This is a genomic window from uncultured Roseicyclus sp. (genome assembly GCF_937892565.1).
In the GTDB taxonomy this organism is placed as follows: Bacteria; Pseudomonadota; Alphaproteobacteria; order Rhodobacterales; family Rhodobacteraceae; genus Roseicyclus.
The window spans coordinates 1-110,795 of record NZ_CALAHQ010000023.1 but is presented as its reverse complement, the minus strand read 5'-3'; the positions used below and the strand labels follow the sequence as shown (position 1 = coordinate 110,795).

118 protein-coding genes, 1 tRNA gene and 1 riboswitch (1 of these 120 running past the window's edge) are annotated in these 110,795 nt (G+C 64.1%); of the genes, 64 read left to right on the top strand and 55 right to left on the bottom strand.

Translation table 11 applies throughout. The features are described 5' to 3' along the window. Together Q0094_RS03435 and Q0094_RS03430 are read left to right on the top strand one after the other, a co-directional pair. Positions 1–665, top strand: partial view of a class I SAM-dependent RNA methyltransferase gene (locus Q0094_RS03435; RefSeq protein WP_297615253.1) — the 3' portion only. It extends 568 nt beyond the left edge of the window; only the last 665 of its 1,233 coding nucleotides appear in the window; its start codon lies beyond the left edge, outside the window; the stop codon is at positions 663–665. A gap of 10 nt (positions 666–675) precedes the next feature. Further along, positions 676–1,473 carry an ion transporter gene (locus tag Q0094_RS03430; protein ID WP_297615252.1) on the top strand — a complete coding sequence of 266 codons (798 nt, stop codon included), beginning with the start codon at positions 676–678 and terminating at the stop codon, positions 1,471–1,473. A 58-nt stretch (positions 1,474–1,531) separates the two neighbouring features. Here the strand turns inward: Q0094_RS03430 and Q0094_RS03425 are convergent, their stop codons facing one another. From Q0094_RS03425 to Q0094_RS03395, 7 genes are all read right to left on the bottom strand, one after another. Further along, complete coding sequence (locus Q0094_RS03425) at positions 1,532–1,897, bottom strand: potassium channel family protein (protein ID WP_297615317.1); 366 nt, start codon at positions 1,895–1,897, stop codon at positions 1,532–1,534. A gap of 158 nt (positions 1,898–2,055) precedes the next feature. Beyond that, positions 2,056–3,975 carry a 1-deoxy-D-xylulose-5-phosphate synthase gene (gene dxs, locus Q0094_RS03420; protein ID WP_297615315.1) on the bottom strand — a complete coding sequence of 640 codons (1,920 nt, stop codon included), beginning with the start codon at positions 3,973–3,975 and terminating at the stop codon, positions 2,056–2,058. A gap of 26 nt (positions 3,976–4,001) precedes the next feature. Continuing rightward, positions 4,002–4,832: a farnesyl diphosphate synthase gene (locus Q0094_RS03415; protein ID WP_297615313.1), complete on the bottom strand. Its 831-nt coding sequence runs from the start codon at positions 4,830–4,832 to the stop codon at positions 4,002–4,004. Positions 4,833–4,871: 39 nt separating this feature from the next. Then, positions 4,872–5,117 carry an exodeoxyribonuclease VII small subunit gene (locus Q0094_RS03410; protein WP_297615251.1) on the bottom strand — a complete coding sequence of 82 codons (246 nt, stop codon included), beginning with the start codon at positions 5,115–5,117 and terminating at the stop codon, positions 4,872–4,874. After that, positions 5,114–6,046, bottom strand: a complete 933-nt coding sequence (locus tag Q0094_RS03405; protein WP_297615250.1) for a histone deacetylase family protein — start codon at positions 6,044–6,046, stop codon at positions 5,114–5,116. Before Q0094_RS03405 ends, Q0094_RS03410 begins: the two co-directional genes overlap by 4 nt. A gap of 15 nt (positions 6,047–6,061) precedes the next feature. Continuing rightward, positions 6,062–6,775, bottom strand: a complete 714-nt coding sequence (locus Q0094_RS03400) for a response regulator (protein WP_297615249.1) — start codon at positions 6,773–6,775, stop codon at positions 6,062–6,064. After that, positions 6,772–7,287 carry a MarR family transcriptional regulator gene (locus tag Q0094_RS03395; RefSeq protein WP_297615248.1) on the bottom strand — a complete coding sequence of 172 codons (516 nt, stop codon included), beginning with the start codon at positions 7,285–7,287 and terminating at the stop codon, positions 6,772–6,774. The genes Q0094_RS03400 and Q0094_RS03395 overlap by 4 nt, the downstream gene beginning before the upstream one ends. Before the next feature lie 189 nt (positions 7,288–7,476). Between Q0094_RS03395 and Q0094_RS03390 the strand changes: the two genes are divergently transcribed. Continuing rightward, positions 7,477–8,346: a branched-chain amino acid aminotransferase gene (locus tag Q0094_RS03390; RefSeq protein ID WP_297615247.1), complete on the top strand. Its 870-nt coding sequence runs from the start codon at positions 7,477–7,479 to the stop codon at positions 8,344–8,346. 100 nt (positions 8,347–8,446) lie between these two features. Then, positions 8,447–8,785 (top strand): DUF2794 domain-containing protein, encoded by a 339-nt coding sequence (locus Q0094_RS03385; protein WP_297615311.1) that lies wholly within the window; start codon positions 8,447–8,449, stop codon positions 8,783–8,785. Here Q0094_RS03385 and Q0094_RS03380 read toward each other — a convergent pair. The 3 genes from Q0094_RS03380 to Q0094_RS03370 form a co-directional block, all read right to left on the bottom strand. Next, the gene (locus Q0094_RS03380) at positions 8,782–9,621 is read right to left on the bottom strand and encodes a C40 family peptidase (protein ID WP_297615246.1); all 840 of its coding nucleotides are present in this window, start codon (positions 9,619–9,621) and stop codon (positions 8,782–8,784) included. The two genes, Q0094_RS03385 and Q0094_RS03380, sit on opposite strands and share 4 nt — an antisense overlap. Beyond that, on the bottom strand, positions 9,618–11,003 hold the full coding sequence (locus Q0094_RS03375; RefSeq protein WP_297615245.1) for a M17 family metallopeptidase: 1,386 nt from the start codon (positions 11,001–11,003) through the stop codon (positions 9,618–9,620). Before Q0094_RS03375 ends, Q0094_RS03380 begins: the two co-directional genes overlap by 4 nt. A 70-nt stretch (positions 11,004–11,073) precedes the next feature. After that, positions 11,074–11,457, bottom strand: a complete 384-nt coding sequence (locus Q0094_RS03370) for a hypothetical protein (protein WP_297615244.1) — start codon at positions 11,455–11,457, stop codon at positions 11,074–11,076. A 152-nt stretch (positions 11,458–11,609) separates the two neighbouring features. Here Q0094_RS03370 and Q0094_RS03365 point away from each other — a divergent pair, with 152 nt between their 5' ends. The 3 genes from Q0094_RS03365 (at position 11,610) to Q0094_RS03355 (ending at position 13,621) form a co-directional block, all read left to right on the top strand. Then, a complete protein-coding gene (locus tag Q0094_RS03365) occupies positions 11,610–12,260 on the top strand; it encodes a carbonic anhydrase (RefSeq protein WP_297615243.1) in 651 nt (216 codons plus the stop codon). 63 nt (positions 12,261–12,323) lie between these two features. After that, entirely contained in the window at positions 12,324–13,304 is a 981-nt protein-coding gene (locus tag Q0094_RS03360; protein ID WP_297615242.1) for a sodium-dependent bicarbonate transport family permease, read from the top strand. A 5-nt stretch (positions 13,305–13,309) separates the two neighbouring features. Beyond that, positions 13,310–13,621 (top strand): transcriptional regulator, encoded by a 312-nt coding sequence (locus Q0094_RS03355; RefSeq protein ID WP_297615241.1) that lies wholly within the window; start codon positions 13,310–13,312, stop codon positions 13,619–13,621. Between the two features lie 4 nt (positions 13,622–13,625). Here the strand turns inward: Q0094_RS03355 and Q0094_RS03350 are convergent, their stop codons facing one another. Beyond that, on the bottom strand, positions 13,626–15,236 hold the full coding sequence (locus tag Q0094_RS03350) for a mucoidy inhibitor MuiA family protein (RefSeq protein ID WP_297615240.1): 1,611 nt from the start codon (positions 15,234–15,236) through the stop codon (positions 13,626–13,628). Positions 15,237–15,411: 175 nt separating this feature from the next. Beyond that, the gene (locus Q0094_RS03345; protein WP_297615239.1) at positions 15,412–16,434 is read right to left on the bottom strand and encodes an aspartate-semialdehyde dehydrogenase; all 1,023 of its coding nucleotides are present in this window, start codon (positions 16,432–16,434) and stop codon (positions 15,412–15,414) included. 316 nt (positions 16,435–16,750) lie between these two features. Between Q0094_RS03345 and Q0094_RS03340 the strand changes: the two genes are divergently transcribed. Further along, entirely contained in the window at positions 16,751–18,055 is a 1,305-nt protein-coding gene (locus Q0094_RS03340) for a DEAD/DEAH box helicase (RefSeq protein ID WP_297615309.1), read from the top strand. A 7-nt stretch (positions 18,056–18,062) separates the two neighbouring features. Here Q0094_RS03340 and Q0094_RS03335 read toward each other — a convergent pair whose 3' ends face one another. Beyond that, positions 18,063–19,238 carry an MFS transporter gene (locus Q0094_RS03335; RefSeq protein WP_297615238.1) on the bottom strand — a complete coding sequence of 392 codons (1,176 nt, stop codon included), beginning with the start codon at positions 19,236–19,238 and terminating at the stop codon, positions 18,063–18,065. A gap of 183 nt (positions 19,239–19,421) precedes the next feature. On the opposite strand from Q0094_RS03335, the gene Q0094_RS03330 reads away from it, so the two are divergent. Continuing rightward, positions 19,422–20,441 carry an extracellular solute-binding protein gene (locus Q0094_RS03330; protein WP_297615237.1) on the top strand — a complete coding sequence of 340 codons (1,020 nt, stop codon included), beginning with the start codon at positions 19,422–19,424 and terminating at the stop codon, positions 20,439–20,441. 339 nt (positions 20,442–20,780) lie between these two features. After that, a complete protein-coding gene (locus tag Q0094_RS03325; protein ID WP_297615236.1) occupies positions 20,781–21,503 on the top strand; it encodes a TylF/MycF/NovP-related O-methyltransferase in 723 nt (240 codons plus the stop codon). A gap of 210 nt (positions 21,504–21,713) precedes the next feature. Here Q0094_RS03325 and Q0094_RS03320 read toward each other — a convergent pair whose 3' ends face one another. Next, positions 21,714–23,408 carry an iron ABC transporter permease gene (locus tag Q0094_RS03320; protein ID WP_297615235.1) on the bottom strand — a complete coding sequence of 565 codons (1,695 nt, stop codon included), beginning with the start codon at positions 23,406–23,408 and terminating at the stop codon, positions 21,714–21,716. A 145-nt stretch (positions 23,409–23,553) separates the two neighbouring features. Here Q0094_RS03320 and Q0094_RS03315 point away from each other — a divergent pair, with 145 nt between their 5' ends. From Q0094_RS03315 to Q0094_RS03280, 8 genes are all read left to right on the top strand, one after another. Beyond that, positions 23,554–24,399, top strand: a complete 846-nt coding sequence (locus Q0094_RS03315; protein ID WP_297615234.1) for a helix-turn-helix domain-containing protein — start codon at positions 23,554–23,556, stop codon at positions 24,397–24,399. Next, positions 24,396–25,394, top strand: coding sequence for an ArsJ-associated glyceraldehyde-3-phosphate dehydrogenase (locus tag Q0094_RS03310; protein WP_297615233.1), 999 nt, complete (start codon positions 24,396–24,398; stop codon positions 25,392–25,394). Before Q0094_RS03315 ends, Q0094_RS03310 begins: the two co-directional genes overlap by 4 nt. Next, positions 25,391–26,653 carry an organoarsenical effux MFS transporter ArsJ gene (gene arsJ / locus Q0094_RS03305; protein ID WP_297615230.1) on the top strand — a complete coding sequence of 421 codons (1,263 nt, stop codon included), beginning with the start codon at positions 25,391–25,393 and terminating at the stop codon, positions 26,651–26,653. The genes Q0094_RS03310 and arsJ overlap by 4 nt, the downstream gene beginning before the upstream one ends. An 83-nt stretch (positions 26,654–26,736) precedes the next feature. Next, positions 26,737–27,549 carry a flagellar motor protein MotB gene (locus tag Q0094_RS03300; RefSeq protein ID WP_366940211.1) on the top strand — a complete coding sequence of 271 codons (813 nt, stop codon included), beginning with the start codon at positions 26,737–26,739 and terminating at the stop codon, positions 27,547–27,549. Positions 27,550–27,665: 116 nt separating this feature from the next. After that, the gene (locus tag Q0094_RS03295; RefSeq protein WP_297615227.1) at positions 27,666–28,958 is read left to right on the top strand and encodes a flagellar hook protein FlgE; all 1,293 of its coding nucleotides are present in this window, start codon (positions 27,666–27,668) and stop codon (positions 28,956–28,958) included. Positions 28,959–29,002: 44 nt separating this feature from the next. Further along, on the top strand, positions 29,003–30,448 hold the full coding sequence (gene flgK, locus Q0094_RS03290) for a flagellar hook-associated protein FlgK (RefSeq protein ID WP_297615225.1): 1,446 nt from the start codon (positions 29,003–29,005) through the stop codon (positions 30,446–30,448). After that, on the top strand, positions 30,445–31,455 hold the full coding sequence (locus Q0094_RS03285; RefSeq protein WP_297615223.1) for a flagellin: 1,011 nt from the start codon (positions 30,445–30,447) through the stop codon (positions 31,453–31,455). Before flgK ends, Q0094_RS03285 begins: the two co-directional genes overlap by 4 nt. Then, positions 31,452–32,558, top strand: a complete 1,107-nt coding sequence (locus tag Q0094_RS03280; protein WP_297615221.1) for a flagellar basal body P-ring protein FlgI — start codon at positions 31,452–31,454, stop codon at positions 32,556–32,558. The genes Q0094_RS03285 and Q0094_RS03280 overlap by 4 nt, the downstream gene beginning before the upstream one ends. Here the strand turns inward: Q0094_RS03280 and Q0094_RS03275 are convergent. From Q0094_RS03275 to fliF, 6 genes are all read right to left on the bottom strand, one after another. Continuing rightward, positions 32,555–33,271: an integrase core domain-containing protein gene (locus Q0094_RS03275; protein WP_297615219.1), complete on the bottom strand. Its 717-nt coding sequence runs from the start codon at positions 33,269–33,271 to the stop codon at positions 32,555–32,557. The genes Q0094_RS03280 and Q0094_RS03275 overlap by 4 nt on opposite strands. A gap of 256 nt (positions 33,272–33,527) precedes the next feature. Next, a complete protein-coding gene (locus tag Q0094_RS03270; protein ID WP_297615217.1) occupies positions 33,528–33,983 on the bottom strand; it encodes a hypothetical protein in 456 nt (151 codons plus the stop codon). Between the two features lie 30 nt (positions 33,984–34,013). Beyond that, a complete protein-coding gene (fliP, locus tag Q0094_RS03265) occupies positions 34,014–34,742 on the bottom strand; it encodes a flagellar type III secretion system pore protein FliP (protein ID WP_297615215.1) in 729 nt (242 codons plus the stop codon). Next, a complete protein-coding gene (locus Q0094_RS03260) occupies positions 34,729–35,010 on the bottom strand; it encodes a FliM/FliN family flagellar motor C-terminal domain-containing protein (RefSeq protein ID WP_297615213.1) in 282 nt (93 codons plus the stop codon). Before Q0094_RS03260 ends, fliP begins: the two co-directional genes overlap by 14 nt. Next, positions 35,010–35,645 carry a flagellar biosynthesis protein gene (locus Q0094_RS03255; RefSeq protein ID WP_297615211.1) on the bottom strand — a complete coding sequence of 212 codons (636 nt, stop codon included), beginning with the start codon at positions 35,643–35,645 and terminating at the stop codon, positions 35,010–35,012. The genes Q0094_RS03260 and Q0094_RS03255 overlap by 1 nt, the downstream gene beginning before the upstream one ends. Next, a complete protein-coding gene (gene fliF / locus Q0094_RS03250; protein WP_297615209.1) occupies positions 35,642–37,261 on the bottom strand; it encodes a flagellar basal-body MS-ring/collar protein FliF in 1,620 nt (539 codons plus the stop codon). Before fliF ends, Q0094_RS03255 begins: the two co-directional genes overlap by 4 nt. Before the next feature lie 119 nt (positions 37,262–37,380). On the opposite strand from fliF, the gene Q0094_RS03245 reads away from it, so the two are divergent. The 10 genes from Q0094_RS03245 (at position 37,381) to Q0094_RS03200 (ending at position 47,098) form a co-directional block, all read left to right on the top strand. Beyond that, a complete protein-coding gene (locus tag Q0094_RS03245) occupies positions 37,381–37,890 on the top strand; it encodes a flagellar basal body-associated FliL family protein (RefSeq protein ID WP_297615208.1) in 510 nt (169 codons plus the stop codon). Beyond that, positions 37,891–38,424 (top strand): DUF6468 domain-containing protein, encoded by a 534-nt coding sequence (locus tag Q0094_RS03240; RefSeq protein ID WP_297615206.1) that lies wholly within the window; start codon positions 37,891–37,893, stop codon positions 38,422–38,424. 3 nt (positions 38,425–38,427) lie between these two features. Beyond that, on the top strand, positions 38,428–39,039 hold the full coding sequence (locus tag Q0094_RS03235) for a hypothetical protein (protein WP_297615205.1): 612 nt from the start codon (positions 38,428–38,430) through the stop codon (positions 39,037–39,039). A 61-nt stretch (positions 39,040–39,100) separates the two neighbouring features. Beyond that, positions 39,101–39,973, top strand: coding sequence for a flagellar motor stator protein MotA (gene motA / locus Q0094_RS03230; RefSeq protein ID WP_297615203.1), 873 nt, complete (start codon positions 39,101–39,103; stop codon positions 39,971–39,973). Next, positions 39,970–42,084 carry a hypothetical protein gene (locus Q0094_RS03225; protein WP_297615201.1) on the top strand — a complete coding sequence of 705 codons (2,115 nt, stop codon included), beginning with the start codon at positions 39,970–39,972 and terminating at the stop codon, positions 42,082–42,084. Before motA ends, Q0094_RS03225 begins: the two co-directional genes overlap by 4 nt. Beyond that, on the top strand, positions 42,081–42,803 hold the full coding sequence (locus Q0094_RS03220) for a lytic transglycosylase domain-containing protein (protein WP_297615199.1): 723 nt from the start codon (positions 42,081–42,083) through the stop codon (positions 42,801–42,803). The genes Q0094_RS03225 and Q0094_RS03220 overlap by 4 nt, the downstream gene beginning before the upstream one ends. After that, positions 42,803–44,881, top strand: coding sequence for a flagellar biosynthesis protein FlhA (gene flhA / locus Q0094_RS03215; RefSeq protein WP_297615197.1), 2,079 nt, complete (start codon positions 42,803–42,805; stop codon positions 44,879–44,881). Before Q0094_RS03220 ends, flhA begins: the two co-directional genes overlap by 1 nt. Then, positions 44,878–45,663: a flagellar biosynthetic protein FliR gene (locus Q0094_RS03210; RefSeq protein ID WP_297615194.1), complete on the top strand. Its 786-nt coding sequence runs from the start codon at positions 44,878–44,880 to the stop codon at positions 45,661–45,663. Before flhA ends, Q0094_RS03210 begins: the two co-directional genes overlap by 4 nt. Next, positions 45,660–46,751 (top strand): flagellar type III secretion system protein FlhB, encoded by a 1,092-nt coding sequence (locus Q0094_RS03205; protein WP_297615192.1) that lies wholly within the window; start codon positions 45,660–45,662, stop codon positions 46,749–46,751. Before Q0094_RS03210 ends, Q0094_RS03205 begins: the two co-directional genes overlap by 4 nt. Continuing rightward, complete coding sequence (locus tag Q0094_RS03200; protein WP_297615190.1) at positions 46,748–47,098, top strand: hypothetical protein; 351 nt, start codon at positions 46,748–46,750, stop codon at positions 47,096–47,098. The genes Q0094_RS03205 and Q0094_RS03200 overlap by 4 nt, the downstream gene beginning before the upstream one ends. A 19-nt stretch (positions 47,099–47,117) precedes the next feature. Here Q0094_RS03200 and Q0094_RS03195 read toward each other — a convergent pair whose 3' ends face one another. From Q0094_RS03195 to Q0094_RS03155, 9 genes are read right to left on the bottom strand one after another with little or no spacing between them, the layout of a single operon-like run. Continuing rightward, positions 47,118–47,630, bottom strand: a complete 513-nt coding sequence (locus Q0094_RS03195; RefSeq protein WP_297615188.1) for a flagellar basal body-associated protein FliL — start codon at positions 47,628–47,630, stop codon at positions 47,118–47,120. Between the two features lie 9 nt (positions 47,631–47,639). Continuing rightward, positions 47,640–48,374: a flagellar basal body L-ring protein FlgH gene (gene flgH, locus Q0094_RS03190; RefSeq protein ID WP_297615186.1), complete on the bottom strand. Its 735-nt coding sequence runs from the start codon at positions 48,372–48,374 to the stop codon at positions 47,640–47,642. A 3-nt stretch (positions 48,375–48,377) separates the two neighbouring features. Further along, positions 48,378–48,809, bottom strand: a complete 432-nt coding sequence (gene flgA, locus Q0094_RS03185; RefSeq protein ID WP_297615184.1) for a flagellar basal body P-ring formation chaperone FlgA — start codon at positions 48,807–48,809, stop codon at positions 48,378–48,380. Further along, the gene (gene flgG / locus Q0094_RS03180; RefSeq protein WP_297615182.1) at positions 48,809–49,594 is read right to left on the bottom strand and encodes a flagellar basal-body rod protein FlgG; all 786 of its coding nucleotides are present in this window, start codon (positions 49,592–49,594) and stop codon (positions 48,809–48,811) included. Before flgG ends, flgA begins: the two co-directional genes overlap by 1 nt. A gap of 12 nt (positions 49,595–49,606) precedes the next feature. Next, a complete protein-coding gene (locus tag Q0094_RS03175) occupies positions 49,607–50,329 on the bottom strand; it encodes a flagellar hook-basal body complex protein (protein WP_297615180.1) in 723 nt (240 codons plus the stop codon). 7 nt (positions 50,330–50,336) lie between these two features. Next, entirely contained in the window at positions 50,337–50,603 is a 267-nt protein-coding gene (locus Q0094_RS03170; RefSeq protein ID WP_297615178.1) for a flagellar biosynthetic protein FliQ, read from the bottom strand. Beyond that, positions 50,603–50,902 (bottom strand): flagellar hook-basal body complex protein FliE, encoded by a 300-nt coding sequence (gene fliE / locus Q0094_RS03165; protein ID WP_297615176.1) that lies wholly within the window; start codon positions 50,900–50,902, stop codon positions 50,603–50,605. Before fliE ends, Q0094_RS03170 begins: the two co-directional genes overlap by 1 nt. Positions 50,903–50,916: 14 nt before the next feature. After that, positions 50,917–51,309, bottom strand: coding sequence for a flagellar basal body rod protein FlgC (gene flgC, locus Q0094_RS03160; protein WP_297615174.1), 393 nt, complete (start codon positions 51,307–51,309; stop codon positions 50,917–50,919). 15 nt (positions 51,310–51,324) lie between these two features. Then, on the bottom strand, positions 51,325–51,681 hold the full coding sequence (locus Q0094_RS03155) for a FlgB family protein (protein WP_297615172.1): 357 nt from the start codon (positions 51,679–51,681) through the stop codon (positions 51,325–51,327). A gap of 110 nt (positions 51,682–51,791) precedes the next feature. Between Q0094_RS03155 and Q0094_RS03150 the strand changes: the two genes are divergently transcribed. Next, positions 51,792–53,132, top strand: a complete 1,341-nt coding sequence (locus Q0094_RS03150; protein WP_297615170.1) for a FliI/YscN family ATPase — start codon at positions 51,792–51,794, stop codon at positions 53,130–53,132. 16 nt (positions 53,133–53,148) lie between these two features. Here Q0094_RS03150 and Q0094_RS03145 read toward each other — a convergent pair whose 3' ends face one another. The 6 genes from Q0094_RS03145 to Q0094_RS03120 form a co-directional block, all read right to left on the bottom strand. Continuing rightward, positions 53,149–53,940: a DUF1217 domain-containing protein gene (locus Q0094_RS03145; RefSeq protein WP_297615169.1), complete on the bottom strand. Its 792-nt coding sequence runs from the start codon at positions 53,938–53,940 to the stop codon at positions 53,149–53,151. 2 nt (positions 53,941–53,942) lie between these two features. Beyond that, positions 53,943–54,347: a flagellar biosynthesis repressor FlbT gene (gene flbT / locus Q0094_RS03140; RefSeq protein ID WP_297615167.1), complete on the bottom strand. Its 405-nt coding sequence runs from the start codon at positions 54,345–54,347 to the stop codon at positions 53,943–53,945. After that, entirely contained in the window at positions 54,344–54,718 is a 375-nt protein-coding gene (flaF, locus tag Q0094_RS03135; RefSeq protein ID WP_297615165.1) for a flagellar biosynthesis regulator FlaF, read from the bottom strand. The genes flbT and flaF overlap by 4 nt, the downstream gene beginning before the upstream one ends. A gap of 86 nt (positions 54,719–54,804) precedes the next feature. Then, positions 54,805–56,013, bottom strand: coding sequence for a flagellin (locus tag Q0094_RS03130; protein ID WP_297615163.1), 1,209 nt, complete (start codon positions 56,011–56,013; stop codon positions 54,805–54,807). 201 nt (positions 56,014–56,214) lie between these two features. Further along, positions 56,215–56,547: a hypothetical protein gene (locus Q0094_RS03125; protein ID WP_297615161.1), complete on the bottom strand. Its 333-nt coding sequence runs from the start codon at positions 56,545–56,547 to the stop codon at positions 56,215–56,217. Further along, the gene (locus tag Q0094_RS03120; protein WP_297615307.1) at positions 56,544–56,831 is read right to left on the bottom strand and encodes a rod-binding protein; all 288 of its coding nucleotides are present in this window, start codon (positions 56,829–56,831) and stop codon (positions 56,544–56,546) included. Before Q0094_RS03120 ends, Q0094_RS03125 begins: the two co-directional genes overlap by 4 nt. Positions 56,832–56,966: 135 nt before the next feature. Here Q0094_RS03120 and Q0094_RS03115 point away from each other — a divergent pair, with 135 nt between their 5' ends. Then, a complete protein-coding gene (locus Q0094_RS03115; RefSeq protein WP_297615159.1) occupies positions 56,967–58,172 on the top strand; it encodes a flagellar hook-length control protein FliK in 1,206 nt (401 codons plus the stop codon). A gap of 13 nt (positions 58,173–58,185) precedes the next feature. Further along, entirely contained in the window at positions 58,186–58,854 is a 669-nt protein-coding gene (locus tag Q0094_RS03110; RefSeq protein ID WP_297615157.1) for a flagellar hook capping FlgD N-terminal domain-containing protein, read from the top strand. Positions 58,855–58,857: 3 nt separating this feature from the next. On the opposite strand, the gene ubiB is transcribed toward Q0094_RS03110, so the two are convergent. Together ubiB and ubiE are read right to left on the bottom strand one after the other, a co-directional pair. After that, complete coding sequence (gene ubiB / locus Q0094_RS03105; protein WP_297615155.1) at positions 58,858–60,393, bottom strand: 2-polyprenylphenol 6-hydroxylase; 1,536 nt, start codon at positions 60,391–60,393, stop codon at positions 58,858–58,860. Between the two features lies 1 nt (position 60,394). Continuing rightward, entirely contained in the window at positions 60,395–61,150 is a 756-nt protein-coding gene (ubiE, locus tag Q0094_RS03100) for a bifunctional demethylmenaquinone methyltransferase/2-methoxy-6-polyprenyl-1,4-benzoquinol methylase UbiE (RefSeq protein ID WP_297615153.1), read from the bottom strand. 88 nt (positions 61,151–61,238) lie between these two features. Here ubiE and mutM point away from each other — a divergent pair, with 88 nt between their 5' ends. The 8 genes from mutM to gyrB all read left to right on the top strand — a co-directional run bounded on the left by mutM (position 61,239) and on the right by gyrB (position 70,989). After that, positions 61,239–62,105 carry a bifunctional DNA-formamidopyrimidine glycosylase/DNA-(apurinic or apyrimidinic site) lyase gene (gene mutM, locus Q0094_RS03095; RefSeq protein ID WP_297615151.1) on the top strand — a complete coding sequence of 289 codons (867 nt, stop codon included), beginning with the start codon at positions 61,239–61,241 and terminating at the stop codon, positions 62,103–62,105. A 75-nt stretch (positions 62,106–62,180) separates the two neighbouring features. Next, the gene (locus tag Q0094_RS03090) at positions 62,181–62,957 is read left to right on the top strand and encodes an enoyl-CoA hydratase (protein ID WP_297615149.1); all 777 of its coding nucleotides are present in this window, start codon (positions 62,181–62,183) and stop codon (positions 62,955–62,957) included. A 171-nt stretch (positions 62,958–63,128) separates the two neighbouring features. Next, entirely contained in the window at positions 63,129–63,395 is a 267-nt protein-coding gene (gene rpsT, locus Q0094_RS03085; protein ID WP_297615147.1) for a 30S ribosomal protein S20, read from the top strand. A gap of 611 nt (positions 63,396–64,006) precedes the next feature. Beyond that, the gene (gene dnaA, locus Q0094_RS03080) at positions 64,007–65,401 is read left to right on the top strand and encodes a chromosomal replication initiator protein DnaA (protein WP_297615145.1); all 1,395 of its coding nucleotides are present in this window, start codon (positions 64,007–64,009) and stop codon (positions 65,399–65,401) included. A 137-nt stretch (positions 65,402–65,538) separates the two neighbouring features. Continuing rightward, positions 65,539–66,657 carry a DNA polymerase III subunit beta gene (gene dnaN, locus Q0094_RS03075; RefSeq protein ID WP_297615143.1) on the top strand — a complete coding sequence of 373 codons (1,119 nt, stop codon included), beginning with the start codon at positions 65,539–65,541 and terminating at the stop codon, positions 66,655–66,657. 76 nt (positions 66,658–66,733) lie between these two features. Further along, positions 66,734–67,840, top strand: coding sequence for a DNA replication/repair protein RecF (gene recF, locus Q0094_RS03070; RefSeq protein ID WP_297615141.1), 1,107 nt, complete (start codon positions 66,734–66,736; stop codon positions 67,838–67,840). After that, positions 67,837–68,457: a LysE family translocator gene (locus Q0094_RS03065; protein WP_297615139.1), complete on the top strand. Its 621-nt coding sequence runs from the start codon at positions 67,837–67,839 to the stop codon at positions 68,455–68,457. The genes recF and Q0094_RS03065 overlap by 4 nt, the downstream gene beginning before the upstream one ends. 114 nt (positions 68,458–68,571) lie before the next feature. Then, complete coding sequence (gene gyrB, locus Q0094_RS03060; protein ID WP_297615137.1) at positions 68,572–70,989, top strand: DNA topoisomerase (ATP-hydrolyzing) subunit B; 2,418 nt, start codon at positions 68,572–68,574, stop codon at positions 70,987–70,989. Positions 70,990–71,094: 105 nt separating this feature from the next. Here gyrB and Q0094_RS03055 read toward each other — a convergent pair whose 3' ends face one another. Both Q0094_RS03055 and Q0094_RS03050 read right to left on the bottom strand, forming a co-directional pair. Beyond that, positions 71,095–71,706 carry a phospholipid-binding protein MlaC gene (locus Q0094_RS03055; RefSeq protein WP_297615134.1) on the bottom strand — a complete coding sequence of 204 codons (612 nt, stop codon included), beginning with the start codon at positions 71,704–71,706 and terminating at the stop codon, positions 71,095–71,097. 28 nt (positions 71,707–71,734) lie between these two features. Next, complete coding sequence (locus tag Q0094_RS03050) at positions 71,735–72,529, bottom strand: VacJ family lipoprotein (protein ID WP_297615132.1); 795 nt, start codon at positions 72,527–72,529, stop codon at positions 71,735–71,737. 149 nt (positions 72,530–72,678) lie between these two features. Between Q0094_RS03050 and Q0094_RS03045 the strand changes: the two genes are divergently transcribed. The 6 genes from Q0094_RS03045 (at position 72,679) to Q0094_RS03020 (ending at position 78,621) form a co-directional block, all read left to right on the top strand. Next, complete coding sequence (locus Q0094_RS03045) at positions 72,679–74,409, top strand: type I secretion system permease/ATPase (RefSeq protein ID WP_297615130.1); 1,731 nt, start codon at positions 72,679–72,681, stop codon at positions 74,407–74,409. After that, positions 74,406–75,725: an HlyD family type I secretion periplasmic adaptor subunit gene (locus Q0094_RS03040; protein ID WP_297615128.1), complete on the top strand. Its 1,320-nt coding sequence runs from the start codon at positions 74,406–74,408 to the stop codon at positions 75,723–75,725. The genes Q0094_RS03045 and Q0094_RS03040 overlap by 4 nt, the downstream gene beginning before the upstream one ends. 82 nt (positions 75,726–75,807) lie before the next feature. Continuing rightward, entirely contained in the window at positions 75,808–76,290 is a 483-nt protein-coding gene (locus Q0094_RS03035) for a RidA family protein (protein ID WP_297615126.1), read from the top strand. Positions 76,291–76,299: 9 nt separating this feature from the next. Continuing rightward, entirely contained in the window at positions 76,300–77,061 is a 762-nt protein-coding gene (locus Q0094_RS03030; RefSeq protein ID WP_297615124.1) for a glycerophosphodiester phosphodiesterase family protein, read from the top strand. Between the two features lie 70 nt (positions 77,062–77,131). Next, on the top strand, positions 77,132–78,322 hold the full coding sequence (locus Q0094_RS03025) for a GNAT family N-acetyltransferase (RefSeq protein WP_297615122.1): 1,191 nt from the start codon (positions 77,132–77,134) through the stop codon (positions 78,320–78,322). Next, on the top strand, positions 78,322–78,621 hold the full coding sequence (locus Q0094_RS03020) for a 4a-hydroxytetrahydrobiopterin dehydratase (protein WP_297615120.1): 300 nt from the start codon (positions 78,322–78,324) through the stop codon (positions 78,619–78,621). Before Q0094_RS03025 ends, Q0094_RS03020 begins: the two co-directional genes overlap by 1 nt. Positions 78,622–78,697: 76 nt before the next feature. Here Q0094_RS03020 and Q0094_RS03015 read toward each other — a convergent pair whose 3' ends face one another. Beyond that, a complete protein-coding gene (locus tag Q0094_RS03015) occupies positions 78,698–79,186 on the bottom strand; it encodes a peroxiredoxin (RefSeq protein ID WP_297615118.1) in 489 nt (162 codons plus the stop codon). An 84-nt stretch (positions 79,187–79,270) separates the two neighbouring features. Between Q0094_RS03015 and Q0094_RS03010 the strand changes: the two genes are divergently transcribed. From Q0094_RS03010 to recQ, 3 genes are all read left to right on the top strand, one after another. Next, positions 79,271–80,476, top strand: coding sequence for an FAD/NAD(P)-binding oxidoreductase (locus Q0094_RS03010; protein ID WP_297615116.1), 1,206 nt, complete (start codon positions 79,271–79,273; stop codon positions 80,474–80,476). Positions 80,477–80,479: 3 nt separating this feature from the next. Continuing rightward, positions 80,480–81,064: a 16S rRNA (guanine(966)-N(2))-methyltransferase RsmD gene (rsmD, locus tag Q0094_RS03005; protein WP_297615114.1), complete on the top strand. Its 585-nt coding sequence runs from the start codon at positions 80,480–80,482 to the stop codon at positions 81,062–81,064. A gap of 169 nt (positions 81,065–81,233) precedes the next feature. Then, positions 81,234–83,276: a DNA helicase RecQ gene (recQ, locus tag Q0094_RS03000; protein ID WP_297615112.1), complete on the top strand. Its 2,043-nt coding sequence runs from the start codon at positions 81,234–81,236 to the stop codon at positions 83,274–83,276. Here recQ and Q0094_RS02995 read toward each other — a convergent pair. Beyond that, positions 83,273–84,457, bottom strand: coding sequence for an AI-2E family transporter (locus tag Q0094_RS02995; RefSeq protein ID WP_297615110.1), 1,185 nt, complete (start codon positions 84,455–84,457; stop codon positions 83,273–83,275). The genes recQ and Q0094_RS02995 overlap by 4 nt on opposite strands. Positions 84,458–84,594: 137 nt before the next feature. Here Q0094_RS02995 and yaaA point away from each other — a divergent pair, with 137 nt between their 5' ends. Beyond that, complete coding sequence (gene yaaA / locus Q0094_RS02990; protein WP_297615108.1) at positions 84,595–85,374, top strand: peroxide stress protein YaaA; 780 nt, start codon at positions 84,595–84,597, stop codon at positions 85,372–85,374. 9 nt (positions 85,375–85,383) lie between these two features. Here the strand turns inward: yaaA and Q0094_RS02985 are convergent, their stop codons facing one another. Genes Q0094_RS02985 through Q0094_RS02975 form a run of 3 tightly spaced genes read right to left on the bottom strand, consistent with a single transcriptional unit; the run spans position 85,384 to position 86,809 of the window. Next, the gene (locus Q0094_RS02985) at positions 85,384–85,587 is read right to left on the bottom strand and encodes a hypothetical protein (protein ID WP_297615106.1); all 204 of its coding nucleotides are present in this window, start codon (positions 85,585–85,587) and stop codon (positions 85,384–85,386) included. A gap of 28 nt (positions 85,588–85,615) precedes the next feature. Further along, a complete protein-coding gene (locus tag Q0094_RS02980; RefSeq protein WP_297615104.1) occupies positions 85,616–86,260 on the bottom strand; it encodes a ChrR family anti-sigma-E factor in 645 nt (214 codons plus the stop codon). Between the two features lie 9 nt (positions 86,261–86,269). Then, positions 86,270–86,809 (bottom strand): sigma-70 family RNA polymerase sigma factor, encoded by a 540-nt coding sequence (locus Q0094_RS02975; protein WP_297615305.1) that lies wholly within the window; start codon positions 86,807–86,809, stop codon positions 86,270–86,272. A gap of 226 nt (positions 86,810–87,035) precedes the next feature. Here Q0094_RS02975 and Q0094_RS02970 point away from each other — a divergent pair, with 226 nt between their 5' ends. From Q0094_RS02970 to Q0094_RS02920, 11 genes are all read left to right on the top strand, one after another. Beyond that, positions 87,036–88,328 (top strand): FAD-dependent oxidoreductase, encoded by a 1,293-nt coding sequence (locus Q0094_RS02970; protein ID WP_297615102.1) that lies wholly within the window; start codon positions 87,036–87,038, stop codon positions 88,326–88,328. Further along, positions 88,325–89,086 carry a DUF1365 domain-containing protein gene (locus tag Q0094_RS02965; protein WP_297615100.1) on the top strand — a complete coding sequence of 254 codons (762 nt, stop codon included), beginning with the start codon at positions 88,325–88,327 and terminating at the stop codon, positions 89,084–89,086. Before Q0094_RS02970 ends, Q0094_RS02965 begins: the two co-directional genes overlap by 4 nt. Position 89,087: 1 nt before the next feature. Continuing rightward, positions 89,088–90,326 (top strand): MFS transporter, encoded by a 1,239-nt coding sequence (locus Q0094_RS02960; protein WP_297615098.1) that lies wholly within the window; start codon positions 89,088–89,090, stop codon positions 90,324–90,326. Between the two features lie 12 nt (positions 90,327–90,338). Then, a complete protein-coding gene (locus Q0094_RS02955) occupies positions 90,339–91,070 on the top strand; it encodes an SDR family NAD(P)-dependent oxidoreductase (protein ID WP_297615096.1) in 732 nt (243 codons plus the stop codon). A gap of 88 nt (positions 91,071–91,158) precedes the next feature. After that, on the top strand, positions 91,159–91,473 hold the full coding sequence (locus Q0094_RS02950; protein ID WP_297615094.1) for a DUF3775 domain-containing protein: 315 nt from the start codon (positions 91,159–91,161) through the stop codon (positions 91,471–91,473). Between the two features lie 71 nt (positions 91,474–91,544). Then, positions 91,545–93,353 carry an adenine deaminase gene (locus Q0094_RS02945; RefSeq protein WP_297615092.1) on the top strand — a complete coding sequence of 603 codons (1,809 nt, stop codon included), beginning with the start codon at positions 91,545–91,547 and terminating at the stop codon, positions 93,351–93,353. Next, on the top strand, positions 93,350–94,834 hold the full coding sequence (locus Q0094_RS02940; RefSeq protein ID WP_297615090.1) for an AMP nucleosidase: 1,485 nt from the start codon (positions 93,350–93,352) through the stop codon (positions 94,832–94,834). Before Q0094_RS02945 ends, Q0094_RS02940 begins: the two co-directional genes overlap by 4 nt. 148 nt (positions 94,835–94,982) lie before the next feature. Further along, positions 94,983–95,258, top strand: coding sequence for an HU family DNA-binding protein (locus Q0094_RS02935; protein ID WP_297615088.1), 276 nt, complete (start codon positions 94,983–94,985; stop codon positions 95,256–95,258). Positions 95,259–95,338: 80 nt separating this feature from the next. After that, positions 95,339–96,211 carry a DMT family transporter gene (locus tag Q0094_RS02930; protein WP_297615086.1) on the top strand — a complete coding sequence of 291 codons (873 nt, stop codon included), beginning with the start codon at positions 95,339–95,341 and terminating at the stop codon, positions 96,209–96,211. A 64-nt stretch (positions 96,212–96,275) separates the two neighbouring features. Further along, on the top strand, positions 96,276–96,989 hold the full coding sequence (locus tag Q0094_RS02925; protein WP_297615084.1) for a cytochrome c biogenesis protein CcdA: 714 nt from the start codon (positions 96,276–96,278) through the stop codon (positions 96,987–96,989). Positions 96,990–97,017: 28 nt separating this feature from the next. Beyond that, positions 97,018–97,422, top strand: coding sequence for a thioredoxin family protein (locus Q0094_RS02920; protein WP_297615082.1), 405 nt, complete (start codon positions 97,018–97,020; stop codon positions 97,420–97,422). 126 nt (positions 97,423–97,548) lie between these two features. Here the strand turns inward: Q0094_RS02920 and aroC are convergent, their stop codons facing one another. Next, positions 97,549–98,649 carry a chorismate synthase gene (gene aroC, locus Q0094_RS02915; RefSeq protein WP_297615080.1) on the bottom strand — a complete coding sequence of 367 codons (1,101 nt, stop codon included), beginning with the start codon at positions 98,647–98,649 and terminating at the stop codon, positions 97,549–97,551. A 95-nt stretch (positions 98,650–98,744) separates the two neighbouring features. Next, a riboswitch (TPP riboswitch) is annotated at positions 98,745–98,852 on the top strand. Between the two features lie 37 nt (positions 98,853–98,889). On the opposite strand from aroC, the gene thiB reads away from it, so the two are divergent. From thiB to Q0094_RS02900, 3 genes are read left to right on the top strand one after another with little or no spacing between them, the layout of a single operon-like run. Further along, on the top strand, positions 98,890–99,876 hold the full coding sequence (gene thiB, locus Q0094_RS02910; protein ID WP_297615078.1) for a thiamine ABC transporter substrate binding subunit: 987 nt from the start codon (positions 98,890–98,892) through the stop codon (positions 99,874–99,876). After that, positions 99,852–101,420 carry a thiamine/thiamine pyrophosphate ABC transporter permease ThiP gene (locus Q0094_RS02905; RefSeq protein ID WP_297615076.1) on the top strand — a complete coding sequence of 523 codons (1,569 nt, stop codon included), beginning with the start codon at positions 99,852–99,854 and terminating at the stop codon, positions 101,418–101,420. The genes thiB and Q0094_RS02905 overlap by 25 nt, the downstream gene beginning before the upstream one ends. Next, on the top strand, positions 101,404–102,093 hold the full coding sequence (locus Q0094_RS02900) for an ATP-binding cassette domain-containing protein (protein WP_297615074.1): 690 nt from the start codon (positions 101,404–101,406) through the stop codon (positions 102,091–102,093). The genes Q0094_RS02905 and Q0094_RS02900 overlap by 17 nt, the downstream gene beginning before the upstream one ends. Positions 102,094–102,175: 82 nt before the next feature. On the opposite strand, the gene Q0094_RS02895 is transcribed toward Q0094_RS02900, so the two are convergent. The 9 genes from Q0094_RS02895 to dapF all read right to left on the bottom strand — a co-directional run bounded on the left by Q0094_RS02895 (position 102,176) and on the right by dapF (position 109,307). Next, positions 102,176–102,988 carry a cytochrome c1 gene (locus Q0094_RS02895; protein WP_297615072.1) on the bottom strand — a complete coding sequence of 271 codons (813 nt, stop codon included), beginning with the start codon at positions 102,986–102,988 and terminating at the stop codon, positions 102,176–102,178. Between the two features lie 17 nt (positions 102,989–103,005). Continuing rightward, entirely contained in the window at positions 103,006–104,352 is a 1,347-nt protein-coding gene (locus tag Q0094_RS02890; RefSeq protein ID WP_297615069.1) for a cytochrome b N-terminal domain-containing protein, read from the bottom strand. 17 nt (positions 104,353–104,369) lie between these two features. Continuing rightward, the gene (petA, locus tag Q0094_RS02885) at positions 104,370–104,945 is read right to left on the bottom strand and encodes a ubiquinol-cytochrome c reductase iron-sulfur subunit (RefSeq protein ID WP_297615067.1); all 576 of its coding nucleotides are present in this window, start codon (positions 104,943–104,945) and stop codon (positions 104,370–104,372) included. A 250-nt stretch (positions 104,946–105,195) separates the two neighbouring features. Beyond that, on the bottom strand, positions 105,196–105,621 hold the full coding sequence (locus tag Q0094_RS02880) for a GNAT family N-acetyltransferase (RefSeq protein WP_297615065.1): 426 nt from the start codon (positions 105,619–105,621) through the stop codon (positions 105,196–105,198). Continuing rightward, a complete protein-coding gene (locus Q0094_RS02875; protein ID WP_297615303.1) occupies positions 105,621–106,217 on the bottom strand; it encodes a glutathione S-transferase in 597 nt (198 codons plus the stop codon). The genes Q0094_RS02880 and Q0094_RS02875 overlap by 1 nt, the downstream gene beginning before the upstream one ends. Positions 106,218–106,219: 2 nt before the next feature. Then, positions 106,220–106,501: a hypothetical protein gene (locus tag Q0094_RS02870; RefSeq protein ID WP_297615063.1), complete on the bottom strand. Its 282-nt coding sequence runs from the start codon at positions 106,499–106,501 to the stop codon at positions 106,220–106,222. A gap of 31 nt (positions 106,502–106,532) precedes the next feature. Continuing rightward, entirely contained in the window at positions 106,533–107,186 is a 654-nt protein-coding gene (locus Q0094_RS02865; protein WP_297615061.1) for an FMN-binding negative transcriptional regulator, read from the bottom strand. A gap of 25 nt (positions 107,187–107,211) precedes the next feature. Next, entirely contained in the window at positions 107,212–108,471 is a 1,260-nt protein-coding gene (gene mtaB / locus Q0094_RS02860) for a tRNA (N(6)-L-threonylcarbamoyladenosine(37)-C(2))-methylthiotransferase MtaB (protein WP_297615059.1), read from the bottom strand. Beyond that, positions 108,468–109,307, bottom strand: coding sequence for a diaminopimelate epimerase (gene dapF / locus Q0094_RS02855; RefSeq protein ID WP_297615057.1), 840 nt, complete (start codon positions 109,305–109,307; stop codon positions 108,468–108,470). Before dapF ends, mtaB begins: the two co-directional genes overlap by 4 nt. Before the next feature lie 97 nt (positions 109,308–109,404). Between dapF and Q0094_RS02850 the strand changes: the two genes are divergently transcribed. Further along, a tRNA-Lys gene (locus Q0094_RS02850) sits at positions 109,405–109,480 on the top strand. A gap of 26 nt (positions 109,481–109,506) precedes the next feature. Here the strand turns inward: Q0094_RS02850 and Q0094_RS02845 are convergent. Beyond that, on the bottom strand, positions 109,507–110,457 hold the full coding sequence (locus Q0094_RS02845) for a site-specific integrase (protein ID WP_297615055.1): 951 nt from the start codon (positions 110,455–110,457) through the stop codon (positions 109,507–109,509). Between the last annotated feature and the right edge of the window lie 338 nt (positions 110,458–110,795).

Below are 110,795 nucleotides of genomic sequence, written 5' to 3'. Positions count from 1 at the left end.
AGGCGCTTGATGCCGGGTTGCGCGCGGCCCTTCCCCGGTTTCGGGACCGCATCGCCCGACTGACCTGGGGCGATGAGCCGGTCTATGCAGACGCCGCCCCTGTGCTGCGATTTGGGCCGGCGCGTGTCGCCCCGCCGCCCGGTGCCTTTCTGCAGGCCACCCCCGAGGGGGAGGCGGCCCTGGTCGCCGCCGTGACCGAGGCGCTGGAGGGCGCGACCCGCATCGCCGATCTGTTCGCGGGCGCTGGCACCTTTGCCCTGCCGCTTGCGCGCCGCGCTGCGGTTCATGCCGTCGAGGGGGAGGCCGCGCTTCTGGCGGCTCTCGATCACGCCGCCCGCCACGCCGAGGGATTGCGCCCGGTCACGACCGAATGCCGCGATCTGTTCCGCAACCCGATCCTGCCCGAGGATTTGCGCCGCCTTGATGGGGTGGCCATCGACCCGCCGCGTGCCGGCGCCGAGGCGCAGACCCGTGCCTTGGCCGCCGCACAACTGCCGCGCATTGCCATGGTGTCGTGCAACCCCGTGACCTTTGCCCGCGATGCTGCCTTGCTCATCCAGGGGGGTTATCGCCTGAATTGGGTGCAACCCGTCGATCAATTTCGCTGGACCCCGCATATCGAGCTTGCCGCCAGCCTGTCGCTGCCCCATCTGAGCGGCGACTGAGGGAGCCATCATGAGTGACATCATTTCCACCGACCCGGGGTTTCGCCCCCGCCTGGCCCTGTGGCTGGAACGCCCCGCCATTCGCAACACGATCATCGGCGTGATCTTGTTCAACGCCGTGATCCTGGGGCTAGAGACATCGCCGGCCATCATGGCATCAGCAGGCCCCTTGATCTTGGCGCTGGACCGCGCCTGTTTGATCATCTTTGTGATCGAGATCGTGTTGAAACTGGTGGCGCTGGGCCCGCGGTTTTTCCGCTCGGGGTGGAATATCTTTGATTTCGGGATCGTGGGTATCGCGCTGGTGCCGGGTGCACAGGGGCTGTCGGTGCTGCGCGCGCTGCGCATCTTGCGGGTGCTGCGGATCGTGTCCGCCGTGCCGTCGCTGCGGCGCGTGGTCGAGGGTTTGTTGACCGCCCTGCCGGGGATGGGGTCGGTGTTTCTCTTGATGTCGATCATCTTTTACATCGGGGCCGTGATGGCGACCAAGCTTTTCGCCGCCAGTTTCCCGGAATGGTTCGGTTCCATCGGCGCGTCGCTTTACACGCTGTTCCAGATCATGACGCTGGAAAGCTGGTCGATGGGGATCGTGCGGCCGGTGCTGGAGATCTATCCCTATGCCTGGGCGTTTTTCGTGCCCTTCATCATGGTCACGACCTTCGCGGTGGTGAACCTGATCGTGGGTCTGGTGGTCAATTCCATGCAAGACGCCCATGCCGTGGAAAGCAACGCCGCCACCGACGCCTACCGCGACGAGGTGCTGGATCGGCTCAGGAAGATCGAGGAGCGGCTGGAAAACGCGCGCTGATGCGAAAGGCGTGGCAGCCACCCGGCTGTTACGCCCCGCGTGGAAGGGCCCACCGTACTCACGGGTCGTCTGTCGGCCGTTCCGGCGATCTGTCGGTTTCGGCCGGGTCCATGCCCGTTTGTGACGCGGGAGTGGTGGTCAGTGCGCGGGCGATTTGCGTCACCAACGCCACGAACAGGCCAATGCCCACCAGCATGAAAAAGACGGTGAAGATCTTGCCAAGATCAGTCGTCGGGGCCAGATCGCCGTACCCTACCGTCGCGATGGTTGCCACGCTGAAATAGACCGCATCGATCCATCCCCAACCTTCGATCGAGCGGTAGAACAGTGTGCCCGACAGAACCGTCAGGCAGACCAGAAACAGGGTCGTTCGAAAGACCAGATCGCGCCAACACAGGCGAACACCCTTGGCAAGGCGCAACACGATCAACCAAAAGGACAGCACAGGCCACACTCCGACAGGCAAAGCGGTACAGGTTACGCGCGACATCGCCGATCATGCTCTGGGGACAGCGGGCATTCGACGGTGCCCCCAAGCCGCCGGTCAGTCCCGTCCAACCCTCGGGGGTTTGCGCCGAGGGGTCAAGCCCGCTTTTCCAACCGCGCCACGCCCAGCACATCCAGCACCTTGGCCTCGATATCGGCGGCGTTCATTCTCGCCACGGCATACATATCCTCGGGGCTGGCCTGATCGATGAAGATGTCGGGCAAGACCATCGAGCGGAACTTGAGGCCGGTGTCAAAGACGCCCGCCTCGGCCAAAAGCTGAGCAACATGGGAACAAAAACCGCCCACGGCGCCTTCCTCGATGGTGATCAGTGCCTCGTGGTGGCGGGCAAGCTGCAAGATCAGATCGCGGTCGAGCGGCTTGGCGAAACGGGCATCCGCGATGGTTGGGCGGATGCCCTTTTGCGCCAGCGCCTCGGCGGCTTCGCGCACCTCTTTCAGGCGGGTGCCGAAATTCAGGATGGCCACCCGGTTGCCCTCGGCGATCAGGCGGCCGCGCCCGATGTCCAGCACATGGCCCCGCTCGGGCAGATCGACGCCCACACCTTCGCCGCGCGGAAAGCGAAAGGCCGATGGCCCGTCGTCGTAGGCCAGCGCCGTGCGCAGCATATGCATCAGTTCCGCCTCATCGGCGGCGGCCATCACCACAAAGCCCGGCAGATTGGCCAAAAAGGCGATGTCGAAACTGCCCGCATGGGTCGCGCCATCGGCCCCCACCAGCCCCGCCCGGTCGATGGCAAAGCGCACGGGCAGGCGCTGGATCGCCACGTCATGCACGATCTGGTCATAGCCGCGCTGCAGGAATGTGGAATAGATCGCACAGACGGGTTTCAGCCCCCCCGCCGCCATGCCCGCGCAAAAGGTGACGGCATGCTGTTCGGCAATGCCCACATCAAAGCAACGGCTGGGAAAGCGTTCGGCGAACAGGTCCAGACCCGTGCCATCGGGCATCGCGGCGGTCACGGCCACGATCTGCGGATCCTGTTGCGCCTCGCGGATCAGCGATTGGGCGAAAACCTTGGTGTAGCTGGGCGCATTTGACGGGGCCTTTTTCTGTTCGCCCGTCTGGATGTCGAATTTTGCGGTCGCATGGCCCCGGTCGGGTCGGTGTTCGGCGTAGCCCTTGCCCTTTTTGGTGATCGCATGAATCAGCATCGGCCCATCGGCGCGCGCCTTGACCGTGCGCAGGATGGCCAGAAGCTGGTCCATGTCATGCCCGTCGATCGGGCCGACATAGGAAAAGCCCAGCTCCTCAAAGAGCGTGCCACCGACGGTGGCGGCCTTGATCAATTCCTTGGCGCGCCGCGCCCCTTCCTGAAAGGGTTCGGGCAAGAGCGACACCGCGCCCTTGGCTGCGGCTTTCAGCTCCTGAAAGGGCGCGCCGGCGTAAAGCCGTGACAGATAGGACGACATCGCCCCCGTGGGCGGCGCGATCGACATCTCGTTGTCGTTGAGAATGACGATCAGCCGCTTGCCCAGATGGCCCGCATTGTTCATCGCCTCATAGGCCATGCCGCCCGACAGCGCACCGTCGCCGATGACGGCAATCGCATCGCCATGGCCGGTGTCACAATCGCCCCCCAGATCGCGCGCCACGGCAAAGCCCAGTGCCGCCGAAATGCTCGTCGAGGAATGCGCCGCGCCAAAGGGATCATAGGGCGATTCCGATCGCCTGGTGAAACCCGACAGCCCATCCTTTTGCCGGATCGTGCCCATTTGTGCGCGCCGCCCCGTCAGGATCTTGTGGGGATAGCTCTGGTGGCTGACATCCCAGATCAGCTTGTCGCGCGGCGTGTCGAAAACGGCATGGATCGCCACGGTCAGTTCCACCACGCCCAGACCCGCCCCGAAATGCCCACCCGTCTGGCTGACCGACCAGATGGTTTCGGCGCGCAGCTCATCGGCCAGACGGCGCAAGTCGCCGTCGCTCATCCGCTTGAGATCGGCGGGCGCGCTCACGCGGTCAAGCAAAGGGGTTGTCGGGCGGGCGGTCAGGGTCACGGGCTTGGTTTCCTTGGGCCTTACTTGTCGCGGTCGACGACGTAGCGCGCCAGCGCGGTCAGGTGATGCGCCTTTTCGCCATAGGGGGTCAGCGCGGCCTCTGCCTCGGCCACGAGATCGGCGGCGCGAAGCTTGGCCGCATCCAGCCCCAAAAGCGACACAAAGGTCGCCTTGCCGGCGGCGGCATCCTTTTGCAGCGCCTTCCCGGCGGTGGCAGCGTCGCCCGTCACATCCAGGATGTCATCGGCGATCTGAAAGGCAAGCCCGATGGCGCGCGCATAGGCCAGGAGCGGTGCCGGATCGGCCCGCCCCAACATCGCCCCCGCCAGCGCGGGCCATTCGATCAGGCGGCCGGTCTTGTTGCCCTGCAATTGGGTGATCTGATCGAGCGTCAGGGGGGCGGCCGCGGTTTCGGCGGCGATATCCTGGGCCTGACCCAGCACCATGCCCTGAGCGCCCGATGCCCGCGCAAGGCTGGCCACCAGCGCCACACGCTGTGCAGCATCGCCCGCGCGCGGATCGGCCAAAAGCTCAAAGGCAAAGCTTTGAAGCGCATCACCCACCAGAACGGCGGTCGCCTCGTCCCATTTCACATGCACGGTGGGCTGGCCCCGGCGCAGATCATCATCATCCATGCAGGGCAGATCGTCATGCACCAGGCTGTAGGCGTGCAGACATTCCACCGCACCCGCCGCGACCATCGCCTGATCGCGCGGCACATCGAACAGCGCCGCGCTTTCCAGCGCCAGAAATCCGCGCAGCCGTTTGCCGCCATCCGTGGCGTAGCGCATGCCTTCGGCCACGCGGTCAGGGCCAAAACGCGCCAGTTCCGCAATCAGGAAATCCGAAATATCCGCCTGTGCCGCCGCCAGCGCCAACTTGAACACGGGTCAAAGACCTTCGACCGGGGTGCTGCCTGTGGGCTGGCCATTGGTGTCGAGCGTGATCTGCGCGACTTTTTCCTCGGCCTCTTTCAGCTTGGCCTCGCAGCGTGCCTTGAGGGCGGCGCCGCGTTCATAGAGCTTGATCGAATCTTCAAGCGCCACATCGCCCCGGTCCAGCGCGCTGACCACCTGTTCAAGTTCCCGGATCGCTTCCTCGAAGCTCATTTCCGCGATGGGTTTGGCGTCGCTCATCCGTGCCGCTCCTTGAGTTCCATGACATGCACCGCGGCGCTAGCCGCCAAGGCCGGAAGATCATACCCGCCTTCCAGAGTCGAGACCACGCGCCCGCCACAGACCTCATCGGCGATGTCGCAAAGACCGCGTGTGATCCACGCGAAATCCGTCTCGTCCCACATCAGATTGGCCAAGGGATCATCGGCATGGGCATCAAAGCCCGCCGAGATCAGGATCAGGTCCGGCGCCCAGTCGCGCAATCTGGCAAAGCCCTGGGTCTGAAAGGCGCGCCGCATCGCCGCCCCGTCCGATCCGGGCGGCAAGGGCAGGTTCAGCACATTGTTGGACCCACCCCGTTCGCTGGCCGCGCCCGTGCCGGGATAAAGCGGCATCTGGTGCGAGGATATGAACAGTGCGCGCGGTTCATCCCAAAGCACATCTTGCGTGCCATTGCCGTGATGCACGTCGAAATCCACCACCGCCACGCGTGACAGGCCATGGTGTTCCAGCGCGTGCCGCGCGGCGATGGCTACGGTTGAAAACAGGCAAAACCCCATCGCACGGGTTCTTTCGGCGTGATGGCCGGGGGGCCGTGTCGCGACAAAGGCGTTGCGCGCCCGCCCCGTCAGAACGGCGTCCACGGCGGCCATGCAGCCGCCCACGCCGCGCAACGCGGCCTCCCACGTGCCGGGGCTGGCATGGGTATCTGCGTCAAGCGCCGCGCGCCCGCTGTCGGGCATCTGGGCGCGGACCCAATCGACATAGGTTTGCGGGTGGCCCAAAAGCAGCGCGGCCTCATCGGCCATGGGGGCGATCATGCGGGTCAGATCGTCGAATTCGGGGGCCGAGAGTGCGGCGGTCACGGCCGCCAGCCGTTCGACCCGTTCGGGGTGGCCGGCCGGGGTATGATGATCGAGACCTGCGGGATTTTCTACCAAAAGCGTCATGGCGTGGGTTCCGGTTCAGTCGGGTGCCAGCATGTAACCCGCGCCGCGCACGGTCTGCAAATAGCGCGGTTCCTTGGGGTTCGTCTCGATCTTGCGGCGCAGGCGGGTGATCTGCACATCCACGGCGCGTTCCTGCACCGCATCGGCGCCCAGCTTTTCGCGGTTGAGCAGCGTCACCAGTTCCATCCGGCTGATCGTGCGGTTGGGCGTCGTGGTGAAGATGCGCATCAAGGCGGCCTCGGTCGCGGTCAGGCGCACGGGTTTGGCCCCGTGCCACATCTCGGCGCGGTCCAGATCATAGCGGATTGGCCCCATATGCAGCACCTGTGGCAGCGCGCGGTCTTCGACGGGTTTTGGCACGCGCCGCAATATGGCGTTGATCCTGAGCAGCAATTCCTTGGGCTCAAAGGGTTTGGCAAGGTAATCATCGGCCCCGGCTTCCAGCCCGCTGATGCGGTCGCCCGCCTCGCCGCGTGCGGTCAGCAGCAAGATGGGGGTGTCTTGCGTCCGCCGGATGTCACGGCACAGGCTCAGGCCGTCTTCGCCCGGCATCATCACATCCAGCACGATCAGATCAAAGGCCAGCCCCTTGAGCAGGCGCCGCGCCTGTGCTGCATCGCGCGCGACGGTTGCCATGAAATCATGGCGGATCAGGAATTTCTGCAAAAGCCCGCGGATGCGTTCGTCATCATCGACGATCAGCAGATGCGCGCCGATATCCCCGCTCATCTCGGGCCATCCCCGCCATCAAGATACTGCCGCCGCATTTCCTGATTCATCATCTGCTCCAACACCGTGCGGAAACCCGCCACCGCCTCGGGCCCGGCGGCGCGATAGGCGTCGCGCATGCGGTTGCGCTGGGCCTCGGACAATTCGCGTTCCAGCCCAGCACCCTTGGGGGTCAGGAACAGGTGGCGCTCGCGCTTGTCGCGGGTGCCCACGCGGCTGTCGACCAGATCATCCTCGACCAGCGTACGCAGCACGCGGTTGAGCGATTGCTTGGTCACGCCAAGGATCGACAACAGATTGTTGACCGTGGTGCCGGGGGTGCGGTTGATGAAATGGATCGCCCTGTGATGGGCGCGCCCATAGCCATAATCTTGCAAGATGCGGTCGGGGTCGGCTGTAAATCCGCGATAGGCGAAAAACATCGCTTCGATCCCGCGGCGCAACTGGTCGTCGGTCAGAAACAGCAGGCTTTCGCCCCGCCCTTTCATGTTCGTCGCGTTACGATCCGCCATGGGCTGTTCCCTCGTTATCCCGTCCGCGATTTCGATCAGTTTATGTCAGCCTTGTTGACTTTCCAAGAATCGATTGTTAGCGATTAGGGCGTTTTGCGCAATAATATGCCCGGATCGGACGTAAATTGCGCAACATTCGGAAATCTGACCGGTGGGCTGCACCGGTAACATGGACAGGGAAGCGGACCGATGGCCGGAGCCTATGATGATCGTGATGGCAAGATCTGGATGGATGGCAAGCTGGTGGATTGGCGCTCGGCCAATGTGCATATCCTGACCCATGCGATGCACTATGCCTCGTCGGTGTTCGAAGGCGAGCGTGCTTATAACGGCAAGATCTTCGAAAGCCGCCTGCATTCCGAGCGCCTGCTGAAATCGGGCGAGATGATCGACATGTCGATCCCCTATTCCATCGATGAGATCGAGGCCGCGAAATACGCGGTGATGCAGGCCAATGGCCTGACCGATGCCTATGTGCGCGCGCTGGCATGGCGCGGGGCGGGCGATGACATGGGCGTGTCGTCCAAGCGCAACCCGGTGCGCATGGCCGTCGCGGCATGGAGCTGGGGCAATTATTATGGCGACGCCAAGACCAAGGGCGCCAAGCTTGATATCGCCAAATGGCGCCGCCCCGCGCCGGAAACCGCCCCCTATCAGGCCAAGGCGGCCGGGCTTTACATGATCGCGACCATGTCCAAGCACGCGGCCGAGGCCAAGGGTTGCTCGGATGCGATGATGTTCGACTATCGCGGCTATGTCGCCGAAGCGACCGGCGCCAACATCTTTTTCGTCAAGAACGGCGAGGTGCATACGCCGCTGGCCGATTGCTTCCTCAACGGGATCACGCGCCAGACCGTCATTCGCATGCTGGGTGAGCGCAACATCACCGTGCATCAGCGCCACATCATGCCCGAAGAGCTGGAAAGCTTTGAGCAGTGCTGGCTGACCGGCACCGCCGCCGAGGTGACGCCGGTGGGCCAGATCGGCGATTACACCTTTGAGGTGGGCGCGCTGACGCGTGGCATGTCAGACGCCTATGAGGCATTGGTGCGCGCCTGAACGCGCCGCGCCAAATTCCGCACAAGGCCCCGCCCCGGCGGGGCCTTTTTCGTTAGTGCTTGATTTTCGTGGCCATAGCGCACAGAATTTTCGGATGGTGATGCATTTCCAGCCCATGGGGCCAGCCGCGCAAGCCGAACAGGTGGCCTTTGACCGCAAGGAATTGGGCGTGATCCTGACCATCTATGGTCGCATGGTCGCATCCGGCGAGTGGCGCGATTACGGGATATCACATCTGTCGGAGGTGGCGGTTTTCTCCATCTTTCGCCGTGCGGCCGAACATCCGATCTACCGCATCGAAAAGCGCCCCAGGCTGCGCGAGCGTCAGGGGCAATATGCCGTGATCGGCATGGATGGGCGCATCCTGAAGCGGGGGCATGATCTTTCGGCGGTCTTGCGCGTGCTGGAGCGCAAGCTGATCCGGCTGGTCGAACTTTAGCCCGCCTGACCAAGCCGCTTGATGGCGGTAATTTTGCCGAATTCGCGCGCGGCGATCCGGTCCACCGCATCGGCCAGCGGTTCATAAGCGACGGCCATGTGATGGGCATTGGCATGCAGCAGCATGTGATCATTCGACATCATGCCCACATGGCCGCGCCAGAACACCAGATCGCCCCGCCGCAGATTCGCGCCTTCGGGCAGATGGCTGCCCAGCGCTGCTGCCTGTTGATCGCTGTCACGCGGACAGGCGATGCCGCACGCGATCAGGGCTGTTTGCACAAGGCCGGAACAATCGATCCCCCATCGGCTGGTGCCTCCCCACAGATAGGGCGTGCCCAGAAACAGATCCGCAATGCCCACCGGGTCCGAAAACCGCGCGCCGATCGGCATCAGGTGTCGGGCAGGAACATGGTGGCCTGTGTGGATGCGCAGAAAGCCGTCGCGTTCGCCCGCGACCCGGACCAAGCTTCCGAAAAACAGCGCCACATCGGGCGGTTCCTTGATGTCTGGCTTGGGATAGAGATGCGTGGCCGGCGAGACGACCCAATGGGTCGCGTCCTCGGCCCCGGTGAGCGCACCCGACAGGACATAGCCGACATAGCCATCGCGCGCGGTCATGCCAAAGGAAAAACCATCCGTCGTTTCCAGCGCCAGAAAACGCTCGCCGAACAAAAGCTGGCTGACCCGGTTGCCGCGCGGGGCATCGGTGATGTTGACCATCGGTTGCTGGACCATCATCCAGCGGCCCTTGACGAAGCGTTCGGCCTCGACCTGCCCCTCGAGCGAGACATGCGCCACCCGTCCGTTGGCGGGCGTGGTTCTCGGGTCTGTCATGGCTTTTGTCCGCCGTCGCTCAGCATGTGAAAGATCGCCCGTGCCCCCTGGCCCAGCCCGCCCTTGGGCCGACCGGGTGCGTTCGACTGGCTCCAGGCATAGATGTCGAAATGCGCATAGCGCGGCACATCGGGCACAAAGCGGCGCAAGAACAACGCCGCCGTGATGGCACCGGCCATCCCGCCCGAGGGCGCATTGTCAAGATCGGCGATGCCGGGCTCGATCAGCGGCTCATAGGCCGGATGAAAGGGCAGCCGCCAGACCGGATCGGCCACCTGTTCCGCCGCTGTCGCCAGATCGGCGGCAAGCCCATCATCATCGGTGAAGAAGGGCGCGATATCGGGGCCGACCGCGACACGCGCCGCCCCCGTCAGCGTCGCCATCGAGATGGTCAGATCGGCGGGGGCCTCATTGGCCAGCGCCAGCGCATCGGCCAGAACAAGCCGGCCCTCGGCATCGGTGTTGTTGATCTCGACCGTCTTGCCGTTGCACGCGGTAAAGATGTCGCCGGGCCGGAACGCAGCCCCCGAGACCGCATTTTCCACCGCCGGGATCAACACGCGCAGCGTGATATCCAGCCCTTCGGCCATGATCATTTGCGCCAGCCCCAGCACGGTGGCCGCCCCGCCCATATCCTTTTTCATCAGCCCCATCGACGCGCCGGGCTTGAGGTTCAGGCCACCCGTGTCAAAGCACACGCCCTTGCCCACCAGCGTCAGCGTCCGCTTGCCCGCGCCCCAGCGCATGTCGATCAGGCGCGGCGCACGGGCGGCGGCCCGTCCCACGGCATGGATCAGCGGCAGATTGGCCGACAACAGATCATCACCCGTGATCACCGCGATTTCAGCGCCAAAGGCACCGGCCAGATCGCGCGCCGCCGCCTCAAGCGCGTCGGGGCCCATATCTTCGGCGGGGGTGTTGATCAGATCGCGGGTCAGCGCCTCGGCGGCCGCGATCCGTTCCAGGCGCGCGGCATCCACGCCTGTGGGGGCAACCAATTGCGCCTTGGCCGCGCCTTGGTTGCGGTAGCGGTCGAAACGGTAGGTTGAAAACAGATACCCCAGCGCGATTTCCGCGCCATCGGCACCTTCTGGCGGGTTGGTCAGCGCATAGATCGCACCCGGCAACCCCGCGATGGCATGGCCGATGGCAAAACGCTGGCGGCGGCGATCGGCTGCGGTGCCCGCACCGACAAGAACCATGGATGGGCGCCCAGACGATCCCGGCAAGGCGCATATCTGGGCCAAGGTGCCAGAAAAGCCATGATGCTGCGCCCAGCCGCGCGCGACCTCGGTCAGGTCGTCCAGCGCGGTGTCGGGCGGAACCAGCCGGATCGGAATGGCATCCGCGTCAGGCGCGGCAAAACGCAGATTTTTGTGCATGGTGCCCTGGGGTTGGGGGTGTATCGACCGCGCGCTACACTAGCGCCCCACCCGGTCGCCGCAAGGGCCGTTACCCGGAAACATCCTCCAGATCCCAGATTGCATGGATCGAGCGATCCCCAACACGTTCGAGCCGTGCCAGCGTCGCTGCCAGCGCGACGGTATCGCCGCTTTCCAGACAATCCAGCACATGCCGCCCGGCTTGCGCCAGCGTCGCCATGCCGATCATGCGGGCATCGCGCACAAGGGCGGCCAACAGCGTTTCGAGGGCGCGATGATCACCTGTCTGCTTCAGGGGTGCGATCTGATCGAGCAGGGTGGCAAGCCGGTCCAGCGCATAGGCCACCTCGGCCTCGGCGCGCTGTTCGCCCAATCGATCACACAAAAGTTCCAGTTGGCCGGGGTTAAAGCCAGCCGGCTCCCCCAGCGGAAGTTCGGTAACACCCGCCCTCATTCATTTGCTCCACATTCCAACCCCACCACGGGCAGGGCTGACCATTCGGTCGCGATCTGAACAAAGCCTTAGGGCGGGCGCAAAAAGCACCTCCAATTTGCGCTGCATTTGGGCTAATGCTGCGCGACGTGCGACAAAGGACGGCCCCTGACATGCATCGTGTGAAATCTCTGCCCCCCTATCTGCTGGATCGCTACAAGCATTGGAAAATTCACGAGTTTCCACGCAATCGTGACCTGTTTCGAAAACTGGCGATCGAGGGGCAGAACCCCCGCGCCATGGTGATTGCCTGCTGCGACAGCCGTGTGGCGGTGGGCCCGGTCTTTGGCCAGCAGGTCGGCGAATTGTTCGTGCATCGCAACATCGCCAATCTGGTGCCGCCCTATGCGCCCGACAGGCATCACCAAGGCACCGCGGCGGCTGTGGAATACGCCGTCAGGTTTCTGAAGGTCCACCACATCATCGTGAAGGGCCATTCGCAATGCGGTGGCGTGAAGGGATGCTTGCAGATGTGCGCCGGCGAGGCGGCCGAGCTGGACCAGATCGAAAGCTTCGTGGGGCGCTGGCTTGACGTGTTGCGCCCCGGTGTGGCCCGGATCGCGGATATCGCCGACCCCATGCACCGTCAGACCGCGCTGGAAAAGGAGGGCATCCAGATCAGCCTGGAAAACCTGATGAGCTATCCCTTTGTGGCGCAGGCGGTGGATGCGGGCCAGCTGACGCTGCACGGGCTTTGGACCGACCTGTCCGAGATGGATGTGGAAACCTTTGATGGCGAGGTGCGCCACTTCGTGCGCGGCTGAGCTTTACCCAAGCCCAGCGGGCCGCTAAGGCACTGTCACGCAACGATCGACAGGAGTGGGCGTATGGATGGGATATTGGCGCTTGCGGCCGAAAATCTGCTGTCACCGATCATTCTGTTCTTTGCGCTGGGCCTTTTGGCGGCTTTTGCCAAATCCGACCTGTCGATCCCCGAAGCCATCGCCAAGGGGATGTCGATCTATCTTTTGTTCGCCATCGGCTTCAAGGGCGGGGCCAGCGTGGCCGATCACGGGATCGATGCCACGCTTCTGATGTCGCTTCTGCTGGGCGTGATCTTGTCCTTTGTGCTGCCGGTGATCGCCTTTGTGCTGCTTCGGGGGATGTCACGGCTTGATGTCACCGATGCGGCGGCGGTTGCGGCGCATTATGGCTCCATTTCCATCGTGACCTTCGTGGCGGCGACTTCGGTCATCTCTTCGGCGGGGCTGACATCGGAGGGCTACATGGTCGCCGTGGCCGCCGTGATGGAGGCGCCCGCGATCTTGTCGGCGCTCTGGATCATCGCGCGCTATGGCAAGGCCGGGGCCGCGATGGAAGAGGGGCTGATGCGCGAGATCTTGCTGAATGGGTCCATCGTGCTTTTGGTGGGGTCCTTCCTGATCGGCTGGGTGACCGGGGCCGAAGGGATGGACCGCATCGCGCCCTTCATCGTGGCGCCGTTTCAAGGGGTGCTGTGTCTGTTCTTGCTGGACATGGGCCTGGTCGCAGGGCGCGGCCTCAGATCGGCGCGCGCGGTGCTGACGCCGGGTCTGTTGCTGTTTGGCGTGGTGATGCCGCCCATCGGCGCGATGCTGGGCCTGGGTGCGGGTCTGATGCTGGGCCTGTCCACGGGCGGTGTGGTCTTGTTCATGACGCTTTGCGCCTCGGCGTCCTATATTGCGGTGCCAGCGGCGATGCGGGTCGCCTTGCCCGAAGCGAACCCGTCGGTCTATCTCACGCTGTCGCTGGGCGTGACCTTTCCCTTTAACCTGACGCTTGGCATCCCGCTTTACCTGGCGGTGGCCAGCGCCGTCACCGGAGGCTGACGCAGATGCAGACTCACAAGGCCAAACGGGTCGAAATCACCATCGAATCGGTGATGGAAACCCGGCTGACCACCGCCTTGATCAAGGCGGGGGTTACCGGATTCACCGTGTTGCCCGTACTGGGTGGATCGGGCCGGTCCGGCCAATGGAACCGCGAGGGACAGGTCAGCCGCGCAGGCGGCATGGTCAGCGTCGTGTGCATCATCCGCCCCGAGCGGCTCGATGGCCTGCTCGATGCTGCGTTTTCCATGGTCGATCGCCATATCGGTTTGGTCACCGTCACCGATTGCGAAGTGTTGCGCGCCGAACGGTTCTGAGGTGTCAGGGCTGCCACAGCAGCACCTGACCCGCGGGCCAGTCGAATGCGGCTGTCATTTCGATCAGACGTTGCGCGCCCGGCGGCAGGTCAAGCGCCCACGCATGAACGCCGCGCTGGTCATCTTGATCGCGGGCATCGGGTTCGGGGGTCAGCGACAGCCGCAGGGTCAGCGCCTCTTGCTCGGCAAAGGGCGTGGCATAGAGCAGCCGCACAGTTTCCGGCCGATCCGACAGGTTCCTTACGCCAAAGGCGATCTGGCTGCTTTGCGTGCGGGCGGTGGTGAAAATGCCCCGGTCACCTTCGGCCAGCGAGCGGTCGATCCAGATCAGCGGCAGATGATCGAGCGGACCAAAGCCCAGCTCGGCCTCGGCGCCCGCTGCAATCAGCGGCAGCCAATCCTCACCGATGAGCGCGCCATCGCGGAAAAAGCGCGCCTGTCCGGGCAGGATCGGCGCGCCGCTGTCGTTTTGCACCGTGGCCACCAGAAACGCGGTTTGGTCGCGGCGTGGCACGGCACGGGCCTCGGTCACGGTGGGCAGTGACAGGGGATCAAGCGGCAAAACGGCTTTCCCGGTCGCGTCGATGCTGACGGGGGTGGTGTAGTCGAAGCTGATCGCCAGCCCCTCGACCGCCAGAACAGCACGCGCATCGGCCGATACGGGCTGCATCAGCCGGTCGCTCATGCCCTCGGACATCGTCAAAGTGTCGGCCGTGCGTGGTTCCATGATCCGGGCGGGGTCAGGCCAAAGCGGGCTTGGGTCGCGCTGGCGAAAGGGTTCGGCGGTGGAAAAGCGCATGGCGACATTGTGCCAGCGCGCAGGGCCTTCAACCGCGACGGTGACAAAGCGCGCAAGGCTCAGCGCGTCGCGCCCGGTCTCAAGGCGCAATTCATGGCTGGGTGTCCAATGCGCCGCGTGGGTGAAGTAATCGAGCGTGATTGCCCCCATGGTCGCTTGGGCGGCGGTCACGGACAGCGCGACCATATCCACACGGTTGTCAAAGGGCGAAAGCCGGGCCAGCGCGTCAAGGGCGCGCGCCAGTTCCTCTTGTCGGTCCTCTACCGCTTGTGCCGGGTCGCGGCGGGCGATGCGGGCGGCGTGCAAAGCCCCCTCAAGCCGAGCCGTTTCCGCGCCCAGTGTTGACAAAAGCTGTGACAACAGCGCCGGGTCGGTTCCGGTCATGCCATCGCCGGACAAGCCATCGAGATAGGCAAGCTGCACCTCGATCGCGCGGATCGCACCATCCGACAGCGCCAGCGTGTCGACCGCCGCCGCCAGTGCATCCTCGGCCGCAAGCACCAAGTCGCGTGCTGCCGCCTGTTGGGGATCATCCAACGCACCAATCGTCAGGGGCTGGGCGGTCATCAGGCTGGGTTGGCCAAGGATCACCCCTTCGGGCCCTTCGACCCCGACCAGATGGGCCAGCCCCGCATCGGGCATCGCGATCAAAAGCCGATGCTCGCCGGCGGGGATGGTCACTTCGGCCCGGCGCGTTACCTCGGCACCCGACAAAAACACCGTGGCTTGCGCGATATCGGCACGGATCAAGATGTCATCTGCAAGGGCGGTGGCGCTGCTCGCCAACAGGGCCGCAAGGGTTAGGGCGATACGCATGGATGTACACTCCGCTCTGGTGACGCGTCTTGCGCCAAGGGTGCGGCTTTGGCCAGCGCGACGCAATGGCAAAACGGGGATTTGCTGTCTTGCGCGCCCGCCCGCCAAACACCGCACAGCACAAGGCCGGCCACGGGGTGATCCGGGCCGGCCGCATGTATCGTGGATTGGGCGATCAGCCTTTTTTCAGAACCCGGTTGCCCAGCGTTTCGGCGATCTGCACCGCGTTCAGCGCGGCCCCCTTGCGCAGATTGTCGGACACGCACCACAGGTTCAGCCCGTTATCCAGCGTGCTGTCTTGCCGGATGCGGCTGACAAAGGTGGCGTAATCGCCCACGCATTCGATGGGGGTGATGTAGCCACCATCCTCGCGCTTGTCGATCACCATGACGCCGGGCGCCTCGCGCAGGATATCGCGGGCTTCCTCTTCGTCGAGGAATTCCTCGAATTCGATGTTGATTGCCTCGGAATGGCCGACAAAGACCGGCACGCGCACACAGGTGGCCGTGACCTTGATCTTGGGATCGAGGATCTTCTTGGTCTCGACCACCATCTTCCATTCTTCCTTGGTCGATCCATCCTCCATGAACTTGTCGATATGGGGGATCACGTTAAAGGCGATCTGCTTGGTGAATTTCCTGGGCGGCTTGCTGTCGGTCGGGTTGTAGATGCTCTTGGTCTGGTCCCAAAGCTCATCGATGCCCGCCTTGCCCGCGCCCGACACGGATTGATAGGTGCTGACCACCACCCGCTTGATGCGCGCGCGGTCATGCAGCGGCTTGAGCGCCACAACCATCTGCGCGGTTGAGCAATTGGGGTTGGCGATGATGTTTTTTCTGGAATAGCCCAGAACCGCCTCGGGGTTCACCTCGGGCACCACCAGCGGCACGTCGGGATCATAGCGGTAGAGCGAAGAGTTATCGATCACCACGCAGCCTGCCTTGGCGGCCTTGGGCGCGTAGATTGCCGTCGCCTCGGAGCCGACGGCAAACAGCGCGATGTCCCAGCCCGTGAAATCAAAGGTGTCGAGGTCCTTGGTTTTCAGGGTCTTGTCGCCAAAGCTGCATTCAGTGCCCAGCGATTTTCGGCTGGCCAGCGCCACGATCTCGTCGATGGGGAATTCCCGCTCGGCGAGGATGTTCAGCATTTCGCGGCCCACATTGCCCGTGGCACCGGCGACGACGACTCGGTATCCCATATTCCTTGGTCCTTATCCTTGTGGATGGATCGGCACATAAAGGAAGCACCCGCCAAGGAAAAGGGCCGTGGCGCTTGACATGCGCGGTCGGACATCGCATGTGCCCCACATGTCGCTGCGCTGCCGCGTGAGCAGTCGGACGGCGGGGATGCCCCGCGCACCTGACAGCGACAGACAACTTCCCAGGTTCCCGTCACGCAGGGGTCTGACGATCGCGCCGATACGCGGCCCGGTCGCACCCTCGTCCGCCATGCACATCCGTGTGTGGCCCCTGATCGATGGCTGCCGCGTGATGCGGCGCCCGAAAGGATATGATTTGTTCGATTTCGACATGCTCGGGCTGAAGCCCGCGCTGCTCAAGGCGCTCAAGGCGTCTGGCTTTGACACCCCAACCCCCATTCAGAATCAGGCGATTCCGCTGGCGCTGGATGGTCATGACATCTTGGGCCTTGCCCAGACCGGCACAGGCAAGACGCTGGCCTTTGGCCTGCCGCTGATTGCGCATCTGATGGATGAAAACACCCGTCCCCAGACGCGGACGGCGCGCGCGCTGATCCTTGCGCCCACGCGTGAACTGGCCAACCAGATCGCCGACAGCTTGCGGGTCTTTACGCTCAACACCCAGATCAAGATCGCCACCGTCGTCGGCGGTCAGTCGATCGGGCGCCAGATCGCCACCCTTGCGCGTGGCACCGATATTCTGGTGGCCACACCCGGCCGCCTGATCGATCTGATGGATCGCGGCGCGGTCGATCTGCGCCAGGCGCGCCATCTGGTGCTCGATGAGGCCGACCAGATGCTGGATCTGGGCTTTATCCATGCGCTGCGCCGCATCGCGCCCGCTTTGGGCACGCCGCGCCAGACCATGCTGTTTTCGGCAACCATGCCCAAGCAGATGGAAGAATTGTCACGCGCCTATCTGACCAACCCGCGCCGGGTTCAGGTGGCCCCGCCCGGCAAGGCCGCTGACAAGGTCACGCAATCGCTGCGCTACATGGACAAGGGCGCCAAGCCCGCTGTCTTGCGCGAGATCTTGAACCGGGATCGTGACGCGCTGACGCTGGTGTTCGCGCGCACCAAACACGGTGCGGAAAAGCTGATGAAGGGTCTGGTCGATGACGGTTTCAACGCCGCCTCGATCCATGGCAACAAAAGCCAGGGCCAGCGCGATCGTGCGATCAAGGCGTTCCGCGACGGCACGATCAATGTGCTGGTGGCCACCGATGTGGCCGCGCGCGGCATCGACATTCCCGGCGTGGCCTATGTGATCAACTATGAATTGCCCGACACGCCCGACAATTACGTGCACCGCATCGGCCGCACCGCGCGCGCCGGCCGCGAGGGTGAGGCAATCGCCTTTTGCTGCGCCGAAGAGGTCGATCTGCTGGTGCAGATCGAAAAGCTGATGAAGGTGGAAATCCCCGTCGCCAGCGGCACCCGGCCCAAGGCGGTCAAGATGGAAAAACCCCAGCGCGGTGGCGGTGGTGGTGGCCGCGGGCGCGCACCGGGTCAGGGGCAAGGGCAGGGGCAGGGGCATGGCAAGGCCGGCAAATCCGCCCATCGCCCTTTTGCCGATGCTGCCCCCAAAGGCCGTCGCCCGCGGCGCAGTCGCGCGGCGTGATGCTGGTCTAGCCGGTGCTGTCCTTCGCCCAAAGATAGAGGGTCAGCCCGGCGAGGATTGCCAGCCCGATCAGCCCGAACAGCGCGCCATAGGCTTCGGCCGGGGCGCGCGTCTGGGCCAGTGCTGCATAGGTCGGGCCGCTGGCAAATTGCATCACGCCCGCGCCGCCCATGCCAAACAGGTTCAACAGCGTGACCCCCCGCCCCGTCAGATGTGGGGGGCAAAAGCTGCGGCCATGGCTGATGACGATGGGGTAGGATGCGCCGAACAAGCCGATCAGCGCAAAGACCGCGACCGCCGCCCACAGGCCACTGGGCGGCATCGCCCAGAAACTCAGGCACAAGAGCGCCACCACCGTGTTGCCGATCACGATCGGCCGCTTGCGGCTGCCCCATATCCGGTCGGCTGGACCATACAGAAAATTTCCCGCCACCATTGCCAGGCCCATCACCAGCGCGGCCATGCCCAATTGGCCAAGGTCGGCCCCAAAGCGGTCGCCCAGATAGGGGCTGATCCACAACCCGCGCAGCCCGGCGGCGGGCGCGTAGCAGATGAACATCATCACAAGGATGGGCCAAAGCTGCGGCATGCGCAGCAAATCCATCAGCGACCCTGTTGCTTCGCCCTCGGGTTTGGGCGGGTCGCGCACCAGAACCGCGATGGCCAGCGCGATCACCGCCGTCAGCACCGCAAATCCGCCCACCGTCGCGCGCCAGCCGAAGCCTTCGATCAGATAGGCCAGCGGTGCCGCCGACAAGATGTTGCCCAGCGACGACAGCCCGACAGTGACACCCGCCAAGGTGCCAAACACCGCCGCAGAAAATGCGCGCGCAAAGATGAAATAGGTCGCCATCAGGATCGGTGCGCAACCGATGCCGATCAGGATCATCGCCACCGTGATCGCACCCGGCCCCTGTGCCATGGCGAACACCCCGGCACCGCCCGCGCCACCGATCAGGAACAGGCTCGCCGCCGTGCGCCGTGGCCCCAGATGATCCAGCGCCCATCCCACCGGAAGCTGCATCAGCGCAAAGGCCACGAACCACAGCCCCGAGGCCCGCGCCAGATCGCCCGTCGAGGCCCCGATTTCCGCGATCAGCACAGGTGACAGCACCGCCAGAAAGGCGCGGTAGAACTGGCTAAGCACATAGGCCAGAACCAGAAAGGCAATGCCGGCGCGCATCATTTTCCCCTTGTCCTTGATCACGCGCGACCCTGCACCGGACGGGCAACTGCGGCAAGCGGGCACGGTATCCCTATTATTTTTGTCAGAAATGTTGACTTGGGCTTTGCGATGGGTTTCAAGGGCCTCAACCCAGCTGAGTGTTTCAGTCAGGTATAGAATTGACCCATCACGGAGCTTGCCATGACCCGCACCCTTGCCGCCCTTTTGGGCACAGCCATCGCGGCCTCGACCCTGACTGCCGCACAGGCGCAGGAGCTGAACCTCTATTCCTCGCGCCATTACGACACCGACGAACGGCTTTATTCCGATTTCACCGCCCTGACGGGCATCACCGTCAACCGGATCGAAGGCAATGCCGACGAACTGATCGCCCGCATGCAGGCAGAGGGCGCCAACAGCCCCGCCGACGTGTTCCTGACCGTTGACACCGTGCGTCTGGCGCGCGCGACGGCCATGGGCCTGTTGCAGCCGGTCGAAAGCGAAATCCTTGAAACCCGCGTGCCTGCCTATCTGCAAGATGATGGCAACCACTGGTTTTCGTTCTCGCAGCGCGCCCGGATCCTCTTTTACGACAAGACCGAAGTGACCAACCCGCCGCTGACCTATCAGGATCTGGCCAAGCCCGACTATGCCGGTCAGGTCTGCATCCGGTCCGCCACCAACGTCTATACACAAAACATCGTGGCGGGGCTGATCGCGCATCTGGGCGAGGCAGCGGTGCAGGATTGGGCGAATGCCGTTGTGGGCAACTTCGCCCGCGCGCCGCAAGGTGGCGACACCGACCAGCTTCGCGCCATCGCCTCGGGCGAATGCGACATCGCCATGTCGAACACTTATTACTTCTCGCGCATCATCCGCGAAGGCGACAGCCAGATCACGCCCGAGCAGCTGGCCAATATCGGCTGGGTCTTTCCCAACCAGAACGACATCGGCGCGCATATGAACGTGTCGGGGGGCGGCGTGGCGGCCCATGCGCCCAACCGCGAGAATGCGATCAGGTTTCTGGAATACCTGACCTCGGACCAGGCGCAGCAGTATTTCTCGGCCGGCAATGACGAATACCCCGCCGTGCCCGGTGTGGGCCTGTCGCCATCGGTCGCCGCCTTGGGAATCTTTCGCCCCGACACCATCGACCTGAGCGACATCGCCGCCAATGTCGAAGTGGCGGTGCAGGTTCTGGCAAACGCCGGCTGGGAGTGATCCCCAAGGGGGGCTGAATTGGCGGGTGCCCTTCGATGGGGGCGCCCGTTCTTTCGTTTGTGGATTGCGGGGGTGGGCTGAAGAGCCATCAAGGGGCGCAGGGCCGACTGTCGCTGCCGTTGCGGTGAACGACAGGGTTGCGGGCAGAGCCCGTTTGCGGCAATTCAGATAGTGAACGTCAGAGGAATGAACGCTTAGCGAACCGCCTGTCTGTCATGGCTTGGTCAACGCAAGCACCATGTTCTGCGGTACAAAGCGAAAGTTTCACTTCAAGTTGCAATTTTCTCATGGCGCTATCAACTGCCCAGCGAGACATGCTGCAAGACAGGAGCCACAGGTTTGAAACTCGCAAATGTTCTGCGAAGGAATGTGTCCGAAGCCAAGGCCAGGTTGATCCTTATTGGAGAAGATCCAAAAGGCATCGTGTCACAAATCAGACATCGAAGGCTGACCTATCTTTCGCAGCGAAAGATGCTCCAGATCATCAGGACCCTACGCGAGATCGACAAGAACGGTATCGAAGGTCGGATTCTTGAGGCTGGTTGTGCGCTTGGCGGATCACTTGTCTTGATCGCGTCATACGCGCCTGACCGTGCAATCAGCGTCTACGACACCTTTGAAATGATCCCGGCGCCGGGCCCCGAAGATCCGCCTGACGTGCATCAGCGATATGCAACCATAATAAGCGGAAGAAGCAAGGGTATCGGGGGAGATACCTACTATGGATACCGAGGCGACCTTCAGGGCTATGTGCTGTCCAATGTCAGGGAACTGGTTGGAAACGAAGCCGTTGAACGCATTGAACTTTACAAGGGTCTTCTCCAGGATACCATGATCGTCGAAGAACCTGTGGCCTTCGCTCATATCGATGTGGATTGGTATGATCCCGTCAAGACATGCATCGTCCGTATTTGGCCAATGCTAGCCAAGGGCGGCTCGCTGATATTTGACGACTATTTTGATTGGGGTGGCTGTAAAAAGGCCGTAGACGAATATTTTCACGGACGCAGCGACATGGCGTTTGACGATCGTGCGGGTAACATGAAAGTAACAAAACTGTAGGTTTCAATGATATTTCACGCGATTTCATGCCTGCAATTTCTGGCCTCAGGCTCAGGGGTCTGACCCCCAAAGCCCAGGTTTTCCCCGATCAGGCATTTTGTCTGATGTGCTTTCGTGCGGGCGACCGCAGTAAAGTGGTGCAACAGCGGCTCTGTACGGGCGTTCGCGATGCCAGGTTTCGCCCTGCGCTTCGGGTGGACCAAGATCCCTTCACACCGTCCCCGACACCTGACCCTGTGCTGCGTCCACGGCGCTGCGGGTGTGGCGCCCCTCGCGGCCGATGCTCCAGCACAAGAGCGCCACTGGCAACAGGCCGACCGCGCCGATGACAAGGCTGGGCACCGCCGCTTCGGCAAGCCGTTCATCCGACGCCAGCCTGTGGGCCTGAACCGCAAGGGTGTCATAATTGAACGGCCGCAAGATCAGCGTCGCGGGCAATTCCTTCATCACATCGACGAACACGATCAACAGCGCCGTCAGGATCGAGGGCCTGAGGATCGGCATGTGAACGCGCCGCAGCATCGGAACAGGCCCCTGGCCCAAGGTGCGCGCCACCGCATCCATGTTGGGGTTGACCGTCGACAGACCCGACTCATAGGCGTTCAGCGCCACCGCCATGAAGCGCACCATGTAGGCCGCGATCATCAGCCAGATCGAGCCGGTGATCAAAAGCCCGGTATCGATGCCGAATTGTGCCTCCATGATCGCGTCAAGCCAGTTGTCAAAGGCCGCGAAGGGGAACAGGAGCCCCACCGCGATCACCCCGCCCGGAACCGCATAGCCGATGCCTGCGATCCGCATCGCGGCTTGTGTGCCCCGCGTGGGGCGCAGCCGCGCGTTGAAGCCCATGACCATCGCCGCCGCCACGGTCAGACCGGCGGCAATTCCCGCAAGCGTCAGCGAATGCTGGAGAAATGCCAGATAGCGTGGTGAAAGCAATATCTGGCTGGCGCCCGAGGCCAGCGCGATCAAGATGCCCGTGGGCAGCAGAAAGCCGAAAAACACCGGCAGCGCACAGATCGCGACCGCGCCCGCCGCCGCACGTCCGCGCAAGGTTACGGGTTCCATCCGTTCAAAGCGGCGCCCGGCGTCATGGTGGCGCTGGTTCTGGCGCTGACGTTGTTCCAGCGTGGCCAGCGCAAGGGCCACGACCAACAGGCACAGCGCCAATTGCGCCGCCGCCGCCCGATCAAACAGGCCAAACCAGCTGACATAGATGCCCGTGGCAAAGGTCTGGACCCCGAAATAGGCGACCGTACCGTAATCGGCGAGGGTTTCCATCATCGCCAAAAGGACGCCGCCCGCGATGGCGGGCCGCGCCACCGGCACCGAGACGCGAAAGAACGCGCCCCACGGCCCCTGACCCAGCGTGCGCGCGGCGATGTAGGCGGTCGCCGATTGCCGCAAGAACGCCGCCCGTGCCAACAGATAAACATAGGGGTACAGCACAAAGACCAGCATCGCGGCCGCCCCGCCGAGCGAGCGGATTTCCGGGAACCAATAGTCGCGCGGGCCCCAGCCGGTCAGATCGCGCAAGCTTGTCTGCACCCATCCCGGATGGTCCAGCAGATCGGTATAGGCATAGGCCAGCACATAGGCCGGGTAGGTCAAGGGCAGCGCCAGGGCAATTTCCAGCACCCGCCGCCCCGGAAAGCGGGTCGCCGTCACCAGCCATGCGGTCGCGGTGCCGATGACTGCCGTGCCCGTGCCCACGATCACCACCAGAAGCGCCGTCGCCCCCGCATAGCGCGGCAAGACCGATCCGGCGAGGGACACCAGCGTGTCGGTGCCACCGCCCAAGGCGGCCACCACCACCGCCGCCATGGGCAAGACGCACAATCCCGCCACCAGCCATGCAAGGCCAGACAGGCGTCTGGGGGTCTGGATGCGGGCAGGATTTGGCATGGATGCGCTGCGTCTGGTCTGATCCGGTCAATCCGATCTCTTTTGTCAGTCTTTGGGCGGATTGCAAGGCGGCAGGTCCGATCCTTGCGCCAGCGTCACAAAAGCTTCACTTGTCATGCGCCACAATTTCCATATTTCCAGAAATATGGAAATTACCTTGTCAGATCGATTCGCGACCCTTGGCCATCCGGCGCGGCTGGATGTGTTGCGCCTTTTGATCCGCCGTCATCCCGACCCGCTGCCCGCCGGCGAAATCGCCGTGGTGCTGGGCCTGAAACCCAACACCCTGAGCGCCTATCTGGCCGATCTGTTGCAGGCGGGGCTGATCACCCGCGCGCGCAGCGGCACCTTTTTGCGCTATGGCCCCGATCTTGCCGGCATCCGCGCGCTGACCGGCGCGCTTTGGACCGATTGCTGTCTTGGGCGCCCCGATTTGTGCCCACCCGCAGCCCTTATCGACCCTTTCGGAGACAGACCCATGACATCCGCCCGCCGCTACCGCGTGCTGTTCATCTGCACCGGGAATTCCGCCCGCTCCATCTTTGCCGAATCGATCCTGCGCAAGATCGCAGGCGACCGGTTCGATGTGTTTTCAGCCGGCACCAAGCCGCAATCGGACCTGAACCCGCTGGCGGTAAAGATGTTGCAGAGCAAGGGTTATCCGACCGGCGATCTGCGATCCAAGCATGTGGCGGAATTTCAGGGCGGCGATGTGACGGCCTTTGATTTCGTCTTTACCGTCTGTGACCGCGCCGCCAACGAGGCCTGCCCACCCTGGTCAGGCCAGCCGCTCAGCGCCCATTGGAGCACCCCGGACCCGGTCAAGGCCACCGGCACCGAGGCCGAGCGGATGCTGGCCTTTCAGCACGCCTATGGCATGTTGCGCAATCGCATCACGGCCTTTGCCGCGCTGCCCTTGGCGGCGCTCGACCGGATATCCCTGCAGCATGCGCTCGATGACATCGCCCGCGCGGATGGAGTTTCGCAATGACCACCTATGCATTGAACGGACTGGGCCGGATCGGCAAGCTGGCGCTGCGCCCGCTTCTGGAACGCGGTGCCAGGATCGCATGGATCAACGATGCGGTGGGCGATCCGGCGATGCATGCGCATCTGCTGGAATTCGACACCGTGCATGGCCGCTGGCAGGCCGACATCCACAGCGATGCCGACAGCATCACCATCGACGGGCGGCGCTTGCCGGTTTTCAAGGAACGCGATCTTGCAAAGCTGCCGCTTGATGGGGTCGATGTGGTGATCGACTGCACCGGCGTCTTCAAGACGGCGGCCAAGATCCAGCCCTATTTCGACGCGGGCGTGAAGCGCGTGGTGGTCTCGGCCCCGGTCAAGGATGGCGGCGCGGTCAATATTGTTTATGGCGTGAACCACGACATCTATGACCCCGCGCAGCACCGGATCGTCACGGCGGCCAGTTGCACCACCAATTGTCTGGCCCCCGTGGTCAAGGTCATCCACGAGGGTCTGGGCATCAAGCACGGCTCGATCACCACGATCCATGACGTGACCAACACCCAGACCATCGTGGACCGCCCCGCCAAGGATCTGCGCCGTGCCAGATCGGCCTTGAACAGCCTGATCCCCACGACAACAGGCAGCGCCACGGCGATCACGCTGATCTACCCGGAACTGACCGGCAAGCTGAACGGCCATGCGGTGCGCGTGCCGCTGTTGAACGCCTCGCTCACCGATTGCGTGTTCGAGGTGGTCCGCCCCACCACCGCCGAGGAGGTCAACGCCCTGTTCAAGCTGGCCGCTGCCGGATCGCTGGCGGGAATCCTCGGCTATGAAGAGCGTCCGCTGGTCAGCGCGGACTATACCAACGACACACGCTCCAGCATCATTGATGCGCCTTCCACGATGGTTGTGAACGGCACGCAGGTCAAGATTTACGCCTGGTATGACAATGAAATGGGCTATGCCCACCGGCTGGTCGATGTGGCGCTGATGGTTGGCGCCAACCCATGACCGATGCGTCCCGGCGCCCTGCGGGCATGGCCGCCTATATCGCGGTGACGGCCGCCTATTGGGCCTTCATGCTGACCGATGGCGCGCTGCGCATGCTGGTGCTTTTGCATTTCCATACGCTGGGCTTTTCCCCGGTGCAGCTGGCCTATCTGTTCATCTTGTACGAGATCGCGGGCATCGTGACGAACCTGTCGGCAGGCTGGATCGCGGCGCGCTTTGGCCTGACGGCGACGCTTTATGCAGGGCTTGGCTTGCAGATCGTGGCGTTGATCGCGCTGGCACAGCTTGACCCCGCATGGGGGATCGCCGCCTCGGTCGCCTTCGTGATGTGCGTGCAGGGGGTGTCGGGCGTGGCCAAGGATCTGGCCAAGATGTCGTCAAAATCGGCGGTGAAACTGCTTGCGCCCGCAGGCGAGGGGGTGCTGTTTCGCTGGGTTGCGTTGCTGACCGGGTCGAAGAACGCGGTCAAGGGCTTGGGTTTCCTTCTCGGGGCGGCGATGCTCGCTCTTGTCGGCTTTGTCGGTTCGGTGCTGGCAATGGCCGCTGTGCTGGCCGTGATCTTGTTGGTGATCGCGGTGCGCATGCCAAGCGGCCTGCCCACCGGGCGCAAAGGGGCGAAATTCACCGAGGTGTTTTCCAAATCGCACAACGTCAACTGGCTGTCGGCGGCACGCGTGTTCTTGTTCGGCGCGCGCGATGTGTGGTTTGTCGTGGGCATCCCGATCTATTTCTACGCTGTGCTGTCGGATGGCACGGTGGCGGGAAACCGGGTGGCGTTTTTCACCATCGGAAGCTTCATGGCGGTCTGGATCATCCTTTACGGTGCGGTTCAGGCCAGCGCGCCGCGTCTGCTCAGGGCCGATACACGCGGCCAAGCGGTCTTGATAAATGAAGCCTGGACTTGGGCCTTGGGTCTTGCGCTGTTGCCTGCGCTTTTGGCCGCGCTGGTGTGGTTCGCGGGTGCGCCTGCGCCGTGGCTGACGGGCACGCTGATTGCGGGGCTCTTGGGTTTCGGCGCGATTTTCGCCATCAATTCGGCGCTGCATTCCTATCTGATCCTTGCCTTCACGCGGGCCGAGCGGGTGACGATGGATGTGGGCTTTTACTACATGGCCAATGCGGCGGGGCGGCTGATCGGCACGCTTTTGTCGGGGCTGAGCTATCAATGGGGCGGTTTGCCCGCCTGTCTGGCGGTGGCCGCCGTGATGCTGGCGATCAGCGCCCTGTTGGCCCGCCAACTGCGCCCCGTGTCGGCTTGAGGCCGCGTTAACACGCTGTTCAGGGTCGTTGTGCTACGCCTGCGTGCATGGCCAAGACTGACAATACAACCCGCCCCTTGATCGTGAAGCGCAAAAAGGTGATCGCCGGTGGCGGCCATCATGGCGGCGCGTGGAAGGTCGCCTATGCCGATTTCGTCACGGCGATGATGGCGTTCTTCATGCTGATGTGGCTGCTCAACGCGACAACGGAACAGCAGCGCAAGGGGCTTGCCGATTACTTCTCGCCCAATATTCCCATCGCGCGCATTTCGGGCGGTGGTGATGGCGCATTCGGGGGCGAAAGCCCGTTCGCCGAAAACACCACCGCGCAGTCGGGCACCGGCGCAACAAGCCTGCGCCCGACCGAAGGGCGCCAAAGCCTTGGCCTGTCAGGCAGCGCGCATGACGCTGACGCGCGTGACGCCGAAACCGCCGCGCTCGAGGCTTTGGCCGCCGCGCTCACCGGGCAAAGCGGCGATAGCGCCTTGCAAGACGAGATCTTGGCCCACATCGCCACACGTTTGACCGACGAGGGCTTGATCATCGAGGTGTTTTCCCGCCCCGGACGGCTGATTTTCGACCCCGAGACCGAGCAACCGGCACCTTGGCTGGCTGAGTTGGCGGCTGTGATGGCAAGCCTGTTTGGTACCGTCAGCAACGCCGTCGCGGTTGAGGGGCATGTGATTGCCCAACCCCTTGTTCTGGCCACCGAGACACGTTGGCACGCATCGACCGAGCGCGCGCAACTGTTTCGCAGCCTGCTTGAGGCAGCGGATTTGCCAGCGCGCCGCATTCAACGCGTCACGGGGCATGCCGACCGCGAACCCGTGACCGAAAACCCGATGTCGCCGCGCAATGAGCGGTTGGAAATCATCTTGCTGCGCAGCGACCGATAACGCCGCCCTGAACCGCCACGCGCAGGAAATAGGAACAATTCGAAATATTAGCTTCGCCTTAAGGCCCGGCAGGCAACTGTCCCACAAATCCCCGATGCAGCAGAAAGGCGCATGAGATGACGATTTCCTCTTCGATGAATTCCGGGGTGTCTGGCTTGCAGGCGAATGCAAACCGCCTTGCCACCATCGCCGACAATATCGCCAACTCCAGCACCTTTGGCTACAAGCGCGTTGTCGCCGATTTTTCGTCGCTCGTGATCATGCAGGGTGATGGCACCTATTCGGCGGGTGGCGTGCGCGCGCCGGTCACGCGCATGATCGACCAGCGCGGCGCACTGGTGGCCACGGAAAACCCCACCGACCTTGCGATCGGTGGGCGGGGCTTGTTGCCGGTGACATCGGCAACGGCGCTGAACCGCCCGGTCGGTGATCTGCCGATCCGTCTGGTCACGACGGGGTCCTTTCGGCCTGACGCGGATGGCATCTTGCGCACCAAGACGGGCGAGGTGCTGATGGGTTGGCCGGCCAATGCCGACGGGGTCATTCCGAATTTCCCGCGCGACACCTTTGACGGCTTGCGCCCGATCCAGATCAGCGCCAACCAGTTCGCGGGCGATCCGACCACGCGCATGCAACTTTCCGCGAACCTGCCCGCGACCGCAACCGAGGCCGGCGGGTCCGGCCAGCCCTATGTCATATCGGCGGAATATTACGACAATCTCGGCACGCCCCGATTTCTCGAGATCGGCTTTACACCGGCGATCCCGGCGACCGGGACAAGCCATGAATGGCGGATGGAAATCCGCGACAGCGCCCAGGACGGGGCGATCATCGGCGAATATGTGCTGGTCTTCGACAGCCAGCGCGGCACGGGCGGCAACCTTGCATCGGTCACGCCTGTCGTGGGCGGGCCTTTCGATCCGGCAACCGGCAGCCTGTCCCTGATGGTCGAAAGCGGGCCGCTCGACCTTGGCATCGGGGCGCCCGGCGGCCTGACGCAGCTTTCCGTCAATTTTTCCCGGTCGCCGGTCGTCAAGGATGGGTCGCCCGTGGGCAATCTGAGCCGGGTGGAGGTTGATGCCAACGGCTATCTGAATGCAATCTACGACAGCGGCATCACCCGCGTGCTGTATCAGATCCCGGTTGTCGATGTGCCCAACCTCAACGGGCTCCGGGCAGAGGACAACCAGACCTATTCCATCACGCCCGAAACGGGTCAGTTCTTCTTGTGGAATGCGGGTAATGGGCCGACCGGCGACATGGTGGGCTATGCGCGAGAGGAATCCACCACCGATGTCGCAGGCGAACTGACGCAGTTGATCCAGACCCAGCGCGCCTATTCCTCGAACGCCAAGCTCATCCAGACGGTGGACGAAATGTTGCAGGAAACCACCAACATCAAGCGCTGATCCGCGCCCTTGGCCGGAGTTGAGCCATGAGTCTTTCCAGCGTCATGTCTGTCGCCTTGTCTGGCCTTACCGTCACATCGCGGGCGGCCGACATCGTGTCGTCCAACATTTCCAACGCGATGACCGACGGGTATGGCGTGCGGCAAGTGTCGGTTACCGGCCAGAACCTTGGCAATGGCGGGTCCGGGGCGCGGGTATTGGGCGTCTTGCGGATCGAGGATGCGGCCCTGATCGGGCACCGCCGCCGGGCCGAGGCCGAATTTGCCTTTGGCACCACACAGGGCCAGCACCTCAACCGCCTCGAGGGCGCGATCGGAATTCCCGACACTCCCGCAAGTCTTGCAGCCCGCAGCGCCGCATTCGAGGCGGCCCTGACCGCCGCCGCCGCCAGCCCGCACAATCAGGTCCGGCTTGCGGGCGCAGTCGACGCCGCGGTTGCGCTTGCGGGCACGATCAACGGCATCTCCGACGGCATTCAGGCGCAACGCCTTGCGGCGGATGGCGCCATTGCGCGCGGGATCGAGCGGTTCAATGGCGCGCTGGGCGAACTGGCCACGCTCAACACCCGCATCCGGCGCGATGGGGGGGGCGCGACGGATGTGTCGGGGCTGCTTGATGCGCAGGCCCGGCTGGTCAACGATATCGCGGCGCTTGTCCCGCTGGAAAGCCGCCGCGACGCCAGCGGGGCCTTGCAGCTCTACAGTGCCGATGGCGAGGCGCTGCTCGACGGGCGGGCGGCGGTGCTGGGGTTTTCCCCGGTTGCGGTGATGACGGCCGAAAGCACCCTCGCTGACGGCGCGCTGTCGGGTTTGACACTGAATGGCCGGGCCCTGGCACTTGACGGCCCCACGGCTGCGCTGGCGGGCGGTGAACTGGCCGCGCTGTTCTTGCAGCGCGACGCCTGGGGCCCCGCCGCGCAACGCGATATCGATGCGATCGCCCGTGATCTGGCCGCCCGCCTTGATGCCGCCGGGATCGATCCGACCCGCGCGGCGGGCCAGCCCGGGCTGTTCACCGATGCGGGCGCTGTGCCCGATGCGGCCACCGAGACAGGTCTGGCCGCGCGGCTGCGGGTCAATGCGGCGGTTCTTCCGGATCAGGGTGGCGCGCATTGGCGGCTGCGCGATGGCCTCGGGGCAGCGGTTCCGGGGCCAGGCGGGGCTGCCGGTCTGCTTCAGGCGCAACGCGATGCGCTTGCCGCCCTCAGACCAACGGCCTCGGGCAGCTTTTCCGCCACGAACCGCAGTTTCGCGGGGCTGGTCGCTGATCATCTGTCGGGTGTCGGCATGGCCCGACAGTCGGCCGAGACACGCCAGTCGCATGCCGCCGCGCGTCTGGATGTCTTGCGCAATGAGGAACTTGCGCAAGGCGTCAACACCGATTCCGAAATGCTGCAATTGCTGCGTATCGAAAAGATCTTTGCCGCGAATGCGCGCGTCATCACCGCCGCGCAGGAGATGATCGATCAACTTATCCGGATGGGCAGATGAGCTGGACAGCGCTGGGCGATGCCGCCCGTTTTCAGACGATCCAGCAAGATGGGGCGCGTTTGCGCCACGATCTGCAGCGCCTGACATCGGAATTGTCCAGCGGCCGGCAGGCCGATCTTGGTCGCGCTGTGGGCGGCGATTTCACGGCGATGGCCGATATCTCGCGGTCCTTGCGTCTGACCGAGACCTTTTCGCACAGCATCCGCGACGCGGCCATTGCCGCCGATGCGCGCCAGACCGTGCTGGCCCGCGTCGAAGCCGAGATTGACGGCTTTGGCACAGGCATCTTGCAGGCCGCCAAGGCGGGCCGACTGCAGGACATGGTATTGGCGATCGCCGACGCCCCTGAACGCCTGGAACAGGCGGTCGGTGCGCTCAACACCCGCGTGGCGGATGTATCGCTGTTTTCCGGCAATGCCCCAGACCGGCCCGCGCTGATTTCAGGGGCGGCGATGCTGGATGCCTTGCGCCCGCTGGTGGATGCCGCCGCAACCCCGGCCGACAAGATCGCCGCAGTCGAAGGGTGGTTCTTGTCCGCAGGCGGCGGCTACGAGACGACGGCCTGGCAAGGCGGAACCGGCCCCGCCGCCCCCGCTATCCTCGGCGAAGGATTGCAGACCGAGGCCGCCATCAGCGCGCTTGATCCTGCCCTGCGTCAGGTGCTGGCGGGGCTTGCGATTGCGGCGCTGGCGACCGAGCCCCCGATTTCTGGCGACCAAGACGAACAGCAGGCGCTGATTTCGGCGGCCACCACCCGGCTTCGCAGCGGTGAAGAGGGGCTGGTGCGTTTGCAGTCGCATCTGGGCGTGGCGCAGGCCCGCATCGAAGAGGCGCGCGTGACCGCCGAAGCAGCGCGCGCCGGGTTGCAGATCGAACAGACCCGCATGACCGAGGCCGATCCCTACCGCACCGCCACCGATCTGCAAGCCGCCCAGACCCGGCTTGAAACGCTGTATGTGTTGACCGCGCGTCTGTCGCGCCTGAACCTGACGGAGTACTTGCGATGATCCGCCCTTTCCTTTTGTGCCTTGGCGTGATCGCGGCCCTTGTGCAAGCCGCACAGGCCACGCCGGTCCGGATCAAGGATCTGGTGGAATTCGACGGGGTGCGTGGCAACGATCTGGTGGGCTACGGGTTGATCGTGGGCCTGAACGGCACCGGCGACGGGTTGCGCAACGCGCCCTTCACCGAAGAGATCATGGTCAACATCCTTGAACGTTTGGGCGTCAACGTGACGGGCGAACAGTTCCGGCCGGAAAACGTGGCCGCGGTGATCGTGACCGCCGTCTTGCCGCCTTTCGCGCGTCAGGGTGGGCGCATCGATGTAACCGTTTCGGCGATCGGCGATGCCGACAGCCTGATGGGCGGCACCCTGGTGATGACGCCGCTCACCGCTGCGGATGGCGAGATCTACGCCGTTGCACAGGGGTCGGTCATCGCCGGGGGGGTCGCGGCCGAGGGTGATGGGGCTGCGGTGGTCCAAGGCGTGCCGACGGCAGGGGCGATCCCGTCGGGTGCCCGCGTGGAACGCGAGGTCGATTTTCAGTTCAACAGCCTGCGTGAAGTGCGGTTGGCGCTGCGCAGCCCCGATTTCACCACCGCCGCCCGCATCGAACAGGCGATCAATGCCGATTTCGGTCAGCGCGTTGCGGTGATGCTGGATTCCGGCACCGTCGCGCTGGATGTGACCGCCACGCGCACGCCGTCGCCCGCCCATGCGATGAGCCGGGTGGAAAATATTCTGGTCGAACCCGAACGCCGGGCGCGTGTCGTGGTCGATCAGCGCTCGGGCACCATCGTGATGGGCGAGGATGTGCGCATCAGCACCGTTGCCGTGGCGCAGGGCAATCTGACCCTTCGGATCGACGAACGCCCGATCGCGGTGCAGCCAAACCCCTTTGCCGAAGGCGAAACCGTCATCTTGCCGCGCACCGATGTGGCCATCGAGGAACAACAGGCCACCGGGTTGGCCGAATTGCCCGCGGGCACGAGCCTGTCGGATGTGGTCAGCGGCCTGAACGCCCTGGGTGTTTCCCCGCGCGAGATGATCGACATCCTCAACGCCATTCAGGCAGCGGGCGCCTTGCACGCAGAATTTATCGTGCGCTAGGCGTGGTTTCTCATCAGGTTGTTCACCGCAGAGATCGGAGCGAGGCCCTTGAGTGCGGAATGTGGTCTTGATCGGTTGAACCAGTCAAGCCATCTGGGCAGATCATCATTGCGCGCGGCGGAGGACGGGTGGGACAGTTCATCGGCCCAGTCCCGCAGAAGGATCTGGATGAACCTCTCTGCCCTGCCGTTGGTCTTCGGCGTGTAGGGGCGCGTGTATATGTGGCGGATGCCCAGCCAGCGCAGCGCCTTGCGGAACTGGCGTGAGCGATAGGCGCTGCCGGTGTCGGTCATCACCCGTTCGGTCCGGATGCCGTTGCTGCGGAACCAGCGCAGCGCGCGCAGCACAAAGGCGGTGGTGGTCGCCTTGCGCTCATCGGCCAGCACCTCGACATAGGCCAGGCGGGTCGCGTCATCCGTCGCGACACGAACGAAATCCCAGCCCGCACCGCGGTTGCGGCAGCCCCTGCGGGTGCTTGTGATGCGGTGACCTCGCCGCGCGAAGCGGCCCAGCTTCTTGATGTCGAGATGCACCAGCTCTCCCGGCCGTTCGCGCTGATAGCGGCGCACGGGCTCGGGCGGGTCGAGCCGCGAAAGCCTGCCCAACCCCGCCCGCGTCAGCCAGCGCGCGACGGTGGAGCAGGGCAGGCCGAGCTTGGCGGCAATCGCCGCCCCGGACCGATCATCGGTTTGGGCTGCGTGCGTTTTGGCCAAAACCCGCCGGGCCCGAGCGCGTAACGCCATCGGGCATGGCAAAGGTGGATCTGTTCAGGGGTCTTGCGCCCGCACCGTTTACCATGGTCCCGTCCCAAGCGGATGGCGCGCATGGGCCAACACCGCTGCCGCTTGGCGGCGCGGCTTGAGGCTGGGCTTGCGCGCGGCCGGGGGTGAACGGACCCTGGGCGCGCAGGCGCGCGATGGTGCTGGCTGACAGCGCCGTCAGCTTGCGAAACCGGATGGCGTGATGCGCTCAGGCCACCCTCAGTCGCCGCATCACGGCACGGGCGACTTGCCCGGGCAGCGCGCGCAACACGGCCACGCGCATGTGTTGCGGCGCCTCGCGCAGCATATGGGCGATGACGGCGGGGTGTTCGGCGGCCAGATCCTCACCTTCGACCAAAACCGGGATCTGTGCAGCCTTGCGTGGCTGGATCGGGGGGCGTGGCATGGCCGGGGCCGACCGTGTGGGCGGCGTGCGCCCCTCATCGGGCCCCACCCGCGCGCGCAAATGCGCGATCAAGCGGTTGGTTTGCCATGCCACACGGTCAGCCGTCGTGGCCGGGCCATCCGGGCGGCGCTGCGGTTGGGCCGCCGGTGCCTTGGCCAAGCGCGCCGCCACCGCATCGCCAAAAACGGATGCGATGGCCAGAAGCTTTTCGTCCCGCGGATTTGTGCTGGCACGGGGGGGGATCGGATGGTCGGTCATGGGTTTATCCTTGCACTTGGATCTTGCGGATCAGAAATAACTGCGCACCAGCGCGCCGGTGACCAAAGCCCAGCCATCGGCCACGACAAAAAAGGCAAGCTTGAAGGGCAGCGACACAATCGCGGGCGGCACCATCATCATGCCCATCGACATCAAGATCGCGGCCACCACCAGATCGATGATCAAAAAGGGCAAAAAGATCAAAAACCCGATCTGAAAGGCGCGTTCGACCTCGCTCAACATGAAGGCGGGGATAAGGATCGAGGCCTCGGGGTCGGTGATGTCCGTGATCCCCCGCAATTGCGCAAGGCTTTGCAGGGTCTCGATTTCCACCCGGTTCAACATGAACCCGCGAAACGGCCCATAGGCCGCGATCAGCGCATCTTGCGGCAGCAACACGCCCGCGATCAAGGGTTCGATGCCGATGCGATAGGCTTCCTGAAAGACGGGGGCCATGACGAAATAGGTCAAGAACATCGCAAGGCTGACGATCAGCATGTTGGGCGGCGATTGCTGCAAGCCGATGGCCTGCCGCAGGATCGACAGCACCGTGACCACAAAGGGAAAACAGGTGATCATGATCGCCAGACCCGGCGCAAGGCTCAGCACCGTGATCAGCGCGATCAACTGTAGCGCCCGCGCGGTCAGCGAGGCGTCATCGCCAAGGTTCAGCGTCAGCTCTTGCGCAAGTGCGGCTTGTGGCAAGATCAGCGCCACCGCCGCAAAGGCCAGTGCTCGCAAAAGCCTATGCTGGTCCATGCCCACCCTCGGCCAGTCGTATGATCCGCACGGCCAGCTGGCCTTCGCGCTCCCCCTCAAGCTGGACCAGTTCCCCCTCGGCGATCATCCGGTCGCCCACATATAGCGCCACCGGATCCTCGATGCGGCTGTCGAGCGTCAAGAGCGCTTCGGGTGCCAATTCCATCACATCGCGCAGCAATGGGCGCGCGCGGCCGACCGAGACGCGGATCTCGATCGGGACCGACTGCAAGGCGGCGGCGCGCAGCAAGGTGTTCGGCTCGGACATCAGGCCATTCCTTTTTGGATGGGTGGGGGTTGGGTCGCGCCGTGTTCTTGCGCCGCAAAGGCGCGGATCGCTTCGGCCATGCGGCGGGCGGCATCGCTCAGATCAACGTCACGCCGCTCTGAGCCAAAGCGCAGCGAGACCTGACCTTCGGCATAGGCGGGTTCGGCGCGCAGTTCGATCTCGAGCCCGTCTTGCATTTCGACAAGCTGCACCAGCGCCGGCAATGCGGCGGGTGCGGCGAAGAGCACGGCCTTTGCCTGAGTGGCGCTTTCGGCCGCCGCGCGCAGTTCCGCGATGACGGCCGGGGCGATGGCCTCGGCGGCCAGTCTTGGCAAAAGCTGGGCGGCCATGTCTTCGAACAGCGGGCCAAGTGCCGTCAGAACATCAGCGCGCGCCTGGGCAAAGCTTAGCGACAATTCCTTGAGATTGGCGGCCAGATCGGCGCCAATGCGGCGTTGGCTTTCGGCCTCGGCCTTGGCGCAATCTTCCCAGCCGCTGCGATAGCCCTCGTCGAAGGCGGCCATGGTTTCATCGCCGGCATCGGGGCCTGTCGGGGTTTCTTGTGGCGCTGGCACCGCTTCGGGGGGTGTCGTGGTCAGGCGGGTGAAATCTTCAAGCGTCAGGGCGCGGATCATGGGCGCACCTCATCATCCTGTTCCATCCAGCCGCGCAGGATTTCAACGGTTTCTTCTTCGCGCTCTTCGATCAGGCGGCGCAGGCGTTCGACCGGGTCCAGCATGGGCGCGCCCCCATCTGGCGCCTCTGCCCCGGGCAAGGCGGCCAGCGCGCCCGCTGCCCCATCCGCGCCCAAGGCCTGTGACATGGTCATGCCCGCGCTCGGCCCATTCGCATCGCCCGCCATGGGCGGCAATGCGTTGGCCAGCGATTGATCCAGCCTGGCCAATTCGGGATCGCGCCGCAACAGCGGCCGCAACAGGCCAAAGGCGATGAACAAGGCGGCCGCCGCCAGCACGAGGGTCTGCAACACCCGGCCCAGATCAAGGCTCATCCTGTCGACAAAGCCCGGTTCGGCCAGATCCGCGATCACGCTGTCATCAAAAGCCATGGATTGGATGGTCACCTCATCGCCGCGGCTGGCGTCGAAACCGACGGCCGATTGCACCAGCGCCTGAAGTGCGGCGACTTCCGCCTCGGGGCGCGGTTCGATCCGGGTGACTCCGTCCGCGCCAGCCGCGGGAACCCCATTCAGAAGCACGGCCACGCTGATCTTGCGGATATCGCCCGGCTCGCGCGCGATTTCCCGCTGGGTTTCCGACACGTCAAAGGTCAAGCGCTCGCGCGTTTCCGATTCCTGGGATGAGCTTTCGCCCTCGCCCCCGGCGGCATCGCCTTCGGGCAGGTTTGAGGCGACCGTGACGCCCCCTGCCGCCGCTTCGCGCGAGGTGTTGGATATCTCGTCGCTTTCGGTGGCGATGGCGACGCGGCTGTCGGGGTCGATCCGGCGTTCGCGAATCGTCTCGCGCGTGGTGTCGAGTGCCACGTTGACCTGGACCACGGCGTTGCCCGGCCCCACGCGGGCGGCCAGAAGCCGTTCGACATTGCGACGCAATTCTTCGGCGCGAGCGGCGGCATCGGCGGTTGGGCTGAGCGTATCCTGACCACCCAGAACCTGACCGCTATCGGCATCGAGCACGGTCACATTCTCGGGCAAAAGCCCCGGAACCGACGATGCCACCAGAAACCTGAGCGCGCGGGCATGACCGGGGCCAAGCCCGCCCGCCGCGGGGCGCAAGGCGACCGAGGCCGTCACCTCCTGCATGGGCTGGAACGGATCGGCGCCGGGGTTGGCCAGATGCACGCGGGCCGCACGGATATGTTGGCTTGCCGCGATGGTGCGCGCCAACTCACCTTCTTTCGCGCGCCAATAGGCGGCATCGAACATCTGTGACGTGGTGCCAAAGCCCGACAGGGAATCGAGCAATTCATACCCGGCCGCGCCATTGGCCGGCAGGCCCTCACCCGCAAGCGCCATGCGCAGCGCATCGCGATCGCGAAGGTCGACATGAATCGCGTCACCTTGCACCCGATAGGGCAGGCCGCGTGCTTCGATCGCGGCGATCACATCGCCCGCCGCCGCCGGATCAAGACCCGCATAAAGCAGCGCATAGCTTGGTGCGGTCACGCTGCGCGCCAGCATCGCCACGACGACCAGCAGGGCCAGGGCGCCCCCCACCAGGACGCCGCGGCGGCGCCCATCCAACCCGTTCCAAAAGCTTGTGAGCGCGTTCACCACGGTCCTCGCATCCATGCCATTCTGGCTTGTCCCAGTGGTCCTATCTGCCGGGCGATTAAGATTCGGTTAGTGCAGCGGCGCTAAACAGGGCCCATCAAAACGGAGAGCCCGCGCCCATGGCCGACGATCAGACCGAGACTGAAGCCCCACGCAAGAAGCGGGGCCTGTTGTTGCCCCTGCTGATTGGCGTGGTGCTTGCCGTTCTGGGCGGTGCGGGCGGCTATTGGGCGGTCAGCATGGGCCCTTTCGCGCCCAAGACCGTGGCCGAAGCGGGTGCCGAAGGTGGCGAATCGGATGCATCGGATACGGATGCAAGCCCCCCGATGGCCGTGGCCTTTGTGCCGCTTGAGACCTTGGTGATCTCGCTGGGTGCCGAACAGGCGGCCCGCCATCTGATGTTCAGCGCGGCGCTTGAGGTGGAGCCTGTCCATGTGGCGGAGGTAAGCTTGCTCAGCCCGCGGGTGATGGATGTGCTCAACAGCTATCTGCGGGTGATTTCGATTACCGAACTGAGCGATCCGGCCAGCCTTGCACGCCTGCGCGCGCAGATGCTGCGCCGGATCCAGATCGTGACCGGCGAAGGCCGGGTCCGGGATCTTCTTGTCACGCAATTTGTGGTGAACTGAATGCCTTATCTTTCCATTGCCGCCGATATCTTGATGATCGCTGCCTCGGCGGGGGCTGCCATCTATTGCCTGATCCTGTCACGGCGGTTGGCGCGATTGACCAGCTTTGACAAGGGAATAGGCGGGGCCATTGCGGTCTTGTCGGCACAAGTCGATGAAATGAAGGCCGCACTCGCGCAAGCACGGCAGAGCAGCGACGGGGTAAGCCATCACTTGCTCGATCAGGTGCGACAGGCACGCGAGATTTCCGCGGAGCTGGAGCTGATGATCGCGGCCTGCCATGATTTCGCAGAGGAAGCGATGGTGGTGCAAGGCGCGCTTGCGCCCGCGCCCCGCAAGCCGGCAGCACCCAAGCCGATCCCGGATTATGTGGCCTTGGATATGGGCATCGAGCCTGCGGTGATATCGGCGGCTGAAACGCCCGGCATCGCGGCGGTTCCGGCATCAACCGACCTGGCGCCCGCGCAACCGACATTCGGCAGCCGCCGGGCCGCTGCGGGCGCGCCGGCTTTGCTGCGCAACGGGCAGGGCTGATCCATGGCGCGATCTGATGAGATTGTCCGCCAACGGCGCGGCCGGCGACGGCAACGCTGGGTCCTGACCACGCTTGGCCTGGTCTTTGCGGCCTCGGCTGTGCTGCGGGTCGGCACGCTGGATTTCGCTTTTGCCCAAGATGCAACGCCTGCGCCCGTCACGCCATCTGCCGTGCCGGGGATGACCGAAACCCTGCAATCGGCGTTGATCGAGATCGACGTTCTGCGCCGCACGCTGGCGGACCGCGAAGCGCTGCTTGCCGATCGCGAACGCGCGGTAGCCGCCGCCCAAGCCCTTGTCGAAACACGCCTGGCCGAGCTTGCAGCCGCCGAAGAGCGGCTTTCTGCCTTGATCGCCATCTCTGACAGCGCAGCCGAAACCGATCTGGACCGCTTGACGCAGGTCTACGAGACCATGCCCGCGGCAGAAGCCGCCGCGATCTTTGGGCAAATGGACCCAAGTTTCGCGGCCGGTTTCCTGACCCGCATGGCTCCGGCGGCATCGGCCACGCTGATGGCCGAGCTGACGCCGGAACAGGCCTATGCCGTTTCGGTCGTGATCGCCACGCGCAACAGCTCGGCACCGCGGTTTGCGGCAACTGCCACACCCCCGTGAGAGACGGAAAATTAAACCTTTCGCCGCAATGTGACCCCGTCCCAGCAGGAGTGCCCCGCAGATGATCGGCATCATCGGTATCGTTGTCGTCTTTGGCATGGTCTTTGGTGGCTATCTCCTGGCGGGTGGCAAGATGGGCATCATCATAAAGGCGCTGCCCTTTGAGATGATGATGATCGGCGGTGCGGCGACCGGTGCCTTCTTGATCGGCAATGACATGGCCACGGTCAAACACACGCTCAAGGACATGGCAAAGGTGTTCAAGGGCGCCGCCTGGAAGCATTCGGACTATCGCGACCTGTTGTGCCTGATGTTCGAATTGATCCGAATGGGCCGTCAGAATGCCGTGGCGCTTGAACAACACATCGAAGCCCCGGCCGAATCGGCGATCTTTGGCCGCTATCCCCGGATTCAGGCCGATCAGGAAGCCGTCGAACTGATCTGTGACACCTTGCGTTCGGCCGCGATGAATTACGATGACCCCCATCAGGTCGAAGAAGTGCTCGACAAGCGGATCGAGGCCAATCTGCATCATGCCTTGCACACATCGCATGCGCTGCAGACGGTGGCGGATGGTTTGCCGGCCTTGGGGATCGTGGCCGCCGTCTTGGGCGTGATCAAGACCATGGCCTCGATCGATCAGCCGCCCGAGGTTCTGGGCGGTCTGATCGGGGGGGCGTTGGTGGGCACCTTTCTGGGTGTGTTTCTGGCCTATGGCTTTGTCGGCCCGTTTTCGGTCAAGCTCAAATCCGTGGTGGAGGAAGATCATCAGTTCTATCTGATGATCCGCGAGGTGCTGGTCGCCAATCTGCACAATCACGCCACCATGCTGTGCATCGAGGTGGGACGCCAGAACGCACCCGGACATCACCGCCCCGGCTATATCGAATTGGAAGATGCGCTGCGCACGCTGAGCGCCTCGGCTGCGGCATGATGCATGGTCTTGGCCGATTTGCCCGTGCGCTGGTCCCCGTTGCGGTGGCGGCTGGCGCAATGCTGGCGGTGATGTCACCACAAGCGCTGGCACAGACGGTCCGCGTGCAATCGGGCGAACATGCCGAATTCACGCGCCTTGTCCTTGATATCGGTGCGGGCCGGAGTTGGCAGCTTGATCCTTTGGGCGACACGGTCCGCCTACGCCTTGATCCCCCGGTCGATGGGTTCGATATTTCGCGGGTCTTCGATCTCATCCCGCGCACCCGTTTGGCAGGGCTGGCTGTTCGAGACGGTCTGGAACTGACGCTGGCCTGCCCTTGCGATATCGATGCCAGCCGTTACGAACGGCGGTATCTGGTGCTTGACATCCGGCCCGCAACCGACGCCGCCCTGCGGGACGCCCGCCGCGACGCGGCCGCGCGCTTGCCTGACATGTCGCGTCTTTTGCTGGGGCAAACGCCGGCATTGGCCCCGCCCGACCGCCCGGTCATGCCTGATCCCGACATGTCCGACGTTTCAGATGCCGGCGGCCAAGGCATTGATCTTGAGCAAGCGGCCCGGATCATGTCCGAGCAATTGGCCCGCGCCGCCGCCGCCGGTCTGCTTGATGCAAGCGCGGGGCGGCCGCTGACGGATGCCGATCTAACCGCCCGCCCCCCGGCAGAAGCCACCGATCAGACCATGCCCCAAGATCAGGTGATGCCCACCGTGCCACCCGGCGTGCAGGTTCGTGCGGAAACCGCGTTCGACATGGTCCTGCCGATGTCGGTGTTCGTCCAGGCCCCCCGGGATGATCTGGCCTGTCGGGGCGAGGTTTGGGCCATAAACGACTGGTCGGGTGGGGGGCCGGTGCAAGAGGGGCTGGGGGATTTGCGCCGTGCGCTGTTCGATGACCGCGACCAACTGCAACGCGACGGTGTTCTGGCGCTGGCGCGCCATTACATCGTCTCCGGGTTTGGTGCCGAGGCGATATTCTGGCTGGGCGAGATCGAAGCGCCGCCGCCCGTCTTGACGGCGCTTGCATCGCTTGTCGATGAGATGCCCGGCCAGCATTTCCCGCCCGAACCCGCGCTTTTGTCGTGCAGCGATGATGAATTGCTCTGGCGCTATCTTGACGGCGCTTTGGACAGGTCTGCCCTGACTGTGGAAGAAGCCGGGCGTATCCAGCGCGCCACAGCGGCGCTGCCCGACAGTTTGCGTGACCATATCGCCCCGCGCATCGCCCGCATCTTGCATGCCGATGGTTTCGCCAATGAGGCGCGCAATCTGCGCGACATGCTCTGGCGGGGCGGCGCGCTGGGGGCGGGGGCGCTGTTGTGGCTTGACCGAGATCTGGGTCTGTCGATGACCGATGTTGCGGCCACCCGGAACGGTCTGACCCTGGCGTTGCGGGATTCAGCGGGTGAACCGGTGGCCGCCATGGCCCATGCGATGCGCTACGACCGCGAAATCGGGGTGCCGGTCAGCCGACAGCGCCTTGATGCGGCCGAAGCCTTGTTGCGCGAGCAAGGCATCGGGCCAGCCACCGCCGCGCTCTGGCAAGAGGTTGTGTTGGCCCGTGCAGCCTTGGGTGATCTGGACCGCATGCTGGAACTTTTGGCCGTCGATACTTTGCCCGAGGGCGCGCGCGATGATGCCTTGACCGTCGCTTTCGCCGAACGCGCGGCGCTGGGCGATACCCCGGCTTTGTATGTGCTGGCGCGCGTTTTTGGCGCCCAGTGGCAGGCCAGCGGGTCCGAGGCTGGCCGCGCGCGTCTGGCCGCCATCGCGCATCTGCGCGATGTTGGGTTGACCGATGCTGTCGAGATATTGCGCAGCACACAGCGCACGCTGATCTTGCCCGGCCGTCCCGACAGCGATGCGGATCAGGGCGATCCCTTGCGCGATGCCTGGCAGAGCGGGGATTGGTCGCGGTTGGGCGATCTGGCCGATGGGCCGCATCGCTCGGTCGCGGACCGGATGATGGCAACGGGGACGACGCCCGCCGACCCTGTGGACCGCGACTTGCCGCGTTTGGTCGACGCTCTGGCCGACAGCAGCGCCTTGCGCGATGAGATCGAGGCGCTGCTGGCCGCGCCGCGCCCGGTTCCGGCGGGGGCTTTGCCATGACCCGGTGGCGCGGTTTTTGCCGCCTGCCGCTGATGGCCCGCGCCTTGGCCCTGGTCTTGGCCTTGGCGCCATGTCTTGCCAATCCGCTCGGCGCCGCGTCAGATCTGTGCGATGGCGCCGCGCAAGATGCCGCGCGCGCCACGGGGGTTCCTGTGGCGCTGTTGCTGACGCTGACGCGGGTGGAAACCGGGCGAGGCGGCCCCGAAAGCCTGCCCGAACCCTGGCCCTGGACCTTGAACACCGGCGGCCGCGGCAGCTTTCATGACAGCCCGCTGGCCGCCCTTCAGACCGCAAGGCGCGCCATTGCGGCTGGCCAACGCAACATCGACATCGGCTGTTTCCAGATCAATTACCGCTGGCATGGCGACAGGTTCCCATCGCTCGAGGCAATGCTGGATCCGGGTCACAACGCGCTTCATGCCGCCCGGTTTCTGCGCGATCTGCACGCGGAATTCGGTGACTGGACCGCCGCTGCCGCCGCCTTTCATTCGCGCAATCCCGAACACGCCGCCGCCTATCTGTCGCGGTTCGAGGCGATCGGGGCTGTCTTGTCGCGCGAGCGTGCCGCCGATGGTGGGGTCGTGCGGCGATCCTTTGGGCCCGGTCCGCTGGTGATGGCGACCCGGCCTGCGCTGACGGCCGGGCTGGTGGGCGCCCTGAACGGCGCTGCCCGCCCCCCGCTTTCCACGACCGCCCGCCCCCTTTGGGAGACCCGCTGATGCCCAATCCCCGCGCCTTGTTTCAGCCCACGATCCTGTTCGCGCTGGCGCTGATGGCGGTGATCGTGATGATGATCCTGCCCGTGCCCAGCATCATCGTGGATATCGGGCTTGCCGCGTCTTTCGGGCTGGCGATCCTGATCTTCACGGTCACGCTGTTCATCGAACGGCCGCTGGATTTTTCGGCCTTTCCGACGATCTTGCTGGCGTCCCTGATGTTGCGGCTGTCGCTCAACGTGTCCTCGACCAAGCTGATCATCGGTCAGGGGCATACCGGCACCTCGGCGGCGGGCGGCGTGATCGAAGGCTTTGCGATGTTCGTCATCGGCGGCTCGGTGGTGATGGGGCTGGTGATTTTCTGTGTGCTGCTGATCGTCAACTTCATCGTCATCAACAAGGGTGCTGCCCGCATGGCCGAGGTGGGCGCCCGCTTTGCGCTCGATGGGATGCCGGGCAAGCAGCTGGCCATCGACAGCGACATGGCCGCGGGCGCCATCGATCACGCCGAAGCCAAGGCGCGGCGTGAACGTGAACAGGCGGAAACCAATTTCTTCGGCTCGCTCGATGGGGCCTCGAAATTCGTCAAGGGTGACGCCATCGCGGGGCTGTTGATCACGCTGCTCAATCTTGTCGTCGGGCTGATCGTGGGTGTCATGATCCATGACATGCCCGTGGCCCGCGCCTTTGAGACCTATTCGATCCTGACCATCGGTGACGGGCTGGTCAGCCAGATCCCTGCCGTGATCATCGCCATCGCCTCGGCCCTTTTGTTGGCGCGTGGCGGTGCGACGGGGGCAACCGATACGGCGCTGACCGCACAGCTCGGCCGCCATCCCGCAGCACTTGTCACGGTGGCGGTGCTGATGATGGTCTTTGCGCTGATGCCGGGCTTGCCGTTCTTGCCCTTCATGATCGGGTCAGCGGCGTTGGGATATGCCGCTTGGCGCCGAAGCCGCACGCTATCGGCGGAAGCGGCCACTGCTGCGGGGCCCGCCCATGCGGCACCGCCAAAGCCCGAGATGATCGGCGATCTGTTGGATCTTGACGATATTCATGTCGAATTCGCCCCCGATCTGGTGGCCCTGGCGCTTGATCCGGCGACCGGGCTTGATGCGCGGATCAAGACCATGCGCGAACATGTGGCGCGCGGGTTTGGCGTGATCTTGCCCGAGATGCGGCTGACCGATCGGCCCGACCTGCCGGCTGGCAATTATGCGATCCGGCTCTTGGGTGTGGAACATGCGCGCGCCACGCTGCAACCCGGCCGCCTTTTGGTGCTGGCTGGCGATCAATCCGATCTCTTGCCGCCGGGCGAGGATGTGAAAGAGCCCGTCTATGGCGCCCCGGCGCGGTGGATCGCCACCGCGGACCGCGAGGTTGCGATCTTGCGCGGGCTGACGGTTGTCGCCCCGTCCGAGGTTCTGGCCACCCATCTGCTGGAGGTTCTCAAGCGCAATCTGGCCCGGCTGTTGACCCTCAAGACCTTGCAACGCCAGCTTGACGCCTTTGTCACGCTGTCCGATGGCGCGCGCGCCGATCAGAACCGCCGCCTGCTTGATGAGCTGGTGCCCGACAAGGTGCCGCTCGATCTGTTGCACACGGTGCTGCGGCTCTTGCTGGAAGAACAGGTGTCGATCCGCAATCTGCCCCTGATCCTCGAGGCGATCGCCGAGATGCGCGGGGTCAAGGCCGCCCCCGAGGTGATCTGTGAGCATGTGCGCCAGCGTCTAGGATTTCAGCTGATTGCCGAACTCAAGCGTGCCGATGGCACCTTGCCCTTGATCCAGCTGTCGTCCGACTGGGAAGAGATGTTCCTGCGCCACCAGATCGGCGGCGATGGCGGCATCCCCGAGATCGCCCTGCCGCCCGATGATTTCAACGCGCTGGTCCGGTCCGTGGCCGACAAGGTCGCCGCCGCCAGCGAAAAGGGCACCTATGCGGGCATCGTGACCACCGCGCTGCGTCGCCGCTTTTTGCGCACGGTGCTCAATGCGCGTGGCGTGATGAACCCGGTGCTGTCGTTTGAGGAAATCGGGGCCGATGCCAAACCCGCGCTTGTCGGTCTGGCCACCCCATGAATGATACGCTGGCCCTTGCCCTGTCACAGATCATGGCGCTGTCCCAATTCTGGCTGGCGGCGGGCATCGCCGTTTTCCTGCGGATAGGGGCGTGCTTTCTGGTCTTGCCGGGGTTCGGCGAAGCCATGATCCCGTTGCGGGTCAAGCTGGGGGCGGCGCTGGCGCTGAGCGTTCTGGTGACGCCCGCGGTCTTGGGCGATCTGCCGCCAATGACAGGCGCCATGCCGCCCTTGCGGTTCTTTCTGACCGAGGCGGTGGCGGGGCTGATCCTTGGGCTGGCGCTGCGCCTGACGGTGCATGCCTTGCAGATCGCGGGCACCATCGCCGCGCAATCGACATCCCTGTCGCAGATCATGGGCGGGGCCTCGCCCGATCCGCAGCCGGCGATGGGGGCGATCTTGATGCTGTCGGGTGTCACGCTGGCGGTGATGGCAGGGCTGCATGTGCATCTGGCCGCGGCCTTCATGCGGTCATATGATCTTTTGCCCGTGGGCCAGATGCCCGCCCCCGGCGATCTGGGCGCATGGGGTGTGGATCGTGTCGCGGCCAGTTTCGGTCTGGCCCTGTCACTGGCCGCACCGTTCCTGATTGCCTCGCTGCTCTACAATGTGGCGCTGGGTGTCATCAACAAGGCCATGCCGCAGCTGATGGTCGCGTTTGTCGGCGCTCCGGCGATCACATGGGGCGGTCTGTTCTTGCTGTTGATCACCACGCCCTTCTTGTTGCCGGTTTGGTTCGAGGCGTTTCAGGCGGCGCTTGTCGCGCCCTTGGGATCGCCATGACCGACCAAGATCAATCCCCCGCCGACAAGCCATATGAGCCGACGCCGCAAAAACTGGAAGAGGCGCGCAAGCAGGGCGATATCGTCCGCTCACCCGATCTGAATACCGCGATCAGCTATCTGGGTTTTCTGGCCGCTGGCGCGCTGTTGGCGCCTTGGGCGATCGACGGTCTGGGGCGGCTGACGCAGGTGCTTTTGGGTCAGGCCCATGACATCGCGCCGCTTGTGCTGGCGCCCGGTGGCATGGCCTTGGCGCTGGGCATCATGGGTCAGCCCGTATTGGCCACGGCGGCGGTCGTGCTGGTTCCGGCGGGGCTGCTTTTGGCGATCTTGTTTGCCCAAGGCGCGCTTTTGTTCACCCCATCGAAACTGGCACCCAAGCTGTCGCGCATATCCCCGATCGAGAATGCGAAACAGAAATTCGGCGCCCATGGCCTGTTCCAATTTGCCAAATCGACGGTGAAGCTGACGCTGGTGGCGGTGTTGCTGGCGCTTTACCTGATCGCGCGGTCCGAGCGCATCCTTGCCTCGCTCTATGCCGAGCCGGGTCAGGTCCTTTTGACGCTGGGCTGGCTGACGTTCGAATTCCTGGCGGTTACAGCGCTTTTGGCGGCGGTGATCGGCGCGGTGGATTGGATGTGGGAATGGGCCCAGCATCAGCAGAAGAACCGCATGTCGCGGCAAGAATTGATGGATGAGACGAAATCCTCCGAAGGGGATCCGTATATCAAGAGCCAGCGCCGCAGCCGGGGACAGGCCATCGCCATGAACCAGATGCTGGCCGATGTTCCCAAGGCGGATGTGGTCGTGGTCAACCCCACCCATTATGCCGTCGCGCTGCGTTGGGACCGGGCGGGCAAGAACGTGCCGATCTGTGTCGCCAAAGGCGTGGATGAGACCGCCCGCCGCATTCGGGAAACCGCCGCCGAGGCGGGCGTGCCGGTGTTTTCCGACCCGCCCACGGCGCGCAGCCTGCATGCCATGGTCGAGATCGGGGCACCGATACGGCCCGATCATTTCAAGGCGGTCGCCGCGGCCATCCGCTTTGCCGATCTGATGCGGCAAAAGGCAAGGGCGCGCCGGGCATGACAGGGCCCAACAAAAGATTGGCCGATCTTGCCCGGATCGCGGCGGTTCTGGCCGAACGCGGCCTGGCCCCGGTCGCCCAAGCGCAAGGCCGGCTTGTGGCGCAGAGGGCGCAGATCGAGGAATTGGCCGCGCGCCGTGCCCGGCTATCGCTGGATGGGGCCGATCCGGTTGTGGCGGCGCGGCTTGCAAGGCTTGCTGAACGTCTGCGGCACGACCAGGCCGCGGCGATGGCCGATCTGGCCCGCGCGCAGGCCGAGTTTGACATGGCCAAGCAGGCCGCCCGCCCCGCTGTTGCGCGCAAATCGGTGTTGGAGCGGCTGGTTCACCAGACGCGGCAGGGGCGTTGACCGCGCCCGGGCCACCCGATCACGCGTCTTGCCGGGTGATGTCGATGATCAAGACGTCACGCGCGATCGCGCCCAGAACCTGAGTTGCAGCATCGCGCAGCCCGACGCGCAACGGATCCATTGCAATGGCTTGGGTAAAGCCGCCGTCAAAGCCGCCGGCATTGGCATGGGCGAACAGCACCTGAAGAAAGGAATCCCGCAGCCGCGGTTCTTGTGAAAAGACCAATTCGGTGTTGCCCAGATCAACCTCGACGCTCAGCGACAAGATCACAAGCGATCGCACCGTGCCATCACGCACGATGGGGACGATGAACTGGTTGTTCAGCCGCACAAATTCCGATTGCCCCGGAGCGCCTTGTTCGGGTGGGCGTGCGGTGTCGGTTTCAGCCTCCGCTTCGGTTTCGGTTTCGGCCTCTGTGTTTTCGGGTTCCGCCGTTTCCTCGGGCGCAGGCGCGCGCAACAGCACCCCGGCGCCCACCCCGGCACCAAGACCCGCAAGCAGCAACAGGATCGGCAAGATCAGACGCAGCATGGCATACCCTCAGAACGGCAAGATGATGTCGGCGATCTGCTGGCCATAGCGCGGCTGCTGCATGTCGCTGATCTGACCGCGCCCGCCATAGGAAATGCGCGCGCCTGCGATCCGGTCATAGGTGATCTCATTCTGGCGCGAGACATCGACGGGGCGCACATATCCCGTCACCACAAGCTCGCGGATTTCATGGTTTACCCGCACCTCTTGCGTGCCTTCGATGCGCAAGGTGCCATTGGCCAGAACATCGGTCACGGTGGCGGCGACCCGCAGCGTCAATTCCTCGTTGCGCCGCACATTGCCCGATCCCGAAAAACTTCCCGAACTGGTGCCGCTGACGGCTTCGGCCATGCTCGCCCCCTCGGGCAGGACGCGGTCGATCCGTTGCGGCAGGCCCAGAAATTGCGGCAGCGACATCTGTTCCGCGCCGTTGCGGGCGCGGTCCGTGGCGTTGGAGATCGACGCGCTGTCATCGATCTCGATCACCACGGTCAGAATGTCGCCGCGCTGTCCGGCGCGCCGGTCGCCCAGAAGCGATTGCCTGCCCGCCTGCCAGAGCGAGGCGCGGGCCTGTCCGGTTGCAATGTCTGATTGCGCGGCGAAGGGGGTGACATTCATCGCGAACACCTCGTTGCCGTTTGCGGGCGATTGAAAATCGGGCACCTGCCCGACATCGGCAAGGCGCGCACAACCGCCAAGGCCCATGGTCAGCATGATCAGCGAAAAGGTCAGGCTGCGATGCATCTGTCAGGGTCCTACGGTCACAAGGCCGGGGGCGGTGGCGGTGGCGGTAACGGTGGTGCGCGACGACAGGTTCATCACGCGCACGGCCTCGCCCGCCGCGGCGCGGTCCATGGCGCGGCCATCGGTGACGATCATCAATTGCCCATGCGCATAGCGGATGGTCACAAGGCCGTTGCGTTCGATGATGGCGGGTGGCCGCAGATCGCCGGGGCGGATCGGCCGCCCGGCGTAAAGATTGATCGCCGCCTCCATGCCGATCGCCTGGGCCGGGTCCGAAAGCGCGCCGGGTGTTGCGCCCGGCACAAGCGCGATGTCGGAAGGCATGATCAGGCTTTGGCCCCGGATCGTTCCCGTGGCGATGACCGTTTCGGCCCAAAGCGGGGCCGCCAGTGCGATAAAACCGATGCTCAGCAAGGCCATGGCGCGCCGCGTCATCAGCGCACCTGCGTGGTTGCGCCGAGCATCTGATCGGCGGCCGAGATCACCTTGGCGTTCAATTCATAGCCGCGCTGTGCCTCGATCAGCTCGGTGATTTCGCGCACGGCATCGACCGAGCTTTCCTCCAGATAGCCCTGACGCAAGGTGCCCAGACCATTTTCGCCCGGATTGCCCTGAACGGGCCCGCCCGAGGCTGCGGTTTCGAGAAACAGGTTCGATCCCATCGCCTCGAGCCCGTGATCATTCGCAAAGCCCACAAGCGTGATCTGGCCCAAAAGCTCGCCCTCGACCCGGTTGACGAAATAGGCGTAGACTTCGCCGTCGCCATTGATCGAGATCTGGCGCGCATCCTCGGGGATGGTGATGCCGGGGGCGACCTCAAAGCCGTCGGCGGTCACCATCAGCCCGTCGCCGGTGCGCTGCAAGGCGCCGTCACGCGTATAGGCGGCCGTGCCGGAGGGCAGCGTGACCTCAAGCCAGCCGCGACCTTCGATCGCCACGTCCAGCATCCCACCCGATTGCGACAGCGACCCTTGTGCCATGTTGACCGACACCGCCGCAGGCCGCACGCCCAAGCCAAGCTGCACGCCGGTGGGAACCACCGTGCCATCCGAGGCGTTGATCGCGCCCGCCCGCACCACTTGCTGGTAATGCAGATCGGCGAAATCGGCGCGGCGTGGGCTGTAGCCCGTGGTGCTCATGTTGGCGAGGTTGTTCGAGATCACCTCGACCCGCATCTGTTGGGCGCTCATTCCTGTGGCGGCGATGTCCAGGGCTCTCATCTGCGGGTCTCCTTACTGGCGGGCGCCGGCGGTGCGCAGGAAATCGCGCATGCGCTGGTCTTCGGCTTCGAAAAAGCTTTGGCCCAGCTCATAGGCGCGCTGCACTTCGATCATGCGGGCGATCTGGGCCACGGGGTTCACGTTGGATTTCTCGACCGCGCCCTGGATCAGGATGCCACCCTCCATCGGCTGCACGCCGCTTTCGGCGGTGAAAAGCGATCCCGCTTGTCGTGACAGCTCGATCGGATCGACGGGTTGCCACAGGCCGATCTGGGTCAGCGGCTGGCCATCGGCGCTAAGGGTGCCGTCCTGACCCAGCATGACGGTGTTCGCATCCGGTGGCACAAAGACCGGCGCGCCACCGGCGTCGAGCAACATGTGACCATCGGGCGTCACCAATTCCCCAAAGGCCGAGCGCAGGAAATTGCCCGCGCGCGTCAGGGCCTGACCATCGGGGGTCTGCACCAGAAAGAAGCCGTCGCCTTCGATGGCCATGTGAAAGGGCGATCCGGTCTGGTCCAGCGCGCCTTGTTGCGGTGAGATGCTGCGCCCCGATGCGGTGGCCATCGACAGGCTGTCGTTCGCCCCATCCAGCGCGCGGACATGTTCGGCAAAGATCACACCCTCGGCCCGAAAACCCGCTGTGGCCATGTTGGCGATGTTGTTGGCGACCACCTGCATTTCGCGCAGCAGGCCCGATTGCCGGGTCAATGTGGTGTAGGTTGCGTTGTCCATTGGCCCCTCACATGGCTTCGATGATCGGGATAAGCGTTTCGGCGAAGTAATCGGTCAGGGTCGAGGTCATGAAACTCATCGAGACCCAGAAAACCGCGATGATCGCGGCCAGCTTGGGCACGAAGGTCAGCGTCATTTCCTGAACCGATGTCAGCGCCTGAAACAGGCCGACCAGAACGCCCGAAATCAGCGCGGCCGTCAGGATCGGGGTTGAAATCAGGACCGCGTTCCACAGCCCCGCGCGCAGCGTGTCGAAAAAGATCAACTCGTCCATCACACCGGCATCCTTAGGATTTCCTGATAGGCCTCGACCACGCGGTCGCGCACGGTCACGGCGGTTTCCACGGCCAGTTCCGTCTGCGCCAGGGCGGTGACCAGCGCATGGGGATCGGCCCCGCTGGTCATGGCGGCGCGCGCTTGTGTTTCGCTATATGCAAGGGTCTGGTGAAAGCCTTCGACCGCCTGCGCAAAGGCTGCCCCGGCGCCCGCCCCTTCGGCCATCTGTGGCTGGGGTTGGGCGGCAAGCCGGGATTGGGCATAGGCCTGAAGTGCAAGGGAATTGCGGACATCCATCTGTCAATCCCCCCTCAGCGCCGCAACAGATCATTGAGCGAGGACGACATTTGCCGGATCTGGTCGAAGATGCGCAAATTCGCCTCGTAGCTGCGCTGCGCCTCGCGGGCATCGGCGATTTCGACCACCAGATCGACATTGGACCCCTGATAATGGCCGGTTTCATCCGCCATCGGGTGGCCGGGGTCAAAGATCTGAGGCAGATCGCGCCGGTCAAGGTTGACGCGTCCGGTCTGGATCGCGCCCTCCGGCGCATCGGGGCTGCGCATCGGTTCGAAATTCACCACCTTGCGCCGATAGCCCGGCGTGTCGGCATTGGCGATGTTTTCCGACACATGGCGGATGCGGTCGGCCTGCGCGCGCATGCCCGAGGCGGCAACACCAAGGCCCGAGCTGAAATCGGTCATCCTACATCCCTTTCCTTAGCGCCCGATGCTGGTGCGCAGGATCGACATGGCCGATCCATAGATCTGCAGCGCGCGGGAATGGGCGCGCTGCGCCTCGATCCCGCGCAGCATTTCCAGTTCCAGTGACACGGTGTTGCCATTGGGCGAGGCGGGCGTGCCCGCATCGATCACACCCACAGGCAACGCGCCATCGGCGTCGCGCGTCTGGGGCGATTGCAGGCGGCGCCAGGTGTCCATGAAATCGCTGACATCCCGGGCGCGGTAGCCCGGCGTGTCGGCATTGGCGATGTTTTGGGCAACAACCGCCTGTCGCGCGGCAGAATGCTGCGCGCGCGCATTGGCAAGGGCAAAGATCTCAAGCCTGTCGAACATCTGGGTTTCTCCCAATCCGGCTACACGGTTGTTTAACGGTGATTCCTTTAGAAACCGTAAGTGACGCGGTCCGAGGCTCCGGACGGCGCAGGCGAAAGGATTTTCCCACGATGAGCGATGTGTTCGCCCCCTTGCGCGCGCGGTTGCGCATGATCAGCCCGGCCTCGCATGTGGGGCAGGTCGCGGCCTTGGGGCGCGACCATGTCATGGTGACGGGCTTGGATCATGTGGCGGCGCTGGGCGACCAGGTGCGGCTGGGCGATAGGCTGATGGGCGAGGTTCTGCGCATTGATCCGGCCGGCTGCACGGTGATGCCCGAAGGGTCGGCCGAAGGGCTGCGGCTTGGGCTGCCGGCCACCCATCTTGGGCGCGTGACGATTGCGCCGCATGCGGGATGGCTGGGCCGGGTGATCGATCCAAACGGTCAGCCGATGGATGGCCGGCCCTTGTTTCCCGGGCCGCTGTCGTATCGACTGGATGGACCGCCGCCGATGCCTGCGGATCGGCGCGGGTTGGGGGGGCGCCTGACCACAGGGCTGGCGGTGTTCGACACGCTGTTGCCGATTGTGCGCGGGCAGCGCATCGGATTGTTTGCCGGATCGGGTGTGGGCAAATCCCGTCTGATCGCGACGCTGGCCAATGCGATGGCGGCCGATGTGGTCGTGATCGGTCTGATCGGTGAACGCGGGCGCGAGGTGCGCGACTTTGTCGAGGATACGCTGGGTCCCACAGGCCTTGCCCGGTCGGTGGTGATCGCCGCAAGCTCGGACCGGCCCGCCCTGACACGCAGCCGCGCGGCGCTGACGATGATGGCAGTGGCCGAATATTTTCGGGATCAAGGCCAGCATGTCTTGCTTTTGGCCGATTCGATCACCCGCTTTGCCGAAGCCCAGCGCGACGTGGCCGCCGCCGCGGGCGAGGCGTTCGGCCCTTCGGGCTTTCCCGCCTCCATGGCGCAGCGCGTGATGGCCCTGGCCGAGCGGGCCGGGCCCGGCGCCAAGGGGCAGGGCGATATCACGGCCGTGTTTTCGGTGCTTGTGGCCGGTTCGGATATGGACGGCCCGGTGGCGGATGTGATGCGCGGGGTGCTGGACGGGCATGTTGTCCTGACCCGCGAGATTGCCGAACGCGGGCGGTTTCCGGCGGTTGATCTGTTGCGCTCGGTCTCGCGCGCATTGCCGGCGGCGGCCGACGCTGACGAAAACCGGATCATCACCCGCGCGCGGCAGCTGCTGGGGGCCTATGACCGGGCCGAATTGATGGTGCAATCGGGGCTTTATGTGCCGGGCAGCGATCCGGTTGTCGATGCCGCCGTCAGTGTCTGGCCGGGGCTGGATGCGTTTATTGCCGCTCCGGGGGGCACGGCTGTGCAAGACAGTTTCGCCAAGCTGCGCGCGGTGCTGGAAACCGCGACCCCACGTGCGTCATCACGGGCGGTTGGCACGCGATGATCGGCCAGCCATCGCCTCAGAGCGCAGCTTGCAACAGTGTCAGCGCCGCAAAGCCACGGGTCAGCGGCGAGGGGCCAAAGCTTGCCTCGGAGCGCAAGGTGAAGCCACGGATCAGGTCATTGATCCGGTCCGGGTCTGAGAACTGGGCGAATTCAGACGAGCCAAAACGCCGTTCCGCCCCGTTGCGAAAGGCCTTGAGCTGCTGGTCAAGATCAAGCGTGCCCACCGATTTCGGCAGGTCAAAGGCGGTCTCGAACACGGCACGCAGCGGTGGGTTGCCCATGACGGTCAGCCATGCTGTGCTGTCGCGCAGGCCGCGCGCCGCGATCTCGGGCAATTCGCGCGCCGCGCCGAGCGCCAGACGCAGATCGGGGTTTTGATCGCCCACGGCGCGTTCGAATTCCTGTCGTTCAAAGCGCGCAAGGATGCGGTCGGCAAAGCCCGCAAGCCCGGTCCGCGGTGGCAGAGGACCGCCAAAGCCGAATGTCTCGGAAAAGGCGCGATAGCGCTTGTCGGCCAGCCGATTTGCCAGCGCGCCATCGGCCACCACCCCATCGGCCAGCACCTTGCGGATAAAGGCCCGGTTGGGCAGATCATCTTGCAGCCCAAAGGCCCCGAGCGATACCTTCAGCAGCCGAAAGTCCGAGACCAGATCCTCGGCGCTGGTGATATTCCCGATTTCCTGGCGGAAATACTCCATGTCACGGGCTGCCACAGGGCTTTGGGCAAAGCGCGCCATCTGTGAGTCGAGGCTGGCGGACAGAAACCGCCAGCCTGCATAGCCCCCAAGCGGGATCAAGGGCTGCATGTCTAGCCGGTCCGCGCGGCGATCAGCCGTTCTTCCCGCGCCAACAGACTGCGGAGCGACTTGAGCATATGATAGACCTGACCTTCGGTCAGATATGCCGTGGCGCGGTCCAGCTGGGCGCGGCTGTCGGGGTCGGTAAACACCTGGCTTAGCTGTTCCATCCCGCGCAGGATCTGGATCCTGGCATCGGCCAGATCGACATCGCCCGACAAGACAAGCTGGGCGATGTAGCAGACCCGGCGCACGGGCGTCTTCACCTCTTCGGGGTGAATGGCATCCCGAAGGCGCAGGATATGCGCATTGGGTGTCAAGATCGCAAGGCGGGTCCTGCGGTCGCCGTTTTCGACCACAGCCCCATTGATCAAGACCCGTTCCTGGGGCCCAAGTTTAAGGACAAGACCGCTCATGCTGCATCCACCTTACCATCGAGGCCACGCATCACGGCCTTGTTCACATCGATCAGATCCGCGATGGCGGCAGGATCGCGCAGGGCCTTGCTGCTGTGCAAAAGCGAGAATTCCGCAAGATAGAACAATTGCGCGCGCAGCCCCTGCGGAAGGGCGTTGCCGTCAGAGGCGAGGTCTGTGGCCAGCGTGATCCACAGCTGGCGGTTGTCATGCAGGGCGGCGGCCCGCTGGGTCATCGGGGCGTCTGGATCCGAGGCGCGGATCAAACGGGCGGTCACGCGTTCGAATAGGGCATGTTCGCTGCCGCGCCGGGTGCGAACGGGCGCACCGGCGGCGGCATAGGCGGTTTGGGCAAATTGGGTGGCGGTCACGGGATCTGTCCTTGCACAAGGGGGTCCGGGATGGGGTCGATCTCTGGTCTCCGCGGGGGGCTTTGGCCCCCCGCGGCAACATCAGATCAGCGGAACAGCGCGAGGATGTTCTGCGGCGCCTGATTGGCGATCGACAGCGACTGGGTGGCGAGCTGCTGTTGCACCTGAAGTGCCTGCAGCCGAGCCGACGCCGCCTCCAGATCCGCATCGACCATGCTTCCGATACCCGACTTCATGGTGTCCATCAGCTTGGAAACGAAGTTGGACTGCGTCTCGATGCGTCCCTCGGCCGAGCCAAAGGCAGCGGCCGCGGTGATCGAGGTCTGGATCAGAGCTTCGATGTTGCCAAGCGCGGTCGCGGCACCACCCGCGGTCGACACGTCGACAGCCGCGAGGGTTGCAAGTCCACCTGAACCGGCATTCTGGAACTGCCCGGTCACGGTCAGGTCCGTTGCGCCGCCATTGGTAAAGACCAGCTGACCGGGTGTGGCGCTGTCATAGTCGACGGTCAGATCAGCGATGCCCAAGGCTTCGATCGCGTTCTTCAGCCCGACCGCGACAAGGTCATCGGGCGAGGTGGAGGCCACATCCTCTGCCGATACGGTATAGCTGGCCGACTGGTCGCCAATACGCATCGTCACCTTGTCCCCGGCCGCCCAAGTGCCGCCATTGGCGATCGTGATCTCGTCCGTGCCGGTACCCGAATCGAGGCTCATCACGAAGGTATCGCCATCCGTCGAGACAACCGAAGCCGTGCCTGCGGTAAACACAGTGGCTGCGGTATAGGACCCTTGCGACAGGTTCTGTCCGGATACCGTGATGCTGGAGGACGACACCCCCGATGCGCTTCGATCCAGCGACGCGAGAATCGAGATCGATGCCTGCGAGCCGTCGACAAGGTTCAGGCCGTTGAACTGTGCCGCAGTGACGACATTTCCGATTTGATCGCGCAGCGCGGCGATGTCCGTCTGGATCTTGGTACGATCGACGTTCGGTTCCTGTGCGGCGACGATCTTGCCCTTGATGTCGGTCAACAGGCCGGTGACCGTTTCGGCGGCGGTGCGCGCCACGGCAACGGTGGAATCACCCAAGCTCAGGCTTTCAGAGATGCCCGTGAACCCCTTCACATCGGATTCCATGACCTTGGAAATCGACCAGACGGCCGCATTGTCGCGGGCGTTGCCCACGGTTTTGCCGGTCGAGATCTCGGATTGGGTTTTTTGCAGGTTGGAATTCACCGATTTTAGTGTCTGCAACGCCACCATGGCGCTGTTGTTGGTCAGAATGCTGGACATGTTGTCCCCTTCCTGGTTTTGATCGCGGCGCGTTCGGCGCCATGAATTCAGAACCGTTGCCGGCCCCGGTGAAGCGTCTTCTGACACTTGCGCCCTATCGTCTGGGGGCGCGCCACCCCATCGGGTGCCTGAGCAAATTCGGCCATGAGGTGTGAACAGCTCGCTAATCCCCGAGGCTCTTTACGGAGGATTTTACCGGTCTCAACGGCGTGCCAGCAGCTGGCCTGTGGGGTCGGGCAACTGTCGGCGGCCCTGTCCGTCATATGTCGTGAGCGGTGTCGCCGGTGCGATGTCGCGGCGTGCGCGGGCCAAACCGTCGCGCGCGGCCAGAATGAGGCGGGCGTTATGAGCGGCGGCATGGGCCAGCTGTGCCAGCGCCTCGGGTGAGGGGCGTTCATCGGCCAGATCGCGCATTGCCCGTTCAAGCCGGTCGGGCAATCGATCGAGCACCGCCAGATCGCCCGACAAAAGCGCCTGCCTTTGCTCGTCAAGCAGCGTCCAGATGCTGACCATGGTGCGGCCGGGGCGTGTCATGGGCCCACCTCGGGCAGCGGGCTGGCGCGTGCGGCCAATGCCTCGAACAGCGATTGCGACAGGCCGATTCCACCGCGTTCAACCAAGGCGCGGGCGTGTTCGGCCCTCAGGAACGAGGCGAACTGGGCTTCGCCGACGCCGCCGCCAAAGGCGCTGCGCTCTTCGCCGAATCCAGCGTGTTTCAGCATTTCCGCCAGAAAGCTTGCCTCAAGCTCTTGCGCGACCTTGCGCAGCGCCACGGCCTCGGCGTTGTGCGTGGGGCTGGGTTGGGATGCGGGGGTCAGCGCAGGGGTGATTGGGGCCGTCACGTAGATACCTCGGATTGACGCGATTTTTCTGCACGCTGCCAGAACGGCGTAAACAATTCGTAAGGAGCTTTGGCGCCATACCGCGATGAGTTTCAGAATGGGACAACCAGAATGGATGATCTGCAGATCTTGATTGCCGGCCCGTCGGCGCAGACCAGCCTTGCGCGCCGCGTGCCGCAAGATGAGGGCGACAAAGCGGCCTTTCTGAGCGCGCTTTCCGCTGACGAAGATCTTGTAACGGCTGAAAGCATGGGCCTTGGTCCGCAGATGCCCGGCCCCGCGATGTCCGAGCCACAAGATGGCGAATTGGTGTTCGCCGATGCGTCCCGCACGATGTTGCATTGGGTGGCCTCGGCGGTGCCGCAATCGGCGCCGGATGCGTCTGATCCGTTGACGCCCCGTCTCGATCTTGCTGCATCAAATCCGATGACGGCGGGCACCGCGCAGGATGGCTTTGGTGCCGCGATCGAGGCCAGGGCAGCCAATCCTGGGGCAAGCACCATGCCGCTGGCCAAGGATGTCGAAAGCCCCCCCCACGGCATGGCGCCGGCGGTGTCGAACGCGGATCGGACGCTGACGCCGCCACCTGTGATCATCGGCCAAACCGCGACAGCGTCCGCTGCGGATGGCAAAGCCGCAAGGTCGGACCCGACAGGTCTGGATCTGGCAATCACGGGGGCGGATACGCTTCGGGTCACTGCACGCGCCCAGGCATCGGCCGATGCGGGGGGTCTGAACCCGATCCCGGATTGGGTGGCACAAGAGCGGGGCAATGCCGTGGCAAAAGCGGCGTCCATGGCAGGTTTTTCCGTCGGCGACCGGGCCGAGGCGCTTGTGGGCGCCACCAGCGGGCAGGCTCAGCCCGGCCCGGCTGTGGCGGTGGAACGCGCGCTGCCGCCGGAATTGCCGCAACACACCACCCGCCAGATCGCCACCGCGCTTGCCGCAATCTCGCATGACCCCGGTTCTGCGGTCGATATTGCGCTTGATCCGCCCGAGCTTGGCCGCGTGCGGCTAAGCCTGACCGAGGTGAACGGCGCGATGATGGTGTCGATTGCAGCCGAGCGGCCCGAAACCGCCGATCTGATCCGGCGTCATCTGGTGCTTTTGGCCGATGAATTCGCGCGGCTGGGGCTGGATGCGCCATCTGTGGATGTGTCCGGGGGCGGCCCGTGGGGCCAAGACGCGCGCCATGCACATCCCGGCGCACCTCTCAAGGATGGCTCTTTGGCGGATCTGGCGGCCCCATTGGCGGCCAGCCTGTCGTCATCCGGGGTCAAGCGGGGTGGCGACGGCGGACTCGATTTGAGACTTTGAACAGGAGACCGAGATGGAGTTTCTACTCAACACCCAGCTTGCTGCCGCACAGACCCAGACCGCAGCCAGCGCCACCCGCGCCAGCATGATCAGCTCGGACTTCGAGACCTTTCTCAAGATGCTGACCGCCCAGATGCAAAACCAGGACCCGCTCAAGCCAATGGAATCCACGGAATTCGCCAGCCAATTGGCGCAGTTTTCCGGGGTCGAACAGCAGGTGCGCACGAATGATCTTTTGGCCGGGGTGCAATCGGGGCTCGCGCGCCTGGGCATGGGCCAGATCGGCAACTGGATCGGGATGGAGGTGCGGGCCGAAATGCCCGTCAATTTCGACGGCCAGACCGTCACGCTGGGGGGCGCGCGCCATGTCCTTGCCGACAGGATGGAGCTGCTCGTGCGCGATCAATCCGGCGAAATCGTGCAGCAAATTCCCATGCCACTCAGCAATGACAGCTTCACATGGAATGGCACGGGCGTCGATGGCTCGGTCGTGGCGCCGGGGCTTTACAGCTTTTCGGTTCAGAACTGGTCGGGCCAAACCATGATCGAGGAACGCGGCGCCATGGTCTATGGTCAGGTCGATGAAGCCGCGATCATCGATGGCGACATCTGGCTTGTGCTGGAGGGGGGCGTCAGCATTCCCAGTTCGGATGTGCTGGGGCTGAGCCGGCCCGGTGCCTGACGCTCAAAGCGGCACATAGGCCAGCACAAGCATCAGCGCCGCCCCAAGGATCAGACCCGCGCCGCCGATCGCCAGGCGCTCGGGCCATGGGCTGCGCCGGTCGGACCGGGTCGGGTTTGCTTGCGCCAGCAGCGCGCGTTCGGCCAGCGCCGGCAGCCTTGGGCCAAAACGGGCCAGCACGCGCGCGGTATTGTAAAGATCGCGCAGCACCGCCTTGGGTCCGACATTTTCGCGGATGTAATCTTCAACCACGGGGCGGGCGACGGTCCAGATGTTGATTGCAGGGTCGAGCGAACGGGCCACGCCTTCGACCACCACCATGGTGCGCTGCAGCAAGATCAGTTCGGTTCGCGTTTCCATGCCGAATCGTTCGGTCACCTGAAACAGATAGGCCAAAAGCCGCGCCATCGAGATGCGGCTGGCATCCATGCCAAAGATCGGCTCGCCCACCGACCGCAGCGCCTGGGCAAATTCGTCGATGTCGCGATCGGCCGGCACATAGCCCGCTTCGAAATGCACCTCGGCCACGCGGCGATAATCCTTGCGGATGAACCCCATCAGGATTTCCGCATAGACCCGCCGGGTATAGGCATCGAGCCGCCCCATGATGCCGAAATCCAGCGCCACCAGATCGCCATTGGGCGCGATCTTGAGGTTGCCGTGATGCATGTCGGCGTGGAAAAATCCGTCCCGAAGCGCGTGGCGCAGGAACATCTGCAACACGCGGGCGCCCATCTCGCGGCGGTCGACCCCGTTGGCGTCGATTGTTTCCAGATCCGACAGCGTCGTGCCCGTGACCCATTCCAGCGTCATCATCCGCCGCGAGGACAAGAACCATTCCACCTGTGGCACGACAAAGCCCGCATCCGTCTTGGTATTGGCGTGAAACTCGCCACAGGCCGAGGCTTCGATCCGCAGGTCCAGCTCCTGCATCACCACGCCTTCGAAATGCGCGATCACATCACGCGGGCGCAAGCGGCGCGAGGCGGGCGACAATGTCTCAACCACCCATGCAATCAGGTAAAACGCGTCGATATCCTTGCGAAAGGCGCGTTCGATCCCGGGGCGCAAGATCTTGACCGCCACCTCGCGGCCGTCACCCACCAGCCTTGCGCGATGCACCTGGGCGATCGAGGCGGCGGCAACGGGTTCGGAGAATTCGGAAAACAGCGCCTCGATCGGTTTTTCCATTTCTTGCGCGACGACGCGCTCGGCCTCGGCGCGGGAAAAGGGCGGCAGCTTGTCTTGCAAGACCTGCAATTGCAGCGCCATCTCGGCGCCCACCACATCGGGCCGCGTCGACAGGATCTGACCGAACTTGATGTAGGCAGGGCCAAGGGCGGTCAGCGCGCGCGGCAGCGGCGGCACGCCCGGATCACCGCGCAGGCCCAGAAATTTGAACGGCCAGCCCAGCACATGCGCCGCAATCCGCAGCGGACGGGGCGCATCGAGTGCCGCCAGCACCGCCCCCATGGCGCCTGTGCGCTCGAATGTGGCGCCCGTGCGGATCAGCCGCCAGATGTTATGGGGGCCCTTCACCTCAGATTTTCCAGCCCGAATGCAGGGCCGCGATCCCCAGCGACAGATTGCGGTAGCTGACCTGTTCGAAACCCGCCACGCGGATCATCGCGGCAAAGCTTTCCTGATCGGGAAAGCGGCGGATCGATTCGACAAGGTATTGATAGCTGTCGCGGTCGCCCGCGATCAGTTGGCCCATGCGCGGGATCACGTTGAACGAATAAAGATCATACAGCTTTTGCAGCCCGTCATTGGGCAATTGGCTGAATTCCAGCACCACCAACCGACCCCCGGGGCGCAGCACGCGAAACGCCTCGGATAGCGCATCGGCAATGCGGGTGACGTTGCGGATGCCGAAGCTGATCGTGTAGCGGTCGAATGTGTTGTCGGGAAAGGGCAGCGCCATGGCGTCGCCCACGATCCAGTCAAGCTTGTGGGCCAGTTGCGTCGCCTCGGCGCGCTTTTGGCCTTCGATCAGCATGGCATGGGTCATGTCGAGAACCGTGGCCGTCGCGCCGGGCGCGCGGTCCAGAAAGCGGAACGCCACATCGCCGGTGCCGCCCGCGACATCCAAAAGCCGCTGACCGTCGCGCGGGGCCAGCCAGTCCATCATGGCATCTTTCCAGATCCGATGAATGCCCATGCTCATCACGTCGTTCATGATGTCGTATTTCGACGCCACATTGGTAAAGACCCCATGGACCAATCCGGCCTTCTGGTCTTCGGCCACATCACGGTAGCCGAAATGGGTCGTGCGACCTGTGCTGTCTTCGGCCATTGGGGGCTTGTCCTTTTCTTCGTCTGCCCCCTCTTATAGAGGCCCTTGGGCGCGTTACAACGTTGCCGGCATCATAGGAAAGCCCGCTGTGCCCGAACTTCCAGAAGTCGAGACAGTCCGTCGCGGGCTTGCCCCCGTGCTCGAGGGCGCGCGCATCGCCATGGCGCAGGTCAATCGCCCCGATCTGCGGTGGCCCTTTCCCGAGCGCATGGCCGAGCGTCTGACCGGCGCGCGGGTCGAACGGCTGAGGCGGCGGTCCAAATATGTTCTGGCCGATCTGGATACCGGCGAGACGTTGATTGTGCATCTGGGCATGTCGGGGCGGATGATCGTGTCGGCCCCCGGAGGGTCGGCCGATATGCTGGCGCGGTTCCATCACCTGCACCCCGCGCCGGAAAAGCACGATCATGTCATCTTGGATACCGAGGCGGGCGTGCGCGTTACCTTCAATGACGCGCGCCGCTTTGGCGCGATGGATCTGTGCCCGACCGACGCCGTGGATCGGCATTGGCTGATCGCGGGGATCGGCCCCGAACCTTTCAGCAATGCCTTTCACGCCGATCACCTGATCGCGGCCTTCAAGGGCAAGCGCAGCCCTGTCAAGACCGCGCTGCTGGATCAGAGAATCGTCGCCGGTCTGGGCAATATCTATGTCTGCGAGGTGCTCTATCGTGCGGGAATTTCGCCGCTGCGCCATGCCGGCCGGATCGCCCAGACGCGTGTGGCCGCCCTTGTGCCGATCATCCGCGATGTGCTGTCCGAGGCGATCGAGGCGGGCGGATCATCCTTGCGCGATTATCGTCAGGCAGATGGAGAATTGGGATATTTTCAGCACAGCTTCCGGGTTTATGGCCGCGAGGGCGAGCCCTGCCAAACCCCGGCCTGCCAAGGCCAGATCCGGCGCACCCAGCAATCGGGGCGCTCGAGCTTCCATTGCCCCGCCTGTCAAAGATAGCTTGAACCTGCGCGCTTTGGTGCTAACCCTCGCCGCGCAAGCCCCATTGGCACCCATAGCCAGAAAGCCTGACCCATGGCCTACGAGACCCTGATCGTCGAGATCGAAGATCACATTGCCCTGATCAAGCTCAACCGCCCCGATGCGCTCAATGCGCTGAACACGAGGCTCTTGGGCGAACTCGCGACCGCGCTCAAGGCCGCCGATGACAACGACAAGGTCCGTTGCATCGTGCTGACAGGCAGCGAAAAGGCCTTCGCCGCCGGTGCGGACATCCGCGAAATGAGCGAGAAAAGCTTTGTCGACGTCTTTACCGAAGACCTGTTCGGTCAGGACGCCGACCAGATGTTGCGCGTGCGCAAGCCGATCATCGCGGCTGTGGCCGGCTATGCCTTGGGCGGGGGATGCGAGCTTGCGATGATGTGCGATTTCATCATCGCCGCTGACACTGCGAAATTCGGCCAGCCCGAGATCAATCTGGGCGTGGTGGCCGGCATGGGCGGCACGCAGCGCCTGACGCGGTTTGTGGGTAAATCGAAATCCATGGACATGCATCTGACCGGCCGCTTCATGACCGCCGAGGAAGCCGAACGTTCCGGGCTTGTCAGCCGCGTGGTGCCCGCCAAGAAACTGATGGACGAGGCGATGGCCGCTGCCGCCAAGATCGCCGAGAAATCCATGCTGGCCACCATGGCCGTCAAGGAGGCCGTCAACCGCAGCTACGAAACCAACCTGCGCGAAGGGCTGTTGTTCGAACGTCGGCTGTTTCACGGGCTGTTCGCCACCGAGGACCAGAAAGAGGGCATGAGCGCCTTTTTGGAAAAGCGCGAGCCACAGTTTCGCGACAGATGAACCTGGGGCGCACGGCGCAAAGCCATTTGCATCCGGCCCGAAAACCCGCTATGCGCCCCCCAGACATGCGTGTGAGGCCCGCCAAAGGCCAGAGTCGCCCGGTATCGAACCCGGGGTCGGGATCTCCCGCGTGAAATGCATTTGAGACCTGACAGACGAAAGAGACACATCATGGCAAATTCGCCCCAGTCCGAAAAACGCGCCCGCCAAGCCGACCGCCGCTATGCCATCAACAAGGCACGCCGTTCGCGCATCCGCACCTTCATTCGCAAAGTCGAAGAGGCCATCGCCGGTGGTGATCACGCCGTCGCCGAAACAGCACTTCGCGATGCCCAGCCCGAATTGATGCGCGGCGTGACCAAGGGTGTTTTGCACAAGAACACCGTCGCGCGGAAAATGTCGCGCCTGTCGGCGCGTGTTAAGGCGCTCAAGGTCTGAACATCAGGCCATCAAACCCGTCTGGGTTGTGACATGCAAAAGCGCCCCGCTGGTCGGGGCGCTTTTTTCTTGAAGAAAAATTCGTTGAGTCAGAACTGTCTATCGCCCGGAGGGAGATTCGGTTTCCCCTCAAGTGAGAGTCAAGTTCGAAGAGTCGTTGCAGCGACCTTGCCCCATCCGCTAGCTTCAAGGGGCGATTCAGCTGCTTTGGGGGGCTGGATCGAGGGACAGAATCGGCAATGCCGGGCCCGGGGCGAACTGCCGTCCCTGGGCAAGCTGATCACAGAGTCGCAGACCCGCAAAAGGGTCGCCCTCTGGGCCGATACGCAGTGCGATGCCGGAACCCTGTTTCCGGGATGCTTCATTGCGCGTGACCTTCGATCCGCTACAGAGCTGCCAGGGTTCGGGTTATTCGTATCATCTGTGGGTCCGGGCGCAGTTGCGCCCGATCACGGTGGCTTGCGGCCCAGATCTCGGGGATGGGTCAGATCAAAGGGCTGGAAAGGCCCAAAAGATCTGGCGATTCGGTGTCGTGATGCGTGCTTCGGTGCGTGTGAAAGGTAGACGGGCAGCGCCAGCGCCCGATAACAAGAACCGAGGATGGGACGAGAATGACGAATGACACTTGGGGGCACGTCAGGGGCGAACTGCTCAAGGCTGTTGGTGAAAACAATTTCACGGCATGGATTGCACCCATCGTTTTCGACCGTCTCGATGACCGCACGGCCCGCTTTCACGTGCCCACGAATTTTTTCGGCTCTTGGGTCACCCAGAATTTTCGTGATGTGATCTTGCGGCATCTCAATTCCGCAGGGGTGGGCGTGGACCGCGTCGAATTTTCGGTGAGCCCCGCCGGGGCCCTGCGGTCCGGCAGCGCCAGCAAGCCGCCCGTGGCCAGTCCGGCCGCGCCGGCCGTTCAGGGGCAGCGACCGATGGGGCCTGGTCTGCGCACCGGCACCGAGGATTTGCCGGGTGCCACACTCAACCCCGGCTACACCTTTGACAATTTTGTGGTGGGCAAGCCCAACGAGCTGGCCCATGCGGCTGCGCGCCGGGTGGCCGAGGGGCGCGATGTTACCTTCAACCCGCTGTTCTTGTATGGCGGCGTGGGCCTTGGCAAAACGCATCTGATGCATGCGATCGCCTGGGATTTGCGCGCTCGATATCCCGGGGCGCGTATCTTGTACCTGTCGGCAGAGCAGTTCATGTATCGCTTTGTGCGCGCCTTGCGCGAACAGGACACGATGACCTTCAAGCAGATCTTCCGGTCGGTCGATGTGCTGATGGTGGATGACGTGCAGTTCATTGCGGGAAAGACATCCACGCAGGAAGAATTCTTCCACACCTTCAATGCCCTGGTGGAAGAGGGCAAACAGATCATCATCTCGGGTGATCGCGCCCCCGTGGACATGGAGGAACTGGACGCCCGTATCGCATCGCGGTTGCAATGCGGGCTGGTCGTCGATCTGCATCCCACCGATTACGAATTGCGCCTGGGCGTGTTGCAGCACAAGGCCGAACAGGCGCTGGCCCGCAATCCTCAGATCAAGCTGTCGGAAGGTGTGCTGGAATTCATGGCGCAGCGCATTTCGACCAATATCCGTGTCGTCGAGGGTGCGCTGACGCGGCTCTTTGCCTTTGCCGATCTGGTGCGGCGCGAAGTGACCATCGAGATGGTGCAAGATTGCCTGTCCGACATCTTGCGCTCCACTGACCGCAAGGTGACGCTGGATCAGATCATCAAGACGACCTGCGAATATTACAACATCCGCCAAGCCGATATCACCGGCGCCAGCCGTGCCCGTGCTGTGGCGCGTCCTCGGCAGATGGCGATGTATTTGTCCAAGAATCTGACCAGCCGCAGCTATCCCGAAATTGCGCGCAAACTGGGTGGGCGTGACCACACCACGGTTCTTTATGGTGTGCGCAAGATCGAGGAATTGATGTCGGTTGACAGCCAGATTGCCGAGGATGCCGAAATCCTGCGGCGCACGTTGGAAGCGTGAACCGCTGACGCTTGGACAACAGGCCCCGCGATGGGGCTTGACGCCCGGCGTGGCGCGCGACACTCCTAGAAATAACGCTTGTGCGGACGGGGGAGACGGCTAGGGTCGAAGCCCCCGCAGTTGTCGGAGCCAAGGCCATGAAATTTTCGATCGAGCGTGCCAACTTGTTGCGCGCTGTCTCTCAGGCGCAGTCGGTCGTCGAACGCCGCAATACGATTCCGATCCTTGCCAATGTGCTGATCGAGGCCGAGGGCGCGGCGGTCAGTTTCCGTGCGACCGATCTGGATATCGAAGTGGTTGATCGCGCCGCCGCGATGGTCGAGCGGGCGGGCGCCACAACCGTCTCGGCCGTGACGCTGCATGAAATCGTGCGCAAGCTGCCCGATGGTGCGCTGGTCACGCTGATCGATGACAGCATGAATGGCCGTCTGACGGTTCAGGCCGGGCGTTCGACTTTTCAACTGGCGACATTGCCGCGCGAAGATTTCCCGGTGATGACCAGCACCGAATATGCCGCCAATTTTGCCTGCCCGGCCCCGGTGCTTCGGCGGCTTTTCGACAAGTCGAAATTCGCCATTTCGACCGAAGAGACGCGGTATTATCTGAACGGCGTCTATTTCCATGTCTCCGAAAGCGATGGCGCCCCGGTGTTGCGCGCGGTCGCCACGGATGGGCATAGGCTGGCGCGCATCGATGCAGCCTTGCCCCAGGGCGCACAGACCATGCCCGGTGTGATCGTGCCACGCAAGACCGTGGGCGAGATCCGCAAGCTGCTGGATGATGACGAGGCGCAGATCGCGGTATCCGTGTCCGAGACCAAGATCCGTTTTGCCACCCCCGAGGTGACGCTGACCTCCAAGGTCATTGATGGCACATTTCCCGATTATGCCCGCGTCATCCCGACCGGCAACACCCGCCGGATGGAAGTGGACGCCGCCGATTTTGCCAAGGCGGTGGATCGGGTCGCCACCGTCAGCTCGGAACGTTCGCGCGCGGTGAAGCTTTCGCTCGACGAGGATCGGCTCGTGCTGTCGGTCAACGCCCCGGATGCAGGCAATGCCGAGGAGGAACTGGCCGTTGCCTATGACGACGACCGCCTCGAGATCGGATTCAACGCGAAATACCTGCTGGAGATTGCCAGCCAGGTGGATCGCGAGAATGCGGTGTTCATGTTCTCATCGCCCGGCGAGCCGACCTTGATGCGCGAGGGCAACGACACCAGCGCCATCTATGTCGTGATGCCGATGCGCGTGTGAGGGCGCGAAAAACCCGGGTTTTTCGCGTGGGAAATCTCGAGATTTCCCACGCGTTTTCCTTCAGGAAAACGCCCCCATGACCCCGCATGTCGCCGCCTTGACGCTGTCACATTTTCGCAGCCACCGTCGCACGCGGCTGGAATTCGATGGGCGGCCCGTGGCGATTTACGGGCCCAATGGCACCGGCAAGACCAATCTGATCGAAGCGGTCTCGCTGTTGTCGCCGGGTCGGGGTCTCAGGCGTGCGGGTGCCGATGAAATCATCCGCCGCCCCGAGGCCATCGGCTGGAAGGTCATGGCCAAGGTCGCGGGCGCGGATTTGGGACATGAGGTGGAACTGACCGCCGAACCCGGCCAGCCGCGCGTCACCTTGATCGATGGCAAGCCTGCGGCGCAAACGGTCCTTGCGCGGTTGCTCAGGATCGTGTGGCTTGTCCCGGCGCAAGATCGGCTCTGGATCGAGGGGGCGGATGGGCGGCGGCGCTTTCTGGACCGTATCGCCATGAGCTTTCAACCCGACCATGCCGATGCGGCGCTGGCGTACGAAAAGGCAATGCGCGAGCGCAACCGGCTGTTGAAGGATGCCGTCGCCGATCCGCGCTGGTATGGTGCCCTGGAAGCACAGATGGCCGAAGCCGCTGTGATCCTGACGGCCAATCGCCGGGGGTCCATTGCCCGCATCACTTCTGCGCAGCATGGTGCCGCGACAGCCTTTCCCGCCGCGGATCTCCAACTCGAGACGGATGATCTGACCGATGCCGGCGATTACGCTTCGGCCTTTGCCGAAAGCCGCCCCCGCGACATGGCTGCGGGTCGCACGCTGGTCGGGCCGCACCGCGCCGATCTGGTCGCCACATATATCGACAAGGCGATGCCGGCGTCGCAGTGTTCCACCGGCGAACAAAAGGCGCTTTTGATCTCGCTCATTCTTGCCAATGCCCGCGCGATCAAGGCCAAAACCGGGGCCGCGCCTCTGGTTTTGCTGGATGAGGTGGCGGCGCATCTGGATGCAGGCCGGCGCGCGGCCCTTTTTGACGAGATTTGCGCCTTGGGTGCACAGGCCTGGATGACCGGCACAGGTCTTGAGCTGTTCGTGGACCTTGGCCCAAGGGCGCAGTATGTGGCCCTTGCCGATCATGGCGGGGCCAGCGAAGCGCGCGTTTCGGATGCGGGGGTGCAATGACCGTCACAGCCGAACAACTGGCGCTTTATGCCGCCGCGATGGCGGGGCTTTGGGTCGTGCCCGGTCCGGTCTGGGTTGCGCTGACCGCGCGGGCGCTGTCGGGGGGCATGTCGGGCGCCTGGCCGCTTGCCGTGGGCGTGGCGCTGGGCGATCTGATCTGGCCGCTGTGTGCCATTCTCGGGCTTGCTTGGGTGCTGTCGCTTTATGGGGATGCGCTTGCCGTGATGCGCTGGATCGCGGCCGGGGTTTTCATCGTCATGGGGATTGTGCTGATCCGCGCGCCTGCCAAGACGCCGGGCACCGACAGCCGCATGACGCGACCGGGGCTTTGGGCGGGGTTTTCCGTGGGCGTTGCGGCTGTCATCGGCAATCCCAAGGCGATCTTGTTTTACATGGGTTTCTTGCCCGGTTTCTTCGACCTGAGCCGCATCACGACCCCCGACATCCTTGCGATCCTTGCGATTTCGGCCATCGTGCCGCTCATCGGCAATCTTGGTCTGGCGCTGTTTCTCGACCGTGCGCGCAGGCTGTTGCAAAGCCCAAATGCGATCCGCAGGCTCAACACCACTTCGGGCCTGTTGTTGATTGGGGTGGGCGTTGCGATCCCTTTCGTCTGACGGCCAAGGCTTTTGGCGGTCCTGTGGGGTGCAGCGACTAAATCTTGTGTGTGCGGCGTGACATTCCCCGCCCCGGGGGGTATAAAACCCCGAACAATATAGGCAGAGCACCGCATGGCAGACACCGCCCCCGCGCCGAGTGATTATGGCGCAGATTCCATCAAGGTTCTCAAAGGCCTGGAGGCCGTCCGCAAGCGCCCCGGCATGTATATCGGCGATACCGACGATGGGTCGGGCCTGCACCACATGGTCTATGAGGTCGTCGACAATGGCATCGACGAGGCATTGGGCGGTCATGCCGATTATGTTCACGTCATTTTGCACGCCGATGACAGTGTTTCCGTTCGGGACAATGGCCGCGGCATTCCCGTCGGCATCCACGAGGGAGAGGGTGTTTCAGCCGCCGAGGTCATCATGACCCAACTGCATGCGGGCGGAAAATTCGACCAGAATTCCTACAAGGTTTCGGGTGGTCTGCACGGGGTCGGCGTGTCGGTGGTGAATGCGCTGTCCGATTGGCTGGATCTGCGCGTCTGGCGTGAGGGCCATGAACACTACGCCCGTTTCGAGCGGGGCGATACCGTCAAGCATCTGGCAGTCGTGGGCGACAGCGGCGGCGAAACCGGGACCGAGGTGCGCTTTCTGGCATCGACCACCACGTTTTCCAACCTCGACTACAATTTCAAGACGCTGGAAAACCGTCTGCGCGAACTGGCGTTCCTCAATTCCGGGGTCAAGATCGTGCTGGAGGATCTGCGCCATGCCGAACCCCAGCGGGTCGAGATGATCTATGAAGGCGGTGTGCGCGAATTCGTCCGCTATCTGGACCGGTCGAAATCGTCGGTCATGGCCGATCCGATCTATGTCTCGGGCGAAAAGGACGGCATCGGCGTCGAAGTCGCGATGTGGTGGAACGACAGCTACAACGAGATGGTGTTGCCCTTTACCAACAACATCCCGCAACGCGACGGCGGCACGCATCTGGCGGGCTTTCGGGGCGCGCTGACGCGATCGATCAACAGCTATGCGCAATCATCGGGCATCGCCAAGCGCGAGAAAGTGAATTTCACCGGTGACGACGCGCGCGAGGGGCTGACTTGCGTCTTGTCGGTCAAGGTGCCGGATCCGAAATTCAGCAGCCAGACCAAGGACAAGCTGGTGTCATCCGAGGTGCGGCCGGCGGTCGAGAACCTGATGAACGAAAAGCTGGGTGAGTGGTTCGAAGAACACCCAAGCGAGGCGCGCATCATCGTGGGCAAGATCATCGAAGCAGCCGTCGCGCGCGAGGCGGCGCGCAAGGCGCGGGAATTGACCCGGCGCAAAACGGCGATGGATGTGGCCAGCCTGCCCGGGAAACTGGCCGATTGTCAGGAAAAAGACCCCGCGAAATCCGAATTGTTCCTTGTCGAAGGCGACAGCGCGGGCGGGTCGGCCAAACAGGGCCGGTCGCGTCACAATCAGGCGGTTCTGCCGTTGCGCGGCAAGATCCTGAACGTCGAGCGGGCGCGCTTTGACCGGATGCTGGGCAGTCAGGAAATCGGCACGCTGATCACGGCGCTGGGCACCGGGATCGGGCGCGATGAATTCGATCTGAAAAAGCTGCGCTACCACAAGATCGTCATCATGACCGATGCCGATGTCGATGGCGCACATATCCGCACGCTGTTGTTGACCTTTTTCTTCCGCCAGATGCCGCAACTGATCGAGGGCGGGCATTTGTTCATCGCCCAACCGCCGCTTTACAAGGTCAGCCGTGGCAAATCCGAGGTCTATATCAAGGACCAGATCGCGCTTGAGGATTATCTGATCCAGCAAGGCACCGAGGGCGCGGTGCTGCGTCTTCCGGGTGGCGAAGAAATCGCAGGCGCCGATCTGGCCCGTGTGGTCGAAGGCGCGCGCAGTTTCAAACGCATTCTCGAGGCCTTTCCCACCCATTACCCGCGCCATATTCTGGAACAGGCGGCTCTGGCCGGTGCCTTTGATCCGGGCCGGGCCGATGCAGATCTGCAGCGCGTGGCGGATGAGGTTGCCCAGCGGCTTGATCAGGTCGCGGTGGAATACGAGCGCGGCTGGGCGGGTCGGATCACGCAAGATCATGGCATTCGCTTGAGCCGCGTTTTGCGCGGGGTGGAGGAGATTCGCACACTCGATGGTGCCGTGCTCCGCTCGGGCGAGGCGCGCAAACTTTCCGAGGTCAGCCGCGACAGCCGCGAGGTCTATCGTGACCCGGCAAAGCTAGGCCGCAAGGATCGTGAGCAGCTGATCCATGGACCCACGGAATTGCTGGGTGCGATCCTGGACGAAGGCGCAAAGGGTCTTCAGATGCAACGCTACAAGGGTCTGGGTGAAATGAACCCGGGTCAGTTGTGGGAAACCACACTCGACCCCGAAGCGCGCACGCTTTTGCAGGTCAAGGTCGATGATCTGGCAGAAGCCGACGACATCTTTACCAAGCTGATGGGCGATGTGGTCGAACCGCGGCGTGAATTCATTCAGGCCAATGCGCTGAGCGTCGAGAATCTGGATTTCTGACCATCAAGGCCATGCGTCAACGGCACGGGCGCCATGGCCGTGCCGTTGTCCTGATGTCCGGGGCCAGTGTGGGCGCAGGCGCCCATCCTGAAGGCCGGTGTGGTGTTACCCCAAATTGCGCAATGCAGCAGCGGCCGCATCGATCGAGCCGCCGTTGCGGTCAAGGATCGCCCCGATCTCGGATCGTTCCGTGATCACCAGCGATACGCCTTCGATCAACAGATCGATGAACAGTGCCTGCCCCGACCGATCCCAGACGCGGAAACGCACCTCGAAGGGGGCTTGACCCCGCAAAAGCACCTGGCCGATCACCTCGATGTAGCGACCAGTGTCCTGGGCGCCGGTCACACTGACGGTTCCGCCGATGAACTCCCGAAAGCGCCGCCCGTATTTGCGCGCCATGTAGCCTTTGAACGCATCGGCAAAATCGGCAAGCTGGGTCGGGCTGGCTGTCCGCGCGGGCGGGCCCAGAACCGATTGGGTGATGGTCGGCATGTCGCCGTAGCGCGCCATCATCCGTTCGAAATCACGGATCATCGTTGTCTCGGATTGGCCGGAATTGATGATGCGGGTGATCTCGGCTGCGACAAGCTCGACCAGCCCGCTGGCCTGTGCGGCCGACAGGGCCAGCGCGCGCAGCGGCAAGATGGCGGCGCCTGCGGCAAGGCAGCCCGCGATCACGACAGCACGGCGGGTGGGGCGGATTTCATGCGACATGGGCAAAGACCTGAACGTGAAACTAGGATCAGTATGGATCAACATAGGGATCGGCATAGGCATCGTCACCCCCACCCGCCGGCACAGCCACAGCGCCGCCCAAAGCAAAGCGCCGATTCTGAAGATAGAGCGAGCGAAGCTGGGCATAGCTGTCGGCGCTTTCATACAAAAGGCCATCGATCGTGGCATCCATCTCGTAGCGGGTGCCAAGGCGGTCCATCAGCTGGGCTGCGGTGACATAGCGGCGGTCGGCCTCGGGCACGGCATGACGGACCGGATTGGTTGCCATATCCACGATCAAGCCGACCGTGTCGCGCGTGGTGGACGGGCCGAAACCGGGCAGCATGACAAAATCCCCTTCGCCCACGCCCCAGATATGCAGGGTTTGGCCAAAATCGGTCTGCGCGGCCGGCACGCCCAAGGCGGTCGCCGGATCGAACAGCCCGCCGATCCCAAGGGTCGAATTGACCATGAACCGGATCAGGTTCTGCGATGCCTGACCGATCCGCACCTGAACAAGGTTGTTGAGAATGTAGGATGGTTGCGACAGGTTCGAGGCGAAATTGCTCACCCCTTGCCGCAGCGGGTCGGGCACCACGCTGCCATAGCCCTGCGCGGTCGGGCCCACGATGGCGCTGTCGAGCGCAAGATTGAAGCGATGCACGGCCCGATTGCGCGCCTCGGCCGCATCCGTGATCTGATCGCCGGGCGGCAGTGTCGCAGGGCCACAGGCCGCCAGGGTAGCAAGCGCAAGCGCGGCAAGACCTGAAAATAGGCGGCGAAGCGAAAGGGCATCAAACACAGGCAGCATCCGTTCGATCATGTCATTTGCCCCTTGCAACCTAGTCGGAAGAAACCGGATTTAAAGCTATGCGACTGTCTATAGCCATCGGGGGGCTGTCGTTGTTACAAGAGGGTCTGGGCCGCCGTGTCAAGGGGCGCCCCCGTGCGTGTGAGTATTGAGTGAGCAAGATGGCCGAGATATCGCCCAAGACTGCATCCGGCCCCGACGAGTTGACGCAGTTCCGGCGTCAAAATGGCTGGCTTTTGTGGTCGATCGCGCTGTTCAGCATGGCGGTCAACGCGCTGATGCTGACCGGGCCGCTATACATGCTTCAGGTCTATGATCGCGTTCTGGGGTCGCGGTCCGAGGAAACGCTGGTCGCATTGACGGTGTTGATCGTGTTCTTGTTCCTGATGATGGGGGTGCTCGATTTCGTGCGCGGCCGCATCGGTGCGCGCTATGGCGCGCGTTTGCAGGCAACGCTCGATGGGCGCATCTTTGCCGCCGCTCTTGCGCGGGCGCGCCGCACGGGTGAGGGGCAAAGCGCGCTTCAGGATCTGGCGTCGGTTCAGCGATTGACGGCCGCCCCGGTGTTCATGGCGGTGTTTGATCTTCCGTGGACGCCGCTGTTCATCGCCGCGATCTTTCTGTTTCATCCGTGGCTGGGCTGGCTGGCCTTGGCGGGCATGGCGGTTCTGATCGGTCTGGCCCTGATGAACCGCGCGCTCAGCCAATTGCCGATCGCCCGCGCGGCCGCGGTCGCGCATGGCGCCGATCGCATGGCGGGCGATATGCAAGGCGAGGCCGAGTTGATCCGCGCGCTGGGCATGGAGGGCAGCGCCTTTCGTCGCTGGCGCCGTCAACGCGGCCTTGCGCTGGCCGAGGGGATGCGCGCCACCGATCTGGTGGGCGGCTTCAGCGCGGCCACCCGCACCGTGCGGCTGTTCTTGCAATCGGCGATCCTTGGTCTGGGTGCGTATCTGGTGCTTCAGGCCGAAATGACGGCGGGTGCGATGATTGCGGGGTCGATCCTGTTGGGGCGGGCCTTGGCGCCCATCGAGATGGCGGTCGGCCAATGGGGTGCAATCGCCGAAGCGGGCCAGGCTTGGCGCAGGCTATCGGCGCTTTTGGCGGCAGAGACCACGCCGCCACCCCGTATGGCGCTGCCCATGCCAAGGGCACGGCTTGATGTGACGCAGCTTTCGGTCGTGCCGCCCGGCGCGCGTGCGCCCACGCTGCGCGGTGTCAGCTTTCGCATCGAACCGGGTCAGGCGGTCGGGATCATCGGCCCTTCGGGTTCGGGCAAATCCACCTTGGCGCGCGCCATAACCGGGGTGTGGCTGCCCGCTGTCGGACAGATTCGTCTGGATGGCGCGACGCTTGACCAATACGATCCTGACGCGCTGGGGGGCTACATCGGCTATCTGCCGCAAGCGGTGACGCTGTTCGAAGGCACGATCGCGGAAAACATTGCCCGGCTGGCCGAGACGCCCGACACCGACAAGGTTGTCGCCGCCGCCCGCATGGCCGCGGCCCATGAGATGATCCTCGATCTGCCCGAAGGCTATGACACCCGCGTATCGGGTCTTGGGGCGCGGCTGTCAGGGGGGCAGATCCAGCGGATCGGGCTGGCGCGCGCGCTTTATGGCGACCCGGTTCTTTTGGTCCTCGATGAGCCCAATTCCGCGCTCGACAATGAGGGGTCCATCGCGCTCAACCGCGCGGTTCAGGCGATCAAGGCCGGGGGTCGCGCGGTTCTGATCATGGCGCACCGCCCCGCCGCCATCCGCGAATGTGATCGGCTTTTGGTGTTGTCGGGCGGCGCGCCGGTGATGTTTGGCCCCACCCAAGAGGTGCTGCAAAAGACATTGGCCAACTATGCCGACATCAAGACCGCTGCCGCGGGCGGTGTGTCATGAGCGCACCACAGCATCCCGATGCCGGGCATGGCTGGTCTGTGCGCGGGCCGCTTTTGACGGGGCTGTTGGCCATGCTGCTGCTGTTGGGCGGGTTCGGTGGCTGGGCGATGACCAGCCAGCTTGCCGGCGCCATCGTCGCCTCGGGCCGCATCGAGGTAGAGCGCAACCGCCAAGCGCTCCAGCATCCCGAGGGGGGCGTGGTGGCCGCCCTTCTGGTCGATGAGGGCGACAGGGTCGCGGCAGGCGATGTGCTGCTGCGCCTGGCCCCCGGCCAGCTTGCCCGCGATCAGGCGGTCGCGGTGGCGCGGCTGTTCGAATTGCGCGTGCGTCGCGCCCGGCTTGAGGCCGAGCGCGATGGCGCGGCCAGCGTGGTGTTTTCCCCCGCCTTGGCCGCGACTGCGGCCACCGATGCCGAACTGGCCGATCTGATGCAGGGTCAAGATACCCTGTTTGCCGCGCGCCGTGACACCGCCGAACGCGAAATCGAACAGCTTCGCGGCCGCATCACCCAGATCGCGGCGCAGATTGCCGCGCTCAGCGCGCAAGATGCGGCGCTGGCCGAACAGCTTGCGCTGGTCGATGCCGATCTGATCCGCCAGCGCGGCTTGCTCGAGCGTGGCTTGATCCAATCCGATCCGGTCTTGCGTCTGCAACGTGACGCGGCGCAATTGCGCGGTTCCCTGGGTGAGTTGGAGGCGCGCAAGGCCGAGGCCGCCGAGCGCGTGATCGAGACCGAATTGGCGATCTTGCAGCGCGCCACCACCCGCCGCGAGGAAGCCATCGCCGAATTGCGCGAGATTCGCGTGGCCGAAGAGGAATTGCGCCAGCGCCTTGCCGATCTTGACCGCCGCATGGCCGAGCTTGATCTGCGCGCCCCGGTCGCGGGCCGGATCATCGGGCTACAGGTCTTTGGTCCGCAATCGGTGTTGCGCGCGGGCGATCCCGTGGGCTTTGTGGTGCCCGAAGGGCGGCCCTTGGTGATCACCACCGAGGTGCCCGCCATCCATATCGATCAGGTCTTTGTCGGTCAGGCGGTCAGCTTGCGGTTTCCCGCGCTCGATCTGCGCAATCTGCCCGATCTGATGGGGCAGGTGACGCAAATCTCGGCCGATGCCTTTGTCGATGAGCGCAGCGGCGCGTCGTTCTATCGCGCCGAAGTGGCGCTGGACGCGGGAGAGATGGCCCGCCTTGCCCCGCGCGTGCTGTTGCCCGGCATGCCGGTCGAGGCCTTCATCCGCACCAATGACCGCACGCCCCTGACCTATCTGCTGGAACCGTTCAGCATCTATTTCGCCCGCGCCTTTCGCGAAAGCTGACGCAGGCTGCGCTTCGCCTCTTTTCCTTTGGCGGTGCTACGGTTAGCTTTGCGTCAAATCGGATCGGCTGGGAGATATCGGAATGGCTGGAACAATCGAAGCGCGCCTTGCGGAGCTTGGCATCATCCTGGCAGGGCCCCCGCCCGCGCCGGCGGCGAATTATGTGCCTTATGTCGTCGCGGGTGATCTGGTGTTCGTCTCGGGCCAGATCCCGATGACGTCCGCGGGTCTGGACAGCCTGATCAAGGGCCGCGTTGGCGTCGATCTGGATATCGCGGCGGGGGCTGCTGCGGCACGGCTGTGTGCGATCAACCTGTTGGCACAGGTCAAATCCGCCTGCGGTGGCGATCTGGATCGGCTGGTGCGGGTGGTCAAGCTGACCGGCTTTGTCAATGCCCCGCCCGAATTCGGCGATCAGCCCAAGGTCGTCAACGGCGCATCCGATCTGTTGGTCGACGTGCTGGGCGACAAGGGCCGGCACAGCCGGTCTGCCGTCAGTGCGGGGGGCCTGCCCTTTGGCTGCGCGGTCGAGGTCGAAGGGATTTTCCAGATCAAACCCGCCTGAGGCACGGACATGCCCGCGCTTCCCGCCGCATTGCTGGCCCGACCTATCGCGCATCGCGGTTTGCATGACCGGGCGGCTGGCGTCATTGAAAACAGCCCCGCGGCCTTTGCCCGCGCGATCGCGGCGGGCTATGGCATCGAGCTTGATCTGCAACTCAGCGCCGATGGCGTGGCCATGGTGTTTCATGACGACACGCTCGATCGCCTGACCGCCCAAAGCGGCCCCTTGCGCGGGTTGAGTGCGGCGGCGTTGGGTCAGATCACGCTCAGCGGCTCGGCCAGCGGCGATCATATTCCGACACTGGCCGCCATACTGGATCAGGTCGCCGGACAGGTGCCGCTTTTGATCGAACTCAAGGATCAGTCGGGCGCTGCCGGCGTCGGTGTGACGGATCTGGAACAGGCTGTGGCAACAACGCTGGCGGGCTATGGTGGCGATGTGGCGGTGATGTCGTTCAACCCCGCCATGATGGCCGCGATGGCGGCACTTGCCCCCGATCTGCCGCGCGGGATCACAAGCTGTGGCTTTGAACCGGGTGATTGGCCTGACCTGTCGGCTGAAACCTGTGCCCTTTTGCGCGATATCAGTAGCTTCGAGGCCGTGGGCGCCAGCTTCATCAGCCATGATTGGCATGATCTGGCCCGCCCGCGCGTGTCGGAACTCAAGGCCGGGGGCGTGCCGATCTTGTGCTGGACCGTCAAATCGCCCGAAGCCGAAGGCATCGCGCGACGGCTTGCCGATCAGATCACCTTTGAGGGTTATCCGGCCTGATCTTCGGATTGACGCGGCCCACACGCGCCCCATCTGAGGTGCAAGCCCCAGCAGCCGCCGGAGACGGGATTTGGACGCAAGCGCCCCCATCGAAATCGAGGTTCTGGGCGCAATCGCCCAGATCGATGCTGCCGATTGGGATGCCTGTGCCTGCCCCGAGGCGGCCGATGGCGGGCCGCCCCATGATCCGTTCAGCACGCACCGCTTTCTGCACGCTCTGGAGGTGTCGCGCTCTGTCGGCACCGGCACGGGCTGGGCGCCGCGGCATCTGGTAGCACGCAGCGCCGGACAGGTGATCGCCGTCGCCCCGCTGTATTCCAAGGGCCACAGTCAGGGCGAATACATCTTTGATCATAACTGGGCCGATGCCTATCAGCGGGCGGGCGGGCGCTATTACCCCAAGCTGCAGATGGCCGTGCCCTTTACCCCCGCGACAGGCCGCCGCTTTCTGACCCGTCCCGGCTGGCACGCGGCAGGCATGGACGCATTGGTGCAAGCCGCCGTGCGCCTGACCGAGGAAAACGGCCTCAGCTCGCTGCATGTCACCTTTTGCACCCAAGCCGAGGCCACAGCCGGCGCGCAGATGGGCCTGATGGCCCGGATCAGTCAGCAATTTCACTGGCACAATGCAGGCTATGGCGATTTCGACGGGTTTCTGGCAGCGCTCAGTTCGCGCAAGCGCAAGACCATCCGCAAGGAACGCGCCGAAGCGCAAGGCTTTGGTGGCGACATGGTGGCGCTGACGGGCGATGCCATCCAGCCCGCGCATTGGGATGCGTTCTGGCGGTTCTATCAGGACACGGGCGCACGCAAATGGGGCCAGCCCTATCTTACGCGGGCATTTTTCGACGCCGCGCATGAAAGCCTGCGCGACGACATGCTGATGGTGCTGGCGCTGCGCGAGGGGCGGCCGGTGGCGGGGGCGCTGAATTTCATCGGGCGCGATGTGCTTTACGGGCGCTATTGGGGCTGCACCGAACATCATCCCTGCCTGCATTTCGAGCTGTGCTATTATCAGGCCATCGATTTCGCCATCGCTCATGGGCTGGGCCGGGTCGAGGCGGGCGCACAGGGCGAACACAAGCTGGCGCGCGGTTATCTGCCGGTGCAGACCCATTCGCTGCATTGGGTGCGCGATGCGGGTTTTGCCGATGCCGTCGCGCGCTATCTGAGGGCCGAGCGGGCGGCGGTGAGCGAAGAGATCGAGATCATGACGGGCTATGGCCCGTTCAAGCGCGCGCAGATGGAGGAACAGGATTGATGCCAGCCACAAAGCTAGACGGTGCCGCGCGGGACGCGGCCCTTGCAAGCCTGACCCAAGCCGGATGGGCGCTCGTTGATGGCCGCGAGGCGGTGCGCAAGCGCTACGTTTTCACCGATTTCACCGCTGCTTTCGCGTGGATGACGCGGGTCGCGCTGGTTGCGGAAAAGATGAACCACCACCCGGAATGGTTCAATGTCTACAAAACGGTGGATGTGACGCTGGCCACCCATGATGTGGGCGGATTGAGTGATCTTGATGTCAGGCTGGCCGAAAAGATGGATCTTTTCGCAAGGTAGGGCGCGGAAAACCCGGGTTTTCCGCGCCGAAAAACTGGCGTTTTTCCGTGGGCAAAACTTGCGTTTTGCCCATGCGTCAGATGGCGGCCAGCAGGGTTTCACCCGCCGACAATTCGCAAACGCCCGGGCCTTCTTCGATGTTGAGCACCTTGACCACACCATCTTCGGCGTAAAGCGCATAACGGCGCGAGCGGTCGTAGAAGCCCGCCGGTGCTGCGGTCCAGTTCAGGCCGATCGCCTTGGTGAATTCCGCGCCCGCATCCCCAAGAAAGGTCAGCCCGGCCTCTGCCGCGCCGGTGTCCTTGGCCCATGCGGCCATCACGAAGGGGTCGTTGACCGAAACACAGATGATCTCATCCACGCCCTTGGCATCGAAATCGCCTTTGGTGCGGATGAAGGTGGGCACATGGGCGGCGGTGCAGGTGCGGGTATAGGCCCCGGGCAGACCGAAGATCACAACCTTGCGGCCACGGGTCTTGTCGGCCATCCTGACCGCTTCCGGCCCATTGGCGCCAAAGATCAGCAGCGTGGCATCGGGCAGTGTGTCGCCTACGGAAATGGTCATTGGTGCGGTCCCCTTCGCTTGTTAATCCGGTGCACCGCCATATAGGGTCAGCGCGACAGACGGCCAACGCGAAAGGTGCGGAACGTGACGAAAATCGTGGTCATCGGCGCCGGTCAGGCGGGGGCGGCCTGTGTGGCCAGGCTGCGTGCCGAAGGCTTTGCAGGCCCGATCACCCTGATTGGCGAGGAACCCGTGCCGCCCTATCAGCGCCCGCCCTTGTCCAAGGCCTATCTCTTGGGTGAAATGAGCATAGATCGGCTCTTGTTGCGCCCCGAAAGCTATTATCGCGACGCGGGCATCACTCTGATGCTGGGTTGTCCGGTTGATGCGATCGACCGGGCCTCGCGGCAGGTGATCGTCGGCGGCCAGACCATCGCCTATGATGCGCTGGTGCTGGCCACGGGGTCGGTGCCGCGCCGCTTGCCTGCGGCGATCGGGGGCGATCTGGGCGGCGTGCATGTGGTGCGGGGGCTGGCCGATGTGGATGGCATGGCGCCCGGCCTGCAACCGGGGCGGCGCGCGCTGATCGTGGGGGGCGGCTATATCGGGCTGGAGGCCGCCGCCGTCGCGCGCAAGCGTGGCATGGATGTGACACTGATCGAAATGGCGCCGCGCATCTTGCAACGCGTGGCCGCCCCCGAGACATCGGATTTTTTTCGCGCGCTGCACCGCGCCCATGGCGTCGATATCCGCGAAGGCGTGGGCCTGTCGCGGCTTTTGGGCGCCGATCATGTGACGGGGGCCGTCTTGTCGGACGGGGTGGAATTGCCCTGCGATCTGGTGATCGTGGGGATCGGCATCGCCCCCGCCACCGCCCTGGCCGAAGCGGCGGGGCTTGCGATCGACAACGGGATCATGACCGATGAACAGGGGCGCACCAGCGATCTTGCGATCTGGGCGGCGGGCGATTGTGCCAGCTTTCCCCATCGCGGTGGGCGCATCCGGCTGGAATCGGTGCAAAACGCCATCGATCAGGCTGAAACAGTGGCCCGCAACATCCTTGGGGCGGGGGTGGCCTATCACCCGCTGCCGTGGTTCTGGTCGGATCAATATGACATCAAGCTGCAGATCGCGGGGCTGAACGCCGGCTACACCCGCGTCGTGGTGCGCGATGGAGGGGCGGCGCGGTCGCATTGGTATTACGCGGATGACAGGCTGGTGGCGGTCGATGCGATGAATGATCCGCGCGGCTACATGATCGGCAAGCGGTTGATCGAGGCGGGCAAATCCCCCGATCCTGCGCGGGTAGCCGATGCCGCTCAGGATCTCAAGCCGCTGTTGCAGGGCTAAGGCATGCGGATCATCGCGGGGCGCTTTCGCGGCAGGAAACTGGCCGAGGTCGGGGCGGGCGATGTGGCCGCGCATCTGCGCCCGACCACCGATCGGGTGCGCGAGAACCTGTTCAACATCCTGACCTCGGGCAAGCATGGCGACCCGATCACGGGGGCCCGTGTGCTGGATCTGTTCGCGGGCACGGGTGCCTTGGGGCTCGAGGCACTCAGCCGGGGCGCCGGACATGTCACATTCGTCGATGATGGTGTCGCGGCGCGCGCGCTTTTGCGCGCCAATGTCGCGCTCTGTGCGGCCCAAGGCGCAAGCAAGGTGTTTGCCCGTGACGCGACCGATCTGGGCCCGGCGACGGGCCTGCCCTTTGGTCTGGTCTTTCTTGATCCGCCTTATGGCAAGGGTCTGGGCGAGATTGCGCTGGCCAATGCCCAGACGGGCGGCTGGATCGCGCCGGGGGCGTTGATCATGTGGGAAGACAACGCGCCGCCTCGGGTGCCGCCGGGTTTTGCCCTGAGCGATCAGCGCAGCTATGGCGGCACGGTGATCACGCTTTTGCGCGCCGATCCGGGCATGCGGGGCGATGTGCAATAGGGTTCCGGCCCGCTGATTGCTTTGGGGGCCACCGGTCTTTTGTCATTCGGTTCCGCCCCTCAAGACAGCCCGGCAGGATCTGGGTTCAAGCTCTTGTGAACCGCATCTCAACATGGAAGAGTCCCGGAAAATCGAGCAAATCTTTCGAGTGACCCGACAGGCAACCCAAATGCAGGATGCGCGCGCGCTTTTATCCTCGGTCTTTGGCTTTTCCGCGTTTCGACCCGGTCAGGCCGAGATCGTGCAAGCCGTGGCCGACGGGCGCAATGTGCTGGCGATCATGCCGACGGGCGGTGGCAAATCGCTGTGCTTTCAGTTGCCCGCGCTGCTCAGCACAGGCGTGACGGTGGTGATCTCGCCCTTGATCGCGCTGATGCGCGATCAGGTGCGCGGCTTGCATGAGGCAGGTGTGGTCGCGGGTGCGCTGACCAGCGGCAACACGCCCGAGGAAACCGACGCCGTCTGGGCCGCGCTCGAAGATGGCAGCCTCAAGCTTCTTTATATCGCGCCCGAACGTCTGGCCGCATCCGGTACGCAACGCATGCTCAAGCGTGCGGGCGTTTGCCTGATCGCGGTGGATGAGGCCCATTGCGTCAGCCAATGGGGTCATGATTTCCGGCCCGATTACCTTCGGATCGGGGAATTGCGTCGCGCCTTGGATGTGCCGCTGGCGGCCTTTACCGCAACGGCAGATGCCGAAACGCGCGATGAAATCATCCTTCGCTTGTTTGATGGCGCCCAGCCCGACATCTTTCTGCGCGGCTTTGATCGGCCCAATCTGGGCTTGGCCTTTGAGGTCAAGCAAAACCCCCGCCAACAGATCTTGTCCTTTGCTGCGGCGCGCAAGGGGCAGTCGGGCATCGTCTATTGCGGCACCCGCGCCAAGACCGAAGCGCTGGCCCAGGCGCTTGCGCAGGCGGGCCATAGCGCGTGCCATTATCACGGCGGGATGGAAGCAGAGGATCGCCGCATCGTCGAAGGGCGCTTTGCCACCGAGGACGGGTTGATCGTGGTGGCAACCATCGCCTTTGGGATGGGTGTGGACAAGCCCGACATCCGCTGGGTCGCCCATGCCGATCTGCCGAAATCCATCGAAGGCTATTATCAGGAAATCGGCCGCGCCGGGCGCGATGGGGCGCCCGCCGATACCCTGACGCTTTACGGCCCCGATGACATCCGCTTTCGCCGGTCACAGATCGACGAGGGGCTGGCCCCACCCGAACGCAAGGCCGCCGATCACGCGCGGCTCAATGCGCTTTTGGGTCTGGCCGAAGCGCTGGCCTGCCGGCGACAAGTGCTTTTGGGCTATTTCGGAGAAGCGTCCGCGCCTTGCGGCAATTGCGATTTGTGCCTCAACCCGCCCGAGGTCTTTGATGCCACCACCCCCGTGCGCAAGGCGCTGTCGGCGATCTTGCGGACCGGGGAATGGTTTGGGGCGGGGCATCTGATCGATATTCTGACGGGTACACAGACCGACAAGATGCGCGAAAGGGGCCATGAAACGCTGCCGACCTTTGGCGTCGGAACGGAATTCGACACGCGCGGCTGGCAGGCGGTGTTTCGTCAGATGGCCGCCCATGATCTGGTGCGCCCCGATCCCGCCCGGCACGGCGCGCTGCGCATGACCGAAGCCGCGCGCCCGATCCTGCGCGGTGAGGCGGGGATCACGCTGCGCCATGACACGATCAAGGCTGCCCCACGCCGCCCGCAGGTCAAGATGCTGGTGGCCGATGAGGACGCGCCGCTCCTGTCCGCGCTGAAAGCCAAGCGCCGCGCCCTGGCCGAGGCCTCGCGCGTTCCGGCCTATGTGATCTTCACGGATCGCACGCTGATCGAAATGGCGGAAACCCGGCCCGAAACGCTGGATCAGATGGCGCGCATCACCGGGGTCGGGGCGTCCAAGCTGGAAAAATACGGGTCGCTGTTCTTGGCTGTGATCACGGGCGACCGCCCCGATGATCTGCACCCGGCGCGGCGCAAGCTGGCCGGGCGTGATGCCGGTACGCTTTATGATCGGCTTTTGGCGGTGCAGGCCGATCTGGCGCGCGGTGAAACGGGATTGGACAAACCCGTCACCTGTTCTTCGGCGCAACTGGCCAAGCTGGCCGAATTGCGGCCCGGCGATCTTGGCGCGGTGGCGCGGGTGTTGGGCGACCGGCGCGCTGAACGCTTTGGCGATGCCTTTCTTCAGGTGCTGCGCGACGCGGGTTAGCCGCGCCTTGATTGCTGCGTTGTCACCGGATCGGGCGGGACAGCCGCCGCCAGCGTGCGTCGCGCAAATCGCTTTGGCAGATCGGTTTCAAGATCGGGCAAACCTTCACGCGACAAAAGCACGGCCACGGGGCGCAATTCCGGCACATGGCTGCACACGATCATGGCCGCAACCATGATCGGCACCGACAAGAACATGCCCGCAATCCCCCAGATCGACCCCCAGAAAGCCAGCGCAACGACAATACCAAAGGTCGACAGCCTGAGCGCGCGGCCCATCAGCCAAGGGTCGATGATGTTGCCATTGATGAATTGGATCGCGCCCACCGCCAGAAAGAACGCCAGCGTCGGCCCCGGTTCGCCCAGTTGCACATAGGTGACAAGCGTGGCCAGAACCGTCGCAACGATCGAGCCGACATTGGGGATGTAGTTCAGCACAAAGGTCAGGATGCCGATCGCCACCGCCAGCTCCAGCCCAAAGGCCAGCGCCACGCCATAGACCATGACCCCGGTCACGGCGCTGACCACCGTCTTGACCAACAGGTAATAGTTCACCCGATGCATGATGGTGCCGATCACCCGCCGGGCATGCGCCGCGCGCTTGGCATTGCCGCCCATCAGGCTGGTCAGCTTGACCTCGAACCAGAGCCGCTCGGCGAACAGAAAACCCACAAACAAGATCACCAACACCGTGCTTTGCATCAGGCCGCCCGCCTGACCGGCCATGGCGCGCAGATAGCCCGAAACATCGATGCTGCCGATGGCGCTGGCGATTGCGGTCTCAACCTCGGGGCCCATCCATGCAAACAGATCCGCCACGGCCCCGGGTGCCCGTTCCGTATAGGTCAGCGTCGTCGCCAGCACCGTGTTGATCTGCGACAAGATCAGCGAGCTCAGCATGAAAAGGCCGGTCGAGATCAGCAGCACCGCCACAAGGCTTGCCAGCCAGTTGGGAATGCCCACTCGCCCCACCTTGAGCCGGGCGATGTGGCCGATCGCATCGCTGGTCAGGCTGAAGACGATGATCGCCACGGCAAGCGATGTCAGCAAGAACCGCGCCTCGACCAGCAGGAACAAGAAGATCGCACCCGCAATGATGACCAGCGCCGCTGTTTGCACGCGGTTGCGGCTTTGTGACCGTGTGGGCAGCTTGTCCTCGTCTGGTGTGTCGGTCACGTTCATATCGCCCAATCCCTGCGGTGATACTGGAACGCCCGTGGCCTAATCTCAAGCGATGTTATGGACCGGCTTCGGCTTGCCCGCTGTGGCACGGGGCGCTAGGTCCACCCCATGCCAGTCGCCCTTTCGGAGGAGTGTCCATGCTGATCGTGATTTCGCCGGCCAAGCGTCTGGATTGGGCCGTGCGCGACGTGGCGATGACAGTGCCGCAGTTCCAAGCGGATGCGCGGGCGCTGGCCCAAACCGCCCGTGGCCTCAGCGAGGCCGATCTGGCCCATCTGATGGATCTGTCAGCGGGTTTGGCGCGGTTGAATGTCGAACGGTTCCAGAGATTTGATACAGATCACGATGATCTGCGCCCTGCGGCCCTTGCCTTTGCGGGGGACACGTATCAGGGGCTGGAAGCGGCAAGCCTTGAGGCTGACGATCTGCGCTTTGCACAAGATCGGTTGCGCATCTTGTCCGGTCTGTACGGGGTCTTGCGCCCGCTGGATGCGATCCGGCCCTATCGGTTGGAAATGGGCAGCCAGCTTGCGACCGCAAAAGGCCCCAATCTTTATGCCTATTGGGGCGACAGGCTGGCCCGCGCCCTGAACGTGCAGGCGGCTGATCTGGGCACCGATACGCTGCTCAACTGTGCCTCGGTCGAGTATTTTTCGGCGGTCGATCCGGCGGCGCTGGCGTTGCGCGTGATCACGCCGCAATTTCTGGAAGACAAGCCCGGCGGCCCCAGGATCGTCAGTTTCCATGCGAAAAAGGCCCGTGGTGCCATGGCGCGCTTTGTCATCGAGCGGCGCTTGACCGACCCGGCGGCGATCCTTGCGTTTGATCTTGGGGGCTATGCCCATGCGCCGGAATTGAGCGCGCCGGGCCGACCCGCCTTTTTACGGTCCGCCCAAGCGGCGCATGCTGCGGGATGACCGAACGGTTCAGGGGCCGGGTTTGCGTGTCAGCCTGAGCAGGCACCAGATCGCCGATCCGCCGAAAAAAACCGTGCCGATGATGCCGATTTCCAAAGACGCGATGCCGCCGATGCCATTGGTGGCATAGGCACCGATCAACAGCGCCAGACCCGCAAGGCTGATGGCAAGCCGCAGCTTCAATTCGCCTTGGGTGGGCCCAAACTTGCTCATGACCGTCCCCGATTGCGCCGCATAGGGTCTAGATGCGCAAAAAGACCTGCGCCAGCCGGGGCAAGAGACCGTTGAACAGCAACCGCCCGTCGGTGGCGACCAGACAGATGCAATCCTCGCCGTCATCATCGGCGATGGGGGTGTGGTTGGTTTGCTGGTCAGCCACTTCCAGATCGCCGCGCACGTAATGGCCATCGACCGAGCTGTATCCGCCCTGAAGCACCAGCGTCATTTCGGTGCCACGATGGCTGTGTTCTGGCATCGCCTGACCGGCGGGGATATACAACAGCCGCGCAGTCGCTTCGCCGTCGCTGCACAAGACCGCCTGTTTCGTGCCGCGCGCGATGGATTTCCACTTTACCGCAGCCACATCTCCGCCGATCATTTTGCGCAAGGGCGCGGGGAACACTCCGTTTGACCGCGTGCCACGCTCGGTTGGTGCCATGCGGGAAATCTTGGCAAGCGTCTGTTCAAGGCTATCGGGGGCCAGATCGACCTCTTTCAGGTCCGACAGCACGGCGCCGCCCAGCTCCTCGAATCCGGCAAGCCGGACGCGGGCGTCGTCATTCAGCGACACATGGGTTGCGACGACCAGATCGAAGGCTTGCGGCAGAACGCCAGCGGCGTAGCCCATCAGCATATCATCTGGAACATGATGGCGAATGGCGGGCATCCGGCCTCCTTAATTCATTGCGTGACGCAACCTTTCCAGCGCCAACCTAATGCGAGACTTGATCGTGCCAAGGGGTAATCCTGTTTGCGCAGCGATTTCGCTGTGGGTCAGGTCCCCGAAATAGGCGCGTTCGATCAATTCGCGCTGTTTCTTGGGAAGCTTGCCAATCGCTTCGGCCAGTTTTGTGGATTCTTGCTGCAGCGCGATTGCGTCGGCTTGATCGGGGGCATCCTCGGGGCCCCAAGGCAGGTCCTCGGGTTCCGGGCGGGCATAGCGGCGCAGCAGGTCGATCTTGCGATTGCGCGCAATCGTGAAGATCCACGTCGCGACGGATGCCCGCGACGGGTCATAGAGATTCGCCTTGTGCCAGAGCGTGGCCATCACGTCCTGCATGCACTCCTCCGCAAGGGCGTGGTCCGCCCCCGACTTGATCAGAAATGCCTTCACCCTTGGCGCGAAGTGACGAAACACCTCGGCAAAAGCCTTCTGATCTTGGTGTTGCGCGATAGAGGCGATACTCGCCACCCAGTGCGCATCTGACTTGTCCATTGCCGTCACGGTCGGGTCACGCCTTTCTCACTGACACCAGATAGGGATGACCGGTATCATCCCCCAATAGGTGCCAGCTGGCTGTTCAGCGTGGTCGTTCAACGACAGCATATCGCAGTTACGCGGTTTTCCCTAGACCGGATCACAATTATTTTCTTTGATCTGCGCAAGCTTGGGGCGCGTAACCCTTGCACTGCGCAACTCGACGAATCAGGGGACATCGCCGATGCCATTCGAACACCCGGCCGCCGCGCCGAAACGTATTGCCGTGATCGGCGCGGGGATTTCGGGGATGGGCGCTGCCTATCATCTGGCAGATGCCCATAACGTCACCTTGTTCGAGGCCCAGCCGCGGCTGGGTGGACATGCGCGCACCATCGTGGCGGGCAAGCATGGCGATCAGCCCGTCGACACCGGCTTTATCGTGTTCAACTATGCAAACTATCCCAATCTGACGAAATTGTTCGCACAACTCGATGTTCCGGTGGCAAAATCTGACATGAGCTTTGCCGCCTCGATCGGGGGGGGGCGCATCGAGTATGGTCTGCGCAGCCTCAATGCGCTGTTTGCCCAGAAACGCAATCTGGCCAACCCCGGCTTCCTGCGCATGGTGCGCGATCTGTTGCGCTTCAATGCGGCGGCCGAAAAGGTCGCGACCGATGCCACCCTCACGCTGGGCGAATTGATGGACCAGATGCAGATGGGCCGCTGGTTCCGCGACTATTACCTGACCCCGATTTCCGGTGCGATCTGGTCCACGCCCAAGGAGGAGATCATGGATTTCCCGGCCCAGGCCCTGGTGCGATTCTTCCGCAACCATCACCTGATGCAGACCACGGGCCAGCATCAATGGTGGACGGTTCAGGGCGGATCGATCGAATACGTTACCCGGTTGGAACAGGCGCTTTTGCTCAAGCGGGTCGATATTCGCATGGCCACCCCCATCAAGACCGTCAAGCGCAGCGCGCGGGGGGCCGAGATCTTGTGCGAAGGCCATTGGGATGTGTTTGACGACGTGGTCTTTGCCACCCATTCCGATGACACACTGGCGATGCTGGCCGATCCCAGCCCAACCGAAACGGCGGCGCTGGGGGCCGTGCGCTACCAATCCAACACCGCCGTTCTGCATGCCGACACGCGTGCGATGCCACAGCGGCGCGTGACGTGGTCGTCTTGGAATTACACCGAACGGCCCGGCCATCAGGGCGGGCCGATCGATCTGACCTACTGGATGAACTGCCTGCAGCCGATCCCCGAAAGCGACCCCTTGTTTGTCACGCTCAACAGCCGCGCGCCGATCGATGACGCCTTGATCTATGACACGGCCGAGTTCCGCCACCCGGTCTATGATCTGGCAGCGCTTGCCGCTCAGGGTGCGGTGCGGGCGATGAATGGTCGGAACAACACATGGTTCTGCGGCGCGTGGATGAAGAACGGGTTTCACGAAGATGGCTATGCCAGTGCGCTCGACGTGGTCGAGGCGATCGCGCTGCGCGACGGGGCACGGCAGGCGGCATGAGCCGGGTGGATCACATCTCGGGATCGACCTTTCACGGGCGGCGCGGGGCTGTGACCAATGCCTTTACCTATTCCATCGATTATGTGCTGCTCGATGCCGAAGATCCCCGTCCGCGCGCGCCCTGGCTCTTTGCGCGCAATCGCGGCGCGCTCACATCGCTGCAAGACAGCGACCATGGCGGCCCGCCCAAGCAGGGCCGTGGCGCCGCGTGGGCGCGCGCGGTTCTGGCCACCCATGGCTTGGACGCCGTGACCGATGGAACCCTTCAGCTTCTGGCCCAGCCGCGCATGCTGGGCCATGTCTTCAATCCCGTCTCGTTCTGGCTGGCGCATGACCGCGAGACCCGATTGCGCGCCGTGATCGCCGAGGTGTCGAACACCTTTGGTGACCGGCACAGCTATCTGTGCGCCCATCCCGATCAGCGCCCCATCGACCGGGCCGATGTGCTGCGCGCGCAAAAGATCTTTCACGTCTCGCCCTTTCAGCCCATCGACGGCGGCTACAGCTTTCGCTTCGACATCCGCGCCGACCGGATCGGTGTCTGGATCGACTATGCCACCGACGGCGAGGGTCTTTTGGCGACGCTCACGGGCAAGCGCGCGCCCCTGACCAGTTGGGCGATCTTGCGATCCGTGCTGCGCCGCCCCTTGGGTGCGCGCCGGGTTCTGGCGCTGATCCATTGGCAAGCCCTCAAGCTCTGGTGGAAGGGTGCACCCTACCGCGTGCGCCCCACCCCGCCGGAGCAAGACGTTTCCTGAGATGGCCCGCCTCCCCTCGCGCATGGGCTATGCGGTTTTTGCCGCGATGCTGGCGGCTGCTGGCTTGCCCATCTATATCCACGCGCCCAAGGTCTATGTCGATGAATTCGGCGTCGGCCTGACCGCGCTGGCGGGGGTCTTGTTCGCCTTGCGCCTGTTTGACGTGGTCCAGGATCCGGCCTTGGGGTGGTTGGCCCAACGGTTGCGCGCCCGGCGCGGGGCGGCGGTGATGGCCGGTGTTGCGGTCTTGGCAGGATCGATGTTTGGGCTTTTCGCCATCACCCCGCCCATCGCCCCGATCTGGTGGTTCGCCTTGATGATGACGGGGTTGTTTTCGGCCTTTTCCTTTCTGACGATCTGCATGTACGCCCAAGGCGTTGCCGCCGCCCCGCAGCTTGGGCCGCAAGGCTATCTGCGGCTGGCCGCGTGGCGGGAAACGGGCGCGCTTTTGGGGGTCTGTGTGGCCGCCGTGGCCCCAACGGTGCTGGATGCCACGGGGAACGCCTATGGCAATTTCGCGCTGGGGTTTGGGCTCTTGTGTCTTTTGGCGCTGTGGCTGATGCGGTCGGATTGGGCGGGCACGGTCCTGCCCGGCGACAGCGGGTTTCGTGCGGTGCTGTCAGACCCGGTCGCGCGGCGGCTTTTGGTGGTGGCGCTGATGAATGCGGCCCCCGTGGCCGTGTCATCGACGCTGTTCTTGTTCTACGTCGAAAGCGTGCTGGAAGCCCCGGGGTGGGAGGGGCCGCTGTTGCTGTTGTTCTTTCTGGCCGCAGCGCTCAGCGCGCCGATCTGGACGCGGGCGGCGGCGCGATTCGGGGCGCGTGCGATGCTTTTGTCGGCCATGGCGCTGGCGATTGCCGCTTTTTCAGTGGTGCTCCTCCTTGGGCCGGGCGATACGGTGGCGTTTGCGTTGATCTGTCTGGCATCTGGGGCGGCGCTTGGCGCGGATTTCGCGCTGTTGCCGGCGCTTTTTGCGCGCCGCATGGAGCAGATCGCGCCTCAGGCTGCGGCGGGTTTTGGCCTTTGGGCCTTTGTGTCCAAGCTGACGCTGGCATTCGCGGCCGTGGTGCTGTTGCCGGCGCTGGATGCGGCGGGGTTCCAGTCTGGCGGTCAAAGCCCTGAGGGCGCGCTTGATTTGCTGACCTATCTCTATGCGCTGGTGCCGTGCGTGCTGAAGCTGGGCGCGATGGCGGTTCTGGCGACAACGCCGCTGCCGCAAGGCGCGGCCAATCCGATCTGACGGGGTGGTGTGATGCGGGATTTCAAAGGCAAACGGTATTGGCTGGTCGGCGCCTCCGAGGGGTTGGGCCGTGCGCTGGCGCTGAAGATGAGCGGCGCGGGCGCCGAGTTGATCGTCTCGGCGCGCTCTGCCGAACGGCTGGCGGCGCTGGCGGCCGATCTGCCGGGGCCGGTGCAGGTCGTGCCGATGGACATTGCCGATCGTGACAGCGTGGCGCAGGCCTGGGGCCAGTTGGGCCGGATCGACGGCATGATCTTTCTGGCGGGTGTCTATTGGCCACAATCGGCCAAGGCGTGGAACGGGCCCGAGGTCGAGGCGATGTTCGACATCAACCTGACCGGGGCCGCGCGGGTGCTGGCCCATGTCGTGCCCGATTTCGTGGCACGCGATACGGGCCATATCGTGCTGACCGGCAGCCTGTCGGGGTTTCGCGGGCTGCCCGGCGCCATCGGCTATGCGGCGTCAAAGGCGGGGCTTTATTCGCTGGCGGAATCGCTTGATGGCGATCTCAAGGATACGGGCGTGAGCGTGCAACTGATCAACCCGGGCTTCATCCGCACGCGGCTGACCGACAAGAATGATTTCACCATGCCCTTCATCATGGATCCCGACCCTGCCGCCGAGATCTTTTTCGACCATATGCGCCGGGGCGGCTTTGCCCGAAGTTTCCCCACGGTTTTCAGCCTTGTGTTCCGCCTGAGCGCGCTTTTGCCCCACAGGCTCTATCGCCGCCTGTTCTTCTGACCCCGGCCCTTGCGCCAGATCAAGGACGCATCTGCCCCACCATGCGCAATGACCCCATCGGGTCGCACCATGAACAGGAGGGCAAGCGATGGAACTTTCACCGCAACAGGTGGCGCAGGTCATCTTGATGGGCCACGAACTTGACCGCGCCGAGGGCGAGCTGCGCGGCTTCATCGATGCCATGCCCGAGGATGAGCGCGCCGAACTGACGGCGCTCTACTGGATCGGGCGCGGCAGCTTCGAGGTCGATGACTGGGCCGAGGCCGTCGAAACCGCCTTTGCCGAGGCCACGACACCCACCGCCGATTACCTGTTGGGCAGCCCGCATTTCGCCGATCATCTGGAAGCCGGCGCCGAGGCGATGGGGATCGATATCACCGATGTCGAGGAAGACCTGCTTTAGACGTGCCATCGCCGGGCCCCTGTCGTTCAACCGTCACTTGCCAGCTTGACGGGGATCGGCAAGATTGGGGCATGAACCCATCCATTTCCTTTCCCGCATGGTCTGATGTCGCCTCGGATCTGGTCGCCACCGCCGCAGGGCGTGCGCCCGCCGATCTTGTCTTGACCAATGCGCGTGTCGTTCTGGTCCAAACCCGCGAAGTGATGGAGGGCTGGCAGATCGCCACCCGCCATGGCCGTTTTGCCTATGTCGGGCCTGATGCGCGCCATTGCATCGGTCCCCGGACCGAAGTGGTCGATCTGGAGGGGCGCTACCTGATCCCCGGGCTGTGCGATGGGCACATGCACATCGAATCGGGCATGCTGACACCCGCCGAATTCGCCCGTGCCGTGATCCCGCATGGCACGACATCGATGTTCACCGACCCCCATGAGATCGCCAATGTGCTTGGTCTGCGCGGTGTGCGGCTGATGCATGACGAGGCGCTGATGCAGCCCGTGAATATCTGGACCCAGATGCCAAGCTGTGCGCCTTCGGCCCCGGGGCTGGAGACGACGGGCTATGAAATCGGCCCCGAGGATGTGGCCCAGGCGATGCGCTGGCCCGGCATCGTGGGCTTGGGCGAAATGATGAATTTCCCCGGTGTGGTGGCGGGCAGCCAGCAGATGCTGGCCGAAATCGCCGAAACCCAAAAGGCGGGCAAGACCGTGGGCGGGCATTATGCCTCGCCCGATCTGGGGCGGGCGTTTCACGCCTATGCCGCGGGCGGCCCGGCCGATGATCACGAAGGCACGTCCGAAGCCGATGCCATGGCCCGCATGCGTCAGGGGATGCGCGCGATGATCCGGCTGGGGTCGGCCTGGTTCGATATCGAGGCCCAGATCACCGCCATCACCGAGCGCGGGCTTGATCCGCGCAACATGATCTTGTGCACCGATGATTGCCATTCCGGCACGCTGGTCCATGAGGGCCACATGAACCGCGCGCTGCGCCACGCCATCGCCTGTGGTTGCGATCCGCTGGTGGCCTTGCAGATGGCCACGATCAACACCGCCACCCATTTCGGGCTGGACCGCGAAATTGGCCAGATCGCACCGGGCCGCCGGGCCGACATGATCGTCACCTCGGATCTGGCGACCCTGCCCATCGAAACGGTCTTTGCCCGTGGCCGCCGGGTTGCCGAAAACGGCCAATGTCTGGTGGACTGTCCGCATCTCGATTGGCCCGCCGATGCGCGCGGCACGGTGCATCTGGGCCGGGTGCTGGCGGCGCCGGATTTCGCGGTGGCCGCGCCGCAGGGCGCGACGCAGGCCCGCGTTCGCGTGATCGGCGTGGTCGAAAATCAGGCCCCGACCCAGGCGCTGGAGGCCACGCTTGCCGTGGTGGCGGGCGTGATCGAGGCACAAGGCCCGGTGGCCCATATCGCGCTGGTCGAACGCCATCGCGGCACGGGGCAGGTGGTGAATGGTTTCGTGTCGGGCTTTGGCTATGACGTGCCGATGGCCATGGCCTCGACCGTGGCGCATGACAGCCACCACATGATCGTGGTGGGCACCGATCGCGCGATGATGGCGCAGGCCGCCAACCGCTTGGCCGAGGTGGGCGGCGGGGTGACCATCTGGAAAGACGGGGTCGAAATCGCGCTGGTCGAATTGCCCATCGCGGGGCTGATGTCGGACAGCCCGGCCGCCCGGGTCGCGGCCCGCGCGCAAGCCATGGTCGAGGCGATGGCGGCCTGCGGATGCAGGCTCAACAACGCCTATATGCAGCATTCGCTTCTGGCGCTTGTCGTGATCCCTGCCTTGCGGATCTCTGATCTGGGGCTGGTGGATGTGACCCGCTTTCAACTGACCGATCTGATCGTGGGGACGAGCCCATGAACCGTTCTACCCGCCGGATCGCAACCCCCGACCAGGAGCCAAAGCGCAAGGTGTTCACCGATGCCGATGCGGCGGTGGCCCATCTTCAGGCGCTCTACAGCGAAGCGGTGCGTTATCTGTGTGATCGGTTCACCGACACGCTGCGCGATGGTGCGCCCGATGATACGCGCTACCGCGCCTTTTATCCCGAATTGCGCATGACCACGACGACCTATGCCCTGACCGACAGCCGGTTGAGTTTTGGCCATGTGGCCGAACCGGGCAGCTATGCCACCACGATCACGCGCCCCGACCTGTTTGGAAACTATCTGCGCCAGCAGATCGGCCTGTTGATCAAGAACCATGGCGTCCCGGTCGAGATCGGCCCGTCGCTGACACCCATGCCGGTGCATTTCGCCGTTGCCAATGACCGCGCGATCACCGTGCCGCAGGAAGGGGCGGGTGATTTCACGCTGCGCGATGTCTTTGATGTGCCGGACCTGTCCACCACCCATGACGACATCGTCAACGGCTTGGGCTTTACCTATGAGGATGGGGCGCAACCCCTGGCGCCCTTTACCGCACAGCGGGTGGATTATTCGCTGGCCCGGCTGGCCCATTACACCGCGACCGATCCGGTGCATTTCCAGAACCACGTCCTGTTCACCAATTACCAGTTCTATGTCGACGAATTCGAGGGCTATGCCCGCAGCATGCTGGCCCGCCCCGAAAGCGGCTACACAAGTTTCGTGGCCACCGGCAATCTGGAGATCACGGACCCCGCCGCGCCGATCGCCCATCCCACCAAGATGCCGCAGATGCCCACCTATCACCTCAAGCGCACGGATGGGAACGGGATCACCCTGGTCAACATCGGGGTCGGCCCGTCGAACGCCAAGACCGCGACCGACCATATCGCCGTGATGCGGCCACATGCCTGGATCATGGTCGGCCATTGCGCGGGCTTGCGCAATTCGCAGCGCTTGGGCGATTTCGTTCTGGCCCATGCCTATCTGCGCGAGGACAAGGTGCTGGATGATGATCTGCCCGTCTGGGTGCCGGTTCCGGCCCTGGCAGAGATTCAGGTGGCGCTGGAAAATGCGGTGGCCCATGTGACCGCGCTGGAAGGCTATGAGCTCAAGCGCATCATGCGCACGGGCACGGTGGCCAGCCTTGACAACCGCAACTGGGAACTGCGCGACCAGACCGGCCCGGTTCAGCGCCTGTCGCAATCGCGCGCGGTGGCGCTGGATATGGAAAGTGCGACCATCGCCGCCAATGGCTTTCGGTTTCGGGTGCCTTACGGGACGCTGCTGTGTGTCTCGGACAAGCCGCTGCATGGCGAGCTGAAGCTGCCCGGCATGGCATCGGAATTTTACAAGACGCAAGTCTCCCGCCATCTGTTGATCGGTATCCGGGCCATGGAAGCATTGCGTGACATGCCGCTGGAGCGGCTGCACAGCCGGAAATTGCGCTCTTTTGAGGAAACGGCGTTTCTGTAGACCAAAAAAACGACCCGCAAGCCGTGTTTTCGACCTTTTTCTGCCTACTAAGCGTTGTGTGAGGACACAATATTCGGTTAGGTTTTCGCCAACCGGCCCAAGGGCTCGGGCAGTATTCAGGAGAAAAACACCAATGGCACAAAAACCCATGACCAAGACGCAGCTTGTCGCAGCCCTCGCAGAGCATATGGGCTCGGACAAGAAAACCGCCGCCGCAGCGATTGATGCTGTCGCGGCCCTTGTGACCAAGGAAGTCGCCGCTGGCGGCGCGGTCACGCTTCCGGGCATCGGCAAGATCTATTGCCGCGAGCGCCCCGTGCGTATGGTGCGCAACCCCGCCACCGGCGAAACCATCAAGAAAGACGCCGACAAGCAGGTGAAAATCACCATCGCCAAATCCCTCAAGGACAGCGTCAACGGCTGATTGCCCTGACCGGGCTTTCGTGAAAGGGTCGCGCCCAACGGGGGCTGCGGCCCTTTTTTCTGTTTGGGCTGATTGATCACATGGATTTCCGGGCGCTTCTGGCGGGGCTTGTCTTTGCGCTGATCTGGTCTTCGGCCTTTGCCTCGGCGCGGATCATCGTCGAGGCCATGCCGCCGCTGAGCGCCTTGGCCATCCGCTTCCTGATTTCGGGGCTGATCGGCATCGCCATCGCCGCCGCCATGGGACAGGCGTTGCGCCTTGGTCCGGGCCAATGGCGGGCGGTGATCATTTTCGGGCTGTGTCAGAATGCGCTTTATCTGGGGCTGAATTTCGTGGCGATGCAGTGGGTCGAAGCATCGCTTGCGGCGATCATCGCCTCGACCATGCCGCTTTTGGTGGCGGCGGCCAACTGGGGCCTGTTCCGCGAGAGATTGCCCGCACTTGGCGTTGCGGGTCTGGCGGCGGGCTTTTGTGGCGTTGGCCTGATCATGGTGCAGCGTCTGGGCGTTGGGGCTGATGGGTTGGGGATCGTGCTGTGCCTGATCGGGGCTGCGGCGCTGACGGTGGCCACATTGGCGATGCGCGGTGCGGCCACGGGTGGGGGCAATCTGATGATGATCGTGGGCTTGCAGATGCTGGTCGGATCGGCGGCCCTGGCGCCTGTGGCGCTGATCACCGAAAGCTGGTCGGTCGAATGGTCGACGCGGTTGGCGCTGGCCTTTGTCTACACCACCTTGATGCCGGGGCTTTTGGCGACCTTGATCTGGTTCTGGCTGGTGGGCCGGATCGGGCCAACGCGGGCTGCGACCTTTCACTTTCTCAACCCGGTCTTTGGCGTGGCCATCGCGGCCATGCTCTTGGGCGAGGGTTTGAGCCTTGTCGACGTGATCGGGGTGGCCATCGTGGCTGCGGGCATTCTGGCCGTGCAATTGTCGCGCGCCGGGCCGGCCTGACCCTCACTGACAGATCACGGCTTTGTCGGGTGACAGGCCCCGTGGGCTCGCCCATCAAGGCGGTATGGAAATCGTTTTGTCATATGGTGCGGGCCTGTTGACCTTGATCAACCCCTGCGTGCTGCCGATCTTGCCGATCGTGTTGGCGGGCGCGCTTCAGGCCAGCCGTTGGGGGCCGCTTGCGCTGGCCGCAGGCCTTGGGCTGGCCTTCGTGACGCTGGGGTTTGCCGTCATCGCGGCAGGTCATCTGGTGGGCCTGACCGAAGACAGCGTGGCGCGCGCCGGGGCCATCTTGATGGTGGGCTTTGGCCTTGTGCTTTTGGTGCCGCACGCCTCGGCGCGCTTTGCCATGGCCACGGCCGGTTTCGCCGAGCGTGCCGATGCCGGCATCCGGGGCGCATCCATGTCTGGCTGGCAAGGGCAGTTCCTGGGGGGCTTTTTGCTTGGCGCGGTCTGGAGCCCCTGTGTCGGCCCGACCTTGGGGGGTGCGATTTCGCTGGCCAGCCAAGGGCAGGATTTGTTCAGCGCCTTTGGCATCATGCTGGGTTTCGCCTTTGGCATCGGCACGGTGATTGTCGCCTTGGGCTATGGTGCGCGCGGCGCGTTGCGCCGCCACATGGGCGCGCTGCAAGGTCTTGCCAGCGCGTCGCGCCCGATCCTGGGCGCTGTCTTTCTGTTCGTCGGTGCAGCCATCCTTTTGCGCTGGCACCACCTCGCCGAGATCTGGTTGCTCGACCGCATGCCGGTCTGGCTGCAAGATCTGTCTGTTGCCTTGTGACCCCCCCCTCCCGAAAGGAGCCTTCGTCATGTTCACCCGTCGCCAGACCCTGACCGGCGCCATCGCGTTTGCCCTGCTGCCCATGGCCCGCACGGCGCAGGCGCTGATCGATTACACCCCCGGCCTTGTGACCGACCGGCTGGCCGCAGGCGAGACCGTGTTCGTCGATTTCTCGGCGACATGGTGCTCGACCTGCCGCGCGCAAGAGCGGGTGATCACCGCCCTGCGCGCCGCGAACCCCGCCTATGACGCGGCCATGACCTTTGTGAGGGTGGATTGGGATGCGCATGGCACGGGTGATCTGTCGCGCAGCCTTGCCATTCCGCGTCGCTCGACGCTGGTGGTGTTGCGCGGGGATCAGGAACTGGGCCGGATTGTCGCCCAGACGGGCGAGGCCGATATCCGCGCGCTGATGGATCTGGGCCTGTCCTGACGCCACGCGGCCTTGATTGACCAAGCGGGTGTTGCCAAGCCGGCCGCGCGCTTGCGTCAGCGTCGGGCGCGGCAGCGGGTCGGGCCGTTCGATCGTGCCGACAAAACGCGCGCCCTGTTCGGCAGATCAGCCGATCTTGCCGTGATGGTTGCCGATTTGCCCACGATGCAGCAGCAGATGATCGAGCAGCACACAGGCCATCATCGCCTCGCCCACGGGCACGGCGCGAATGCCCACGCAAGGATCGTGGCGGCCCTTGGTGACGATTTCGGTCGCCTCACCCGTCTTGGTGATGGTCTTGCGCGGCGTCAGGATGCTGGAGGTCGGCTTGACCGCGAAACGCACCACCACGTCTTGCCCGGTCGATATCCCACCCAAGATGCCGCCGGCATGGTTCGAGCCATAGATCGGCCCATCGGGCCCCATAAAGATTTCATCGGCGTTCTGGCTTCCCGTCAGGCTGGCGGCCGCCATGCCGTCGCCGATCTCCACGCCCTTGACGGCGTTGATCGACATCATCGCGGCCGCCAGATCGCTGTCGAGCTTGCCATAGATCGGCGCGCCCAAGCCCGCGGGCACGCCCCGCGCCACCACTTCGATCACCGCGCCCACGCTGTCGCCCGATTTGCGCAAGCCATCCAGATAGGCCGCCCAATCCTGTGCCGCCTGTGCATCTGGCACCCAGAACGGGTTGCGTTCGATTTCCGCCGCGTCAAACCGTGCGCGGTCAATGCCATGCGGACCCATCTGAACCATATAGCCCATGATGGAAAGCCCCGGCACCAAAACCGCCAGCGCGGCCCGCGCCACGCCGCCCGCCGCCACCCGCGCGGCGGTTTCGCGCGCGCTCGACCGCCCGCCGCCGCGCGGATCGCGGATGCCGTATTTCTGCCAATAGGTGATATCGGCATGACCCGGACGGAATTTTTCGGCGATCTCGCCATAATCCTTGGACCGCTGATCGGTGTTGCGGATCATCAACTGGATGGGCGTGCCGGTCGATTGCCCCTCATGGACGCCCGACAGGATCTCGACTTCGTCGGGTTCGCGGCGCTGGGTGGTGTATTTGTTCTGCCCCGGTTTGCGCCGGTCCAGCCAATGCTGGATCGCGGCCGCCTCGATCGTCACGCCGGGCGGGCAGCCATCGACCGTCGCACCAAGCGCGGGCCCATGGCTTTCCCCCCAGGTCGTGACGCGAAACAGATGGCCAAAGCTGTTGAGGCTCATTGCGCAGAAATCCCTTGTTCGTCTGTACCATGGCCTAACGGCACGCCGCCCAAATGCCAAGCCGCTTGCATCGGCCAAGGTGCGGCGCTAACTGTTGGCCCACCTCGGGGTGGCCGGATCGGCCTGAGATGCGCAAAGGATCGCGTGAACCCGTTGAACCTGAACCGGTTAGGACCGGCGGAGGGAAGGTTGGCGGCGAACCCGCCCCTCACTTCGTCCGTCGCCATGGAGGAGTGAGACATGAAACACACCATCATCGCTGCGGGACTGTCTGTTGTCGCGGGGGCAGCGTTCGCGCAGACCCCGGTGCTGACGGTCTATACCTATGACAGCTTTGTCTCGGATTGGGGCCCCGGCCCCGCGATCGAGACCGCGTTCGAGGCGACATGCGCCTGTGACCTGCACTTTGTCGGTGCCGGTGATGGCGCGGCGCTTTTGGCGCGGCTCAGGCTTGAGGGGGACACCACCGAGGCCGATATCGTTCTGGGTCTGGACACCAATCTGACGGCAGCGGCGCGCGAAACGGGGCTGTTTGCGCCCCATGGCATCACGCCCACGGGGTTGACCTTGCCCGTGGTCTGGGATGATGCCGCATTCCTGCCGTTCGACTGGGGCTATTTCGCCTTTGTCCATCGTGCCGATCTGGCCGAGGTGCCGACATCCTTTGCCGCGCTTGCGGCCTCGGACCTGTCCATCGTGATCCAGGACCCGCGATCCTCCACCCCCGGGCTTGGCCTTTTGATGTGGGTGCAGGCCGCGCATGGCGATGATGCCGCAACCATCTGGGACGGTTTGGCCGACAACATCGTCACCGTCACGCCCGGCTGGTCCGAGGCCTATGGCCTGTTTCTGGAGGGTGAGGCCGATCTGGTGCTCAGCTACACCACCTCGCCCGCCTATCACCTGATCGCCGAAGAGGATGCAGGCTTTGCCGCCGCCCCCTTTGACGAAGGGCATTACCTGCAGATCGAGGTTGCGGGCATGCTGGCCGCCAGCGATCAGCCCGATCTGGCGCGCCGGTTTCTGGAATTCATGCTGTCGCCCGCCTTTCAGGAGGTCATCCCCACGACCAACTGGATGTATCCCGCCGCCCTTGCGTCCGATGCGCTGCCTGCCGGGTTCGAGACCCTGATCCAGCCCGAAACGGCGCTGTTGGTGGCCCCGGATCAAGCCGCCGCCCTGCGCGATGAGGCGTTGGCCATATGGCAAAGCGCGCTCGCCCGCTGAGCGTGATCCATTGGATGGGCGCGGCTTTTGCCGGGCTCATAGCCTTGGCGGTGCTTGTGCCACTGGGCGCGGTGATGGCACGCGCCGATTGGCCGCCCGCGCTTGGCCCGGCCGATCTTGCCGCCATCCGCTTTACCTTGATGCAGGCGGCCCTGTCGGCGCTGGCCAGCGTGGGGCTGGCCGTGCCTGTGGCGCGCGCGCTGGCGCGGCGGTCCTTTCCGGGGCGTGCGGCGCTGATCACGCTGATGGGCGCGCCGTTTCTTTTGCCGGTCATCGTTGCGGTGCTGGGTCTGTTGGCCGTGTTTGGCCGCGCGGGTTGGTTGAACGACGCGCTGGCGGGGATCGGGCTGGGCCGCATCGACATCTACGGGCTGCAAGGCGTGGTTCTGGCGCATGTCTTTTTGAACCTGCCGCTGGCGGTGCGGCTGATCTTGCAAGCCTGGCAGGCGATCCCGGCCGAGCGGATACGTCTGGCCACAGCGCTTGGCTTTTCCAGCCGCGACATGCGCCGACATTTCGAGCGGCCGCTGTTGCGCGCCGTGGTGCCGGGGGCTGTGCTTTTGATCTTTCTGATCTGCACCACAAGCTTTGCGGTGGCGCTGATCCTTGGCGGGGGCCCTGCCGCGACGACGGTGGAATTGGCGATCTATCAGGCGTTTCGCTTTGATTTCGATCTGGGACGGGCGGCGCTTTTGGGGGGTGTTCAGGTGGCGATCTGCCTGTGCGCCGGGGCGCTGGCCTTTGGTGCGATCCGCACCCAGGAGCTTGGGCCGGGTCTTGACCGCCCGGCGCTGGCATGGCCCGGCGACAGGGCGCTGGCCCGTTGGGGGGATGGGGCCGTGATCGGGGCGGCCGCGCTGTTTCTTCTGATGCCGATGCTCGCTGTGGCGCTCAAGGGATTACCTGCGCTGCTAGGCTTGCCACCCCAAATCTGGGAGGCGGCGTTGCGGTCTTGCATCCTGGCGCTGGGGTCCACGGCGGTGGCGGTCGGTCTGGCTGTGCCCATCGCGCTTTTGGCGGCGCGCCTGGCCCGGCCCGGTCTGGTCGAGATGCTGGCCTTTCTGACCATTGCCGTGTCGCCGCTGGTGTTGGGAACCGGGCTTTTCATCGTGATCCGGGCTGTGGCCAACCCGGTGGCTCTGGCGCTGCCTGTGACGGGGATGGTCAATGCGCTGGTGGCGCTTCCCTTTATCCTGCGCGCGCTGGTGCCAGCCGCGATCCTGGCCGAAGCAACGCAGGGCCGCTTGGCCGATGCGCTGGGCATGCGCGGTCTGGCGCGGCTTCGCCATGCGATCTTGCCGCGCCTGATCCGCCCCTTGGGCTTTGGCGCGGGGTTGGCGGCGGCGTTTTCCATGGGGGATCTGGGGGTGATCGCGCTGTTTTCCCTGCCGGGACAGGGCACGCTGCCCTTGGAGATGTATCGCCTGATGGGCGCCTATCGAACCGACGACGCGCAAGGGGCCGCCGTGTTGTTGATGGCGCTGACGCTTGCCATCTTTTGGCTTTTTGATCGCGGGGGACGGCTTGATGCTGCAACTCGATGACGTGGCGCTGACGCAAGACGGCTTTTCGCTGTCGCTGTCGGGCACGGTCGAACCGGGCGCGCGGGTGGCGGTGCTTGGCCCATCGGGCAGCGGAAAAAGCACGCTTCTGGCGCTGATTGCGGGGTTTGAACGGCCCGACCGGGGGCGCATCCTTTGGAACGGTGCCGACATCACCGGTGACAGCGTGGCCCGGCGACCTGTGTCGATCCTGTTTCAAGACGGCAATCTGTTCCCGCATCTGACTGTCTTTGACAACGTCGCCCTTGGGCTGCGCCCTGATCTGCGGCTATCGCCACACCAGCGCGACCGCGTGGCCCAAAGCCTGAGCGATGTGGGCTTGGGTGATTTCGGCGACAGGCGGCCCGCCACGTTGTCGGGCGGGCAACAGGCGCGGGTGGGGTTGGCGCGGATGCTGCTGCGCGACCGGCCCCTGGCGTTGCTGGATGAACCCTTTGCTGCCCTTGATCCCGGCCTGCGTGCCGAAATGCTGGCGCTGCTCAAATCCCTGTCCGAAAGGCGCGGGCTGACGCTGATCATGGCCTGCCATGACCTGCGCGATGCCGAGCGGCTGTGCGACCGTCTGTGGATGCTGGAGGAGGGAAAACTGGTGCTGGATGCGCCGATGGCGGGCCTGCGCGATGCGCCGCCCTGTGGGCTGATGCCGTGGCTCTGATGGGGCAGGGCGCCACAAGGCACAGACATCAGACAAAAAATGCGCCCCATGGGGCGCATTTCCGTATCTTGTCATGGGCCGATCACTCGGCCGGATAGCCCTTGGCGCGGGCCTTGACCGGGGCCCAGATCCGCTTGTTGGTCAGATACAGCATGACCGCCAGCAGGCCCAGCATCAGAATGGCGGTAAAGCCCATCTGCTTGCGCGCCATCAGCTTCGGCTCCGCGGTCCAGGTCAGAAACGATGCCACATCCAGCGCCATCTGTTCGACCGTGGCTTCGGTGCCATCGCCATATTCGACTGCGCCATCCCACAGCGGCGGGGACATTGCGAGATAGCCGCCGCCATAGGTCTCGTTGCCATAAAGGATCGACCCAAACTCTTCCTTCTCCGACCCGGTGTAGTGGGTCAAAAGCGAAGCGACATATTCCGACCCGCCCATGCCCTTGAACAGCGGGTTCAACGCAAGGCCGTAAGGCCCGCTGAAGCCAGCGCGTGCCTTGGTCATCAGGCTGAGGTCGGGGGCGTTTTCCATGGATGATTGCGGAAAATGGTCGTTCGGCGTGGCCGCGCGCCAATCTTGCAGTTCTGCATCATAGACTTCGATGTAGTTCTGCTCGATGTAGGCGCGCACCTCTTCTTCGCTCAGCCCCGGGCCGCCCTCGTCCGAAAGCGTGCGCAGCGGCACATAGCGCAGCCCGTGACAGGCGGCGCAGACTTGGGTGTAGACCTGAAGACCGCGCTGAAGCTGGGTCTGGTCAAAGCGGCCAAAGGGGCCTTCGTGGGCAAAGTCGAAGTTTTCGACATAGCCCGCCCCGCCCGCGGCCAGCGCTGCCCCCGAGGAAAGGGCCAGAGTGGCAGCCGCAGCAGCGCTGATGGCAAGTTTCCTGAGCATACTCAGTGTCCTTTCTCTCACTCGGCCGGGGTGGGGGCAGATGCGCCGCCCAACCCACCGGTTTTGCCGTAGTGCGCGTTGAAATCTTCCTCGATGGTCGCGGGCTGGGCCAGCGGCTTTTCGATCACGCCCAAAAGCGGCAAGATCACAAGGAAATAGGCAAACCAGTAGGCCGAACCGATCAGGGCGATGTAGGGGTAGATGCCTTCGGCGGGCATGGCGCCGGCCCACATCAGAACAAAGAAGTTCACGACGAAGATCCAGAACCACCATTTGAACATCGGACGATAGCGGCCCGACCGCACCGATGATGTATCAAGCCACGGCGCCAGCGCCATCACGATGATCGCGCCAAACATGGCCAGCACGCCGAAGAATTTGGCGTCCACGATGCCCGCGGTCAGGAAATCGGCCACGATCACCAGCCAGACCTCACCATCGAAAGCACGCAAGATCGCATAGAAGGGCAAGAAATACCATTCCGGCACGATGAAGGCGGGCGTCACCAGCGGGTTGGCTTCGATGTAGTTGTCAGGATGGCCAAGGAAGTTCGGCATGAAGCCCACGATCGCGAAGAAGGCGACAAAAATCACCGCCAGCGCGAACAGGTCCTTGATCACGAAATAGGGCCAGAAGGGCAGCGTGTCGGAGTCTGCGTCTTTCTTCGACGTCCGGCGCACTTCAACACCCGTGGGGTTGTTGTTGCCGGTCGTGTGGAACGCCCAGATATGCACAATCACCAGACCCAAGATCACGAAGGGCAGCAGATAATGCAGCGACAAGAAGCGGTTCAGCGTTGCGTTATCCACCGCTGGCCCACCCAGGAGCCATGTCTGGATCGCCTCGCCCACAAAGGGGATCGCGCCGAACAGGCCGGTGATCACGGTGGCACCCCAGAACGACATCTGACCCCATGGCAGAACATAGCCCATGAAGGCCGTGCCCATCATCAACAGGTAGATGAGCATGCCGATGATCCATGTGATCTCGCGCGGGGCCTTGTAGGAGCCGTAGTAAAGACCGCGGAAGATATGCAGATACACGGCGATGAAGAACAGCGATGCGCCGTTCTGGTGAATGTAGCGGATCGCCCAGCCACCGTTCACATTGCGCATGATGTGTTCGACCGAGGCGAATGCCATGTCGACATGCGGCGTGTAGTGCATCACCAAAACGATGCCGGTGATGATCTGCATCACAAGGCAGAAGGTCAGCACGATGCCCCAGATCCACATCCAGTTGAGGTTCTTGGGGGTCGGGATCATCAGCGTGTCATACATCAGCGACACGATGGGCAGACGCCGATGCAACCACTTTTCAGCGTTGCTCTTTGGCTCGTAATGGTCGTGGGGAATTCCGGACATGTCTTTGTCTCCCTCGTTCAGCCGAGCAGGATCGTGGAGTCGTCCACGAACGATGCCACAGGGATGGGAAGGTTTTCAGGGGCGGGTCCGCGACGGATGCGGCCCGAACTGTCGTAATGCGAGCCGTGGCAGGGGCAGAACCACCCGCCGAAATCGCCTGCGCCGTCCCCGATGGGAACGCAGCCCAGATGGGTGCAGACGCCGATCTGAACCAGCCACTCGCCGGTATTGGCGCCCGAATAATCCGGCATGGACCGGTTTTCATCCGAGGCGTCGATCGGGCCGATATTGGGGTTGCGCGCGTCTTGATCGACCAGATCGGCCAGATCGACACCACGGGCTGCTTCGATTTCATCGGCAGTGCGGCGGCGGATGAACACCGGTTTGCCAAGGAAAAGCACCGTCAACTGCGTGCCTTCGGAAATGCCGCCGACATCGACGCGCATCTGGCTGGCAGCCTGCACATCGGCCGACGGGTTCATCTGGTTTACCAGCGGCCACACGGCCGCGCCCACGGTCACGGCACCGACGCCGGCCGTTGCGTAGTACAGAAAATCGCGGCGATCACCGCTGTGGTCTTCGGCGTGTGACACGGTTTCGCGTCTCCCCTTGCTCTGGGTCCGGGGGGTGCCGGACCTTGAAACCCCGAAAGGGCAAAGGGAATCCACCCTTGCCCGGTTGGCACGCTGTCTATGAGGTACGGTTATAGGCGTCCAGCGGACAAACGCGCGCAGTGACGCCGAAATGTCGCAGATCACCAGCTATTTTCGACAATCCTCGCGCGATGATGCAACCCTTGCGCGAGAGGGCGCAGCGCCTCGCCCGCTTGCCGGGTAATGTCGCCTAAAGCGGCCGCCGCATCACCCGATGCAAGATGCCCGAGCCGTCATCATAGTCCGGCCCTTCCGCGACAAAGCCCATGCTTTCGTAAAAGGGGATGACATAAAGCTGCGCCTCCAGCATCGCGCGGGCAAAGCCTGTCGTGCGTGCGGCCGTCATCACATGATCCATCAATGCCCGGCCCAAGCCGGTTCCCCGGGCATGGGCCATCACCGCGACGCGGCCGATCTTGGCCGTGTCGCCCAAGGCGATCAGCCGCGCACAGCCCAAGGGGCCGCGCTCATCCTCGGCCAGAAAATGGGTGCAGGTCGCATCCTCGGCATCCCATTCCTCGGCTTCGGGGATGCCTTGTTCCTCGATAAAGACCGCGCGGCGCACGGCGAAACACCCTGCGCGCGCGGCCTCGGTCCGGGCCACGGCGATCTGCATCAGGGCTGTGTCGCCTGCATCGCGGGGCGGGTTGCGAAATCGGCATACCATGCGCAAAGCCCGTCACGCCCGTTGCGCCACGCGCGATCATCATGGCGGAAATCCAGATAGCCCAGCGCACAGCCCACCGCGATCTGACCCATATCGAGCGGCCCCTTGAGATGGCTGAGCCATTGGCCGTCCAGCGCATCGAGCGCACGGGCGATCTTGGTCCATTGCCCCTCCATCCATGGGGCGAACTGGATCTCGGGGGCGCGAAAGCGTTTTTCATAGGTCAGGTTCACCGCCGCATCCATGATGCCATCGGCAGTCGCCTCGAGCGTCAGGACATCCCAGATCCGGGCATCGGGATAGAGCCCGGCCTTGGACTGAGCATCCAGATAGCGCGTGATCACCCGGCTGTCGTAAAGCGTCGGGGCATCCGGCCGCGTCAAGGCCGGGATCTTGCCCAAGGGGTTGGCCGCATTCAGACGATCTTCGCCACCCAAAGGCGAGGTCGCGACCTGAACCAGCGGCAGATCGGGGATGCCCGCCTCGGCGATCAGCACGCGGACCTTGCGCACGAAGGGCGAAGCGGGTGAGCCCAAAAGTTCCATCTTCATCGTGTTTTCCTTATGCGAAGCCGCGCCAAGGCGCTCAGATCGACCTCCATGCCCGGGCCATCCGGGCCAAGCCGGATGTTGCGCCGCCACCGCGCTGTGGCATTCATCTGTCCGGGCGCATGGCCGATGCTTGCGCCGACAGGCGTGTGATTCAGCGCGTCTTCGGCGGCGGGCGACAGCCGCCGGGGCCGGGCGCGGCGCGCGGCGGCATAGGCAAGGGCTGCCACCGCGCCATAGCGCAGGACAAGACCGGCAAGCGGGACAAGCGGAATGGCCAAGGCGCAACCTCCCTTGCGGCTGGATCTTGGCCTAGAGATAGGGGAAGGGGGTGTCGCTGTCCATCGGCGGCGGGCCGTCGCGCATCAGTTGCGACAGCGTTTCGACCTCATGGCCGATGCGCGATGCGCGCACCGCTTGGGCGGCCCCCAGACGCGCGGCTTCGGTCTTGTTCTGGTTCAGCTTCCAAGTTCCCTCGACGCTGTCGAGCGTGAAACGAAAGGGCACGATGCCGCGCATCATCCGCGTCAGCGCCTCTTCGGGCATCTTGTCCACGGTCCAGGGTTTCTTGGGGGCCAGCCGGTCCTCGAAATGGGCCGAAACGCGGTCCAGATGGCGGCGCATGTCATCCGGGTCGGCGGGGTGCAGATGGCCGCGCAGATGCACGGCGATGTAATTCCATGTCGGCACCTGTGCAGGGTCGCCATACCAATCGGGCGAGATGTAGCCATCGGGCCCCATCACGGCGATCACGGCGGCCACCGGCCCGGTCACCGCCCGCGCGATGGGGTTGGAGCGGACAAGATGCAATTCGCCGCCCGTGGCATCGTCGTTCAGCCAGAACGGCACATGCGACAGCATCGGCCCCGCATCGCCGTTGACGCAGAGCGTGCCAAAACCGCGTGTGCGCGCAAAGGCAAGGTTCAGCGCCGTGCCCTCGGACCGGAAAGCTGGGTTCGGGTGCATGGATACTCCTTTCGCGGGGGGGTGTTCAGGCGGTCAGGCGATCACCGGCCCATCCGGTGATGCGCGCGGTGACGATCCGGCCTTCGGGCTGATCGGCCGCAAAGGCCACTTCGGTGAATTGCTCGGTCCGGCCCATGCGGGGGTTTTCCATCAAGATGTGATGGGTTTTGCCCGCCTGTGCGCGCAGATGCACGGCCAATGCCGCTTCGCCCGCCTGCCGCAGACGCGCGGCGCGGGTCTTGATCGCCGCGCCGCCCACTTGTGGCATGCGCGCGGCGGGTGTGCCGGGGCGGGGCGAATAGGGAAAGACATGCAGCCATGTCAGCCCACAATCGACCACCAGCTTCAGGCTGTTGGCAAAGGCGTCTTCGGTTTCGGTCGGAAAACCGGCGATGATGTCGGCGCCAAAGACCATGTCGGGGCGCAGGCGCCGGGCCTGTTCGCAAAAGGCGATGGCATCATCGCGCAGATGCCGGCGCTTCATCCGCTTGAGGATCAGATCATCGCCATGCTGGAGCGACAGGTGCAGATGCGGCATCAATCGCGCCTCGCTCGCGATGGCGGCCATCAGGTTCGGGTCGGCCTCGATGGAATCGATGGACGAAATCCGCAGCCGCGCCAGATCGGGCACCAGCCGCAAGATGCGCATCACCAGATCGCCCAGACGCGGCGCACCCGGAAGATCCGCCCCCCAGCTTGTCAGATCGACGCCCGTCAGCACGACCTCAAGATAGCCGCGATCCACCAGCCGCTTGATCTGATCGACCACCACACCCGCCGGAACGCTGCGCGAATTGCCGCGACCATAAGGGATGATGCAAAAGGTGCAGCGATGATCGCAGCCGTTTTGCACCTGCACATAGGCGCGGGCGCGGGTTCCGAAACCGTCGATCAGATGGCCCGCCGTCTCGCGCACCGACATGATGTCATCGACTTGCACGCGCTCGGTATCGCCCACAAAATCGGCGGCCATCGCGGCCCAGGTCGTGGCTTGCATTTTCTCGGTGTTGCCGATCACGCGGTCGACCTCGGGCATGGCGGCAAAGGTCGCGGGCTCGGTCTGGGCGGCGCAACCGGTGACGACCAGCGTGGCATCTGGGTGCTGGCGGCGCAGGCGGCGGATATCCTGGCGCGCCTTGCGCACGGCCTCGGACGTCACGGCACAGGTGTTGACGATCACCAGATCGGACAGGCCCGCACCCGCCGTCATCTCGCGCATCGCCTCGGTCTCATAGGCGTTCAGACGGCATCCCAATGTGTGAAAGACGGGCGGTTTGGCGGTCATGGAACGGCGGCCAGCCATGCGGGCGTCAGCACGCCGGAAAACACCGTTGCCGTGGGCCCCGTCATCCAGACGCCATCATCGCGCCAATCGACCAGGATATCGCCGCCATCGAGTGTGATCTTGACGGCCCGCCCGGTCAGCCCCCGCCGCGCCGCAGCCACCGCCACCGCACAAGACGATGAGCCAGAGGCCAGCGTCACCCCCGCCCCCCGTTCCCAGACCCGCATCCGCAGATGATCGGGGCCGACCAGATGGACGAATTGCACATTGGTGCGTGCCGGAAACAGCGGGTGATGTTCGATCCGCGCGCCCTCGGTTGCCAGATCGACGGCACAGGCATCGTCGACGAAAAAGCTGCAATGCGGGTTGCCCATTCCGGTGGCGACCGGATCACCCGGGATGGGCAGGTGCAGGGTATCCATCGCATGGGCCAGCGGTATGTCGGCCCAATCGGTCAAGGGCTGGCCCATATTGACCGAGGTCAGCCCCCCGCCCGCATCGACCGCCTGCAAAAGCCCGCGCTCGGTTCTGAGGGTCAGCGCCGCGACCCCGCGCCTGTCCATCTCATGGCGCGCGATGCAGCGCGTGGCATTGCCGCAGGCCGCCGAAAGCGAGCCATCGGCATTCCAGAAGGTCAGCCGCAGATCGGCGGTCGGGTCATCCTCGATCACCGCCAATTGGTCAAAGCCCACACCCCGGTGACGATCCGCCAGCGCACGCGCCAGCCCGGCGGTCACGCGGGGCGCATCCGCGCGCGCATCGATCACCACAAAGTCGTTGCCAAGCCCATGCATCTTGAGAAAGGGCAGGCCGGGAAGGGGGCCATGATCAGACATGGGCGGGATATACGCCCCGCGCGGCCGCATGGAAATCCCCCGCCGGGGTTTTTGGCTTGACGAGGCACCGGGCCGTCCGTAGTAGGCGCCCCAGAGCGGGCCCGTAGCTCAGTTGGTAGAGCAGTTGACTTTTAATCAATTGGTCACAGGTTCGAATCCTGTCGGGCTCACCATGTTCCCCTGTCCTGATTGATCGCAATCACAGACCGCCATCCACGATCCGGCCGACGATCTCGGTTCGGCTGCGCAGTTGGTTGGGTTGCAGATGCGCGTAGCGCTGCGTCATCGCGGATGAGGAGTGGCCCAACAATTCCTGCACCTCATAGAGGCTGACGCCATTGTTGATCAGCAAGCTTGCATAGGTGTGGCGCAGATCATGGATGCGCACCTCGGGCAGGCCCGCCGCATCGCGTGCCTTGAAATAGGCGATGTGAAAGCCGTTGTAACAGGTGCCGGTGCGCGGATTGATGAAGATGTAGTCTTTCGGCGCCATGGCCTGACCCAACTCACGCGCGCGTTCCTTGGTGCGGGCCAGAACCTCGATCGCGGCGGCACTCAGCATGATCCGGCGCGAGCGCCCGTTTTTCGAGATGGGCACGCGCCAATGCCCCGCCACCAGATCCATGTCGCACCATTTCGCGGTGCGCGCTTCGCTCTTGCGGGCGCCGGTCAACAGCATAAAGCGGATGAACAGCGACAGGTAGGGGTGGTTGATGCGGTCACATTCGCGCAAAAGCCGCCCGATCTCGGCTTGGGACAGGAACCGCTGGCGGTAATCGCCGGTGGGCAGCTTGCGCAGATAGGGCGGCGCATTGGCCCCCTCGGGCAGCGCCCCCCAATCGCGAACGGTGCGAAACAGGCGGTTCACCAGAAAGATGTGCTTGTTGATGGTGGTGTTCTTCAGCCCCGCCTGAACCTGACGGCGCAGCCACGCGTTGACCGTCAGCGGCGCCAGATCAGCCCAGCCCAAGGGGCCCAGCGTGTCGCGCAGATGCTTGTCATAGGTCAGGGCCGTGTGGCGATGCCCCCGCGTGGTGGCCGCGACATGGGGATAGTAGTGATCATCGAAAAACGCGTTCAGCGTCGCCACAGGCTCGCAAAAGGCAAAGCCGCGCATCACGGTGTCGATACCGGGGTCGGACATCATCATGATCTTACATTCCTCGCCCATCTGTCGGCCGTGTCGTCTTGGTTTCAGGGCGCCCCGGCCCATGCTTTGCCACTATTGGCTGCCCCGTTCTTGGGTCTTTGATCTGGCCATCGCCGTCAGAATGGACGCGCCCAATCCTCACCTGTCCCGAACCCAAAGATCGATCCAAGAGGATCAATAATCTATCTAGAGACGTATCTGAAAAACGAAAGAGAATTTTTGACCAATAGTTGGAATTGGAATTCTCTTTCAGGCGGAATTGGAGAGCAGTATCTTCGCTACGACTGCCCTGATTGCAACCGCGGGTGTTGCTTCTGCTGACATCGCGCTTTCGGGCG

Bases quoted from the DNA above. Each gene is read 5' to 3' on its own strand.
- Q0094_RS03430 (WP_297615252.1), top strand. From the start codon at position 676: ATGAGTGACATCATTTCCACCGACCCGGGGTTTCGCCCCCGCCTGGCC.
- Q0094_RS03410 (WP_297615251.1), bottom strand. From the start codon at position 5,117: ATGAGCGACGCCAAACCCATCGCGGAAATGAGCTTCGAGGAAGCGATC.
- Q0094_RS03405 (WP_297615250.1), bottom strand. From the start codon at position 6,046: ATGACGCTTTTGGTAGAAAATCCCGCAGGTCTCGATCATCATACCCCG.
- Q0094_RS03400 (WP_297615249.1), bottom strand. From the start codon at position 6,775: ATGAGCGGGGATATCGGCGCGCATCTGCTGATCGTCGATGATGACGAA.
- Q0094_RS03395 (WP_297615248.1), bottom strand. From the start codon at position 7,287: ATGGCGGATCGTAACGCGACGAACATGAAAGGGCGGGGCGAAAGCCTG.
- Q0094_RS03390 (WP_297615247.1), top strand. From the start codon at position 7,477: ATGGCCGGAGCCTATGATGATCGTGATGGCAAGATCTGGATGGATGGC.
- Q0094_RS03385 (WP_297615311.1), top strand. From the start codon at position 8,447: ATGCATTTCCAGCCCATGGGGCCAGCCGCGCAAGCCGAACAGGTGGCC.
- Q0094_RS03380 (WP_297615246.1), bottom strand. From the start codon at position 9,621: ATGACAGACCCGAGAACCACGCCCGCCAACGGACGGGTGGCGCATGTC.
- Q0094_RS03375 (WP_297615245.1), bottom strand. From the start codon at position 11,003: ATGCACAAAAATCTGCGTTTTGCCGCGCCTGACGCGGATGCCATTCCG.
- Q0094_RS03370 (WP_297615244.1), bottom strand. From the start codon at position 11,457: ATGAGGGCGGGTGTTACCGAACTTCCGCTGGGGGAGCCGGCTGGCTTT.
- Q0094_RS03365 (WP_297615243.1), top strand. From the start codon at position 11,610: ATGCATCGTGTGAAATCTCTGCCCCCCTATCTGCTGGATCGCTACAAG.
- Q0094_RS03360 (WP_297615242.1), top strand. From the start codon at position 12,324: ATGGATGGGATATTGGCGCTTGCGGCCGAAAATCTGCTGTCACCGATC.
- Q0094_RS03355 (WP_297615241.1), top strand. From the start codon at position 13,310: ATGCAGACTCACAAGGCCAAACGGGTCGAAATCACCATCGAATCGGTG.
- Q0094_RS03350 (WP_297615240.1), bottom strand. From the start codon at position 15,236: ATGCGTATCGCCCTAACCCTTGCGGCCCTGTTGGCGAGCAGCGCCACC.
- Q0094_RS03345 (WP_297615239.1), bottom strand. From the start codon at position 16,434: ATGGGATACCGAGTCGTCGTCGCCGGTGCCACGGGCAATGTGGGCCGC.
- Q0094_RS03335 (WP_297615238.1), bottom strand. From the start codon at position 19,238: ATGCGCGCCGGCATTGCCTTTCTGGTTCTGGCCTATGTGCTTAGCCAG.
- Q0094_RS03330 (WP_297615237.1), top strand. From the start codon at position 19,422: ATGACCCGCACCCTTGCCGCCCTTTTGGGCACAGCCATCGCGGCCTCG.
- Q0094_RS03320 (WP_297615235.1), bottom strand. From the start codon at position 23,408: ATGCCAAATCCTGCCCGCATCCAGACCCCCAGACGCCTGTCTGGCCTT.
- Q0094_RS03315 (WP_297615234.1), top strand. From the start codon at position 23,554: ATGGAAATTACCTTGTCAGATCGATTCGCGACCCTTGGCCATCCGGCG.
- Q0094_RS03310 (WP_297615233.1), top strand. From the start codon at position 24,396: ATGACCACCTATGCATTGAACGGACTGGGCCGGATCGGCAAGCTGGCG.
- arsJ (WP_297615230.1), top strand. From the start codon at position 25,391: ATGACCGATGCGTCCCGGCGCCCTGCGGGCATGGCCGCCTATATCGCG.
- Q0094_RS03295 (WP_297615227.1), top strand. From the start codon at position 27,666: ATGACGATTTCCTCTTCGATGAATTCCGGGGTGTCTGGCTTGCAGGCG.
- flgK (WP_297615225.1), top strand. From the start codon at position 29,003: ATGTCTGTCGCCTTGTCTGGCCTTACCGTCACATCGCGGGCGGCCGAC.
- Q0094_RS03285 (WP_297615223.1), top strand. From the start codon at position 30,445: ATGAGCTGGACAGCGCTGGGCGATGCCGCCCGTTTTCAGACGATCCAG.
- Q0094_RS03280 (WP_297615221.1), top strand. From the start codon at position 31,452: ATGATCCGCCCTTTCCTTTTGTGCCTTGGCGTGATCGCGGCCCTTGTG.
- Q0094_RS03270 (WP_297615217.1), bottom strand. From the start codon at position 33,983: ATGACCGACCATCCGATCCCCCCCCGTGCCAGCACAAATCCGCGGGAC.
- fliP (WP_297615215.1), bottom strand. From the start codon at position 34,742: ATGGACCAGCATAGGCTTTTGCGAGCACTGGCCTTTGCGGCGGTGGCG.
- Q0094_RS03260 (WP_297615213.1), bottom strand. From the start codon at position 35,010: ATGTCCGAGCCGAACACCTTGCTGCGCGCCGCCGCCTTGCAGTCGGTC.
- Q0094_RS03255 (WP_297615211.1), bottom strand. From the start codon at position 35,645: ATGATCCGCGCCCTGACGCTTGAAGATTTCACCCGCCTGACCACGACA.
- Q0094_RS03245 (WP_297615208.1), top strand. From the start codon at position 37,381: ATGGCCGACGATCAGACCGAGACTGAAGCCCCACGCAAGAAGCGGGGC.
- Q0094_RS03240 (WP_297615206.1), top strand. From the start codon at position 37,891: ATGCCTTATCTTTCCATTGCCGCCGATATCTTGATGATCGCTGCCTCG.
- Q0094_RS03235 (WP_297615205.1), top strand. From the start codon at position 38,428: ATGGCGCGATCTGATGAGATTGTCCGCCAACGGCGCGGCCGGCGACGG.
- motA (WP_297615203.1), top strand. From the start codon at position 39,101: ATGATCGGCATCATCGGTATCGTTGTCGTCTTTGGCATGGTCTTTGGT.
- Q0094_RS03225 (WP_297615201.1), top strand. From the start codon at position 39,970: ATGATGCATGGTCTTGGCCGATTTGCCCGTGCGCTGGTCCCCGTTGCG.
- Q0094_RS03220 (WP_297615199.1), top strand. From the start codon at position 42,081: ATGACCCGGTGGCGCGGTTTTTGCCGCCTGCCGCTGATGGCCCGCGCC.
- flhA (WP_297615197.1), top strand. From the start codon at position 42,803: ATGCCCAATCCCCGCGCCTTGTTTCAGCCCACGATCCTGTTCGCGCTG.
- Q0094_RS03210 (WP_297615194.1), top strand. From the start codon at position 44,878: ATGAATGATACGCTGGCCCTTGCCCTGTCACAGATCATGGCGCTGTCC.
- Q0094_RS03205 (WP_297615192.1), top strand. From the start codon at position 45,660: ATGACCGACCAAGATCAATCCCCCGCCGACAAGCCATATGAGCCGACG.
- Q0094_RS03200 (WP_297615190.1), top strand. From the start codon at position 46,748: ATGACAGGGCCCAACAAAAGATTGGCCGATCTTGCCCGGATCGCGGCG.
- Q0094_RS03195 (WP_297615188.1), bottom strand. From the start codon at position 47,630: ATGCTGCGTCTGATCTTGCCGATCCTGTTGCTGCTTGCGGGTCTTGGT.
- flgH (WP_297615186.1), bottom strand. From the start codon at position 48,374: ATGCATCGCAGCCTGACCTTTTCGCTGATCATGCTGACCATGGGCCTT.
- flgA (WP_297615184.1), bottom strand. From the start codon at position 48,809: ATGACGCGGCGCGCCATGGCCTTGCTGAGCATCGGTTTTATCGCACTG.
- flgG (WP_297615182.1), bottom strand. From the start codon at position 49,594: ATGAGAGCCCTGGACATCGCCGCCACAGGAATGAGCGCCCAACAGATG.
- Q0094_RS03175 (WP_297615180.1), bottom strand. From the start codon at position 50,329: ATGGACAACGCAACCTACACCACATTGACCCGGCAATCGGGCCTGCTG.
- Q0094_RS03170 (WP_297615178.1), bottom strand. From the start codon at position 50,603: ATGGACGAGTTGATCTTTTTCGACACGCTGCGCGCGGGGCTGTGGAAC.
- fliE (WP_297615176.1), bottom strand. From the start codon at position 50,902: ATGGATGTCCGCAATTCCCTTGCACTTCAGGCCTATGCCCAATCCCGG.
- flgC (WP_297615174.1), bottom strand. From the start codon at position 51,309: ATGACCGATTTCAGCTCGGGCCTTGGTGTTGCCGCCTCGGGCATGCGC.
- Q0094_RS03155 (WP_297615172.1), bottom strand. From the start codon at position 51,681: ATGTTCGACAGGCTTGAGATCTTTGCCCTTGCCAATGCGCGCGCGCAG.
- Q0094_RS03150 (WP_297615170.1), top strand. From the start codon at position 51,792: ATGAGCGATGTGTTCGCCCCCTTGCGCGCGCGGTTGCGCATGATCAGC.
- Q0094_RS03145 (WP_297615169.1), bottom strand. From the start codon at position 53,940: ATGCAGCCCTTGATCCCGCTTGGGGGCTATGCAGGCTGGCGGTTTCTG.
- flbT (WP_297615167.1), bottom strand. From the start codon at position 54,347: ATGAGCGGTCTTGTCCTTAAACTTGGGCCCCAGGAACGGGTCTTGATC.
- Q0094_RS03130 (WP_297615163.1), bottom strand. From the start codon at position 56,013: ATGTCCAGCATTCTGACCAACAACAGCGCCATGGTGGCGTTGCAGACA.
- Q0094_RS03125 (WP_297615161.1), bottom strand. From the start codon at position 56,547: ATGACACGCCCCGGCCGCACCATGGTCAGCATCTGGACGCTGCTTGAC.
- Q0094_RS03115 (WP_297615159.1), top strand. From the start codon at position 56,967: ATGGATGATCTGCAGATCTTGATTGCCGGCCCGTCGGCGCAGACCAGC.
- Q0094_RS03110 (WP_297615157.1), top strand. From the start codon at position 58,186: ATGGAGTTTCTACTCAACACCCAGCTTGCTGCCGCACAGACCCAGACC.
- ubiE (WP_297615153.1), bottom strand. From the start codon at position 61,150: ATGGCCGAAGACAGCACAGGTCGCACGACCCATTTCGGCTACCGTGAT.
- Q0094_RS03090 (WP_297615149.1), top strand. From the start codon at position 62,181: ATGGCCTACGAGACCCTGATCGTCGAGATCGAAGATCACATTGCCCTG.
- rpsT (WP_297615147.1), top strand. From the start codon at position 63,129: ATGGCAAATTCGCCCCAGTCCGAAAAACGCGCCCGCCAAGCCGACCGC.
- dnaA (WP_297615145.1), top strand. From the start codon at position 64,007: ATGACGAATGACACTTGGGGGCACGTCAGGGGCGAACTGCTCAAGGCT.
- dnaN (WP_297615143.1), top strand. From the start codon at position 65,539: ATGAAATTTTCGATCGAGCGTGCCAACTTGTTGCGCGCTGTCTCTCAG.
- recF (WP_297615141.1), top strand. From the start codon at position 66,734: ATGACCCCGCATGTCGCCGCCTTGACGCTGTCACATTTTCGCAGCCAC.
- Q0094_RS03065 (WP_297615139.1), top strand. From the start codon at position 67,837: ATGACCGTCACAGCCGAACAACTGGCGCTTTATGCCGCCGCGATGGCG.
- gyrB (WP_297615137.1), top strand. From the start codon at position 68,572: ATGGCAGACACCGCCCCCGCGCCGAGTGATTATGGCGCAGATTCCATC.
- Q0094_RS03055 (WP_297615134.1), bottom strand. From the start codon at position 71,706: ATGTCGCATGAAATCCGCCCCACCCGCCGTGCTGTCGTGATCGCGGGC.
- Q0094_RS03050 (WP_297615132.1), bottom strand. From the start codon at position 72,529: ATGATCGAACGGATGCTGCCTGTGTTTGATGCCCTTTCGCTTCGCCGC.
- Q0094_RS03045 (WP_297615130.1), top strand. From the start codon at position 72,679: ATGGCCGAGATATCGCCCAAGACTGCATCCGGCCCCGACGAGTTGACG.
- Q0094_RS03040 (WP_297615128.1), top strand. From the start codon at position 74,406: ATGAGCGCACCACAGCATCCCGATGCCGGGCATGGCTGGTCTGTGCGC.
- Q0094_RS03035 (WP_297615126.1), top strand. From the start codon at position 75,808: ATGGCTGGAACAATCGAAGCGCGCCTTGCGGAGCTTGGCATCATCCTG.
- Q0094_RS03030 (WP_297615124.1), top strand. From the start codon at position 76,300: ATGCCCGCGCTTCCCGCCGCATTGCTGGCCCGACCTATCGCGCATCGC.
- Q0094_RS03020 (WP_297615120.1), top strand. From the start codon at position 78,322: ATGCCAGCCACAAAGCTAGACGGTGCCGCGCGGGACGCGGCCCTTGCA.
- Q0094_RS03015 (WP_297615118.1), bottom strand. From the start codon at position 79,186: ATGACCATTTCCGTAGGCGACACACTGCCCGATGCCACGCTGCTGATC.
- rsmD (WP_297615114.1), top strand. From the start codon at position 80,480: ATGCGGATCATCGCGGGGCGCTTTCGCGGCAGGAAACTGGCCGAGGTC.
- recQ (WP_297615112.1), top strand. From the start codon at position 81,234: ATGCAGGATGCGCGCGCGCTTTTATCCTCGGTCTTTGGCTTTTCCGCG.
- Q0094_RS02995 (WP_297615110.1), bottom strand. From the start codon at position 84,457: ATGAACGTGACCGACACACCAGACGAGGACAAGCTGCCCACACGGTCA.
- yaaA (WP_297615108.1), top strand. From the start codon at position 84,595: ATGCTGATCGTGATTTCGCCGGCCAAGCGTCTGGATTGGGCCGTGCGC.
- Q0094_RS02985 (WP_297615106.1), bottom strand. From the start codon at position 85,587: ATGAGCAAGTTTGGGCCCACCCAAGGCGAATTGAAGCTGCGGCTTGCC.
- Q0094_RS02980 (WP_297615104.1), bottom strand. From the start codon at position 86,260: ATGCCCGCCATTCGCCATCATGTTCCAGATGATATGCTGATGGGCTAC.
- Q0094_RS02975 (WP_297615305.1), bottom strand. From the start codon at position 86,809: ATGGACAAGTCAGATGCGCACTGGGTGGCGAGTATCGCCTCTATCGCG.
- Q0094_RS02970 (WP_297615102.1), top strand. From the start codon at position 87,036: ATGCCATTCGAACACCCGGCCGCCGCGCCGAAACGTATTGCCGTGATC.
- Q0094_RS02965 (WP_297615100.1), top strand. From the start codon at position 88,325: ATGAGCCGGGTGGATCACATCTCGGGATCGACCTTTCACGGGCGGCGC.
- Q0094_RS02960 (WP_297615098.1), top strand. From the start codon at position 89,088: ATGGCCCGCCTCCCCTCGCGCATGGGCTATGCGGTTTTTGCCGCGATG.
- Q0094_RS02955 (WP_297615096.1), top strand. From the start codon at position 90,339: ATGCGGGATTTCAAAGGCAAACGGTATTGGCTGGTCGGCGCCTCCGAG.
- Q0094_RS02950 (WP_297615094.1), top strand. From the start codon at position 91,159: ATGGAACTTTCACCGCAACAGGTGGCGCAGGTCATCTTGATGGGCCAC.
- Q0094_RS02945 (WP_297615092.1), top strand. From the start codon at position 91,545: ATGAACCCATCCATTTCCTTTCCCGCATGGTCTGATGTCGCCTCGGAT.
- Q0094_RS02940 (WP_297615090.1), top strand. From the start codon at position 93,350: ATGAACCGTTCTACCCGCCGGATCGCAACCCCCGACCAGGAGCCAAAG.
- Q0094_RS02935 (WP_297615088.1), top strand. From the start codon at position 94,983: ATGACCAAGACGCAGCTTGTCGCAGCCCTCGCAGAGCATATGGGCTCG.
- Q0094_RS02930 (WP_297615086.1), top strand. From the start codon at position 95,339: ATGGATTTCCGGGCGCTTCTGGCGGGGCTTGTCTTTGCGCTGATCTGG.
- Q0094_RS02925 (WP_297615084.1), top strand. From the start codon at position 96,276: ATGGAAATCGTTTTGTCATATGGTGCGGGCCTGTTGACCTTGATCAAC.
- Q0094_RS02920 (WP_297615082.1), top strand. From the start codon at position 97,018: ATGTTCACCCGTCGCCAGACCCTGACCGGCGCCATCGCGTTTGCCCTG.
- aroC (WP_297615080.1), bottom strand. From the start codon at position 98,649: ATGAGCCTCAACAGCTTTGGCCATCTGTTTCGCGTCACGACCTGGGGG.
- thiB (WP_297615078.1), top strand. From the start codon at position 98,890: ATGAAACACACCATCATCGCTGCGGGACTGTCTGTTGTCGCGGGGGCA.
- Q0094_RS02905 (WP_297615076.1), top strand. From the start codon at position 99,852: ATGGCAAAGCGCGCTCGCCCGCTGAGCGTGATCCATTGGATGGGCGCG.
- Q0094_RS02900 (WP_297615074.1), top strand. From the start codon at position 101,404: ATGCTGCAACTCGATGACGTGGCGCTGACGCAAGACGGCTTTTCGCTG.
- Q0094_RS02895 (WP_297615072.1), bottom strand. From the start codon at position 102,988: ATGCTCAGGAAACTTGCCATCAGCGCTGCTGCGGCTGCCACTCTGGCC.
- Q0094_RS02890 (WP_297615069.1), bottom strand. From the start codon at position 104,352: ATGTCCGGAATTCCCCACGACCATTACGAGCCAAAGAGCAACGCTGAA.
- Q0094_RS02880 (WP_297615065.1), bottom strand. From the start codon at position 105,621: ATGCAGATCGCCGTGGCCCGGACCGAGGCCGCGCGCGCAGGGTGTTTC.
- Q0094_RS02875 (WP_297615303.1), bottom strand. From the start codon at position 106,217: ATGGAACTTTTGGGCTCACCCGCTTCGCCCTTCGTGCGCAAGGTCCGC.
- Q0094_RS02865 (WP_297615061.1), bottom strand. From the start codon at position 107,186: ATGCACCCGAACCCAGCTTTCCGGTCCGAGGGCACGGCGCTGAACCTT.
- mtaB (WP_297615059.1), bottom strand. From the start codon at position 108,471: ATGACCGCCAAACCGCCCGTCTTTCACACATTGGGATGCCGTCTGAAC.
- dapF (WP_297615057.1), bottom strand. From the start codon at position 109,307: ATGTCTGATCATGGCCCCCTTCCCGGCCTGCCCTTTCTCAAGATGCAT.
- Q0094_RS02845 (WP_297615055.1), bottom strand. From the start codon at position 110,457: ATGATGATGTCCGACCCCGGTATCGACACCGTGATGCGCGGCTTTGCC.